Genomic DNA, 115,343 nt, shown 5'->3' on the forward strand with positions numbered 1-115,343 from the left:
ATTTAAAAACCGACCTGTCGAATCGGAAATTTAGATGGGAGGAGAACTTGAAATGTCGAATCAAAGTCAAAAAGATTTCTTCATTCAACAATTACTGATATTAGGCATCTTCAAAAAAGACGATCAGCATTTGTTTGAATTAACCGAGGAAGAACTGGAGGAGGAGTATAAGAAACTGAAGGAATAGTAGGCTATGGAGCACAAACGTTAGTTTCCATCATACTTTATTAAAAAACGAGGTGTGATGGTAATGATTCATTTGGTTAAGCCAGGCGAAAATCTGGCTTTAATTGCAGCCAATTATAGAATTCCTATACAAAAATTACTAGCAACTAATCCTTCCATTCCAAATCCAAATAGATTATTCGTCGGCCAACAAATAAATATTCCGGGATTACCCGAACCGAGCCGTATTCCATACACCATCCAAGTATCTATTGGACAACGAAAACTAACCTTATTCCATAATGGCCACCTGATGAAAACGTACCCTATTGCAGTTGGAAAAATGCTAACAAAAACACCTTTAGGTGAATATGTCATTGTAAATCGAGAACCTAATCCCGGTGGCCCTTTTGGCGTTATCTGGCTTTCATTGTCAAGGAAGGGTTATGGAATACATGGCACGAATGACCCATCATCAATCGGAAAAGCCGTTTCACATGGTTGTATTCGCTTGCATAATCAAGACGTGCTTGAACTTGCCAGCATCGTTCCGAATGGGACACGGGTCATTATTCAAGCTTAAAGTAGGAATATTAATAATTAGAAAACAAAATACTACTGTGTAGAAAACGTATTATGACACAGGAGGGTCAATAGAATGAAAAACAATCAAAGTTTCCCAAGCCGTGAGGATTTAGACCAAGCCTTCACGATTCTGCAGGATCAAATAACACGGATTAGCGTACAAGAAGAGGAAGAGATGTTAAAACAAGATATGAAAAAAGAATAATCCATTTTCCCTAAAAAAAAGCCTACTAAATCGGTTGGAAAACTATTATTATAAAGAGAGACAACATAAAAGGGGAGTTAGTATGGCTAAGGTTTATGTCATCCATGAGAATAGGGAATGGACCATTCATTTAACGCGAAGACTTGAGGAACTAGAGGTACCATATGAAGAATGGCATCTAGACGAGGGATCATTAGATCTTTCCAGTACGCCTCCTGAAGGTATTTTTTATAATCGGATGAGTGCATCCTCTCATACAAGAGGGCACCGGTTCGCACCCGAATATACCTTACAGGTACTAGCATGGCTAGAGGCACATGGTAGAACCGTTATGAATGGAACCCGCGCACTACAATTAGAGATTAGTAAAGTACAACAATACTTAGAATTAAATAAATACAGGATACAGACGCCTTTAACCATCGCAGCAGTTGGTAAAAAACATCTATTAGAATCCGCTGAGAAATTTAGTGGAAAATCTTTTATCACGAAGCATAATCGCGCCGGAAAAGGCCTCGGAGTGCAGTTATTTCATGGTCTTGAGGCTCTCCAATCATATGTAAATGGTCCTTTATTTGAAGAACCAGTTGATGGTATCACGCTAATTCAAGAATATATCAAGGCACCTGAACCGTATATCACCCGTTGTGAATTTATTGGCGGCCAATTTATATACGCCGTAAAGGTCGATACATCTGAAGGGTTTGAGCTTTGTCCTGCAGATGCTTGTCAAATTGGCGATTTATTTTGTCCAGTTGGGGAAGAGCTCGAGATGAAACCAAAGTTTCAAATCGTAGACGGATTTAACGACCCCATTATCGAACAATACGAGCAAGTTTTGGCAGCCAATCAAATTCAGGTAGCCGGGATTGAGTTTATACGTAATCAGAATGGCGACATTTTTACTTATGACATCAATACTAATACAAACTATAACGCAGAAGCGGAAAACTTGGCCGGAAAATTCGGTATGCTTGAATTGGCAAAGTATTTAAAGAAAACATTAGAGGAAACACATCCTCAGCAATCAAACGATTAAAATTGGACCTACTCTTTTTTGAGTAGGTTTTTTATTTTATAAATAGGGCAAAATTCACATAGAAAGGGGAGTTAACAGTGAAAAAACGAAACGAGTTATCTAATCAACCAACAATTGCGGAAGGAATGGACACCGAAGATGAATTAAATAGAAGTGCAACTGAGGAAGAAATGGAGAAAGGTGAATATACGAGTGTTACAACCTTATCCTGGGATGAAAATGATCCAAGCTAATATAAAAAATGGCATTGGAAGTGCCCTTCCAATGCCAAAAATGGTTTAAGTCTCAGAAAGATTCGGAGTAATTAAAGCTATTTTTTCGCGTTCTTTAATCACATTAATTTTTAATGATAAAAGTAAATAGATAAACCCGAAACCAAGGTATAATAAACCATTGATGAGCCCCATCGATCTTGGGTCAAAAACTTCTAATAATATCCCCGTCGCAAACATGGACAACCCCAATAAAGTATTGGAAATGGTCGCGGAAATCCCGAAATATAACCCTTGAAGCTTAAGCGGAAGTGACTCCATGATAACCGTTTCAATTAATGCATTCCCGACACCTGCAAAAATAGTTAAGACACCAAATAGGATTACAACTAGGAAAAACGATTGGGCACGACTTATTCCGAACAGAACCACACCTTCCATCATCATACAACCAAACCCGAATAATAAATAATGCTGTTTAATCCATTTGGTAATGATTGGGCTCAAGATAAACCCTGTTCCTAAGACACTATATAGAATTCCAACTCCTAAATCTCCTGCTTTAAACGTTTCTACTGCATAGACGCTTAGTAATACATTTTCAATCCCATTCGTTAACGGAATTACAAAATCATTGGAAACAAGCATAAGCAGTAAGGACGAAGAAAAAATTACGGAAAAAAGACTGGCAAGCCTAACTTTTTCAATTTCATCCTGTGAACCAACTGTTTTATTCATTTTTGCCTCAAGGCTCGGAATGGTATATATAATGAGACCTGCAATGAAAAACGACAAAATATTAACGGCAAAAGCGGCTTTCGCTCCGAATACGAATGAAACTAATCCACCTGTAAACGCACCAATAATTAAAACAAATCCGATTAGAACTTGTTCCCATGCGTTCACTTCTTTTATATGTTTTTGGTCTATAATCGCAGGAATACTAGCCCTTCTCGTGGGGGAGTAGAGTGCTTCACCGCTGGCTAATAAAAATGACCCTACATAGACAATCCACATATCTTCCGGACCATTGATCCATAAAAAGGACATTGCAATTAAAACACGAACAAAGTCTGTGTAGATTAACAATTTCTTGCGTGAGAGTTTAGCAGCCACTATGCTGCTAATTGGGCCGAAAAATAAAAACGGCAACATTCGAAGAGCCAAAGTAATTCCGACTGAAAGCCCGGAACCTGTCATTTGCAAGATGAGTGTCAATAGGGCCACTTGACTAAAACGGTCACCAATCCCATTTATGATGCCCGCAATAAATAATTTTTGGTACGATTTCTCCATTTTTAAGATTCCAATCATCATGAATCACCTACTTAATTTAATTATCATCTAATTTAACAATCATCTAATTAGATGATAATCTAATTACCTAAAAAAAGGAATACCCTTTTTTAAAATTTTTTATATTAACCTATTAAGATTTCTAGATTTACTATGTGTATAATAAAAGAGAGAAAAAACTAGTCTCCTAGTTGAAAAAGAAGGAGCGATCTAATGTTTGAAACAGCTCAAGCCGTACTAAAAAAATATTTCGGATACGACGAGTTCCGCCCAGGGCAAAAATCAACGCTTGAACATGTGTTTAGAGGGGAAAATACTTTATGTGTTATGCCTACAGGTGGTGGGAAATCACTCTGCTACCAAGTGCCAGCCCTCGTATTTTCCGGTACAACCATCGTTATATCACCGCTTATTTCGCTAATGAAAGACCAAGTTGACACCTTACAGCAAAACGGAATAGCCGCCACTTACATTAATAGCAGCTTATCGCAAACGGAAATCAATGAACGAATGACTCTTGCAAGAGCAGGTGAGTACAAGCTGTTGTATATTTCACCAGAACGGTTAGAATCGGGTCAGTTTTTAAAAGAGTTAGGCAAATTAGAGATTCCGCTTATTGCTGTTGATGAGGCTCATTGTATCTCGCAATGGGGCCATGATTTCAGACCAAGCTATATGTACATTTCTAGTATTTTAAACCATATTCAAACGAAACCCATTATTCTGGCATTAACCGCAACAGCAACTAGGCAAGTTCGTCTAGATATTTGCCAATCGTTACGACTCGAGCATGAAGTAGTTACAAGCTTCGAACGCTCAAACTTAGCATTTTCAGTCGTAAAAGGGCAAAACCGAGATCGTTTTTTACTTGATTATTTGAAAAAAAATCAGCAAGAATCAGGTATTATCTATGCTGCTACGAGAAAAACGGTTGACCAACTTTATCAAACCTTGCAAAAGGCAAATATACAAGTATCTAGGTATCATGCAGGTTTAAGCGACCAAGAACGATTCCAGCAGCAGAATGCCTTCCTACAAGACGAAAAGCCCGTAATGATTGCAACATCAGCATTTGGAATGGGAATTGACAAATCGAATGTTCGCTATGTCATTCACTATCAAATGCCAAGAAATATGGAAAGTTATTATCAGGAAGCCGGAAGAGCGGGGCGCGATGGACTTGATAGTTCTTGCATTTTGCTTTATGGAGCCGCTGATACACAAATTCATCGCTTTTTGATTGATCAATCGTTAGACCGTGAAAGAATTCCCTTCGAACTTGAGAAATTACAGCAAATGGTTGGTTATTGTCATACTGAAAACTGCTTACAATCTTGGATTGTGGAGTATTTTAATGAAAAAGCAGAAGGCGACTGTGGTCGCTGCGGCAACTGTACCGATACGAGGGAATCGGTTGATGTGACAAAAGAAGCGCAAATTGTTCTATCCTGTATCATCCGGATGGGACAAAGATTCGGTAAGGCGATGGTTGCCAAAGTTTTGACAGGATCAAACAGTAAGTCTGTTAGGGAATTTCATTTTCAGCAATTAACAACTTATGGTTTATTACAAACCAAGAGTTCGAAGGAAGTCACTGAATTTATCGATTATCTGATTACCGAAGAAATCATTGGGGTAGAAAATGGACAATTTCCGACGATCTATGTAACTGCCAAGGGGAAGGGTGTTCTTACAGGTGGGTTAAAGGTGAATCGAAAAGAGGAAGTCAAAGCCAAAAGCATTTCTAAGGCCGACCCATTATTTGAAGAGTTGCGATTATTGCGAAAAAGCATTGCGGACACGGAAAACGTTCCGCCGTTTGTCATTTTTTCTGATACCACGCTACAGGATATGTGTTTAAAATTACCGATTTCAAATGAGGAATTTTTAGATGTCAAAGGCGTAGGGACTCATAAATTAGAGAAATACGGGCTAGAATTTATCCAAGCAATCAGAGCCTATTGTGCTGAACATCCGGAACGCGAGAGAGTTTTAACTGTTGCTACAGAAACAAAAAAGGTTACTAAAAAGAAGGATCCCGAAGGTAAAGCCTCACATTTAATTACTTATGACCTTTATTGGTCTGGGTCAACCATTCCAGAAATTTCAAAAGAAAGAGATATGTCAGTAACTACAATAGAATCCCACATCATTAAATGTGCCGAGGAAGGACTTTTTATTGACTGGGGAAAAGAACTACCAAATGAATTTCGACCTTTGATAGAGGCTGCGGTAAACCAAGTTGGCGCAGAACGATTGAAACCAATTAAAGAAATGCTGCCTGAACAAGTCACTTACTTTATGATTAGAGCTTATTTTCATCTAAAAAATCATTCATAATCCGCTCCTTAAATTGCTGCTCATTATTGAAAATGATGCAGCTTTTTTCTGTTTTAAGACTAGTTTTTATGACTTGGTGCTAAATGTCACATCTTTTTTTAAAAAAGCCTGCTAAAATTAGCGACAGAGTGTGGGGTTACCATACTTGTACTCACTAATTATTGAAAAGAGGTCATTATTTTGAAGCTACCACAATTAAAAATTGGGCATATGATGCCAAAGGTACCCATTATTCAAGGTGGAATGGGTGTAGGAATATCCCTTAGTGGTCTGGCCAGTGCTGTAGCCAATGCAGGTGGAATTGGAATTATTTCAGGAACTGGAATATCAGTGGATGAGCTTCGTACACATATAAACAAGGCAAGAGAAGCGACCAAAAATGTCGGATACATCGGCGTAAATGTGCTCTTTGCAATGAATGATTTTGCCGAGAAAATGAAGCTTGCGATTGAAGAAAAAGTTGATTTTATCATCTCAGGTGCTGGAATCTCCAGAGATATGTATTCTTGGGGAAAAGAAGCAGGCATTCCAGTCATATCGATTGTTTCAACTGCCAAATTAGCTAAACTTTCGGAACGTCTTGGAGCGTCTGCCGTTGTAGTGGAAGGATTCGAAGCAGGCGGACATTTAGGTACCGACCGACCGATGCTGGAGATTTTACCTGAGGTGGTGGAAGCTGTTAACATTCCTGTCATCGCAGCAGGTGGGATTATGACCGGGGAGGATGTAGCTAGAGCTCTGCAAATGGGGGCATCGGGGGTACAAATGGGAACAAGGTTTGTTGCCAGCGAGGAATGTGATGCTCCGCTATCTTTTAAAGAAAAGTATGTTGCGGCCAAAGAAGAGGATCTGGTTCTTGTCAAAACAACAGTCGGATTACAAGGAAGAGCGATAAAAAATAAATTTACTGATTTAATTTCGGATAGCAATAAGTTAAAAATTGCAAAATGTCACGATTGTTTAAAAAATTGCTCGTATCGTTTTTGTACATTGGATTCCTTAAAAGTCTCACTAAATGGAGATGTCGAGAACGGGCTCGTATTTGCGGGAGCAAAGGTTCATGAAATTAAGGAGATACTGCCTGTTAAAGAAATCATTAATCGGATTGTTAGTGAATATGAACAGACTTTGCTAAAGCATGTATAGATGAAACGAAAAAGGATTTCGGAAGACTGGCTCCCGAAATCCTTTTTTAATTTACACACCCATTTTTCTTCTTTGATTGCTAATTTTTTTCGTTTGTTGGCTTTGTAATTTTTTCGTTTCTTTCGATCCGTTCGCGGTGGATTTACCTGAAGCTTGTTGATTTTTTTTACTTTCTAGCTTTTGCTTCATCGCTTCCTGAAGGCTGATTTTCTTTTTTGGTTCTGTTTGGTTGGATTCAGTCATTTTTCGAACCTCCTATTATTGATTAAAGTATTATTAGTATAATCTATTTTTTGACGACTTTGGTAGAAAATAAACGAAAAATAATAAAAGAAAACAGGAATCATTGATACCTGTCTTCTTTTTACCTATAGTATTATCCACTGGGGGAAGGAAAGACTTTATCTAAAAACTAATAGGGGGGACTATTGGGTTATAGTTGATCAGTGTTTTGCGATAACTTTAGTCGGTGCTGCATGAAATCTTTTAAAGGTTTGTTTAAACAAAAGAGCCGGTCCGCCAAGTACCAGTAAGTACCGCATTTCAATGATTTGTTTCATTAGCGCCGCAAAGGTACCTTTTATCGTAAAGTTACCTACTTTCCCAACAGCAGCATAATCACCAATTGAAGCCACAGTCCCTTTGTGATGATATTCAAAGGTTTTTAACTGTTGTCCTCTAATCGTGGCCACAATGTTTTCACCACAAATGAGTGCTTGTTGAATCGCAATTTGCGCTGTAGGAGGATAGGCGGTTTGCTCATCTTTCAAGAACATCGAAGAGTCTCCGATACAAAAAACATTTGGATAACCAGGTACACGCAAGTCTTTATCAACAACAATCCGGCTCTGAACGGTTGGAATACCGAGTTTTTCCATTAACTCATTACCTTTAACTCCACAAGACCAAATTAAGGTACGAGCTGGGATATTGTTTCCATTGACTATTTTAATATTGATACCATCGTATTGCGAAATTTTAGTAGAAGTAAGTAATTCAACACCTTGTTGTTTTAATAAATTTGTTGAGAAGTCGATTGCCTCTTGTTCGAATCCAGGTAATAGAGTAGGGGAGGCCTCAACACTAATGATTCTAGTTATTTCATATGGGACTCCTGTAGCTTTACATAGCGCCGGCAAGCCAGCGACAAGTTCACCAAGCATTTCTATTCCAGTAAATCCTGCACCAGCAACTGCAAAATTTAACCGGGAAGGATCCTGGTCCTCTTTATAGGCAAGTAATTGCCTTTGAATATGGTGAAAGATTTTTTTCGTACTACGGAAACTGCGAATTTCGAAAGCATGTTCTTTGATTCCTGGGATTCCAAAGGTTTCAATGCCAAAACCTAAAGCGATTAATAAATAATCATAAAAAACCTTCTCATCTGAATCGAGATTAATAGATTGGTCTGCAAGATTGATAAAAGTGACATTTCCACGTTTAAAATGAATTTTTTGCCGATCAATTAAATCCTCAACCCTCATTGTGATTCGTTCATCGCAAGCTGTTCCAACGCCGGTTTTATGAAGCTGAGTAGTAATATAGTGATAGTCATGTTTATTAATTAAGGTTATATCAGCTTCTCCAGACTTTAATAGCTTAGCTAACTTTTTACTGGTGATGAGCCCTCCATATCCTGCACCTAAAATGACTACTTTTGGCTTATTCATAAATAGTTCTCCTTTCGAAAATAAATCCCCTGATTTACATTGTGAAAGTTTTCACATAAATAAGTGAAAAAATAAGTGATTAACCGCTATTATTATTTGTGAAACATTTCACATACTTGATACTTTAATAGTAAGCTATTTCTATTAAAATCACAATAAAATGGAATGATTTTTTTAAATAAATTTATTGAATATAAAAAGCTGACTAAGTCGAATATAGTCAGCTTTTTGGACGTTCTGCTATTATACCGTTGTTTCTTTTTTTCGCAAAGCCTGTGGAATATAGACACAGAACGGTTCGCTTTCCATGTAATCTCCTGTTACAGCGTATGTCCGTGAACGAGAACCTCCACAAACATAACGGAACTCACAAACTCCACATTTTCCTTTGTAGTTATCAGGCTTACGAAGATCCTTAAACACTTTTGCTTCTCGGTAAATCTCGCTTAATGGCGTTTCGCGGACATTACCCCCTTTGATAGGGAGGAGCCCACTTGGGAAAACATCACCTGTGTGAGACACAAAAACAAATCCATTTCCATCATTTACGCCTCTAGGTGCCCGTTTTAATCCATCGATGGTCGATGCCATATCTTTTGTTAAAGTATCTTCATAACGAATTTCATCCATATTTACTTGATGTTCCCGCGCCTTTTGTTGGAAAACAACGCGGCGATAGTGTTGGGCTGCTGTTGTTTTGATATCATAAGGTGCAGTCTTGCTTAATTCATAAAGCCATCTAAACACCTTTTCATGCTCCGCAGGGGTAATACAAGCATCAAGTTGGCCACGGCCTGTTGGAACTAATAGGAAAATGTACCACATAACCGCTTTTAAATCTTTTATCAATTCGGCCATTTGCTCTAAATGGTCATAATTGTATCGAGAAATAACCGTATTAATTTGCAACGGCATATTAAGCTCGTTGAGGTACCGGATTTTTTCCAAAGTTAAATCGAATGACCCCGGAGTGCCACGGAAGTGATCATGGATTTCCGGTGTCGGTCCGTCTAAACTAAAACCCCAACGTGATAAACCTACTTCTTTGGCCCGTTCCATTCTTTCTTTGGTTACATTAGCAGTAGCACTAGGAGTCATCGATACACGCATGCCTTTTTTAACAGCATAGTCTGCTAATTCAAATAAATCCTCTCGCATCATGCAGTCTCCACCGGTAAACACAAGCATTGGGTTATTCATTTCATAAATTTCATCAATGAGTTTGATTCCTTCTTCGTGGCTCAGTTCATTTGGGTCTGGTTTAAGTTGTGCATCAGCGCGACAATGAACGCATTTTAACTGACAAGCTCTAGTTACTTCCCAAATTACAATGTAAGGATTTTTGTCATAATCAACAACGGTATTACCATGTGGGTGTCCATGTGGGTGTCCGAGCATTTTCATCACCATAACTTTCATAGATTTTAGAAAACTTGTTTTTATTTCCATGTTTCATACCTTTATTATAGAGTTCATTTTCGCCCTAATGATGGGGTGTATTGTTACAATATTTCTACAAACCTATGAGCATTTCGTGAAGTATTCCGTTCGTCTTTAGAATTGGAAAGAAATTTACATTTTTTCAGATAATTTATATTAAAATTATATTACAAACAGATTACAAAGGATTCTTGGTAGGACTGGTACAAGGTACATCAAATCAGGTATAAGAGGGGTTTAATACTATGAATATACTTGAAATGAAAGTGGAATAGTTTTCTAGTATAGTAATACTCTGACAAGATAACCAATTATTATACCTTTTAATGGTTTTGTTTGACCTCTAGTATTGAACTATAAACAATACAGTAAAGAGGGGACACACCATGAAAAAACATCTGATAGGATTTGCTGCAGCTGCCGGTATTCTTTTAACAGGCTTTAACGGACAAGCTAGCGCCCACGATCTAACCTATAAAGTGCAATCTGGCGATACTCTCTGGAAGATTGCTACTGCAAATAATGTTAACTTGACTGACTTAAAGGCATGGAATAACTTATCTTCTGATTCCATCTATGTCAATCAATCACTAAGTCTATTACCTCCACATACACATACTAACTCAGAATCCGTTACCTATACGGTAAAAACTGGGGATAGTTTATCTATTATTGCAAAAAATTTCGGTTTAACAGTTGATGAATTTAGATCAATGAATAAGCTCCGTTTCGACATCATTTTTCCAGGGCAAATACTAAAAGTTGGTACTGCTGTACAAGAAACCAATACAACCGAGCACAAATTTGTTACTAGTACATCGGTTTCGAGTGTTGATACTCTAGTAACGGAAGCAAAGAAACACATAGGTACTCCTTATGTTTGGGGTGGAACAACACCTTCAGGATTTGATTGTAGCGGATATTTAAATTTTGTTTATGCGAAGGCTGGCATCACTTTACCTAGAACAGTGGCTTCGATTTGGAGTGAAACAAAGGCTGTCGCCAATCCGAAAGTAGGGGACATCGTCTTCTTTGAAACCTACACATCTGGACCATCGCATGCCGGAATCTATTTAGGAAACAACAAATTCATCCATGCCGGATCATCCACAGGCATAACCATCAGCGACCTCACAAACAGCTACTGGAAAGCCCGATACCTAGGCGCCAAAACAACATCAGCACTTTAACACTTTAAAGCATGTGGGGACAGTCCCCACACCATTTAAAGCGTTAAAGTATGATGCTGAATTGAAGAAAAAAACCCGTCGATGACGGGTTTTTTTGCTATTGAACAGATTGAAGTTCGGAGGTAACTTCGTATGTGGTACCATCCTCACCGTTTTGTATAAATTCATCTTTGATTTTTCCAAGTTTAGGGGCCCAATATTGACGATTAATACTTCCATCTTCGTTAAGCATCTCTAAGAGGATTACATTTGCATATTCACCATAAGGAACAGTTACTGTCTCTGATAAGCTTATTACTTTCCAGTCACCTACTTTTTTACTGAATTTAATTGGGGTAGCTAGCAAAGGCTTACTAATAAAATTTGGCTCTAATGATGAGATAGAAGGAATGGTTTCTTCGTAATATTCCGGCTGCTCATAGACAATCGTAATCTCATCTTCAGTCACTTTATAAACTCTTAGTATTCTTGTTCCACCATTATTGACAATTGATGGATAATAATTATCTGTATTTTCGTAAAAAGTTTCTGTATATTGAGCAAATTCGTTTCCTTTACCTAAAAAGCTCTTTTCGAGTTGACTGGTAGGGAAGTAGTCTAATAAAGAAACCGACGAATGATTATTTATATCCGATGGTTGAATCTCTTTAACATCATTACAGCCTACTAATAAAATTGCTGAAAATATAATCAATAGCCATTTTTTCATTGCATTCACATCCTTTAAAAAAATAGACGAAAAGCTATTAAGAAAGTTGCAAAAATTCACTTCAATTATTTCGACAACCGTAGTAAAATGAGGAGAAAATATCAAACACTTTTGCACTTTAAAGCAAGTATATTTTTTAAAACACTAAAGCACTTTAATGCTTTAATGCTTTAAAAAACTCGGGGACAGTCCCCACATGCTTTAATGCGTTAAAGCGATAAGGAAGTTGACTTTTGTGGGTTATGATTTTGGTGTTGTGAAGCGGAATGAGAAGTTAAGTATTTATAATGGGGTTGCTTCGACGGTTGTTGTGAGCATTAGTAATAACTATTTTTCGCTATTTGCGATAAGTGTGCTTGGCGCGTCGAACTATCAAGTTGGTTTAATATCTTCTCTGCCGCAGTTTGTTGGTATGTTTGCGATGATCATCGGTTCTATTATTCTAAGTAGATTAGAAGAAAAGAAAAAATTTACTGCACTATCGATTATTTTCACAAGATTATTCGTTTTAATGATGGTTTTTATTATGTTTGTTCCTGTTGAATATCGTAGTTGGGTTTTCGTTCTTTTAATCGGACTTATGAATTTCCCTGGCTCATTTGCCACCTTAAGCTGGCAGTCGTTTATCGGAGACCTTATTCCCGATGAACGTAGAAACGGTTTTTTCAGCGAACGGAATCGTATCGTAACCATTGTTGGTATGATCTCCACTTTTATCATCGGAGTATTATTGCAACAATTTGATAAAAGTAATCCATCGCCATTTCTATTTCTATTCTTTTTTGCCTTTATTTTTGGTTGTATTGAGGTTTTTTATTTATTTAAACACAATGAACCGAAACAAGAGAAGAAACCAAAACCGAAAAAGGAAAGGAAACTCCAACTTAATTTAGATTTTATTAAGGACAAGCGTTTCTTCACGTTTCTTATTTGTAGCCTATATTTTAATTTTACTTGGCAAATGGCTTGGTCTCTTTTTAATATTTACCAAATTAAAGACGCTCATGCGACTGGCCTATGGATTAGTTTATTTACCGTAGCCAATCAAATCTCCCAGGTGATAAGCTATAAATGGTGGGGAAAAATGGCGGATAAACATAGCAACGCCAAAATGTTGATTTTTGTCGCTCTCGGAATGGCCATTGCACCAATATTAACAGTATTGTCAACAAATCTTTATTATTTAGTGGCGATAAACTTTATTACCGGATCATTTGTCGCAGGGACAGTGCTCATCCTATTTAACCAGCTTCTTGAAGTTACAACGGAAGATAACCGCAGCACCTATATCGCTAATTATAATGTATTACTAGCGATTATCGGATTTGTTGCCCCACAAGTAGGGGTATATATATTAGAGATTTCGAATATTCACATCGCAATGTCGGTATCTTCCATTCTACGAGCGTCTAGTGCATTGGTCTTTGTTTGGCTTTATATAGCATTGAAAAAGAAATACCCGGTATTTAAACAGACTGGCATCGCGAAATAGCCGAGATTCATTTATAATAAAGGCAACAAAAGCTTATTATGGAGGGAATTCAATGAGTAACTGTAATATCGATCATTCCATTGATGATTTAAAAAACAAATTTGAATCACAACAAGAATTTTTACCAGCAGACCTACTAGATTTGTTTACGATATTTTTTACAAAAGAACATTCTCAAGACACACTTAATGAGGTTTTCCATTTATTAAAAAAATATGATTTATCTAGTGAAGAAGAACAACAAGTACGGAATGAAAAACTTTTAGCTATCTTTCAAAAGGCTTAGAGAGTTCTAAGCCTTTTCGTTTTGGGGAGGTGAGGGTTTGGTAGAGAATCATATGAAGGTTTCAATCCGCTCTTTAGTGGAGTACGTTTTTAGCAGTGGCAGTATTGATCAGCGATTCCGGACCTCACAATCAATGGTCGAGGGTACTAAAGCTCACCAAAAATTACAAAGCGCTTATACTGAAGGTGATTTAAAAGAAATACCACTACAAACCGTAATGGAATATAAAGGATATACCTATGAAATAGATGGTCGTTGCGATGGTATTTTGTTCGGGGACAACGTGATAACGATTGACGAAATAAAGTCGACATCGATGGATTTAAACTCGATTGAAGATTCCGGAATTCCTGTGCATTGGGCTCAGGCTAAGGTTTATGCATACATTTATGCAAAAAATCATCAACTGAATCAAATTAACGTTAGATTAACTTATTATCAGGTTTTGACTGAAGAAGTGAAACGGTTGGTTCAAACTTTTCGGTTTGAAGAGTTGAAGGCATTTGTGATGGAAACAATTTCACAATATGCCCCATTTGCGGAACTAAGATTAAAGCACTTGTCAGAGCGAAATGAAAGTATCAAGAAACTTGCATTTCCGTTTGAGCAGTTCAGACCAGGACAAAGAAAGCTTGCAGGTGCCGTTTATAAAACGATTCAGGACAAGAAAAACCTTTTTGCTATGGCGCCAACTGGAATTGGTAAGACGATATCAACGACCTTTCCTTCGATCAAGGCAATGGGTGAGGGAGAATGTGGGAAGTTATATTATTTAACAGCTAAGACGATTACTAGACAAGCGGCGGAAGAGGCTTTTCAATTAATGCAGGAGAAAGGCCTTTGTTTTTCTTCTGTGACAATTACCGCTAAAGAAAAGACTTGTCTAAAGGAAAAAGTGATTTGCCAAAAGGATTATTGTGAATTTGCCAATGGCTATTATGACCGCTTAAATGGGGCGATATTGGATATTTTCGCAAATGAAGTCGCAATAAATCGCTCTACGATTGAGCGATATGCCATTAAACATACACTATGTCCATTTGAATTTTCCTTAAACTTATCTTATTTAGCTGATGCAGTCATCTGTGATTATAATTATATTTTTGATCCGCGAGTATCATTAAAGAGGTTATTGGAAGATCAGAAAAAGGAAACAGTGCTGCTTATTGATGAGGCGCATAATTTGGTCGACCGCTCGCGGGAAATGTTTTCTGCTGGACTCAGTAAATTACAATTTTTGACATTAAAAAAAGAGTACCAAAATTCAAAGTTGAGCTTGGCGAATGCGGCTAAGGAAATTAATGCTTTGTTTTTGACGTTTAAAAAAGAGGCAAAACCGAAAGAGGTTGCGTTTTTCGATGATCTACCAGACGAGTTTTTGCAGTCGCTGGAGCATTTTAAAAACGAAGCTGAGGCAGAACTCCTAAGGCAATCGGGCGGAAATACGGATGAGGTATTATTGGAAAGTTATTTTTTAGTCCAGAACTTCCTTAGAATCTACAAATTCTATGATGAACGATTTACGATATATTTGGAAATCGATCGGAGTGAGGTTAAAGTTAAGATCTTTTGTTTGGACCCTTCACACCAATTAAATCAAATGTCAAAAGGATTCCGATCGTTGATTTATTTTAGTGCCACGTTAATGCCGATTGATTATTATCAGCATCTTCTTGGGGCGACGGAAGAGGATTATTTAATTGGAATTCCCTCACCGTTTCGAAATGAACAGACAGAATTTTATATTGAACCGCTTTCAACGCGATTTAAAGACAGGGAGCGTACGAAGGGACAAATTGCCCATCTGATTGGGAAGTTTGTAAAAAATCGGCCGGGAAACTTTTTGGTATTTTTTCCATCGTATCAATATATGATGATGGTTTATGAAACGTGTAATTTTGAGGATTCATCTTATGATGTGCTTGTTCAGACACAGGGAATGTCGGAGGAGGAGAAGGAAGGGTTTTTAGAACATTTTCAGCCTAATCGTCCAAAAACATTGGTTGGATTTGCAGTACTGGGTGGTATTTTTTCCGAAGGTGTGGACTTAAAAGGCGACCGGCTAAATGGCGTTATGGTGATTGGGGTTGGCTTACCCCAGATTGGATTGGAACGTGATCTTATTAAGGAATACTTCGATAGGATTGGTAAAAGTGGATATGACTACGCTTACGTCTACCCGGGTATCAATAAAGTCTTACAGGCTGGTGGACGTCTAATCCGTTCCGAATCAGACAAAGGACTCATCGTCCTTATCGACGACCGGTTCCTCCAACCCAAATATCAAAAACTCCTTCCCCCACAATGGACCCCACTTTAGCGCGTTAAAGCATGTGGGGACTGTCCCGCTGGGGATTAACGCGGTGGTGCGGTGAAGTGCATTTTGTTTCTGTATGGTGGTTATTTGGTGTTATTATATTGTTGTTATGAAAAAATTCTGATATTGGGGTGGCTTTTTAATGACCGTTAGAGTTGGGGTTATTGGACTTGGAGCAATAGGGGAGAGAGTGATACATAAATTTATTAATCATCCGGAGACGGATGTAGTTGCTGTTTGTGACGTAAATGATGCTAGACTATCCAGCATCAAAGAAAGATTCAACAGCATTAGTACGTATAAGGACCATACTGAAATGCTCCAAAACGAAGATATTTCTTTAGTTTACTTGGCAGTTCCGCCTAAATTTCATCACAAGATTGCTTTAGACGTTATTGCGAGTAATAAACATATTCTTTGTGAAAAACCGTTGGCAAATTCCTTACAGGAAGCTCTGGAAATGGCTGAAGCTGTCAATAACACGAATCTAGTAAATGCGATTAACTTTCCTATGATGTATTCCAATGTCTATCAAAAATTTAAAGAACTCGTTACAAGTGGCAAAATCGGAGAGGTAAATCGCGTAGAAGTGCAGATGCATTTTACAACCTGGCCCCGGGCTTGGCAACAAAATGAATGGATTGCCAGCCGTGAGCAGGGAGGATTTATTCGTGAGGTGGGACCTCATTATATCCAAATGATTCAGGATGTTTTTGGCGAACTTCAAAACATTCGTTCGTTTGTAGATTACCCAGAAGATCCAACACGTTGTGAAATAGGGTTTATTGCTAGAATGGAACTGGCTAACAATACCTCGGTACTATTCAACGGACTAAGTGGAATTGGTCAAAAGGAACATATTTCCTTTAAAGTCTATGGAGACAAAGGAACCGTCGACTTGATGAATTGGAGTGTCTTATCTATCTCTGAAGGAGATTCATCACCTGAAATTTTCCCGCTACAACGGGAAGAAGAAATTGATTTAGTAGGTGAACTTGTAAAAGCCATTAAGGGAGAAGAGGGCAAACTCGTTTCTTTCCATGAAGGTTATAAAGTCCAACAAGTTTTAGAAAACTTACTTGGAAATTAGTTAAATAGAAACAGGCTGACTCGTGTCAATTGGAACACATTGAGTCAGCCTGTTGAATTTTATAAAGATTTCTCCAACTCATACCAATAATGACATAGCGTTTCCATACCTTTGTCAAAATTCTCTAAATGGAAATGCTCATTTGGGGCATGAAAGTTTTCATCAGGTAAACCAAAGCCCATTAACACAACAGGAGCCCCCAAAATTTGATCAAAAGTCGCGACAATTGGAATCGATCCACCACCACGGGTAAAAGAGGTTGGTACTTGATAAACCTTTTCATACGCCCGACCCGCTGCTTGTATCGCAGGGTGATCAAATGGCGTCACAAATGGTGCCCCTTTATCAAACAAAGATACATTCACCGTAACTCCGTGTGGAGTGTGCTTTTTAATATGATTTTGGAGTAATTCGACAATCACATCCGGATCTTGATTTGGTACAAGGCGGCAAGTAATTTTAGCATGTGCCTCAGAAGGAAGAACCGTTTTAATTCCTTCACCTTGGAAACCACCATAAATCCCGTTCACCTCAAGAGTGGGTCGAACCCAAGTTCGTTCTAATGTGGAGTAGCCTTCCTCCCCAAACATTTCAGGTACTCCCAATTGCTCGATGAAAGATTCATCTTTGATACCAAGTGCCTCATAGGCTTCTTTTTCAGCAGCTGTCAATTCAGCTACTTGGTCGTAAAAGCCGTCAACGGTAATCTGACCATTTTTATTATGGAAGGATTGTACAATTTCTACTAATGCATGGATGGGGTTTTGAATGGCTCCACCGTAGAGCCCGGAATGAAGGTCGCCTTTTGGCCCCTTTATATCGATTTGAACGCCACATAAACCTCTTAATCCATAGCAAAGAGTTGGTTTTCCTTTTTCCAGCATACTAGAATCTGAAATGACAATGACATCTGATTTCAGCAAATCTTTATTTTCTTCAACAAACAGTGGTAGGTTCGGACTGCCCACTTCTTCCTCACCTTCAATTAGGAACTTTACATTGATTGGAAGGCTGCCCGTCGTTTCAAGAATGGCTTGCAGCGCCTTCAAATGCATGAATCCTTGACCTTTGTCATCACTAGCACCACGTGCATAAAGCTTTTCGTCGCGAATCTCCGCCTCAAAAGGGGGACTGTCCCACAAATGAAGAGGGTCGACAGGTTGGACATCATAGTGCGCATAAATGAGCACGGTCGGTTTGCCCTCAGCTTTAAGCCATTCCCCGTACACCACAGGGTGGCCCTTTGTTTGGTAAATCTCCACTTTCTCCATGCCAATCACTTCTAAAGCATTGGCAACCCATTTGGCGGCAGCTTGAACATCTTCTTTATGTTCTGGCAAAGAACTTATACTAGGAATTGCCAAAAACTCCTTTAACTCCGCTAAATGCTTCTCTCGATTCTCCGAAAGATAGGTAAAAACTCCATTCTCCACAAAAAGCCCTCCTAAAAAAATCTCATCTAATACTATTTCAACATCCAAACAAAATATTCCTCCCCACACTTTAAAGCGATAAAGTGGTGGAAATTTTCTGAAAAGTGTATTGACTTTTCACTATATACACGTTACATTTGTGTTAAAACGTATAACACATATTAGTTATCACGAAAAATAAACGTTATATAAATTAAACTTCTAAAATATGTTGTTTTAAGAAGATTTATGGAGGTGGAGAGGTTTGAGTGAAGTATTATCACAACAGTTAACCGAAGAGGAAAAGTATCAACGGTTTATCAAACGGATCCAGAAGGGTGAGAAAATTGAAGCCGATGACTGGATGCCTGAAGATTACCGAAAAACCCTTATTAAGCTGATTTCGATGCACGGGATTAGTGAAATTATGGGTGCGCTTCCAGAAAAAGAATGGGTCCCGAAGGCACCCTCTTTAAGACGAAAACTGGGGATTATGGCCAAAGTTCAAGATGAAATGGGGCACGGGCAATTACTTCTTCGTGTGGCCGAAGATTTAATGAAACCATATGGAAAAACCCGTGAAAATATTATGGAAGATTTATTTTCAGGAGATTTAAAGTTTCATAATGTTTTCCATATGCCTGCGCCAACTTGGGGAGATGCTGGTTTAATCGGTTGGCTTGTAGACGGGGCTGCGATTATTTCGCAAACGAATATGCTAGATGCCTCATACGGTCCATACGCCAGAGCATTAAAACGAATTTGCGCGGAAGAGGTTTTCCATGCCCAACATGGTGAATCGATTATTATGGCACTTGCAGAAGGTACACCTGATCAAAAAGCGCTCATCCAAGATTCGCTCAATCGTTGGTGGGATGCGTTATTAATGTTCTTTGGCCCGAGTGATGCTGCCACAACTGGTACGTCCAAACAGGACACAACCATTAAATATGGAATCCGCACGAAAACGAACGAGGAGCTTCGCCAGGATTTCTTCTCAAAATATGTTCCAAGAATTCTTTCCCTTGGATTAAAACTACCAGACGAGTCGATGCACTTTGATCAAAATCAACAAAAATGGGTCTACAATCAACCGGACTGGAGTCAATTCAAGGAAATTATTAAAAATAACGGACCAAAATCAAAAGACCGCCTACGTCTTCGAAAAATTTCCTATGAAACAAATCAATGGGTACGTGAAGCTTTAAGTCAAGATATCTCGTAAAAAAAGAAAGGAGATTGCCAATGGGTAGTGTAGGTTTCTATCAAGAATTTGAGGTATTCAGTAAACGTTCAGATACCGCTCCAATGCAGTATCAATTTTCATTACTAGCTCCAAATGAAGAAATGGCCATTGTAATGGCTCAGGAAAATTTTATGCGCCGTGAGCCAGTTGCCGATATTTGGGTCGTAAAAAGATCCAACATTCGTAAAATGACCAGCGAAGAGAGAGAATCATTATTCCGCATCGATAATAAAGATTACCGTAACACAAAAGGCTATGGTTACTTAAAAAAGAAATGGCGCCAATATGAACAAGGCATGCTAGATGAAAAAGAAATTCTATCGTGGGGAGGGAAAAGAACCAATGACAAAAACGAATAACGAAGCCCTACATGAACTACTATTTCAACTGGCTGATGACGACTTTATCCTTGCCTACCGTGGTTCGGAATGGCTTGGCCTCGCACCACATATCGAGGAAGACGTCGCTTTTTCATCCATTAGCCAAGACACGATGGGGCACGCAGCCATCTTCTATCAGCTTTTGGAAGATCTACAAGTTGGTAATGCAAATGATCTGGCCCATAATCGAGCAGCGGAAGAAAGACGAAATGCCATTTTACTAGAGAAAGTGAATGGTCCTGGCCATTATTTAGTGGAACCGCGCTATGACTGGGCATTTGCTGTGGTTCGAAATTATTTCTACATTATGGCTAAGAAAGTCAAAATGGACTCGATTAAACAAGGCAGCTATCAGCCATTAGTCGAAGCAGCAACTAAAGTTAATTTTGAAATCTATTATCATATCCTTCATTGGAAAACTTGGTTCACTCAACTCCTCAAAGCAGGAGGGGAAGCTAGAACGCGAATGGAGGCTGCGATTCAAACAGTTTCCCTAGACATGGATGGGGTTATCCATCTTGGAGATAGAGAAAAGGCTATGGTCGAATCCGGTCTAATCAGCAGTTCGGCCGAACTTAAAAACCAATGGACGCTCCTAATAAAACCAATCCTCGAAGATGTCCAAGTCACCCTGCCGACCTTTGGCATGAAAAACGGGAATGGTCGCAACGGCGAACATACAAAAGATTTAGAAGATGCCCTTACAACATTAACAGAAGTCTACCAGTCTGATCCAACCGCAGCCTGGTAAAGAAAGATGGGATGAAAAGATGAGCCAACAGCTTGAGCAAACAATAATGGAAGCGCTTCATACCGTAATGGATCCGGAGATTTCAACGGTTTCAATTATTGAACTCGGGATGCTTGAAAAGTTCACCTATGAATCTTCCAATCTTACAGTCTATCTTTTACCGACTTTTCTTGGCTGCCCGGCACTGGAAATTATTAAGAACAATGTAAAAAATGCTCTATCAAACATCGAGGGGCTTAAAAACGTTGAGGTTCAATTTTTACTAAGCCCACCTTGGACATCAGACCGGATCACTGAACTCGGGCGACAACAATTGCTCGAATTTGGGATTGCCCCACCGCCAACCTACATGAGTGATACGGGAGAATGGAAGGTAGACTGTCCATATTGCGGCTCGACCTATACCACACTTGAAAACCTATTTGGACCGACTGCATGTAGAAGCATTCTTTATTGCAAGTCTTGTAAAAATCCATTTGAAGCCATGAAGCCAATGGCCAATCTGTAATAAATAATGGTTTCACACATATAAATTAATGCTATTAAAATATGAACCAGAGGAGATGCAAACCTATGATTAAAATGATCGCACTTTACAAACACCCAGAAAACAAGGAAGAATTCGACAAATATTACCATGAAGTTCATGCACCACTTACAGCGAAAATCCCTGGCTTACGTAAAATGGACGTGACAAAAATCATTGGGAGTCCAATGGGTGGTGAAGGCAAGTATTATTTAATGTGCGAAATGTACTATGACGATATGGAGTCATTCAAGGCTGCAATGAAAACACCTGAAGCGAAGGCATCAGGAAAAGATGCCATGTCTTTTGCAGGTGATATTATCACCATGATGATTGGTGAGGAAGTCAATGAGTAATCCGTATCAATATATTTTAACGAACATTGAAGGGCCATTAGCGTTCATAAAGCTCAATCGCCCGAAAGTGTTAAATGCCTTAAATCGGCAAATGGTCACTGAAATTCTTCATGCATTAGAGAATTTTGACCATAATCCTGCTATACGAGTCATTCTATTATGCGGCAACGGTCGTGCCTTTGCAGCAGGTGCCGATATCGATGAAATGGCAAACGTCAGTTCTACTGACTTAGAGTTACTAAACCAATTTACCGACTGGGACCGAATTGCTTGGATTAAGAAGCCAATCATCGGTGTTGTTCATGGATTCGCCTTGGGGGGAGCGTTCGAGCTTGCCCTATGCTGTGACCTATTATGGGCTGCAGACGATGCTGAATTCGGTTTCCCTGAAGTCAATCTTGGGATAATGCCAGGTGCTGGGGGAACTCAACGTTTAACAAAGCTTGTTGGTAAAACAAAAGCAATGGAATGGCTGTTCACAGGTGCAAGAATCCCAGCTAAGGAAGCAGCACAATTCGGCATCGTCAACAAACTAGTTGCCAAAGAAGTCTTAATGGAAGAAGCAATTAAGTACGCTCAAACACTAGCCATGCAACCGCCAATCTCCCTTCGCTATATAAAGGAAGCGGTCCTTAAGGCGGTCGACCATTCCTTGTACGAAGGAATGCAATTTGAACGCAAAAACTTCTCACTTTTATTCTCAACAGAAGATCAAAAAGAGGGAATGCGTGCGTTTATTGAAAAAAGAAAACCGGATTTCAGAGGGAAGTAAGGGGTGCCCACTTATATGTATGAAACTGTACAGTATGAAAAGCGAAACGGAGTCGCTTGGCTGACGTTGAATCGCCCTGACAAATTAAATGCATTTACAAAACAGTTAAACAAAGAGATGGAAAAAGCCATTAAAGAAGCGTCCAAAGACACTGGAGTCCGTGCCCTAGTTATCACAGGCTCAGGCCGCGCCTTCTGTTCCGGTCAGGATTTAGCTGATGTCGATGATCAAATGGACCATGGTGATATACTAAGAAATCATTATAATCCAATGATGAAGGCACTCTCAAAGGTAGAAAAACCAGTGATTGCTGCGGTAAACGGGGTAGCAGCTGGTGCTGGATTCAGTCTCGCCTTAGCCTGCGACTTCCGGATTGCCAGTGAAAAGGCAAGCTTTCTCCAGGCGTTTATCCATGTTGGCCTAGTTCCGGACTCGGGAAATCTTTACTTCTTACCACGACTAATCGGCCACGCAAAAGCGCTCGAACTTGCTGTATTAGGCGAAAAAATAACAGCCGAGCAGGCCAACGCATTGGGTCTGGTCACAAAAGTTGTTCCAACAGAAAGTTTCCTAGAAGAAGTCGGTCAATTTGCTGAACGTTTAGCAAACATGCCAACAAAGGCTATCGGCCTGATTAAAAAGAATCTGGTAGCAAGCTGGAACGTTACCTACGATGAATTCTTAGAATTAGATGCCCAAGGACAGCGAATTGCCGGCCTCACCGCTGATCATATGGAAGGCGTGCAAGCCTTTTTAGAAAAAAGAAAACCACAATTCAAAGGAGTGTAATCCATTGTCATCAGTTAAAGAACAAAAATTCGAACAATTAGAAATGAAACGTGATCTCTATTGGATGATCATAAACGGGGAGCGTGTAGAAAGCTCCAACCAAGAAACGTACATAACGTACGCTCCCGCTACCGGAGAGCCGATTGCGGCGGTATCCAAAGCCACAAAAGAAGATGTTGAGCGAGCAGTTCAAGCGGCAAGAGCGTCGTTCGATCAAGGAAAATGGCGATTATCACCTGTCAATAAACGCTCGAGAACATTAAATAAAATTGCCTCGATTATGCGATCCCGCTTTAACGAATTAGTAGAATTAGAGATTTTAGATACAGGTAAATCTCTAGGTGCGGCGCAAGGACAAGTCATGCAAGCCATTGAAGACTTTGAATTTTATGCAGGGGCGATTGTCAGCCATCGCGGTGCTAACAATAGTATGCCTGGCCAATTTCAAAACATCACAGAAAAAGAACCAGTAGGTGTTTGTGCGCAAATAATCCCATGGAACTATCCATTAATGATGGCAGCATGGAAAATTGCCCCAGCCATCGCCGTTGGCTGTTCGGTTGTCGTCAAACCAGCCACTCTAACACCATTAACTGCTATTGTGCTTGGAGAAATCTGTATTGAAGCAGGCGTTCCAGCAGGGGTAGTTAATATAGTCCCTGGTGCAGGTTCCGAAATCGGCAACTATCTAGTGGAGCATCCACAAGTTGACAAAGTCGCATTCACTGGATCAACACCAATTGGTAAAAACATTATGGCCAAAGCGTCCCATACATTAAAACGAGTGACATTAGAGCTAGGTGGAAAATCACCTAATATCATTTTTGCAGATGCAGACGTTGATGCAGCAGTGGACGGGTCTTTATTCGGAATCTTCTATAACACTGGTCAATCTTGTGAGGCACGCTCTCGTTTATATGTTCAAGAAGAGATTTACGAAGAGTTTATCGAGAAGTTTTTAGATAAAACGAAGAAACTCCAATTGGGCAATCCGTTCGCAAAAGAAACGCATGTTGGTGCAATCATTAGCCGCGAGCAACTACAAGTAATCGATGGCTATGTCCAATCAGCTGTTGAAGAAGGTGCGACTATCTTAACTGGTGGAAAAGAAGCGAAAGTGGAAGGTTTCGAAGAGGGCTTTTGGTATGAACCAACGATCATCACAAACGTTCATGATGATATGAAGGTAGTGAAGGAAGAAATCTTCGGACCAGTCGTTGTGGTCTTGCCTTTCAAGGATGAAAAAGAAGTCATAAAGCGTGCGAACGATAGCGATTATGGATTAGGATCAGCGATTTGGACGAAGGATTATGCTCGAGCTACCCGTGTTTCGAAACAAATTCAAGCTGGTATCGTGATGGTAAACTGTCCGTTTTCGGCATTCCCTGGTACACCATTCGGAGGTTATAAACAATCAGGTTTCGGCCGTGAGCTTTGTATTGAAACCCTTGATTTATATTGTGAAACGAAAAGTGTAATCTCCTATTTTGGAGCACGTCCTCTAAACCCATTCGGAATCTAATCTAGCCTTGAGAGCACTCTGTATTTGAAGGAGTGCTTCTCTACTTTATAGGGGGAACAGAAAATGCAAAACATCGTTGTCATTGGCTCGGGAGTTATGGGCCGCGGGATTGCCTATGTTAGTGCAGTAGGCGGCTTTCATACGACATTGGTCGATATAAATGAAACTCAGCTACAAAGTGCTGAAAAAGAAATCGGACTCATTTTTCAAAAAGCGATTGAACGTAACAAAATTGCCATAGAACAAGCATCAGAAGCGAAAGCTAACCTATCTTTTTCCAATCATCTTATACCGGCAGTAAAAGAAGCAAATCTAATCATCGAAGCTGTACCCGAGGTAGCCGAAATCAAAAAGTCCATCTTTGAAGTCATTGACCAACATGCACCAGTAAATTGTGTGTTCGCTTCTAATACCTCAACGATGAGCCCAACCGAATTAGGCTCCTATACGAAACGTCCAGAAAAGGTTATGGCGATGCATTTCTTTAATCCGGTGCAAAAGATGCGACTCGTTGAAATGGTTCGCGGCCTTGAAACAAGTGATGAAACCGTAGAAAAGGTAAAGGGAATTGCAGAACAAATGGGCAAGGAAACGGTTACCATTAATGAATTCCCTGGCTTTGTAACAAGTCGGATGAGTGCCCTTGTCGGAAACGAGGCCTTTTACATGCTCCAAGAGGGATTAGGAACACCAGAAGAAATCGACAAAGCCATAAAACTAGGACTCAATTATCCGATGGGACCATTTGAATTAGGGGATTTAGTTGGTCTTGACACACGGCTTAATAATCTACGATATCTCCACGAAAAGTTAGGGGAAAAGTATCGCCCTGCACCATTACTGGAGCAATACGTTAAGGCAGGACGCCTAGGAAGGAAGACCGGCAGGGGAGTCTATGATTATCGTAAAGATGAATAGAAGGAAGGTTTAACCGATGAGAGAAGTAGTGATTGTGGATGCGGTTCGGACACCAATCGGCCGCTACAAGGGTGCGTTAAAAACGATCCGACCTGATGATTTAGGGGCTATTGTCATAAAAGCTTTGGTAGAAAGAAATCAGGAAATCAACCCTGAGGAAATTGAAGAGGTTATTTTCGGTAATGCCAACCAGGCTGGAGAAGATAACCGAAATGTGGCACGCATGTCTGCACTATTAGCAGGTCTACCCATCCATGTTGCAGCGACAACAATCAATCGACTCTGCGGTTCAGGGTTGGACGCTGTCAACTATGCGGCCAGGGCGATTTTAGCGGGGGAGGGTGATATCTTTATCGCAGGTGGGACTGAAAGCATGACGAGGGCTCCATTTGTTATGGCTAAGCCGCAAGACGATTTTCCACGCGGAAATATGGAGATGTTTGATACAACAATTGGTTGGCGCTTTACCAATCCGTTGTTAAAAGAAATGTACGGTGTCGACACCATGCCGGAAACAGCTGAAAATGTTGCCCGTAGGTACGAAATCACTCGAGAGGATCAAGATCTATTTGCTTACGAAAGCCAGCAGCGGGCAGCTAGCGCGATGGAAAGTGAGTTGTTTGCTGAAGAAATCATCCCAGTTGAATACAAGGACCGTAAAGGGAATGTGATTACCGTCGATAAAGACGAGCATCCACGCCCAGATACTACTCTTGAAAAGCTTGCAAAATTAAAGCCATTGTTCCCAAATGGTACGGTAACTGCCGGGAATGCCTCTGGAGTGAATGATGGAGCAGCAGCGCTACTTCTGATGAGCGCTGAAAAAGCCAAACAATTAAATCTCAAACCATTGGCAAAATATGTTGTATCAGCAGTAGCCGGTGTTGAACCTTCTATAATGGGAATTGGCCCAATCGAATCTACTAAGAAGGCATTAGAGCGTGCTAAGCTAACAATCGATGAAATTAACTTAATCGAATTAAATGAGGCTTTTGCTTCGCAATCTTTGGCTTGTATTCGCGAACTGGGTTTGGATAAAGATAAGGTGAATGTAAACGGTGGCGCGATTGCTTTTGGGCACCCACTTGGAGCGAGCGGGGCTAGAATTTTAACCGCCTTAATTTATGAAATGAAACGCTCAAATGCCAGATTAGGATTAGCAACCATGTGTGTTGGCGTTGGTCAAGGGATCTCAACGATTGTAGAAAACTGCTCGTTGGAGGAATCATGATGATCAATATAACTCTAGAGTTAAAAAATCATATTGCATATGTCACGCTGAATCGGCCAGAAGTGCTAAATTGCTTTAATTATGAGACGCTTGTCGAGCTTGGCGAAATCGTTGATGGATTATATTCCAATCCAGATGTTAGAGTAGTTATTTTTACCGGAGCAGGAGATAAAGCGTTTAGTGCTGGTGCTGATTTAAAAGAACGAAAAACGCTAAATGAAGATGAGGTAAGACGCAATGTGCGGAAAATTCGTGATGTGTTTCATTCTATAGCTAACTTGCCTCAACCGACAATTGCGGCCATCAACGGTGCAGCTTTTGGAGGAGGGTTCGAGCTTTTACTAGCTTGCGATTTCCGCATTGCTGTAGAACAAGCGTTGATGGGATTGACCGAAGTTAGCTGGGGAATCATACCAGGAGCTGGTGGAACGCAGCGCCTTACAAGATTAATCGGGGAAATGAAAGCGAAGGAGCTCATCCTTACAGCTAGAAAAATTTCAGCCTACGAGGCCTTGCATTGTGGTATTTTAACGAAAGTGGTTTCAAAAAATAGCCTCCAAACCTCATGTGAAAAACTAGCCGGTGAGATTCTAGCCAATGCTCCAATCGCAGTTCGTCAGGCGAAGCTTGCGATACAGTTGGGTGCAGAGGTAGATATTGTATCAGGTTTAGAAATCGAAGCAAAAGCGTATGAAGTGACCATTCCCTCCAAGGATCGGTTAGAAGCGTTGGCTGCCTTCAGCGAAAAGCGAAAACCAGTATTTACGGGGAAATAAACAGCCACAGATTCATTCTGTGGTTGTATTATTATTTTCAAAAAATATTAACAAATCACTCGACTTTTTAGTAGAATAGTTTTAGTCTTAATTTAGCCTTTTAGAGAAAGAGGATGGACTACGATGAATACACGTTCGATGATTTTTACGTTATATGGGGATTATATTTCTCATTATGGAAATAAAATATGGATTGGCAGTTTAATTCGCTTTTTGGCAGAGTTTGGCCATAACGAACAGTCGGTACGCGCGGCGATTTCGCGAATGAATAAACAAGGTTGGGTGCAGGCAGAGAAAATTGGTAACAAAAGCTATTATTCGTTAACAGAACGTGGTGTGAAACGGATTGAAGAGGCTGCAGGACGGATTTTTAAATTAAAGCCTGAAAAATGGGACGGTAAGTGGAGGATATTTATGTACACGATCCCTGAAGAAATTCGGACTGTTCGCGATGAACTAAGGAAAGAACTTGTTTGGAGCGGGTTTGGTACGATGTCTAACAGCTGCTGGGTATCTGCCAACCAATTAGAAAAACAGGTTCTGGATCTAATCGAAAAGTATGAAATTGCTCCATATGTTGACTTTTTTGTTGCGGAAAATAAAGGCCCCCACGAAGATAAGAGCATCGTGAAACGAAGTTGGAATTTAGAAGAAATTAATCAAAAGTATCAGGAATTTATTGGTGAATACTCCCAAAAATATGTGATTGACCGTAACAAAATTCAAAAAGGGCAAATGACGGATGCAGAATGTTTTGTGGAGCGCTCCAAGCTTGTCCATGAATATCGCAAGTTTTTATTCGTCGACCCCGGTTTACCAGAAGAGCTTTTACCGGAAAAATGGCTTGGCGGCCACGCGGCGGCACTTTTTGGAGAATACTACAAAGAGCTTGCAGAACCGGCGTTACGTTTTTTTGAAAGCGTCTTTCAAGAAGGGAATCAACTTGATCAAAAAAATGAAGATTACGATGTGCTTGACCATCCATATATTATTGAAAACTAAAAAACCGTATCCCTTCCAATGAACAGGGATACGGTTCTTTCTTATTTTTCTTCTTTTAAAAATTGTTGATATTCTTTTCCTTTTTGGACATACGTCTCAATCGAAAGCTGGATTAGTTCTAGATCACGTTCATTGATTTCGCGAAAGACCTTACCAGGTGATCCAACAACTAAAGAGCGTGGGGGAATTTTTTTCCCTGAAGGAATGAGGGTATTTGCCCCAATAATACATTCCTCACCAATCTCCGCACCGTCTAAAATCGTCGAACCCATACCAATGATACATCTGTTTTCAATCTTACAGCCATGTAAGATGGCATTATGGCCAACGGTCACCTCATCACCGATGTGCAATGGGAATCCTTCATATAAATGGCAGGTAACATTATCTTGAATACTTGTTCGTTCTCCAATAATAATGGCTCCCTCGTCGCCGCGTAGGACCGCGTTAAACCATACGGTGGATTCTTTTCCGATAGTGACATCTCCAATGATACAAGAGCCCGGAGCCATAAAACCTGACTCATCAACATTTGGTCTTTTATCCAAATAAGAATATTTCATTCTCCAAACACCCCTTGTTATTTATTACCTATTTATCACCTTGAACTTTACTGACAATTGAAAATAGTATAACATTAAAAATACGAAGGAGGAATTTTAGTGCATCAATTATTAAAGTTATTAAACATCCAATATCCGATTATCCAAGGTGGAATGGGGAACATTAGCAATGCTCTATTAACTGCTGCCGTATCGGAGGCAGGCGGACTTGGTACAATCGGTGTCGGCACGATGACACCTGAAGAAGTAGAAAAAATCATTCAAGAAACCAAAAACTTAACAACTAGACCCTTCGCCTTGAACATTCCTATCTCCGTCACACCTTATTTAAAAGAAATGCTTTCATTACTAATAAACTATCAAATTCCAGTTGTATCGCTTTCAGCAGGAAATCCAGCACCATATATTGAAAATTTACATAACCACGGAATTAAGGTAATTGCTGTTGTTGCTTCCGTTAAGCATGCTTTAAAAGCTGAGGCAGCCGGAGTCGATGTGATTGTAGCTGAAGGCTATGAAGCTGCGGGGATTAACTCACCTTATGAAACGACTACTATCACCTTGATTCCGCAAATTGTTGATGCCGTTAAAATTCCAGTTGTGGCAGCCGGAGGTATAGCTGATGGCAGAGGTCTAGCTGCTGCGCTTAGTCTAGGGGCAAGTGGGGTCCAGATGGGCACTCGATTTATTGCAACAAAAGAGGCACCATTTCATGAAAACTATAAAAATAAAATACTAGCTGCAGACGATACTAGTACAGTCATCGTTGGTCGTACAGTCGGGAAAATTCGCCGGCTCATTCAAACTCCCTATACTGAAAAACTACTAGAAAATGAGCGTACAGGATGGACGAGCGAAGAATATTTAACACTTACCTCTGAGGATTTCCATAGAAGAGGTGCATTGGATGGTGATGAACAAGAAGGATTTATGAATGCTGGTCAAATAGCCGGCCTAGTAGCTACTACACCAACGGTAAAAGAGCTATTAGAAGGAATGGTTCAAGAGGCAAAAACAACGTTGCAAAAATCACTAGAATGTTTTTAATTGCCAAGCATATTCATATTAAGAATCAATATTATTCTAAAATGGAAATATAACTTTTTAACAATATTAAATTTTTAGAATATTATTGACTGGAATGTTGTTCCAATGATAGTATAACGATATATTCACGGTATTAATAGTGAATATCATATTATGTAATTTTGGAAGCGATTCCACGGGGGAGAAAAACAAATTATTAGCCTCGAGGGGGAAGTCCATGAAAAAAAGAAAATTGGCATTTTCAATTGCGCTGGCCGGAATGCTTTTATTAGCCGGCTGTAGCAAAGAAAGTAATAGTGAAGCAAGTAGCAAGGGGAGTAAAGGCAATAATAGTTCTACATCTACTAATCTCAAAACCTTTGAAAAAAAAGAAAAAATCGAGATCATTTTCGGTATCTTACAATTTGGTAAAAGTGAAGCTCTTGATGAAGCGACCAATGGCTACTATAAACAATTGAAAGATGCTGGCTTCGATGACGGAATTAATGCTTATTATGATATTCAAGTCGTTGATTCCGTAGAAAAAGCAAATGAAGTTGTCGAGCATTTTGTAAAAGAAAAGGCTGATATTATTTTTGCAAACGGAACCGAAAGTGCGTTAAATGCGCTCCAAATAACGAAGGATGTCCCAATTGTATTCACATCAGTACAAGACCCTGTAGGAGCGGGATTAGTTGAGGCTATGGATAAACCTGGCAAAAACATAACAGGGGTCCTTACTAATAACACCGAAACGACCCAATATATAATCGAATTCATGACTACTAAAGTAGGTGTCAAAAAAATTGGTGTTTTGAGTAAGAAGGGGAACCGTGCAGCAGAATCCGAAATCAAAACAATTGAGGAAAGTGCTCAAGCAAATGGAGCTTCTGTCATTTCAGCTTCATTTAATACTAAGGAGGAAATCAGCCATGCGATAGAATCCCTTGGCGAGATCGATTCTTTATATTTAACGGCAGATGAAGTTTTCATTTCTTCCATTGATTCGATTGTGGCTTTAGCAAATGAAAAAAAGATTCCGTTGTTAACCAGCGAGCGCAGTCTAGTCAAAAATGGGGCGTTTGCATCAGCTGGTTTTGATCCCTTCCATTACGGCTTTGAAGCTGGCGATGTAGCTTTAGAGATTACGAGACGTGGAAAATCTACAACTGACTTCCCGCTACAATCACCGCCTAGAACTACTATATTTATCAATAAAAAAGCGGCTGAGAATCAGGGTGTCCATTATAACGCGGAATGGGAAAATGACGCTGAAGTGTTTGAAGGCGAATAAGTAAATACCGGTAAGGAGGGTTGGATGTGAAACCGGGATTAAAAAAAGGGCGAACTGCCACGATTGAAACCACTGTGACACGGGAAATGTTTGCCCAATTTGAAGGCCAGGTTGTCCATCCAACCTACTCAACAGTCACAATGATTTATCATATGGAATGGGCATCAAGACAAATTCTTCTTCCTTTTTTAGAAGATTACGAGGAAGGTATGGGCGGGGCCGTTTCGGCGAAGCATCTTGCCCCTGCCCCTGAAGGATCAAAACTAAGAATTATCGCCGAATTAATCGAATATGAACGTAATGTTCTCATTACAAATGTTTCCGTTTATCGAGAAACAGACCTAATTGGAATCGGCGAAGTCAAACAAGTGGTATTACCAAAGAAAAAAATTGCAGAACTATTAAATCCACGGCCTCTATGAGGTTGGTTTTTTTATTTAATGGACATTCACACGCTTTAAAGCACTAAAGCAAAACACTTTAACACGTTAAAGCGTGTGGGGACTGTCCCCACATACTTTAACGCGCTAAAGCAAAATTTTTTAGGAGGTTACTAGTATGAAAGTGTTTGAGAAGATTCGTGAGCACGAGCAGGTGGTGTTTTGTAATGATGAAACGACTGGTTTGAAGGCGATTATTGCGATACATAGTACGAGATTAGGTCCAGCCTTGGGTGGCTGCCGGATGTTTCCATATAAAAGTGAAGAAGATGCATTAGAAGATGTGTTAAGACTCTCCAAGGGTATGACTTATAAATGCGCAGCGGCCGATGTTGACTTTGGTGGCGGTAAATCGGTCATTATCGGCGATCCACAAAAGGATAAAAGCCCAGAGCTTTTTCGCGCATTTGGCCAGTTTGTTGAATCCTTAAATGGCCGCTTTTACACAGGTACCGACATGGGGACGACGACTGACGATTTTGTTCATGCCTTAAAGGAAACAAATTGTATTGTCGGAGTCGACGAAGCATATGGTGGAAGTGGGGACTCATCCGTCCCAACAGCTCATGGTGTCATTTATGGCATTCAAGCAACAAGTCAGTTTTTATGGGGAACTTCCGATTTAGCTAACCGCAGTTATTCCATTCAAGGACTTGGGAAAGTTGGTTATAAGGTCGCAGAAAGCCTACTTGAAAGAGGCGCAGATCTTTTCGTTACGGATATCAACCAAGCCGCAATCGATCAATTAGTTAATAAAGCAAAGGAAATGGGAGCGGGAATCAAGGTTGTAACAAGTGATGAAATTTATAGCTGTCCAGCCGATGTGTTTGTACCATGTGCATTGGGCGGAATCATCAACGATGATTCGATAGAACACTTAAAAGTAAAGGCGGTAGTTGGTTCAGCTAATAACCAGTTACTTGAAATACGCCACGGAAAAATTTTACAAGAAAATGGAATTTTGTATGCCCCTGATTACATCGTTAATGCCGGAGGACTAATCCAAGTGGCTGACGAACTTTATACGCCGAATAAAGATCGCGTCTTACAAAAAACAAAAGCGATTTACAACTCATTACTAGATGTCTATAAATCGGCAGCTAACCAAGGTATTACTACCGTTGAAGCAGCTAATTCTTTCTGTGAAAAACGGATCGAGACAAGAACACGCCGTAACAGCTTCTTCAGTCATAATTTACGTCCAAAATGGTCAGTAAGAACTTAATACAAAACTTTTCCACTGAAGGAGTGATGAAAACAAAATGTTGGACCAGTTTCCGATTAAGCAGTTCTTAAACGAAGATGGAAATATCATCGAAGAGAATATTCGCTCTTTAGTCACACCAGAACTTATTAAGTCGTTTTATCAGCAAAGTGTTCGCATCCGTACCTTTGATAAAAAAGCAATCAGCTTACAAAGGCAAGGTAGAATAGGCACTTATGCCCCTTTTGAGGGACAAGAAGCCTGTCAGGTTGGCACCGCATTAGCCTTAGAACAAGACGACTGGCTATTTCCAACCTATCGCGACCATGGTGCTGCAATGGTCTTCGGTCATTCTCTCCGCAACATTCTTTTATTTTGGAATGGACGCAATGAGGGATGTATCCCTCCTGAAGGGAAAAAGATCTTTCCCCCAGGTATTCCGATTGCGACGCAAATCCCGCATGCGGCTGGTGCAGCTTATGCCGAAATGCGCAAAGGAACTAAAAATGCGGCTATTGTTTACTTTGGGGATGGCGCGACATCAGAAGGTGACTTCCATGAGGGAATTAATTTTGCCAGTGTCATGAAGGCGCCAGTCGTTCTATTCAATCAAAACAATGGATATGCCATCAGTGTTCCTCTTGAAAAACAAATGAGCAGTCAAACTATTGCCCAAAAGGCATTAGCCTATGATATACCGGGTTTGAGAATTGATGGAAATGATATTTTAGCCGTTTATTTTGAAACGAAAAAAGCGCTAGACCGGGCAAGGAGCGGACATGGACCAACTCTCATCGAAGCAGTGACCTGGAGGTACGGTGCCCATACGACTGCTGATGATCCGTCGAAATACCGAGACCAAGCCGAAAGTGCCCACCGCCGTCAAACAACTGATCCGTTACTACGATTAGAGCGCCTAATGAAAAATGAAGGCATCTACGATGAAAACTGGATCAAGGAGATCGAAACCTCTGCCCAAGAAGAAATCGATTTAGCTGTACAGGAAATGGAAGCGTTCCCGAAAGCGAATCCAGCCGATATCTTTGACCATGTTTTTGAAAAACCTACCTGGGGAATTCAGAAGCAAAAAGAAGATTACTTAAGATTAATAGGGGTGAATCCATGATGAATACGGTGGTGCAAACGAAAACCCTAACGCTCGTCCAAGCCATTACAGACGCCATGGACACCATGCTAACAGAAAATGAAAATGTGATTTTACTTGGCGAAGATATAGGTAAAAACGGTGGAGTGTTCCGGGCTACAGATGGTCTTCAGCTGAAACATGGTGAAAGCCGTGTACTAGATACACCACTTAGCGAAGCAGGCTTTGTCGGTGCTGCCATCGGAATGGCAGTTAATGGATTCCGACCTGTTGTGGAAATTCAATTTTTAGGATTCATTTACCCTGCCTACGAACAAATTATGACCCATGCCTCAAGACTCCGAATGAGAACAATGGGGCATTTTACAGTGCCTATGGTTATTCGGGCTCCGTATGGTGCGGGAGTACGAGCTCCAGAAATACATTGTGACAGTACGGAAGCTCTGTTCACCCATATGCCGGGGATTAAAGTTGTTTGTCCATCGAACCCTTACGATGCGAAAGGACTTTTAATTGCCTCGATTGAGGACCCAGATCCGGTACTGTTTTTAGAACCCATGCACAACTATCGCTCTACGCGTGAGGAAGTGCCGGAGGGCAAATATACAGTTGAAATCGGTAAGGGGAAACGACTAATGGAGGGTGAAGATGTTACCGTGATTGCTTGGGGGGCTATGGTTCCTGTGGCTATAAAAGCGGCCAATGAGATGAAAAAACAAGGGGTACATTGTGATGTCCTTGATTTAAGAACACTCTATCCACTTGATCATGAACTCATTTCTGAATCTGTCCAAAAAACGGGTAGAACAGTGATTGTCCATGAAGCCCATGCCACTGGTGGAGTCGGAAATGACATCATTTCAATCATTAACGACACATCATTTTTATTCCAAAAAGCCCCGGTTGAAAGGGTAACTGGTTTTGATACACCGGTTCCTTACTTTGGTTTCGAAGACCACTATCTTCCTACTCCAAAACGGGTGATCCATGCGATTGAAAAGGTAATCAAGTTCTAGCGAGGTGAAAAATTTGGAAGTTAAGCTAAGCGATATAGGGGAAGGAATGCACGAAGCAACCATCAATTGCTTCTTTGTTAAGCCAGGCGATTTCGTGAAAGCCGACCAGCCACTTGTCGAAGTCCAAACGGATAAAATGACTGCAGAAATTCCTGCACCCGCTTCGGGAATAATAAAAGAATTAAAGGCGGCAACTGGAGAGAGCATCCCAGTAGGCGCAACCCTATTAATTATTGAGAAAGAAACGATTGATATTCCTCAGTCTGTTTTACCATCAAAAAGAAAAAAAGTCGAACGAATCATGGCTTCACCTTATACACGAAAAATCGCAAGGGAAAATCATGTGCCATTAGAAAATGTCATAGGAACAGGAGCAGGGGGCCGAATAACGGACGAAGATGTGTATCGTTATATGAATGAACTTTCAAAGCCTGCTAAAACAATCATCCCAGAAGTTCAGGTTCAAACGGTTATCGAAAATTCAGCCAACGAACCCGTTCACCAAGACATCATTCCGTTCCGGGGCAAACGCAAACAGATTGCCAAAAAGATGGTGCAATCATTACAGACAATTGCTCATTGCACCCATTTTGAAGAAATGGATGTTAGCAATCTCATTGATTACCGGAACGAATGGAAAAAACGAGACCGAAATATTACAGCTACAGCCGTTTTCATTAAAGCGATTTCTTTAAGTTTAAAAGAATTTCCCATTTTTAATGCTAGTCTACTAGAAGAAGCGGAAGCCATTCAGCTAAAAAAAGAACATCATATAGGGGTAGCTGTTGATACTGCCGATGGGTTAATCGTTCCGGTTATTCGTAATGTCGAGAAAAAATCACTTACAACCCTTCACCTGGAATTAAAAGAACTGACTCAAAAGGCACTTCAAAATCAGCTGACATTAAAAGATATTACCGGTGGAACCTTTACAATCAGCAATGTAGGACCGTTAGGGGGAAGTATAGGAGCGACCCCAATTATCCAGCATCCTGAGGTTGCCCTAGTATCGTTTCATAAAACTAAGAAACGGCCGGTTGTGACTGAAGATGATCAAATTGTCATTCGTTCGATGATGAATGTGTCGATGTCGTTTGACCATCGGGTAGCTGACGGAGCGACAGCTGTTGCCTTTACAAACCGTCTGGCGGAATTCATCGAAAATCCAAGTCTATTGTTACTGGAGTTGAGCTAATGGTAGTAGGTGAATTAGCGCATGAACGAGAAGTTGTTATTATTGGAGGCGGTCCTGGTGGTTACCATGCAGCTATCCGAGCAGCACAGCTTGGTAAAAAAGTGACGCTGATCGAAAAAAATGAGCTTGGTGGAATGTGTCTGAACGAGGGCTGTATTCCATCAAAAATCCTAACCACTGCAGCAGCAAGACTAGCACTTTTTAGTGAAAGCAATGAGATGGGAATCGGAAACGATAAGCCAAGTTTCGAATATACTAAACTTAGACAATACCAAAAAAAGGTTATCGAACAACTAAAAAGTGGAGTAAAATCCCTTATTCAGGCCAATAAAATTGAGCTGGTAATTGGAAACGCCTATTTTTTATCGGAGAATCGGCTAGGAATTGACATGGACGATCGCTATGAAGTGTTTCAATTTAATCAGGCGATTATCGCAACTGGTAGCCAGCCCACAACTCCAGCTGGGATCATCCCTGATGGAGAGCTAGTTTTCGATATAGGCATGATTTTAAAAATATCAGAGATTCCCAAGCATTTGCTGATTTATGGCAATGATGAAAACGCCTTGGAAATGGCCTCAACATTCCGTTCCCTAGGATCAGAAGTCACAATTCTTATGGAACAATCGAATTTTGGCTTTGATTCATCTATTGAAAAAGAACTAAAGCGCCTATTAAAGAAGAAACAGATTCAGGTACTACGAAATACGGTGTTAATCGAAACAAAACCAATAGGTGATGAACTTTTAGTAGAGCTAACCGTTCAGGATGAAAAAATCAGCTTAAATGGCACTCATTTATTAATCGCTACCCGCAGACTACCTAATTCAAATCATCTTGGAATCGAAAAGTTAGGTATAACCTTAACAGAGGAAGGTTTTATTAAAATAAACCAGCAATGTCAAACAACTGTTCCAACCATTTATGCAATTGGTGATGTAACAGAAGGACCGCTACTTGCTGTAAAAGCCATCCATCAAGGAAAAGTAGCCGCTGAATCTATCTCAGGGCGACTTTCTGAATTTGATTCTACTTTTCTACCAAAAGTGGTTCATTTTCAGCCACCGATTGCTACTGTTGGTTTTACCGAGGAGGAAGCTAAAGAACAAGGTTATGGAACTAAGGTTGGCCAGTTCCCGTTAGCAAGTAATGGATTCGCCACGCTGTTAGGAAAAAAAGACGGTTTGATTAAGGTCATTTCCGATGCCGCTACTGAAACTGTCCTCGGTGTCCATGCCATTGGCGAAGGATCGATTGAATTGATTTCCAGCGGAACTTTAGCACTAGAAATGGTTGCTAGAGAAGAGGACCTGAAATTCCCGTTTTACCCACACCCAAGTATGAATGAAGGCTTGCTAGAGGCAATCGAGGCACTTAACAGTGAAGCGATTCATGTTCCACCAATAAGAAAAAAAATAACCACATAATTTTTAAGGAGGAATATAGGATGCAAGAAAAAACAAAAGTAGCCAATCAAAAGGTAGAGGACTTTTTTCCAGTAATTGACGTTGATTATCTGGAAATTTATACTGGAAATGCGAAACAAGCATGCCATTATTTCTGTACTGCATTCGGCTTTAAGCCAGTGGCGTATTCCGGATTGGAAACGGGTAATCGTGATACGGTTTCATATGTGCTCCAACAGCGGAAAATTCGCTTAGTAGTTACCGGGTCGTTAAAGGAAGATACACGCGTATCTCAGTTTGTTAAGCTTCACGGAGATGGTGTTAAAGACATCGCCCTATTATTCAACGATGTAGAAAAAGCCTATAATGAAGCGGTATCTCGCGGTGCAAACGCGATTACACCTCCATATGAAATCAAAGATGAACACGGAACCGTAAAAAAGGCAGTCATTGGAACATACGGTGATACGATTCACACATTAGTAGAACGCAAAAACTACAAGGGTGCGTTCATGCCTGGATATGAACCAATGGGTAGTGGGACATTGCCGATTAAGGATTCCGGTATTATCGCTGTAGACCATGTAGTAGGTAATGTAGAAAGAATGCCTGAATGGGTAGACTATTATGCAAATGTCATGGGCTTCCAAGAAATGAAACATTTTACAGATAAAGACATTACTACAGAGTACTCTGCGTTAATGTCAAAGGTTATGCATAATGGCGGCCGTATTAAATTTCCAATTAACGAGCCAGCTGAAGGTAAACGAAAATCACAAATTCAAGAATATCTTGAATATTACAATGGACCAGGGGTTCAGCATTTAGCCATTTTAACCGAAGATATTTGTGAAACGGTACGTGTCCTTCGTGAAAATGGGGTAGAATTTTTATCAACGCCTGATTCATATTATGAAATGCTATCCGAACGTGTAGGAAATATCGATGAATCTATTGATAAAATTCGTGAGCTTAACATTTTAGTTGACCGCGATGATGAAGGATACTTGCTGCAAATTTTTACCAAACCAATCGTTGACCGTCCAACTCTCTTTATTGAAATCATTCAACGTAAAGGATCTAGAGGATTTGGCGAAGGAAATTTCAAAGCACTCTTTGAATCCATCGAACGCGAGCAGGCTAAACGAGGCAATTTATAAAATTTATTAGGGAGGGATCTTTCGTCCCTTCCTTTTTTGAGGTGCTAAACATGAATGTCAAATCCAAGACTGAAATAGCGGTCATCCAACCATATCCACTTGGTAAAACACTAGAAGACATCCAAAGGGAATACAAGCCAAAGAAGCTAAGAAAAATGTCGGATAACGAAAATGTTTACGGCTTTTCCCCACGGGTAGCAGAAGAACTTAAGAATTCGATCCATTCTTTATCTCTTTATCCTGATGGCAACACAGTGGCCTTGAAGGAACATCTTTCTCACAAACATCAAATTTCACAAGATCATTTCTTGATTGGGAATGGATCCGAAGAACTGATTCGCTTAATGGCTCGAGCCTTTATTTCCAATGGCGATGAGGCGTTAATGGCTGATATTACGTTCCCAATTTATAAATCCAATGTCATCATCGAGGGAGGAACACCTGTGCAGGTTCCTTTAAAAGATGGAACCCATGACTTAAATGGATTTAATAACTCTATCAATAAAAAAACGAAAATCATTTTTATTTGCAATCCGAATAACCCGACGGGAACTTGTGTAAATCGGAATGAATTAAAGGATTTTATCCAAAAAGTACCTTCTGATATTTTGATCGTACTTGATGAAGCCTATGATGAGTACATGGACCTTGAAGACAAATTAGATTCAGTTGCCTTACTCCAAGAACATGCCAATTTAGTCATTTTACGGACTTTTTCAAAAGTCTATGGGCTAGCAGCCCTTAGAGTCGGATACGGGATCATGAATCCCTCCGTCATCGAACAGGTTATGAAGGTAAAGGAAGTATTTAATGTGAACCAGCTAGCACAAAATGCGGCAATAGCTGCCCTAAATGACCAAGAATTTGTGCAAGATTGTGCCAAGAAAAACCGTCTCGAACGGAACTATTTATCAGAACAGCTACAAAAAAGACAAATATCCTTTTTTTCATCGCAAACGAATTTCCTATTTTTCCATCATCTTGGTGATGCGAACGGATTGAATGAGCAATTATTAAAAGCTGGCCTTGTCGCACGTTTTTTCCCATTTCCACAATATAATGGTAGCATGCGATTAACTCTTGGAACTCGCGAGGACCATGAAGATCTATTAGCAGTTTTAGATCGTTTTTACCTAGAAAGGGAGGTAGAGAAGCATGAAAATCAATCCAGCCTCTCTTGAATGGAGAGAAGCCTATAAGCTATTAGTTGGTTCGATCTTACCGCGGCCAATTGCGTTTGTCAGTACAATCGATGAGAATGGGATCGCCAATGCTGCACCATTCAGTTTTTTTACAGCTATTTGCGCTGATCCAATGCTTGTCTGTTTTTCGCCGATGCGCCGCGGAACGGATGGGGCGAAGAAGGACACTCTTGTTAATATTGAAAAAACAAAGCAATTTGTCATTAATATTGTTAGTGAAGAATTTGTGGAACAAATGAACGAATGCGCCAAGGAACTCCCACATGATGTAGATGAATTTGAATATACTGGTTTAACCAAGGTGGAAAGCGTTCATGTAAAAGCGCCAAGGATTGCGGAATCAAAGGTTCAACTAGAATGTGAACTATTTCAGTCGCTAGATTTTGGAACTGAGCCAGGCGCAGGGAGTCTCGTCATAGGAAAGGTTGTTCATGTTCATATTCAAGACGACCTCTATGACAACGGGAGAATCAGTACCGAAAAATTATTGCCAGTTGGCCGTATGGCTGGGCAAACCTATACGAAACCATTAGCTGGCACCTTCGAAATGATTCGGAAAAAGTAGGGGGGGCTAAAAATGAAATTAGTCACGTTTGAAAAAAAAGCGGGAAATCAACGTTTGGGACTCCTGCTCGATGATGTTCAAGGTAGTGTAGTCGATTTACAGGAAGCCAGTGAAGGAACACTTCCTTCCTCGATGCTAGAATTTATCGATTCACATGAGCGATTTTTACCTGTCGCTAGGAAACTTTCAAATTTAAAGTCCGTGGATAAAGGTGTTTACCCATTAACAGAAGTTATACTCAAGACGCCGTTACCTAACCCTAGAAGTTTTCGCGATTTTTACGCGTTCGAACAGCATGTTAAAACAGCACGCGAAAACCGTGGTCTGGAAATGATTCCAGAATGGTATGAAATCCCAGTCTTTTATTTTTCCAATCATTTAGTCATGAGGGGACATGAGGAGGCCATTGAGCGTCCTCGTGAATGTCAATGGCTTGATTATGAATTAGAAATTGCTTGTATCGTTGGGAAACAAGGAAAAAATATACCACGTGACGAAGCAGAAGATTATATTTTTGGCTATTGTATTTTAAATGACTGGAGCGCTAGAGACCTGCAACGGCAGGAAATGAAGGTTGGGTTGGGACCGGCGAAGGGGAAGGATTTTGCTACTTCCATCGGCCCTTATATTATCACAAAGGATGAATTACAAAATTTAGTTAGCGGCAAGGCTTTCGATCTAAATATGACCGCAAAAGTGAATGGAGTCCTTTTATCAAAAGGAAATGTCAAGGATATTTTCTATTCCTTTGGGGAAATGTTGGAACGGGCATCAGCTGATGTTACCTTATATCCTGGGGAAATTATTGGATCAGGAACGGTCGGTACTGGATGTTTACTTGAATTAGGTCAGAACGTCCATCGCTGGCTTGAGCCGGGGGATGTTATAGAGTTAGAAATTGATAGATTAGGAGTTTTGCGAAATACGATTATAGGTGGGTGAGGACATGTTTTATCGACAAATGGGGAAATTACCCCAAAAGAGGCATACCCAATTTAATAGAGAGGATGGAAGTCTATTTCGTGAACAGGTGATGGGAACGAAAGGATTTTCCGGAACCCAATCGATTTTGTACCATCATTATATGCCAACAGAAGTAGTGAAATCAGAACTGATTGGTAGTTATTTACCGGAATACGAAGAGCAGGAGAGCTTAAATCATCGCCATTTATTTACGACTCAAATAACGGATTCTGGCGATGGACTTGAAGCAAGACAGTATCTACTAGGAAACAATGATTTATTGATTGGCACGGCCAGCGTAACAAAAGAGATGAAAAACTATTATCGCAACGGCGATGGCGATGAGATGCTATTTATTCATTATGGGACTGGGAAAATCGAAACGATGTTCGGTGTGATTACCTATCGCCCTGGTGATTACGTTGTCATTCCGATTGGGACGATCTATCGAATTGTCCCCGATTCATCTGAAAAGACGAAAATTTTATTTGTGGAATCCTTTAGTCAAATTACCACTCCAAGACGTTATCGTAATGAATATGGTCAACTTTTAGAGCATAGTCCGTTCTGTGAGCGTGATATCAGAGGTCCGGAAAGCCTGTTAACCGTAGATGAAAAGGGTGAATTTGAGGTCGTAACGAAGTCACGAGGTATGCTACACTCTCATATTCTAGGGCATCATCCATTAGATGTTGTCGGTTGGGATGGCTACCTCTATCCATGGGTGTTTAATATTGCTGATTTTGAGCCGATCACTGGCCGAATTCATCAGCCACCGCCGGTACATCAAACGTTTGAAGGTCATAATTTCGTGGTTTGTTCCTTTGTACCACGCTTGTATGATTATCATCCGGAAGCGATTCCTGCGCCTTATTACCACAGTAATGTAAATAGTGATGAGCTTTTATATTATGTTGAAGGCAACTTCATGAGCCGTAAAGGGGTACAAGAGGGGTCGATTACGCTACATCCAAGCGGAATCCCACATGGTCCGCATCCTGGAAAAACCGAAGCTAGTATTGGCAAAAAAGAAACCTTAGAGTTGGCGGTCATGATTGACACCTTTAAACCACTAAAGATTGTCAAAAAAGCCCAAGCCATCGAAGACCGAAACTATATGTATACTTGGATTGAAAAATAGCCACTGTAACAAATTAAAGCATGTGTAGATTTTTAAAGGCTCTAACCTTTAAAAAGGCACATGCTTTAATGCTTTAAAGTCTATCTTGCTTATTCCAGATGATAGCGAGGGTCCCTTCGCCGGCATGAGCGGCAATGGTTGAACTTATCTCACCGATAAATATCTTCATTGTAGGGAAGGCTGTTCTAACCTCCTTAGCTAGTTCCTCCGCCTTTGAAAGAACATTTCCATGCATGATTTGAATATGCCCTACACCAAATTTCTCACTGGATTCCTTTAAAAGCTCCAACATTCTTCCAATCGCTTTCTTTTCAGAGCGAACTTTTTCAAACAATTCAAACTCACCATTACGATTAATCCGAATAATGGGTTTTATTTTAAGAATACTTCCTAATAAATAGGATGTTCCGGACATTCTACCACCTTTATAGAATTGATCTAAGCTGCCCAATAAAATGTAATTATCAGACAGGTCTGCAGCACTACGAAGTGTTTCCGCCAATTCCTTAATCGCTACACCTTCGTCATTCAGCTTCATTCCTAATTGTATAAGATAAGTAATGGCGTACGACATCGATTTTGAATCAATCGTTTCAACAGTAAACTCAGCCATATCAGCCCCAGATTTACAGCTAGCCAATGTACCGCTTAACTTACTAGAAATATGAACGGCAATTGCAGCATCATAATCCTGTTTTAAAGTTTCAAACAGCTCAACGAAGCGTCCTGTAGAAGGTTGTGAGGTTTTTGGAACTTGTTTATTCGAACGAATCCGGTGATATAATTCATCTGTTGTTAAATCGACGCCGTCCTCAAAAGCCTCGTCCCCAAACATTATTCCTAAAGGCACCACAAATACATCGGGGTGTTTTTGAAACTCTTCTGTAATAAAAGCTGTACTATCCGTAACCCAAGCAATCTTTTTCTTCATTAAATTAATCCCATTCCCTAATCATATTTAAAAGAATCAATTCATTATAACTGATTATTTCCCGATTTTAATATTTTCCACCAAGTTTATAGAAATAAATTAAACTATTTGTCACAAAATCTATAATAAATTGCCAAAATTATGTATTAAAGGTTAAAATAAACTGGTTATTTTATCAAATTAAAAAAGGGAGCGAATGGTTATGTTAACACTTGAAGCGATTTCTAGAGAACAAGAGCCAATCTTACATAATATCATGCAATTTTACATTTATGAATTTAGTCAGTATATACGCGCTATAAAATTGGAAGAAAACGGTTCCTATAAACCATTTAATCTAGCATCCTATTGGGAGGACCCTTTGAAACATGCATTTTTTATGAAGGCGGAATCTGAATTAGTTGGCTTTGTATTAGTGGAATGTGGACAAAATGAACCACATTCTATTAATGAATTTTTTGTCTTAAAAAAATTTAATGGAAAAGGATATGGTTCGCAAGCAGCCATTCAAATTTTCGACATGTTTCCAGGAACATGGAAAATTACACAAATACATAATAATTATCCAGCTCAAGCTTTTTGGAGAAAAGTTATTTATCAATATACAAACGGGAACTATAAGGAATATTACGATGAAACGAGACATTCGGTTCAAGAATTTAACACAAATAAATAATAGACAAAATATTCAGTTTGTAAATATTATGTTAAGTTTTTGTAAATTTTTTAAATGATAGGTTTTCAGTTTCGACACTTTTCGTATAAAATGGGTAAGCTTGGTTAAAAATCATTTTATGGAATTTAATATGGGGGTCAAAACATGGCATTTAAAAAAGACAAATTCTCTGTTTTATTAAGTGAAATTGCAGTGAATTTAAAGGAAGGCGCAAATTATTTTGCTGACTATAAACTTAAAAATGTTAGCGATTTGCAAATCTTCTTTGAAAAAATGAAGGAATACGAAACAAAAGGCGATTCCTATGTTCATGACATTATTAAAGAATTAAATAATGCCTTTATTACACCGCTTGAGAGAGAGGATATCCTACATCTAGCAATGAGTATGGACGATGTACTAGATGGTTTTGAGCAATGTGCAGCACTTTTTGAAATGTACTCTATTACTCAAGCAGACGAATTTATGTTAAAACTTGTGGAAGCCATTCGTAATGCTGTCATTGAAATTGAGAAGGCAATTGAACTGTTAACAAATAAAAAGTTAATTCAGATTCGTGCACATTCGATTTTAATCAAAGATTATGAATCAAAATGTGATGGCATTTTAAGACAATCTATTAAACAGTTATTCGCAGTAGAAAAAGATCCAATTCGGATCATTCAATATAAAGAAATTTATGAAAACCTTGAAAATATTGCTGATTCCTGCCAAGGTGTGGCTAACACGTTAGAAACCATCATCATGAAAAACGCATAAGGAGATTACTAAAATGGATACATTTTTAATTCTTACCGTCTTAGTGGTCATTTTTGCCTTAATATTTGACTTTATTAACGGGTTTCATGATACGGCAAACGCAATCGCTACCGCGGTTTCAACTAAAGCATTAAAGCCACGTCATGCGATTATCATGGCAGCCGTAATGAACTTTGTTGGAGCTATGACATTCACCGGAGTCGCAAAGACGATTTCCAAAGATATCGTTGACCCTTTTACATTACCAAACGGTTCACTTGTTATTTTGGCGGCATTGGTAGCAGGGATTGCTTGGAATTTAATAACTTGGTACTACGGAATCCCTAGTAGTTCATCCCATGCCATCATTGGCTCAATAGCAGGGGCTGCTATAGCTGCTGGAGGTTTTGAAGTCATCCATTATTCCGGATTTTTAAAAATCCTAGAAGCACTTATTTTTTCACCTATTATCGCCTTTGTAGTCGGTTATATTGTCTATAGCATATTTAAAGTTATCTTTAAAAACAATAATTTAACGAAAACCAATCGCAACTTTCGATTTATTCAAATTGGGACAGCCGCATTACAATCTTACACCCACGGAACGAATGATGCCCAAAAGGCGATGGGGATTATTACCATGGCCTTAATTGCCAACGGATACCAAACTGAAAACGAAGTTCAAACATGGGTTCAAGTTGCTTGTGCCCTGGCGATGGGCTTAGGTACATCAGTTGGTGGATGGAGAATCATTAAAACTGTTGGTGGAAAAATCATGAAAATCCGTCCAGTTAATGGGGTTGCAGCTGACCTTACTGGTGCGGCAATCATCTTTGGTGCTACCTTTATCCATTTACCAGTTAGTACAACGCATGTAATCTCATCCTCGATTCTAGGGGTGGGGTCTGCTCATAGACTAAAAGGAGTCAAATGGGGTACAGCGCAACGGATGATCATAACTTGGTTCATAACCTTACCAATCTCAGCTACAATCGCTGCGGTAACCTACTATATTTTTAGTCTATTCTTATAAAAAAAACCGGATAACACCGATAAGGTGTTTCCGGTTTTTTGCTTATTATTTACTTAGCTTCCTAAACCATTCCGAAAAATAATCTGCCATAAAAACAAGGATTAAATAACAAAATAAGAAAAGGGTAATATCACTGTAATGGAAAAAACTCATACTTAACTTAAATGCTTGTCCAAGCCCACCTGCACCAATAAATCCAACAATAATCGTTGTTCTCATAATGACTTCCCAGCGGTAGAAAATATACGATAGGAATTTTGGCCAGACTGCCGGAAACACACCATATAGCAGCATTTGTGCTTTACCTGCTCCCGCTGCCGCTAAATTCCGGACGGGTTTTTCATCCATTTCTTCAAGGACCTCCGCGCAAAGTTTGCCGAGAATCCCGAAATTATGGAGTGCTAAGGCCAATGCACCGGCTAATAATCCCGGTTGTAAAATAAACACAATAAGTAGTGCCCAAATTAATTCGGGTACAGCACGGGAAAAGATATAAAATACACGAATCAGTCCATACCCCAGCCATTGCCAAAGATTAGTTGAACCTGTCAATGATCCATTAGCGAAGTTTCGAGCCGCAGGAATAACGGAAAGAAGAGCAACAATCGTGGCAAATCCAATGGCCATTATACTCATGAGGAAAGTTTCCCAGGTTAACCCTATTGCTTGTTTCCAATTTTCCCATACTATAAAGGCGGGCTCAGCTTCATTTAACCCGATCAGTCCTGAAAAAAACTTTGCTGCATAGGCAAGGTTTTCCTGTGAAAATAATGATAAAAAGTAAGCATCTTGAACAAATTTCACATAGCACCAAGAAGCAACAATTAAAACAAATACTGATAAACCAGAGATTTTACCAAAGGGTAAACTTCTAGTACTAAAATCCTTTAATTCGCCTTTTCGTAATAATGTGCTCCAACCATCTACCAAAATGACGATTAAAATGAGAAAAAATAAAAATGTCCAAACCTCATCGAACTTCAAATCAGCTAGAGAAAGCTGAATCTGATATCCTAGACCTCCCAAACCAACAAAACTCATGATTGTAGAAGATCGAATTGCACATTCAAACCGATAAAGAGTGTAGCTTAACATATGTTTCCACACAATGGGAAAATACCCATAGAACAAACACTGCCAACCAGTGGCCCCAGCTGTTTTCAAAGCATCGATCGGCTCATTTGGTGCGTCATTGATGGCATCAGCAAAAATTCTCCCCAAAATGCCACCATATGGTATCGCAAGGGCAAAAATCGCAGCGTATGGCGATAATCCAAAAGAGGCAACAAATAACCAAGCCCAAACCAATTCATGAATCGCACGGGTAAAGCTTAATAATCCTCTGAAAAAGGCTATCGACAATTTTTTCATCAAAGGGGACTTAAAGAGAATCCCTGTGGCGAATACCCCGACAATACCTCCATACAGAATTGCCAAGGTCATCCCCGTTACCGCATAGACAATTGTGATCCAGCTTGCTTCGAGGGCAATTAATAGAATGTCCATCGACAGATCGGGCTTCAAAATACTTTTCACTATTTCCATAATCATAACCCCGCCACCAGGGTGAACTAAGTCTCCACTCCAAGTAATCGAAGTTAAACTCCAAATAAAAACTATGAGAAGAAGGATATTTAATAGAAGTCGCTTTCTCCGTTCAAAAGACTCGATGATTTCATTCATTTTCATCTAGCTCCTTCAAGCGGTATAAATCCTTTAATTTATTTTCCGTTACTTCTTCGGAAGATAAGTCAAAATACAAACTTCCATTTTTTAAGGCAATGATTCTCGTAAAATATTTCTTCGCATACTCCACAGAATGGAGAGTGGCAATTAATGTCTGGTTTTCCTCATTCACTAAATCTACGAACATTTTTAAAACCGCTTCAGAACGAGCTGGGTCCAACGAGGAAACAGGTTCATCGGCCAAAATAATTTCCGGCTTTTGGACTAGCAGTCGTGCTAACGCCACACGTTGTTGTTCTCCTCCGGAAAGGGTGGATGTACGGGCATGTAATTTATCCTCCAAGCCAACTCGACGTAATGCCTCTATGGCAAGGTGCTTTTCTTGCGGATAGATTAGGGACCATGCCGATTTGAATAACCCCCAATCCTTTAAGCGTCCTGCCAACACATTTTGAATGACAGGTAATGGATCAACCAAGTCAAATTGCTGTCGGATAATCCCTATTTTATTCGCCAGCTTACGATGTTTTTTCCAATAAACAATCGGGTGATTGCCAATCGTTATCGTGCCTTTATCTGCTGATAAGCAACCGATAAATAAATTAAAAAGGGTTGTTTTCCCGGCGCCACTTGGACCGATAATCGCAACCTTTTCACCTTGTTTGATTGTAAAAGAAAGGGAAGATAAGGATATCTTCCCTGGAAAGGTTTTGCTTAAATTCTTTACCTCTAAAAGGATAGTCATCGATTCGATCACCTTCTATTTTATGATCCCCAACTGTTTCGCAACCTGTTCAATCGCTTCATAATTAGCATTATTCGTTTCGATAAATCGGTCAGCTTGCAATAGGGTCATGACTTCGCTGTCAGCACCTGTCATATTTAATAGTGTATCTTTCACCTTGTCGCTTGTACCTGACCCGAATTGATCATCAATATCTTTATTCATCGTCCAATTATAATCATAATATTCAGGAGTTGTGTAGAAAACCTCCACTTTTTCCTTATCTACTTTCCCTTCACTCACAGCTTTTTCCCAAACGGAAATATTCAAAGCACCTGCTTGGTATGCACCTGATTCCACTAGCTTATAGGTAGTATCATGTGAACCGGAGAAATTAGGTTTGCCTTTTAAATCCTGGTCGGGATTGATACCTTCTTCCATTAAAAAGTAGCGTGGCATTAAATGACCAGAAGTGGAGCTTTCACTTCCAAACGTAAAACTTTTACCTTTTAAATCAGAAAGATTATCAATAGCTAACCCTTTTTGTTTAATAAAAACAGATTTAAATTTTTCGTCAATCGGCCGTTGAGCAATGGCTTCCGCTTCGGGTACTAGGTTCCGTGCTTGAACACCTGTTAACCCACCGAACCAAGCTAATTGAATTTCACCACGCTCAAAAGCGGTAACTAATGCCGAATAATCGACCGATGGGACAAATTTTACTTCTAAATTCGTTTTTTCAGATAAAAATGCCGCAAAATTATCCATAGAACGATTCAAATCAGCCACATTTTGATCAGGAATCATTCCGATATTAAACGTTTGTCTCTTGGAATCATTAGTTTGATCCTTTTCATTCTTTTGAGAGCAACCGACTAAACCGATTGCTATCATAATGCTCAAAATACTTATTAGCCATTTTTTCACTAGGCTAACCCCCATTCATCAAATATACACTTAAATTATTCTACATGATAGAAGTGGTTTTATGATAAGTTTTAACAGATTATTAACATTTAGATGTTACAAATCTGTTAAAAAAGAATAACCCCCTTATAGTGTATAGGGGGTCTATAATCTTCCACCACCACTTATTCTATTAAGCGGTCTATCAACACAAGTAGAATAATTCATCTAATCATCATACTAAATGAGAGAAGAGAAAACTAGTCATTTTCACTGCCAATTCTTAAATCATATAAGGGAAGGATAATCTTTGTATAATAGGAAAAAACATAAAAGAGACATAATGCTTATTTTAAAATAAATATCTATATTATTTGTCCACAACAAATGGACAATTTCAAAAAATATGTTACATTATATTTATTAAAACCATTGATACATAAGGGAAGAAAGCGATTTCACTTGTCCTCCCTACACGTACAATTGTTTTTCACAAAATGACATTAAGTAAAAACTAAGGGGGATTTCCATGTCAAGTCAGATTCTCAATCAATTTTTAACGGAAAACCTAGAGGATTTAAAAAGTAAGGGTCTATATAACATCATCGATCCACTTGAAAGTCCAAATGGACCTATGATCAAAATTAAAGGAAGGGAATTAATCAACCTTTCGTCAAATAATTATCTTGGACTAGCCACTGACGACAGATTGAAGGCTGTTTCTAAAGAAGCCATTGACAAGTATGGGGTCGGAGCTGGAGCAGTACGAACGATTAACGGGACACTTGAGTTACATACAAAATTAGAAGAAAAATTGGCAGAATTTAAACATACCGAAGCTGCGATCGCTTACCAATCCGGGTTCAACTGTAATATGGCAGCCATTAGTGCTGTAATGGATAAAAACGACGCTATTTTGTCTGATGAATTAAACCATGCCTCGATTATTGACGGTTGCCGATTATCTAGAGCTAAAATTATTCGTTTTAACCATTCCGATATGGAGGATTTACGTGCAAAAGCGAAGGAAGCAAAGGAATCCGGTCTTTATAATAAAATCATGGTCATTACTGACGGTGTTTTTTCAATGGATGGAGATGTGGCAAAACTTCCAGAAATCATCGAAATTGCTGAGGAATTTGACCTGATTACTTATGTTGATGATGCTCACGGCTCTGGTGTATTGGGTAAAGGGGCAGGAACGGTAAAACATTTTGGCTTACAAGATAAGGTTGATTTCCAAATCGGAACTTTATCAAAGGCAATTGGGGTCGTTGGCGGTTATGTTGCCGGTAAAAAAGATCTCATCGATTGGCTAAAGGTTCGTAGCCGTCCATTCTTATTTTCTACTTCGTTAACACCAGCGGATGTTGCCGCAAGTATCCGTTCCATTGAAATCCTAATGGAAAGCACGGAATTAAATGAACGCTTATGGGAAAACGGAAACTATCTTAAGAAGGGCCTAAAGGAGTTAGGTTTTGATATCGGGGATAGTGAAACACCGATTACTCCTTGTATTATTGGGGAGGAAGTAAAAACACAACAATTTAGTAAGCGTTTATATGAAGAAGGTGTCTATGCCAAATCAATTGTATTCCCAACCGTACCACAGGGGACAGGACGGGTTCGCAACATGCCTTCAGCAGCGCATACGAAAGAAATGCTTGATCAAGCCATTGCGATTTATGAAAAAGTTGGTAAAGAATTAGGTATTATTTAGTCATTGGACAAACTTAGAGATACTTTCATTGGAGGATATATATGAAAAAGATTTTAATTACGGGAGCACTTGGACAAATCGGATCGGAACTAACGGGAACACTGCGCAACATTTATGGCACCGATAATGTCGTGGCGACAGACATTCGCAAAACGGAAAGTGAAGCGGCTAATAACGGGCCATTTGAAATTTTAGATGTGATGGATGGTCAAAAAATGATCGAGTTAGCCAAAAAATATCAAGTGGATACAATTATTCATATGGCTGCTCTTTTATCAGCAACTGCTGAAGCCAAGCCAGTATTTGCATGGAATTTAAACATGGGTGGATTGATGAATGCCCTTGAAACAGCTCGTGAATTAAATTGCCAATTTTTCACTCCAAGTTCGATCGGTGCCTTTGGTCCAACAACTCCAAAGGACAATACACCACAGGATACGATTCAACGCCCCACAACGATGTATGGGGTTAATAAAGTAGCGGGGGAGTTATTAGCCGATTATTATTATTATAAGTTTGGTGTCGATACTCGCGGATTGCGTTTTCCTGGACTCATTTCTTATGTGACACCAGCGGGTGGGGGAACAACCGATTATGCTGTCGATATTTATTATGAAGCAATAAAAACTGGCCAATACACCTCTTACATTGCAAAAGGTACTTATATGGATATGATGTATATGCCTGATGCATTAAATGCGATTGTCGATTTAATGGAAGCAGATTCAAGTAAGTTAAAACATCGAAACTCCTTTAACGTAACGGCAATGAGTTTTGATCCGGAAGAAATTGCCGCTGAAATCAAAAAGCATGTACCAAACTTCGAAATGTCTTATGATGTTGACCCGATTCGTCAAGGAATTGCCGACAGCTGGCCAAATTCGATTGATGCTACAGCAGCTAGAGAAGAATGGGGCTTTAAGGCGGAGTACGACTTAGCCAAAATGACGAAGGACATGCTTGAGAAATTAGCGATTAAACTGAAATAAGCCAGCAAAAAAGTCCTAAGAAATCTTAGGACTTTTTTATATTACAGAAATTAATTTATCTCGCTTTTCGTGTACTTTTCCAATAATCGCCGCATAGGCTAAACCATTTTCTCGGAGCTCCTTAACATATTGAATGGCGTCGAATTCAGTTAAAGAGACTAGTAATCCACCCGATGTAATGGCATCACATAATATTAATTTCTCTTCTTGAGAAAAGGTCCCAAAATCAATGTCATTTTCTAGCCATTTTAAATTAGACTTGGAACCGCCTGGTACGACACCATTTTTCGCCAGTTCGTATGTACCATCTAAAACGGGAACTTTTTCAAAATTAATTTCTAAGCTAACATCACTACCACTAGCCATTTCACTTCCATGACCGAGTAGCCCAAACCCTGTTACATCAGTAACAGCATGTGGTTGATATTTTTTTAAATGCTCTGCTGCGGTTTTATTAAGTGTTGCCATTGTGGCAGTGACGATTTCTTCCTGTTCAGGCGTTACAACGCCACGTTTTATTCCCGTCGTTAATATCCCTACTCCAATAGGTTTAGTAAGAACAAGTACATCACCAGGAATAGCACCAACATTTTTCCAAACTTTACTTGGATGAACAACTCCTGTTACCGATAGGCCAAATTTTGGTTCCTGATCATCTATCGAATGCCCTCCGATGGTAAGTGCACCAGCTTCTTTAACCTTATCTGACGCTCCAGTCAAAATTTGAGCTAATATTTCAGAGCCTAGCTTTTTAATAGGATAACCGACTATGTTTAGAACCGTTTTCGGTTCACCGCCCATTGCATATACATCACTTAAGGCATTGGCCGCAGCAATTTGTCCAAACATATATGGATCGTCAACAATCGGGGTAAAGTAGTCTAAAGTTTGTATTAAGGCAATTGAATCCGTTAATTGATAGACACCCGCATCATCCGAAGTTTCATGACCAACAAGTAATTCTGGTACCGGGTCTTGTTTTGGTAAAAGACGCAAAACTTGCGCCAGGTCTTCTGGACCTATTTTACAGCCTCAACCAGCTTTTGTAGATAGCGAAGTTAGGCGAATTTTATCTTGTTCACTCATCCATTCCACCTCCATCCACTAGTATACCTCTATTATCTTAACTTTTCAGCTATTATAAAGCAGATTATTTGCGGGAAAATTATTCTTGTACTAAAATATCCATGATTCACAAGTTTTGAATATTCGTTAAATTTAGAAATAGGAGTGGAAATATGAGTAAATACGAAGTAACAGTTGAATTCTGTATGCAGTGAAACTACGCACCAAAAGCCGCGAGTTTCGCGCAAGAATTATTCAATCATTTCCGTCACAACATTCCAAAGCTAGACCTAGTCCCAAGCTCAGGAGGAGCATTTGAAGTCATCGTCAACGGAAATAAGATCTATTCAAAAAAAGATACGGGGCTATTCCCAAACACACAAGAAATGATCCAAAAAATACAATCACTTTAACCCTTTAAAGCAAGTCTAACTACGAAAACACCGAAGCAATATAGTGCTTTGGTGTTTTTATTCATCTGGGTACAATTCCTACATTATTTACGAACTTATGGTGACATTAAATGCTTGTACATGCTTCAAGTGTTAAAGTGGGCTATATGTGATATACTGTTGTTGAATTTCGTTTAAGGGAGTTTTGTGTGTGAAAGAATGGCTTCGTTTCATTCCAGCAGTCCATGAATTGAAATCGCATCATTTATATCAAGAGCTTCTTTTTTCTACAGAAATAGATGATACGGAATTAACGGCTCAACTTCGGACGATTTTAGAGGGGATTCGCAACCAACTGTTAATGAATGCTTGGTCTGGTCCAAATCCTTCTTTAGGAGAATTTACAGAAGAAGTTTTTAAGCTACTAACAGAAAAAGTAAGCCAACAATATACTTACACTTTAAAGCGGGTTATTAATGCGACAGGTACCATTTTACATACAAATTTAGGTCGTGCAAGACTAAGTGAAAACGCCATCCAGCACGTCATAGAAACAGCTAGGAATTATTCAAATTTAGAATATCGCTTAGCAGAAGGAGAACGTGGATCTAGGCATACTCATGTTGAGGATTTAGTCAAGAGAATAACCGGTGCAGAGGCGGCAATGATCGTTAATAATAACGCATCCGCTGTTTTCCTGATTTTAAGAGCTTTGTCAGTAGGAAAAGAGGTTATCGTCTCGCGTGGCCAATTAGTCGAAATCGGTGGTTCATTTCGAATTTCTTCGATTATGGAGGAAAGCGGAGCAAAATTAGTAGAAGTCGGAACAACTAATAAGACACACTTATATGATTATGAAAAGGCAATTAACGAGAACACTCGAATGATTTTAAAAGTGCATACATCTAATTTTAAGACCATTGGTTTTACGAAAACAGTAGACACGAAAGAATTGGCTAACTTGACTTCACAACATCATGAAATTATCTTTTACGAGGATTTAGGGAGCGGAGTCCTTTATGATTTTCACCAACATGGAATCGGAGACGAACCTGTAGTCAAAAAGGTCTTGGAAATGGGGGCGGATCTTGTTTCATTTAGTGGCGATAAACTATTAGGCGGACCACAGGCAGGAATAATTGCCGGAAAGAAAACGCTCATTGAAAAGTTAAAGAAACACCAACTGGCTCGCGTTCTTCGTGTTGATAAAATGACTTTAGCTGGTTTAGAGGGAACCTTAATCGATTACATAAAAGGGGACAAGGGCAGAAAGAGCATTCCAACTTTTCGTGATATGATGTGGTCAAAAGCAGAAATTAACAGTCGGTCACAAGCCTTGGTGAGTCAACTAAAAAAATACACCCAAGACTATCACATTTCGTTATTAGATGACTTTAGTCAGGTAGGCGGAGGAACAATGCCCGAAGTACAACTACCAACTGTATTACTTGCCATTAGACATGAAACCATGTCAGCAGCAACGTTATCTCAAAAATTACGAACCGAATTCCTCCCGGCAATTGTTACAAGAATCCAAAATGACGAAATCTTGATTGATTTAAGAACAGTAGAACCTGAAGAAGAATCATTTATTGTACAGGCTTTACTCGAAATAGGAAAAGGGAAGCTACAGCCTTAATATGTCTGTAGCTTCCGCCTTAGAATCTACATGTCATGACTTGAGTTATGTTTTTGGCGCGTATGATTACGATTCTTTACTTTTTTCGATCCACTCAGTGGTTCAGGCTGTCCCGATTGTTTTGGTGCATTCTTACGCATATCTTTGCTATCGTTTTTATTGGTCATGGTTCATCCCTCCTAATGTTTAGGATGCAAAGTGGACGTTTTTTTATTCTCATTTAAAATGTTGAATAATTTTTGTAGCACTGCGCAATTTAAATTTACAAACGACCACAAGGAGTGAAATAAAATGCCATACAATAAAAATAAACAGCAAGCATTTCAAGCAGCGCAAAAGGGAGTAGGGGATGCCAAAGAACTTTATCGTGATATCGTTCGGGATAGTGCTAGTTACGGGCATCAATTAAAGCATTTACAAAAAGAAGTAAACGAGGCATACCAACAAATTGAAAGTGCTTTAGTAGTGGCTTCTGAACACCAAAGAGCACAATTAGAACAATTCCAGCAAGATCTCCAACAAATGGTTAATGAAGTAAATCTTGAATAGTCAATCCCCCACCAATGGTGGGGTTTTTTCATTTAAAAAAGCCCCTAATAAATAGGGACCATCTCTTATTGATTCTTCTTACGCTTTTTATTATTCTGTTTTTGAGCCTCTGTTAATGGTTCGTTTGAAAACTCTTCGTTATATCCGGCTCCCATTCCTTGAGCACTTGCTGCGTTTGCACCGGGAATCACATGATTCGCTTTACGATTACCCATTTGACTTACACCCCCTTTTCTTCAATAGTTTTACCCTTACAAGTAAAAAAATTTGCTTTCTTTTGTCATATTTTCAATAATAGATAGGGAATGTTTTTTTACAAAAATGGTTTTCCTTAAATCATTCATATGTAGAAGTCACATTCATGCTTGATACAGCTAGATTTCCTTCATTAGTAATTAGAAAAACTTATTAACTTCTATAACATTCTTGTTATTTACTTATGTATATGGCTGTATTAAGATAAGAATTGTAAGAAAAGTAGGGATGGACTATGGAGATTCATACTTTTCAATCTATTATTTAGGTTTGTTGAAATTGACAAGGGGGTAAGAAAATGTCAAAAGATGTTTTTAACGCACGCAGTTCTTTTGAACTAAACGGCAAAAACTATCATTATTACAAATTAGCTGCATTGGAAGATGCCGGAATCAAAAATGTTTCCAAATTACCTTATTCCATTAAAGTTCTTCTTGAATCCGTACTTCGCCAACACGATGGACGTGTCATTACAAAAGAACATGTTGAAAACTTAGCAAAATGGGGAACAAGCGATGTGAAGGAAGTGGATGTACCATTTAAACCTTCACGTGTTATCCTTCAAGACTTTACTGGTGTACCAGCGGTGGTAGACCTTGCTTCTATGCGTAAAGCAATGGCCGATATGGGTGGAGACCCTGATAAAATCAACCCAGAAAAAACAGTCGACCTAGTTATCGACCACTCCGTACAGGTTGATCAATATGGAACGGCTGACTCTCTTGAAGCAAACATGGTTCTTGAGTTTGAACGTAATGCAGAGCGCTACCAATTCCTTAGCTGGGCACAAAAAGCGTTTAATAACTACCGTGCCGTTCCACCAGCAACTGGTATCGTTCACCAAGTAAACTTAGAATTCCTTGCTGACGTTGTTCATGTTCAAGAAAACGCTGAAGGTGAACTTGAAGCATACCCAGATACATTAGTAGGTACTGACTCACATACAACAATGATTAACGGTATCGGTGTTCTAGGTTGGGGTGTAGGCGGTATTGAAGCTGAAGCGGGTATGCTTGGACAACCATCTTATTTCCCTGTACCTGAAGTAGTTGGGGTTAAATTAACAGGCGAACTACCAAATGGTGCGACTGCTACTGACTTAGCATTAAAAGTAACTCAAGTATTACGTAGCGCTGGTGTGGTTGGTAAATTCGTAGAATTCTTCGGACCTGGAGTTTCTTCCTTACCATTAGCTGACCGTGCAACTGTTGCGAATATGGCTCCTGAATATGGTGCAACTTGCGGCTTCTTCCCAATTGACGCAGAATCATTAGACTATTTACGTCTAACTGGCCGTGATGAAGAGCAAGTTCAAGTTGTAGAACAATATTGCAAAGAAAATGGCTTGTTCTTTGATCCATCTATTGAACCAGTCTATACAAATGTTATCGAAATCGACCTTTCTGAAATTGAAGCAAATCTTTCTGGTCCTAAGCGTCCACAAGATTTAATTCCACTTTCTCAAATGAAAGAATCTTTCGTTAACGCTGTTAGTGCTCCTCAAGGCAACCAAGGCTTTGGTCTAAATGCTGATGAGCTTAACAAAGAAACAACTGTTCACTTTAATAACGGTGACCAAACATCAATGAAAACTGGTGCAGTTGCCATCGCTTCTATCACAAGCTGTACAAATACATCTAACCCATATGTACTTGTTGGTGCAGGTTTAGTAGCAAAAAAAGCAGTAGAACTTGGTCTAGAAGTCCCTAAATTTGTTAAAACTTCTTTAGCACCTGGTTCAAAAGTAGTTACAGGATACCTACGTGATTCCGGATTACTTCCATACCTTGAGCAATTAGGTTTCAACCTAGTAGGTTATGGTTGTACTACATGTATCGGTAACTCCGGTCCATTAAAAGAAGAAATCGAAAAAGCTGTTGCTGAAAGCGACTTACTCGTAACTTCTGTTCTTTCAGGTAACCGTAACTTTGAGGGTCGTATTCACCCGCTTGTAAAAGCTAACTACCTTGCATCACCACCATTAGTCGTTGCTTACGCTCTTGCAGGCAATGTACAAATTGACCTTCAAAAAGATGCAATCGGAAAAGACAAGAATGGTAACGATGTATATCTAAAAGACATTTGGCCAACTACAGCTGAAGTTGCTGAGGTTGTTAAACAAACGGTAACTCCAGAATTATTCCGTAGAGAATATGAAAACGTATTTGGTGACAATGCGCGCTGGAACGAAATCAAAACTAGTAACGAGCCTTTATATACATTTGATGAAAAATCAACTTATATTCAAAATCCTCCATTCTTTGAAGGATTATCAGCTGAACCAGGTCAAGTTAAGCCTTTAGCAGGACTTCGTGTTGTTGCTAAATTCGGAGATTCCATCACAACGGACCATATTTCTCCAGCAGGTTCAATCGGAAGAAATACTCCAGCTGGTAAGTACCTATTAGAAAACGGAGTAGAACCACGTGATTTCAACTCTTACGGTTCTCGTCGTGGTAACCACGAAGTCATGATGCGTGGAACATTTGCTAACATCCGTATCCGCAACCAAATCGCTGCTGGTACTGAAGGTGGCTACACTACTTACTGGCCAACAGGCGAAGTGAAATCTATCTATGATGCTTGTATGCAATACAAAGCAGATGGAACAGGTCTAATTGTTCTTGCAGGTAAAGACTATGGAATGGGATCTTCTCGTGACTGGGCTGCGAAAGGAACAAACCTATTAGGTATTAAAACAGTTATTGCTGAAAGCTTCGAGCGTATTCACCGTTCAAACCTTGTATTAATGGGTGTTCTACCTCTTCAATTCAAGGATGGCGAAAACGCTGATACTTTAGGCTTGACTGGTAAAGAAACGATTGACGTTCAAGTTGATGAAAACGTTAGACCTCGTGATCTTCTAAAGGTGACTGCTACAGACGAAAATGGCAACAAGAAGGAATTCGAAGTTCTTGTACGTTTTGACTCTGAAGTAGAAATCGACTACTACCGCCATGGTGGTATCCTACCAATGGTACTTCGTGAAAAATTAAAGGCTTAAGATATGATGCCGCCGCCCAATATACTACACTGGGCGGTTTTTTCATTGACATTTTTACATGGAAAAATTATACTCATAGTAGCTTATCGAAAGGGATGAATTAGGGGAATGAAGTTATAATCTTATTTTTCAGATGAAATTCGAATAATCGAACTTTCAGGAACATGAAAAATAGGATTAGTCTGCCCTTTTTGTCATACCCAATCAGTCAGCGATGTAGGTAACTCTTTGCCTAAACCGCTCTTATTTGCGTACACCAAAAATGATGGCTAACTAAACCTCTTCAGGTTCCTGAAGAGGTTTTTTATTTTTCTATTTTGAGGTGACATATATGACTGTTATAAGAGTAAAGCATATTCAGAAGAGTTTTGGTGAAAAAGAAATTTTTAAGGATATTAATTTTGAAATAAAGGCAAATGATCGAATCGGCTTAGTTGGCTATAATGGGACAGGAAAAACTACTTTAGCAAATATTATTACCGGTAAACTAAAAGCTGACTCCGGTACTGTTGAGTTCTTTCAATCGGTTAAAATGGGCTATTTATCGCAAACAATTGATTATGAGACGCTTGATTATCAAAAGGGACAATATGATGGTGATAACCAAGAATTCTATGCTGTTGCCAGTCACTTAGGATTGAGAAAGGTTAACCAATGGACTAATAAAATGTATCAGCATCTCAGTGGCGGTGAACGGTTAAAGCTCGTACTGGCTCAAATTTGGAACCATGGACCCAATCTATTAATTCTCGATGAACCGACGAACCATCTCGACTTACAAGGGATAAATTGGCTCATAGAAGAACTTAAAAAATTTAAAGGACCCGTATTGGTGATTTCCCATGATCGTTACTTTTTAGATCAGACCACTAGTATGATATACGAGCTTGAAGACGGAAACCTGTTTCAGTATCCTGGAAATTACAGTAACTATCAAAAGGAAAAAGAAAGAAGAAAAGAAATTCAACTTCATCAATTTCTTGAACAACAAAAATATAAACAAAAAATTGAAGCTCAGATGGAACGCTTAAATCAATGGTCTGAAAAAGCCCATCGTGATTCTACGAAACAAGGTTCACCTTCCGAAAGAAGACAAATCGGTTTTAAAGAATACCATCGTAAGAAAGCGAAAAAAATGGATCAACAAATCAGCTCTAAGATGAAAAGGCTCGAAAAAGAGTTGGACCGCAATAAATTGACCAAACCCAAAGATGAACCAGAGCTCGGTTTCCAATTTAAGCTAGATGGAAAAAGAGGAAAACGTGTATTAGAGTGTAAAAATCTTGAAAAATCGTTTGATAACCATCCCTTAATCCAGCAGAGTCATTTTTATATTAAACATGGTGAAAAGGTCGGAATTGTTGGACCAAATGGCTGTGGTAAAACAACCTTCATTAAAATGATTCTAGGATTAGAAGAGCCGACAGTCGGGGAAATTTGGACAGGAAAAACATTAAGAATAGCTTATCTGAGTCAGGAAATCCTTGATTTGGATCCAGCAAAAACCGTTATGGAAACATTCGGTTCCCTAACACGTGATCAAATCCAACTCGTTCGAACCTATATAGCAAACATTGGGTTACAAAGAGATATTTCAGAAAAAAGAATTGCGGCATTAAGTTTAGGACAAAGGATTAGAATCAAACTGGTCGATATGCTTATCAAAGATTATGATATTTTAATCCTTGATGAGCCGACAAATCACCTTGACCTTCCGAGCCGCGAGCAACTTGAAAACACCTTAAAGGATTTTACCGGAACGATTATCACCGTTTCGCATGATTATTATTTTATTAACAGAATATGTGATACGCTGCTTATATTTGAAAATAAGCAAATCAAAAGAGTCGAAAAAACTTTAAACGAATATCTAAATCCGGAGAATCATGACAAAGAAAATAATCAAAAGAATCTTGATCTAATGGTAATTGAAAACAGAATCAGTCAAATATTAGGGGAAATTAGTTTACTTACTCCTACAGACCCGGCTTATCAATTGTTAGACAGTCAGTTTAAAGATTTGCTTAAAGCTAAAAAGGAATTCTTAACTTAAATCATTTCTCAAAAAAATATTTCATGTTAAAATGAGCAAGAATATTGAGAAGTCTTAGAGGGGAGATCCGTTTGTTATGACTGATACATTTTTATCATCCGTTTCCTTTGAAAATGGAATTATGACTATTTTAGATCAAACAAAATTACCAAATATTACTGAATTTATAAACATAGAAAAGATTGAAGATGCATGGGAGGCCATTAAACAGTTAAAAGTGCGTGGGGCACCTGCCATTGGGATTGCAGCCTCCTACGGATTACTTTTAGGCATCCAAAATGCCAGCGAAGAAAACTTTGATGCCTTTTACCGAGAATTCCGACAGCATTCTGATTATCTTGCTTCTTCCAGACCAACCGCTGTTAATTTATTTTGGGCGTTAAATCGGATGAATGAGCGGGCTCTAAAAGAAAAACACCAGCCTATTGAAAAAATCAAACTGGCACTAGAGGAAGAGGCACATTTGATTCGAAAAGAAGATGAAGAAGTATGCCGTTCTATAGGTGAGCACGCTTTAACTCTTTTTCATGATGGAATCGGTGTTCTAACCCATTGTAACGCTGGAGGAATCGCGACAGCTAAGTATGGTACAGCATTAGCGCCAATGTATTTAGCCAAAGAAAGAGGCTGGAATATCAAGGTGTTTGCTGATGAAACCAGACCTCTCCTTCAAGGAGCCCGTTTAACAGCTTGGGAGTTACAGCAAGCAGGCATAGATGTTACCCTTATTACCGATAGTATGGCAGCCATGGTTATGAGTAAAGGTTGGGTACAAGCTGTAATAGTCGGTTGTGATCGAGTGGCTGCAAATGGCGACGTGGCTAATAAAATCGGAACTTACGGAGTGGCTCTTCTTGCTAAGGCACATCACATCCCGTTTTATGTAGCAGCACCAATATCTACAATTGATTTATCTACAAAAACAGGCAAGGATATTCCGATTGAAGAACGGCATGCAGCAGAAATAACGGAAGGATTCGGTACAGTAACTGCCCCAAGTGGTGTCAAAGTATATAATCCAGCATTTGATGTTACTCCAGCTGAATTCATTACTGCGATTATTACCGAAAAAGGCATTATCAAAGGCAATTATCAAGAGGAACTTTCTACGTTATTTCAATAAAGTTCGAAAGAGGGACATTGATGATTTCGGAATTAAAGTTAAAAACGCAAATTTGTGAAATTGGCAGAAGGGTGTATGAAAAAGGTTTTGTCGCATCTAATGACGGTAATATTTCCGTTCGCATTGATGAAGATGTCTTTATTGTTACGCCAACAGGGGTAAGCAAAGGTTACATGACTCCTGAAATGCTGATTAAAGTGGATGGTAAAGGAAATTTATTAGAAGGGGAGCGTCAGCCAACCTCAGAAATTAAAATGCACTTACGAGTTTACCAAGAAAGGCCAGAAATCCGTTCTGTTGTGCATGTACACCCACCTTTTGCAACCGCCTTTGCTATCAGTGGAATCCCGTTAGATCAAGCAACTATGCCGGAAACAATTGTAACTTTGGGGACGATACCCATTGCTGCCTATGGTACTCCATCGACGGACGAAATTCCTAATGCAATCAGTCCATACATCCACAATCATAACGGCGTGCTATTAGAAAATCATGGAGCCTTAACTTGGGCTGAAACACTTGACCAGGCGTATTTCTTAATGGAATCGTTAGAGTTTTGTGCTAAGATTAATTGGATTGCTCGACAAATGAATGGAGACCGTGAACTTTCCATTCAAAATGTCGAGCGATTACTCCAAATAAAACGGCAATTAGGAAAAACGGGTGAATCACCCAAGGGTGTTGAAACCCCTAACCATGTAGCCCAAAAGGTGACACCACCACTAGAAAGAAGCTTATCAGAGAATGATATCAACTTAATTGTTGAAAAAGTAACACAAGCGATAATAAAGCTTTTTTAGTTTTCATAAAAAAGGACTAATCATTAGTCCTTTTTTGCTTTACAAAAACGAAATGTTTATACTTGATAATATGTTAGAAAATCGTCACAATTATCGAGTTGATTCCATTGTCCAAATGACATATTCCTTGTTAATATAGGGTAAATGAATACTAGCCAACAATCATTTAGGGGGATTTCACCAATGATTAAAAAAGTACTGGCTGCAGTATTGCTAATTGTCTTATTTACTGTAGCAATCGTTCAAGCAATGGGGAAGGATGGAACTGAAAGTACCTCTGCCGATTCAGGAAAGATCGGAATTGAAATAGGGAACGAGGCACCTGATTTTGAACTAAAAACATTAGATGGAAAAACGGTTAAGCTTTCTGAATTAAAGGGCCAAAAAGTCATGTTAAACTTTTGGGCAACATGGTGTCCACCATGTAAAGAAGAAATGCCAGCGATGCAAAAATTCCATGAAGAGAAGGATAATGACGTTACAATACTTGCCGTTAATATTGACCCGCAATTGAATGTACAAGGATTCGTTGAAGAAATGGGGATTACTTTTCCCATACCATTGGATGAAACGGATCAGGTAAACACTATCTATCAAGTTATTTCCATCCCAACAACCTTTTTTATTGATACGAAAGGAGTCATTAAGCAAAAACATATTGGTGGCATGACTTATGATCACATGAAAAAATATGTATCACAATTAAAATGAGCTTATAGGAACTTAACTTTCGGTTAAGTTCTTTTTTGTGCTTGCGCTTTTCTTATTAAATTTTCTAAAAGTTGTAATAATTAAACGTGTTTCCGGGCATAATAGCCAATATCATAAGGTATAAGGAAGGTGAACAACCATGAGAAAACCAAGAAAACGTTCATTTGAGGAGCTTGTGTTAGAGAATAAACGTCAATTAATGAAAGATCGCGATGCCTTAGACAAAATTGAAGAAAGATTAGAAGAAAGGCGTTTAGGAAAGGCTGAGTAGCCAAACTATACCAATCATGTTTGAACTCCTAAGTGGAAATACTTTTACTTGAGGAGGGATATACCATGGGTAATATGAAAGGGCAACATCCAAAACGCTTTAAACCTAATCATATTGGGACACAATCTAGAGGTTTTGGTGGAAACAAAGGAAAGACAATGCAAGATACCTCTGGAGAGCACGCTCAAGTGATTCAAACAAAAGGTGAATAATAAATATAAAAACTCACTGGTCCATTGCACAGTGAGTTTTTTATTTTATTTCTTTAAAAATGAAAATATTAATTGATTTTTAATTTGTATTTTATCACATACTATTTTTGTACCAAAACAATTGCTTTAGGGAGGAAAGAAAAATGGCCTATCAAAACAAACCAAAACCAGATGATCGTTCCGATAATGTTGAAAAACTGCAATCGATGATTCAAAATACGATTGAAAATATGGAGGAAGCGGAAGAATCGTTAGCATTTGCAAACGACGATACACATCGCTCTCAAATCCAGGCTAAAAATGAAAGACGTCGAGAAAGCATCGATGCCATGCGTGCAGAAATAAAAGACGAAGCTAGTGCACAAGACCATCAATAACCGAGCGATGAGAGCCTAAAGTACTTTTACTTAGGTTCTCTTTTTTTGTATGTTATGATAGGGATAAAAAAAATAAAGTAGTGATAATATGATGCGAAACACCCATATTTTACATAATCAAACTGATTTGACTAAGAAAATTGATAAATGGGAGCAGGAAATCGCACTATACGGAGTAATGGAAGATGAAAGTCAGCTACTTTCTTTGTTACGTGATCTGGATGAATCTTTACATCCAAAGGAATATTCTAAAATCCTTGCTCTTTTTGTTGCATCCAGGCGTTCTTCCCCCAAAAAAGTGACACCTGTTCTAACTAATTGGGTAGAAAAAGCCTTGACACTAGATCCGGAAAATAAGATGGCAAAAGAACTTCTATTGTATGATCAATGGATAGCCTATCAAACATTATTTTCTGAATTAAAATTCCCTGTATTTCGCGAAACAGATAGCCCCTCAGCCAAAAAACAGGTAATTGATGATTATTTGCTAATTTGTCAAGAGTTTTTAGCTAGTACAGATGAGCAATTAGACCAATTAAATAAACAGATTGTAGAAGCCCCCTCAATGGGAACGACTTGGTCAAAGCTAAACAACATAAAAGAATTATTCCAAACAATGGTGATGGAGGTAAGTGCACTATTAAAAGCTGCAAAAGATTTTGCAGAATCCTTTTCAGGTGTTTTTTACGCTTCGATACATTATGAAAATATCCAGAAACATTTGATTGTAATAGAAAAAATAAAAGCAGACTGGCTCTCATTATTTGATACACAGGAAAATGATGTTCAATCGCACCAAAATGCGCTTGACCAATTACATTCGATGATCGGACTTCCATTAGTAAAAGAACGAATTGAGAAGTTCTACCGTTTTCTAAAGTATCAAAAGGTCAGAAGCTCTTTAGGGTTTCAAACGAAAGATGAATTAAGCTTAAATATGATTCTAACCGGTAACCCCGGCACCGGAAAAACGACACTTGCAAGATTATTAGCGAAAATTTATCATGAGTTAGGAGTATTACCAAGGGATGAGGTAATCGAAACAAACCGTTCCCAACTTGTTGGTTCCTTTGTTGGTCAAACCGAAGAAAATGTCCTGGCTTTTGTGAAAAAAGCAGTTGGTGGCGTTCTTTTTATAGATGAAGCATACAGTTTAAAGCGAGAAGGACAATCTGGAAATGATTATGGACAGGCAGCGGTAGACACCTTAGTCTCTTTAATGACTAGTCAAGAATATGGCGGCAAATTTGCGGTTATTTTAGCAGGTTATCCAGAGGAAATGAGACAGTTTTTAGAAGCAAACACTGGCTTAAGAAGTCGTTTCCCCAACTCTAACTATTTTGAACTAGCCGACTATACAAACGAGGAATTAATTCAAATTGCCCAATCCATTGCCGATGATAACGATTATATATTGACCTCTGCAGCAAAGGTCCAATTAGTGAAAAGAATCGAGCAAGAAAGAGTTGATTTTACGTTTGGTAATGCTAGGACCATAAAAAGCTTAGTACTGGATGCCATTTTCCAAAAAGGGTCACTTCAAATTACAAAAGATAATTCATTACTGGACTACGTCCTTCTAGACAGAGAAGACTTTACTATCCAAACGAAAGATATCGACCAAAACCCAAAAGAACAGTTACTTCAGTTAATTGGATTGGATTCAGTGAAAGCGGAAATGGAATCATTAATAGCCTTTATTAAAATCCAGAATCTTCGTCGGGAAAAAGGCTTACCAGTTGTCCCAATTCAGGTTCATTCTATTTTTACCGGAAATCCCGGCACCGGAAAAACAACAGTTGCAAAAATCTATGCCAATCTTTTAAAAGAGTATGGCATCTTGAAGAGAGGGCATCTTCTCATTACAAGTCGTGCCGATTTTGTTGCCGGCTATGTAGGGCAAACGGCTATCAAAACGAGAAAAAAGATCAGAGAAGCACTAGGTGGTGTTCTCTTTATTGATGAAGCTTATTCATTACTTGGGCAATCTAGTGGGGATTATGGCAAGGAAATGATTGATACCCTCGTGGATGAAATGACTAAGCATAATGAAAACCTAGTCGTTGTTTTGGCTGGATATCCAAATGAAATGGAAGGTCTACTAGAAAGTAATCCAGGCTTACGCTCACGGTTTAAAAAGCTTTTCCATTTTCCTGATTATACGAATAATGAACTGGTTCAAATAATGGAAACATATGTTGAAAGCTATCAATATCATTTGAACGATGAGGCAATCAATTACCTCAAGTCAGCACTAGAAAATACAGAGGTTAAAGGAAATGGCCGATTCGCCACTAATTTAATCGATGAAGCGATACAGGCACAGGCGTTAAGGCTGGTCCAAGACGCCACTCTAGAATCAAAAACACCAGAAATTAATTTAACCATTTCAGATATAAAATTAGCGCTCGAAAAATTAAATAGGGGAGAATAACAGATGCTAGTTTCAACAAAAGAAATAGAAGTTAGATATGCCGAAACAGATCAAATGGGAGTGGTTTACCACGCCAATTATTTAGTTTGGATGGAAGTAGGACGTACAGCCCTTATCTCTGACCTAGGCTTTAATTATGCAGAAATGGAGCGGGACGGCGTTATTTCGCCAGTCATTGATATCCAAGTCTCCTATAAGAAGCCTTTACGTTATGGCGAGAAAGCAACCGTCCAAACATGGATAGAAGACTATGACGGCTTACGGGTTACTTACGGCTATGAAATTTTAACCGAGGATGGAGAATTGGCCGTAACCGGACAATCTAAGCATGTTTGCGTAAAAAAAGATTCTTTTCGACCAATCATCATCCGAAAATTATACCCTATTTGGCATGAGGCATATGAAAATGCCAAGAAAAAATAGTTCAAAATTGGGGTGAAAAACGATGGCATTTGGAATTAAAAGAAGAGAACTAAACGAATGGAAACGAAGAATAGATAACGGGGAAATCGCTTTTTTGACACATTATTGGCTAGATTCACGATTCCCCGGTTATAACACTGTCACGAAAGTTGGATGTGCAGATTTAGGAAAGCTAGCTGAATGGGGTAGAAAGCATCAGCTCCAACCAAATTGGATTCATCATCGCAAAGATGGTTATTCCCATTTTGATCTAATTGGTGTAAAGCAAAAAGAAATCCTTCTTAAAGAAGGTCTTACAGAACATATTTGGGAACTAAACGCAAACGATCACTTTCATAAAAAGTGATCGTTTTCAATATTATTGGAGCCACTGATTCATATGATCCATGATTTCCTGATAGCTTTTTTGTGCGTTCTTTAAACCAACTGTCCCTGCATCCTGTAAAGGAACTACTCGATATTGCGATAAATTCTTATTCGATACATAGGTTGGAATAAAACCAGGATTTGAAATGGTAATACTTGTCCCTTCAGGAGATACTTTTTTCGTTATCTCGATCGTTGCTAGACCACCAATATCCTTGTAGTCTCTCATTTGACCTGAGATGAAATTTCCCAATGAATAAACGACAAAAGCCTGCCGATTATCTTTAGACTTTAGCATATTCATGGGCTGCAACACATGTGGATGATGGCCAAAAATCACATCAACCCCTTCATCCACCAGAAATTGCGCTAACAGTTGCTGGGCATCAGTCGGAATTCGTTGGTATTCATTTCCCCAATGAAGGCTCATAACCACTACATCCGCTTCAGCTCTTGCTCGATGTATTTCAGCCTTCATTTTATCTTGATCAATTAAATTTACTAAATAATCCTTCCCCTTTGGGACAGGAATCCCATTTGTACCATAGGAGTATGATAAGAAGGCTAATTTCACACCATTTTTTTGGATGATTCTTAACCTATCTTGATCCTGTTTATCCTTAAAAAAGCCAACATAAGGTAAACCGACTTTTTCATAGTATGCAATCGAGTTAAGAATTCCTTTTTCACCCTTATCAAGGGAATGATTATTAGCAGTTGAGACAATATCTACCCCAGCATCGATTAGTGCATCACCAACCTCCTGTGGGCTATTAAAGGTTGGATAGCTGGAGAGACCCATCTCTACGCCACCTAAAACCGTTTCTTGGTTGGCAAGCAATACATCTGGACGCTGCAATATGCCTTTAACCTTTTTAAACATCGGCTTAAAATCATACCCACTCGGTGAATAAGCATCCTCGTAAACCCAATCATGAATCAAAATATCACCAATACCACCCAAAGTGAGCTTTGTTGTTATTTCTTTTCCGTTTAAAAAAACCTCCCGTTCTTGATGATTTGAGGTTTGATAAACAGTTTCCTCTTTTGTTTCTAAATAAAAATTTGTAACCAAGGTAGCAGAACCAATTAAAACTACCGAAATAAAAATGAGTGAAAACCATACCGAATTCTTTTTCATCTATTTCTCCTCTAAAGTTAAATTCTTACAGAATCATTATAATAGTAGAGAGAAAAATATTAAACGGATTCCTTAAAAAGAATCCGCTTCATTAGCGTTATTCTTCTTTTTCTTCTATAAAACGAATTAAATCATCAAAATTATTCATTATTTTTATGGGTTGGCCATCACAAGCTAGATCCTGATTATATTCAAACAACTCCACTTTAAATTCCTCATTTGACAATTCTTCTCCTGTATTGATTGAAAAAATAAAATCATCCTTAGTCTTTATTTTCCCCATAGCATTTATGCTCCTTTAGGATAGTGAAAACGGTTTCTAATCTCATTTTACTTCAGAAAAGGAGTTCATTTGCCATTCTTTTTTGACAAAATACTGAAAATTATCCTAATTTATTTTCGGAAAATCAATCTGAAAAATCGTCCCATGTCCCTCTGTACTGATAACCGATATCGAACCATTGTGATCTTCGATGATTTTTTTGCAGAGGCTTAACCCAATACCTGTACCAGCTTCTTTAGTTGTATGAAAGGGAAGAAATAGGTTTTGCTTTGTCTCATCATTCATACCACAACCGTTATCCTCTATGACGAATAAGGCTTTATTTTGATAGGCTCGAGTATGTAATCTAATCCATCCAGGTAGTTGTTCTTTTTTTGCATCAATTGCTTCCATAGCATTTTTTAAAAGATTAACTAGCACTTGTTTTAGTTGGACTTCGTTTCCGATAATCTCTATTTCTACATCACTTACATTTGTTATGATTTCGACATTTTTCAGAATCGCTTCACTTTCGAATAAGATTGAAAGATCCTCTACAAGCTTATTTAAAGAAATTGGTTTCGTTGTCTCCTTGGCTGGTTTAGACTCATTTAAAAATTGATAAATGATTCTATTTGCTCGTTTTAATTCATCCAAGGCAATATCTGCATATTGTTCTTTACCAATTTCTTTTAGATAAGGTTTCAAAAGCTGGATGAATCCTCCAACCGTTGTTAGGGGATTCCGGATTTCATGGGCAAGTCCAGCCGCTAGTTTATCGATTGTTTGATAGTGTTGATTTGTAATGGTTGCTTGCTGGATCTGTTCCACCGTTTCATTAATGTATTGTTTGTTGTTTTGAATTTCCTGCTGGAATAAGGAAAACTTAGTTGTAATTTGGTCCAATATTTTTTCGATTTGTTGATATTGTTCAAAAGAACAATCTTGGTTTCTCATATATGAAAACATCCTTTACTTAATTATTAGGTTCTGTATATTTTACAAATATAGGAAATAACACTAAACCTATTTTATTATATTTCTATGAAAAACAAAAATGACAAAAAAACAAAAAAAATGACAAAAATTTTCCCATTACAAAAAAAATACAGCAGATCACTCTGCTGTGTAAGAAAACATTAATGTCTATCTGCAACGAATAGCCGCTTTTGATTTTCGTTTTACATCCATTTTATTTTCGGCTCAGTCTTATTTAAGATGCGTTTAAAGTTTGCTCGATGCCTATAGATAACGAAAAACGCTAGGATTGATACGACGATAATGAGTGGTTTGTCCCAGATAACGATCGAATAGATAAAGGCAGCAATCGCAGCTAATGCGGATGATAACGAAACATATTTTGTTAAATACAAAGAAATAAAGAAAATCACAAAAATAATGACAAACATCAAGGGTGCATAGAATAAAAGGACACCGCCTGATGTGGCAACAGCTTTCCCGCCTCTAAAATTAGCAAACAGAGGATACATATGCCCAACGACTGCGAAAATTCCCACTAAAAGGGCATGTAATTCAAGTCCAAAAAGAAATGGTAAAGCCGCAGCAAGGGTTCCTTTTAAGATATCTGCAATGGTTACAGCCATACCTGCTTTAACCCCTAAGGTTCGGAACGTATTTGTTCCACCTAGGTTTCCACTTCCGTGTTCGCGAATATCTACCCCATAAAAAACTTTTCCGATAATTAAGCCAGAAGGGATTGAACCCAATAAATAGGCTAGTACGATAACAACAACATCCATAATGTTCATGAAGGCTTACCCCTTAAATTTAAAATTCGTCCTATAATTGTATCACTAAATACTATTGAATATCTACATTAGATTGATTACCAGACAAAAGTTCGTGTTTGTTTGTAGGTTTTAATGTACGATACTAGTAAGGAGGGACCGTTATGTCGCAACTAGAATATTCTCAAAAAAAATCGATTTCAGCCAAATCGATCATCGTTGGCCTAATAGTGATTATTTTACTTATTAGTTCAGCCATCATCCTATTCTTATATCCATTTGCTTCAAAAGAAAAACGAAATTATTTCTTAGGGGATAACCCAATCATTTTAGAAAATAAACAGCAAGGTAACGCATTAATTAACGACGGCAGTGTTTATATTCCCGTAAGTTTTATCAAAGATTTTCTAGACGAATCATTAATTTTTGATCAAAAATCTCAATCTATTATTATCACAACTAAAAACAAAGTAATCCAAATGCCAACAAAATCTCTAACCTACTATGTAAATGAAAAGCCAGTCAATCTCCATTTTCCAGCGATTCAAACGGAAAATGGCAACATGTATGTTGCCATTGATTCTTTATTGAGCTATTATCCAATTCGATATCAAACATTACCTGAAACAAATGGAATCTGGATACAACAAGATGGTGAAAAAATCCAATCTGGTTTCATTATGGATAAGGACGTACATGAAGAAAAGCTCCGTTTACGAACCAAACCAACATTACAAGCCCCATACGTTGCTGAAGTTGATTCCAACGAACCGGTTTTTATCGAGGGGAAGCGGGAGGACTTCTATCTTATACGTAAACAAAATGGTATAGCTGGATATATAAAAGAAAGTTTAATTAAACAAGGAGACATCGAGCTAGTTACAATTGAAAACCAAGAAAAAATCGTAAAACCTAATCCAATCAAGGGGCCAATTCATTTAACTTGGGAAGCTGTTTATAATAAAAATCCCAACACAAAAAAATTACCGGAGATGCCAGGTGTGAACGTTGTCTCACCAACATGGTTCGAGCTAGAAGATCAGGATGGAAATATTAACAATCTTGGGTCACTTGACTATGTGAAATGGGCAAAAAAGAGGGGATACCAGGTTTGGGGATTGTTTTCAAATGCATTTGATCCAAAGTTAACCCATTTAGCGTTTAAAGATTTTGAAACTAGAAGTCGAATGATTCGGCAGCTACTTCATTTTAGCCAAGCCTATCAATTAAACGGTATTAATCTAGATATCGAAAATGTTAGCCTTGAAGATGGACCTTTAATCACCCAGTTTGTAAGAGAAGCAACACCCTTATTCCATGAAGCGGGATTAACTGTTTCAATCGATATTACTTTTATATCCTCAAGTGAAAATTGGTCATTGTTTTATGAACGTGAAAAACTAGCAAAAATTGTTGACTATTTAATTGTTATGGCCTATGACGAACACTGGGGTTCTTCGCCAATTGCCGGTAGTGTCGCGAGCTTGCCATGGGTAGAAGAAAACACCGAAAAACTTCTGTCTGTTGTCCCTCATCAGCAATTAATTTTGGGTGTACCGCTGTATACAAGGCTATGGAAGGAAGAAACGGACGCAAATGGTCAATTGAAGGTAACATCAAAAGCCTTGTCAATGGGTCAAATAAAAGAATGGCTCGAAAACAATAAACTGCAACCGAAGTATGATACCGCAACAGGGCAAAATTATGCAGAGCTTTTTGTTCCGGATGAGCAAACAACGTATAAGGTTTGGCTAGAGGATGAGGTATCATTGAAAAAGCGGGTGCAACTTGCCGAAAAGTATCAATTGGCAGGAGTAGCTACTTGGTCAAGATTTTTTGCTGATGATACTGCTTGGACTGCATTAAAGTTTACTGAAACAAAATATACCAATGCTGATTCCCATAAATGATAAGCAAAATAGTAGTCATGATTTTCCTAAACAAGGTAAGATTAAGTAAAAGGATAAGATAAAGGGGTGTATTGAAATGATCAATCCTTCTCGTGAGGAATTAGGAGCGATTTTAAAAAAGGCAAAACGGATTGCTGTTGTTGGTTTAAGTGATAAAAAAGACCGGACTTCTTATATGGTTTCCGAAGCTATGCAAAAGGCAGGATTTGAAATTATTCCGGTCAACCCTAGTGCAACTGAAATACTAGGTGTTAAGGCTGTGGCTTCCTTAAAGGAAATTGACGGCCATGTAGATATCGTTAACGTTTTCCGCCGGTCTGAGTATTTATTAGATGTGGCAAAAGAATTTACCGAAATTGACGCTGATGTATTTTGGGCTCAGCAAGGTTTAGAAAATGAAGATGCCTATCAATTTCTATCAGAAAAAGGCTATACAGTTGTCATGGACCGTTGTATTAAGGTAGAACACGCATTGACAAAATAGCATTATTAGTAAAAAACATAGGTAAAAATACCTATGTTTTTGTTTTTAACAACATGACTTTCGGGTAATTATCGAAAATATGATTTGCGAAATTTGGATAAATCGCTAAAATTAACGGTAGACCGTTTATCAAACTATGGTAAGATAAAAATGACGAACGATTGTTCCTGTAAGGATTTTTTTAATTTTAAAGGAATTAGCCAAGTAACTCTCGAATACTAAAACGAAGTATAACGAGAAGTAATTATAGAGTCATTCTTTATAGATAGAGAAAAGCTTCAAAAGTGAAAGGGGTATAATTGTGGCAAAAGCAGACCAAGCCTTTGATTACAACGATGATGCCATACAGGTTCTAGAAGGTCTGGAAGCTGTCCGAAAACGACCGGGTATGTATATCGGCAGTACGGATAGCCGTGGACTTCATCATCTAGTTTATGAAATTGTGGACAATGCAGTCGACGAGGCACTGGGAGGATTTGGTGAACATATCACTGTTAAAATACATAAGGACAATTCCATTACGGTTATCGACCGCGGTCGTGGTATGCCTACAGGTATGCATAAGACGGGTAAGCCAACTCCAGAGGTTATTTTCACCATTCTTCACGCAGGTGGAAAATTCGGACAAGGTGGTTATAAAACAAGTGGTGGTTTACATGGTGTTGGTGCTTCTGTAGTAAATGCATTATCTGAAAGGCTAACGGTAACGATCAAACGAGACGGCTTTATATATGAGCAACGCTTCGAAAATGGTGGAAGACCTGTAACCACATTAGAAAAACTCGGAAAGACCAATCAAACCGGGACGACGATTCATTTTAAACCCGACCCTCTCATTTTTTCATCCACCACCTATAATTACGAAACCCTTTGCGAACGATTAAGAGAATCTGCGTTTCTTCTAAAAGGTTTGAAAATCGAAATTATTGATGAACGAAATGGTGTTCAAGATGTCTTCCATTATCAAAATGGAATTGAAGCATTTGTGCAATACTTGAATGAGGAAAAGGATGTCCTTCATCCTGTGGTAAGTTTTGAGGGAGCACAAAATGGGATTGAAGTAGATTTTGCGTTTCAATTTAATGACGGTTATTCAGAAAATGTTCTCTCCTTTGTCAATAATGTCCGTACGAAGGATGGTGGAACCCATGAAGTTGGTGCTAAAACGGCGCTTACAAGAATCTTTAATGAATATGCCAGAAAAGTAGCCCTTTTAAAAGAAAAGGATAAAAACCTCGATGGTTCCGATATCCGTGAAGGATTATCAGCTGTCATATCGGTACGTATACCAGAAGAAATGCTCCAGTTCGAAGGGCAAACGAAAGGAAAGCTAGGGACAAGTGAAGCAAGATCTGCTGTAGATGCAGTGGTCTCCGAACAACTTTCGTATTTCCTAGAAGAAAATCCAGACATCAGCTCATTACTAATAAAAAAATCGATTAAGGCCTATCAAGCAAGAGAAGCGGCACGGAAAGCCCGGGAGGAAGCACGCAGTGATAAAAAACGAAAGCGTTCTGATGCTTTGTTATCTGGCAAATTAACACCTGCACAATCACGCAATCCACAGAAAAATGAACTGTACCTTGTGGAGGGCGACTCAGCGGGAGGCTCGGCAAAGCAAGGTCGTGATCGTCGTTTTCAAGCAGTTCTTCCACTGCGAGGGAAAGTCATTAATACTGAAAAGGCCAAGCTATCAGACATTTTTAAGAATGAAGAAATTAATACGATTATTCATACAATCGGTGGCGGTGTTGGTGCCGATTTTACAATTGAAGATGTTAACTATGATAAAGTCATTATCATGACAGACGCTGATACGGATGGAGCTCACATCCAAGTTCTATTACTCACCTTTTTCTATCGTTACATGAAGCCTTTAATTGAAGCAGGGAAAGTATTTATTGCCCTCCCACCGCTTTATAAGGTAAGTAAAGGCACTGGTAAGAAGGAAATTATTGAATATGCTTGGAGTGAAGTCGACCTTAAAGATGCGATTAAAAAGGTCGGAAAAGGGTATATGATTCAGCGCTATAAAGGGCTTGGTGAAATGAATGCGGATCAGTTATGGGAGACAACGATGGACCCAGAACATCGTACGCTTATTCGGGTTCAAATTGATGATGCTGCCCGTGCTGAACGCCGAGTCACAACCTTGATGGGCGATAAAGTTGAACCACGCCGGAAATGGATTGAATCCAATGTGGCTTTTGGATTAGAAGAGGATAGCAATATTTTAGAAAATGAAAATATCTCAAATGCTGAGGAGGGAGCGGAAGGATGATTATTGGGGAAAAATTTCGTAATCTCCCTCTCGAGGAAGTTATAGGCGACCGCTTCGGCCGTTACAGTAAATATATTATTCAAGACCGTGCCTTACCTGATGCACGCGATGGCTTAAAACCGGTACAACGCAGAATTTTATATGCGATGCATGTTGAAGGAAATACTCACGATAAGGGATTTCGTAAATCTGCAAAAACAGTCGGAAATGTAATTGGTAACTATCATCCGCACGGAGATTCTTCCGTATACGAGGCAATGGTTCGGATGAGTCAAGATTGGAAACTTCGCAATTTGCTGATTGAAATGCATGGAAATAACGGAAGTGTCGATGGGGATCCACCGGCAGCGATGCGTTATACCGAAGCAAGACTCTCGGCAATTGCTGGAGAACTGATTCGGGATATTGATAAAGAAACGGTTGACCTAGTACCGAATTTCGATGATACTTCCAATGAACCTACCGTATTACCCGCCATGTATCCTAATCTGTTAGTAAACGGCTCAACAGGAATATCTGCCGGATATGCGACCGATATCCCACCACATCATCTAGGCGAGGTGATTGACGCGGTCATCATGAAGATGGATCGGCCTGACGTTTCGATAGATGAATTAATGACCGTCATCAAAGGACCAGATTTTCCAACAGGTGGGATCATCCAAGGGATAGAAGGAATTAAGCGAGCCTATGAAACTGGTAAAGGGAAAATCATTATCCGCTCAAAAACAGAAATCGAAGAAATTCGTGGTGGGAAGCAGCAAATTGTTATAACTGAAATTCCTTACGAAGTAAACAAAGCCAATTTAGTAAAGAAAATCGATGAGTTACGTTTCGATCGTAAAGTAGAGGGGATATCCGAAGTCCGCGATGAAACTGACCGTACAGGGCTTCGAATCGTCATTGAGTTGAAGAAAGATGCCAATGCAGAAGGTGTCTTACACTTCCTATTTAAAAATAGTGACCTACAAGTTACCTATAATTTTAACATGGTCGCGATTAATCATCGCCGCCCAATGCTGATGGGGCTTCGTGAGCTATTAAGTGCCTATATTGACCACCAAAAAGAGGTGGTGACTAGAAGATCACAGTATGAACTCCGAAAAGCCAAGGAACGTGAGCATATAGTCGAAGGTTTAATAAAAGCCATCTCGATACTTGATGAAGTAATTTCCACCATCCGTGCATCAAAAGACAAACGGAATGCAAAAGATAATTTAATTGCTAAATTTAAGTTTACCGAACCACAAGCTGAGGCGATTGTCTCCTTGCAGCTTTATCGTTTAACCAATACCGATATTACCGCACTACAAAACGAAGCGAATGAATTAGCAAAGAAAATAGAAGAATTAACTTCGATATTAAACAGTGAAGCAAAGCTGATAGCGGTGATTAAAAAAGACCTTAAAGAAATCAAAAAGAAATATGCCGATGACAGAAGATCCAAGATTGAAGCTGAAATTGAAGAAATTAAAATCAACCTAGATGTCATGATTGCCATCGAGGATGTCATCGTAACGATAACAAAGGAAGGCTATGTCAAACGAACTAGCCAACGTTCCTATTCGGCCTCAAACGGTCAGGACCTGGCCATGAAAGACACAGACCGTCTCTTAGCTAAGCTCGATATGAGTACGACCGATGTGTTACTTTTATTTACGAATAAAGGGAATTATTTATACTGTCCAGTACATGAATTACCTGATATTCGCTGGAAGGATCTCGGTCAGCATGTCGCAAATATCATTCAAATTGATCGCGATGAAACAATCGTTAAGGCGATTCCGATTAAAGATTTTGATTCAACTGGTTATTTATTATTTGTTACAAAACAAGGCATGGTTAAAAAGACCGAATTAACTCAATACAAGGCACAAAGATACTCAAAACCACTTGTTGCAATCAATTTAAAGAAAAATGATGAAGTAGTGGATGTTCACTTAACTGACGGAACAAATGATCTCTTTTTAGTTACTTCCTCAGGTTACGCACTATGGTTCCAAGAGGAAGAAGTAGGTGTCGTTGGAGCTAGAGCCGCAGGAGTTAAGGGAATTAACTTGAAAGATGATGATTCTATTATTGGTGGCAAGATATTTGCCGCTGGAGAATCAAAAGCCATTGTTGTTGCCACACAGCGTGGATCGGTTAAAAAAATGAAACTATCTGAATTTGATCGTGCGACTAGAGCGAAACGTGGAGTCGTTATTCTCCGAGAACTAAAAACCAACCCTCATCGTATAATTGGTTTAGTACTAGGGAATGATGCGGATACAATCTTTTTACAGACTGAAAAAGGTGTAATGGAAAGTGTTCAGGTTTCGTCACTAAAATATACTGACCGTTATACAAATGGTTCCTTTATTATCGATGAATCCGAAAGTGGACTGACAAAGGAACTGTGGATTGTTGAAAACGAAGGCAAAGGGAATGAATAAGTTTTTTTGACTGGCTCTAACCGAGCCAGTCTATTTTTTTGAAACTGGTGAAGTGGTGTAGAGGAGAATTTTGGTGTCATAATAATATTATGTAAACTAAATGAGATGAAAAATTGGCTGTTTGAAAGTTTGCGAACACTGGTTAAGTTATATATGAAATATTTTTTCAGGCACAGGCAAATTCGGGCATAGAATCCGTTATTTTAAAATTCACAGTGAGATTTTGTCTAAAAATAAGCAAATAACAGATTCTATGTCCGGAAAATCTAGAATTTACTGAAATTAGCTTAATAGCTGAACCAATGTCCGCAAAAGTGCTTTCTTTCATTTTTCATCTCACTATCAAGAGTAAACTTGCATTATGAGACCCACCTTCATTTTTTCACTCAACTACCTAGAATAGATATTATGTAAACTAGATAAAAATTATAAACTTATTAATAGTTACCTATTGATATACCCTACTCCCACAATAAAAAAGAGCCTCTATTAATGGCTCTTTAGTTTACTATCGATTTATTAGGTTTTCAAATCGTTCAAACTTGTTCTACTAATATAAATTCATTACTTTTTCATCACCAGTTCAACAAACGCTTCTAATTTAGACAATGATGTAATTTGATTGTTACATTTCTGATAATCCGTGCAAATATAGTTTCCGCGTTTCGTATAGGTGCCTTGTATAGCGCCTTTTGTTTCACTTAGGAACATCGATACATTCCCATGACGATTACAAATTGTACAGACTCCCTTTTGGGTTACAGGACTTAATGTTCCCTGGATACCAATTAGTTTTTGTTGAACAGGAACAATCAAATAATATTTGCTGGCTCCTTTGTCATTCCATGCAAGATAAGATATGGAACTCCAGTCAATTTTATTTAAATCGGGAACCTTTAATTTTTTTGCCTTTGGAAATAGCTTTTTTATTCCTTGTTCACTTAGGCGGGAAAATTCAATCACATATGGCTTAAGATCCGATAAAAAACGATCCCTTTGCGCTGGATTTTCTACTTCATTTATTCGATAAAGTAGACTTCTGTATTCCGACTGTATATTTTCAAATTTATGGAAAACCTTGTCACTAGCTAATGCTTTTAAGGCTTTTCGAACATTGATATCGTTAGATGTGGCATATCCATTCACAATATTCTCCACTTGTTGTTTGATAAAATTATATTGGTCAATTCTAATAAATGCTTCCATTTCGTTTACCTCCAATACCCTCAATATGACTCTCTTATTTTAATTGCACTTAGACTCCAATAATAGGTAACAAACAAATAGGAAATAAAGTATACATAAAAACGGATAACCGTATATACGATTATCCGCTAATTTTCAGTTTTCGATTATATACAATTTTTTTGATGGTTTCGGTAGATAGAAAGAACTCATCAGCAAGCTCTTCAATGGATTTTCCCGACAAAAAAGACTGTTTAATCACGAGATTCCGTTGATTGATTTCTTCTCTGCCCCCTGAAACACTTCCCCATTTCTTATGGTTATCTTTTGATTTGGGTATATAAATCGTTTCACCTTGTACGTATTTTTGAATTTCATTAATAAGGAATTCAGGTAATAATTCCGTAGCTTTTTTCATCTCACAATTGCCCCTTTTTTCATGATTAGTTGAAAATAAGGTGCAAAGCCTAGGAAATTAAAAGCTTACTTGGGCGATTTACAAATGAATAATCAACCCCATGCAAAGTATCGCCTTTCCCATACTAGGCTTTGCATGAGTGAATGAAGTGTTAGGCTTTAGACTAACAGCCATCCGAACAACCTCCTCTATCCTTGCTACATCCAACAATACCATTTAATAAAAAAAAACACAAAATATTATGGAATAAGTGACCATAATTTGCCCAAATGACTACTATTTAACCTTTAATAAACCCCTATAAATAAGAGAGGCATTTCGTATTGTTTTAAGTGAGTATAAAGTTGGAGGATTTAACATGATCAATACACCTAAGAAAAACTCAACTACAAAAAATGAATTTCAATTGGATTACGTCGCTAATTCATTAATGAAGATGGTTCAGCAAAAGATTGAACGATGGATAATGTTAAAGAATCGTTTTAAAGAAGGATTAATCCAGAAGATTAACTCCCTTCAAAAAATGGATGGAATCTCTTTTTGGAAAATAAATTGGAAACTAAATCGTCTAGCTGTGAAAGGTATTCCGGAAGAGACACTAAAAAACGGGAAGATTGTGATTTCACTACCCAAAAAACAATCAATCGGGTACGCTTCGCCATATGAGAAGAAATTTATCGAAAAAACGATAAATGAATTGGAAGGATTTGATAATTTAAGATTAAGTCAATTCCATAGTTACACACCTATATACTTAGAAAAGAAAAACGGTTATGACATTGTAAGATGGATTGAGATTGAGATAACCGAATTATAAAATAAAAAGGGATAAGAGATTAGGAAAAATCATTTCTCTTATCCTGCTTAGCTTCTTTATTTAAATGATTGTAAGATCCTGCCATGATCATATTTAAGTATTTTCATTACTAATGGATCCTTCGGTAACAACGGTATTTTTTGCTGATTGACGGTTCGAAATATCGATTGAACAGATGATTGGCTATCAAACACGTCCCACTTCTCTCCCGCTTTTTCCAGTTGCAAATCAATGATTCCAAGATGATTTCCCCAAAATCCCGCTTGAACAGCTGGTGTCCCGTTAATGGTGCCTTTAGAATGATCAATTCCAACTACCTTATTTCCATCACTTTTATTCGGAAACAGAGAGTGGCTGTGACCGTAAAGAATCGCATTTATTCCTTTAACCTGACTTAAAGAATACACCGAATTCCCCCATTTTTGCCCATTTAGACCCTCATCCGCAGTTAAACCAACATGAGCTAGAACGACAATAATATCTGCCCCTTTACTTTTCATAAGTGGTACAAAGTGTTCTGCAGTCTGGCGCATGTTTTTTATTTTGATTTTCCCATTAAAAACTTCCCGATCCCATATCGCAGCAATAGGCGTTATTAGACCGATAACTCCTATTTTGACTTTATGTTTTTTCCCAAGTGTATCGACAAAATGCTTTTCTAATATAAGATATGGATTAAAAAAGTTAATATCATCTCCCTCATATTGATTTCGATCGTCGATATAAATATTGGCATTTACAAATGGAAAGGTAGCCCCCGCCATACTACCAGTTAAAAAATCTAAACCATAATTAAATTCGTGATTGCCAACGGTTGCAGCGTCGTACTTCAAGGCGTTCATGACTTTATAAACTGGGTGAACACTCATCCAATTAAACAAATAACATCGGAAAGCATACTTTGCTAAAGTGTTCCCAACGATTGCATCGCCAACATCGAACAGTAATGTATTCTGATTCTCTTGCCTTGATTTCTTGATGAGGGAAGATGTCCATTCCAACCCATATTCGACTTTTTCCTCATTCGTTTCATAATCATATCCGAGCATTCTGGCATGTAAATCAGTTGTCTCCATAATTCGTACCTTCATGATAGGTTCATCGGCGTATGAACTAGTAGCGTTAGTAAAAACGCTGATAATGGCAATAAAAATAGAGAAAATCACTTTGGTCGTTTCCTTAAACATGATATCCCCCCAGTTCAAGAAAATTATGGTTGTCTTATTCTTTCTTAATTTCCAAAAAATAATCGAATACCACTAAATTTACTCTAAAAGGCAACTCGTCCACACCATTTTCAAAAGCATCCCATTTAATAGTATATAAAAGTAAAAGGGGATATTCATCATATGAAAATGAATAGAATCAATCACGATGATGTGGATGATTTCTCCTATTGCGATTGTAATTGCATATGTGAGAAATCAGAAGAAGACAATTGCCTATGCGGCTGCGACTGTGATTGCGTATCCGTTAAACTAGTTACTGGAAATCAAATTAAGAAGTTTATAACGACTGTGCCACATATTCCAATTAAATTACCAAGGAAGGCGGGTTCTAAAGAAATACCGAACGATACTCCTATTAAAGTAAAGGTTCCACGTAGTCATATTTGTCACAACACCCCAAATGGCCCACTTCAAACGGTCATTTGTGAACCAGAAATTCTGAATCCAAAATGCGTCAAACATGGTGTTATTAACGTCTGTGTGCTAATTCTCCCAGGTGCTAAGGTTGGAAGAATGGAAAAATCCTCTGAAATACCGAGTAGGGTCAGAACGGATTTCGAAGCGGCTAATTCCATTTGGAGACAAGATATGAATGGAGGTAAACAAGGAGTTACTTTTAAAGTGACTAACATTCACTTTGTTAACAGTGGACTTAAAGGAATTGGTGAAAATGTTCAAGATTTTCCGTGGAAAAAGGAACAAATAGAAGATTTGTTTTTAAGTGAAGGAAAACGACTTTTTCCCTCTGCAGATGTGTATATTTTTTATATGAATGGTCAGCATATTGGACCTACTTTATCCAATGGTGCCAGAACCGTCGCGATTACATTTCGAAATTTCCCTGTCATCATCATGTCAAATGGAGCCAAAGTTAATCAATACATTCTTGCCCATGAGTTAGGTCATTTCATGTACCTGAATAATCTAATGGAATACTCATTTGACCCTCATCCCTTTCCATTAGATCCAGATCATAATGTCGATCCGTCGAATATCATGTATCCCACTAGTGACTACTGGCCCTCACACTCAAAACCTCCCACCATTACCCCCGCACAAATTAGGAAGGCATTGAATGCCCGATTCTTCTATCAAAATGAAAAGTAGGTGGACAACCCACCTACTTTTCTAATTTGCTCTTAGTAGCATTCTTGATCCATTAAATAATGCCCAAGGCTGTCCGTTATCTTGAAAATAAAATTTCATCGCTTTTCCTGATTTTAATACGACCCTATCAGGTTCACTCATTCTTAGTTCAAATGCTGTTCCGTCCATTTCAGCTATTAATACTCCATTCACTAATTGAATGAGAGTTGTACTACCTTCTTTAGAGATATACTTGCCTTCTAATATTCTTTTTTCTTCTATCTGTGGTTCATAAGAAGGCTCATAGCTTGCCCGATAATCGAATGGTAATCCTAAAACAGCATTAACGGCCGCATACCAAATATCGCCTACATTTACCCCTCCAACATTGGTTAATACCGTTACTACGATATTCTTTTCTGGAATAAAACCAAAATGTGAGGATACTCCAGGTTGTCCTCCATTATGATGAACAAGAGTAACATTTTTTTGATAATTTGGGCTAACATTTAAAGCATACCCATAGTACGAATCCCTACCATATTGAATGACTGGTTGCCACATCTTTTTCGTGAAATCAAACTCTTCATCGAGAAAAATATGACCATAATTTAATAAATCCACTATATTAGAACGAATTCCACCGCCAACCTCGTAATTGCCTAATGTTGGCCAATCTACCATTTCTAGTCGATTTGTTTTTGGATTAAAATTGTATGGAATTGACACATTTTCCATTTTTCTTAATTGGTCTAAATTAAATGTCGACCTTGTCATGTCTCTTGCGTCGAGAAAATAACTCTTCATATAGCTTCGATATGGTTGACAGGTTAACTTTTCAATAATTGCTCCTAGGAGTAGAAAAGTATCATTACAATAGCTAAAATATTCACCTGGTTCACCCAATATATCATTATCTGCTTGTGCCATGTATTTCATATGTTCACTAAATTGGCATAGCTCCTCTTTTCGTTCCATTGGGGCTAGTCCTGTTGTATGACTTAGTAGGTGATGAACTTTAATTGCACCTATATTTTGGACTCCTTTGATTGTTAAGTCGGGGAGATGTTTAGTTACTGGGTCCATTACTGATAGCAGCCCTCTATCTTCTAATTCTAGAATCGCTAGTGCTGTAAATGATTTTGTCACAGACGCGATACCAAAGATGGTTTCCGGTGTAACGGGTAACTGCAAACCGATGTCTCTAAATCCAAATCCTTTTTGAAAAATCGCCTTCCCATTTTGGGAAATTCCTATTGCTAAACCGGCTATGTGCTCCTCGTCCATTTTCTGAGTTATAAACGCTTCTAGCTTATCGTTATTCATAAAATGTCCCACCCCTCCTAATCGATTTCATAAACTAACCAATCCGATACTTTTCCACCCATTTTATGATATAAGGATTGGGCAATATGATTGTCCTTTGCTGTTTCCCACGTCATATAAGCGAATTGATTTTCGCGAATATACGATAAACAATGTTGAAATAATCTCTCGCCAATTTTTTCTCCACGACCCATTTCAGCCACAAATAAATCGTTTAAAATTGCTGCCTTTTTGACCTGAAGCGTACTAAAGGTAAAATAAAGTGTAGCAAAACCGAGTAGTACTCCTTCTCTTTCAGCGACAAATTGTTGACCACTCGTTGGGTGGTCAATTAAATGGTTGATCAAATTTATCAGTTCCTGTTTTTCAGGCTGGGGCCGATGATAAAAATCAACAATATATTGAACCATTAGAATGTATAGCTGATCTTGGTCTTCTTTCATGACTGGTCTTATTGTCATTTTGTGTAATGTATTTTCCATTATAAGATCACTCCGTTAGGTTTTTTGAATAATGACATAAATTAAAGGTATTTTCGCTCCAATATCGAATAAGATTTTATGTGAATGGAGTGATGATGTATTTTGAAATCAATAATAATTAAAGGCTTATTAAAAATCTTGTTTCATCCCTCGCCCGAAATTAAGGTAAACAAACAAGAAGAACAGTTATTTAACGATTTGTTTAAAAGCTCATCCAACAAACCGGATAAGCTGATAGAGTATAACCTCCCAATACCAAAATACAAGTTTTTGAGTTATTTAGCCCAACATCAGTCAATTGTCTTTCATGGCTCAAACAATAAGCAAATTGAAAAATTTGAACCACGCCCCCAAACCTTATATGATGGGAAAATGGCTACTGCGGTATTTGCGACAAAAGATCCAATATGGACGATGTTTTATGCTGTCTTAAATAAAGATAAAGTCGTTCATAACATTCGAAACGGTTCCATTTCAACTGATGGCGAACAGACGTTTCATTTTTATTCTCTTACCAAGCCTACATTTACAAATAATCCTTGGACAAGCGGAATGATCTATTTATTACCCGAAGATACCTTTACCCATATCGGTAAAGGTGTTATCCAATTCAGCGAGTGGATAAGCGAGAATGAAGTGTCACCAATTGCAAAAATAGAAGTTGAACCACGAGATTTCTATTTTTTAAATAAAGTCGCTACCCATCAACCTAACGAATCCGTACTTAAATCATGGTTGCTCTACAAATCTAGGCTATTTTTTATGAAAAAGCCAACTAACTAGAGTTGGCTTTTTCAATTGTCCTAACTAATTTAGGTACTGGTTTAAAAATTCCAAAATCGCCCCGTACCCTTTAATCCGATTTTCTTTTTTCATAAATCCATGGCCTTCATCAGGAAAAACGATATATTCTACAGGGACGTTGTTTTTCTCAAGTGCCGCGACTATTTCGTCGGATTCGACCTTTAACACGCGAGGGTCATTGGCACCCTGTAACACGATTAATGGCTTGGTAATGTTATCGGCATGAAATAATGGTGAAATGCTGCGAATATATTCCGTTTGCGTGTACGGGTTTCCAAGCTTCTTGTATAGGGCATCGCGATGGCCTTCCCACCAAGCTGGGATACTCTTTAACGTTCTCTCCCAATTAGCTACACCAAAAATATCCACCCCAACCTTAAATTCTTCGGGTCTAAACGCTAATGCAGCCAACACCATATAGCCACCATAGCTACCACCGATAATACCGATTTTTTCACTATCGATATAATCTAGGCTCTGTAAAAATGTTTTCCCTTGAATGCAATCCTCTAAGTCAATTTCTCCATGCTTTAAATCGGCTGCGCTAAAGAATGTTTTCCCATATCCAGAACTACCACGATTATTGACAGCTAATACAGCATACCCATGATTGGCCAAATATTGGAAAAGTGGATTAAAATCTGTACGCGATTGCCCACCCGGACCACCATGGACAAAAACAAGTCCTGGGGCTTTTTCCTCAGTCCTTCTAACAGGGGGATAAAAAATCGCCGGTATTTCCAACCCATCAAACGATTGGTACCTTATCACTTCAGCTTCAATTAAATCTGCCGCATCAATTTCTGGATTAAGTGAATTCGTTAGTCTTTTTAAATCTTTAGTTTCAAGTTGATACGAAAATAAATTATTGGGCGAATCAGAGCTATTAAACAAAAAGGTCACAAGTTTCTCACTTTTTGACATTTTTACATTTCCCATTTGACCTTTAGGAAGACCCAGCAGCTCCAGATACTTATTTGTAGAAAGCTCCAAAATCTTCGCGTCGGTGCTCCCATCATTATTTACTCCATAGATGAGATAGGTTCCATTTTCCGAAAGTCTTGCAAAGGAAATATCCCAATTCTCTCTAATTACTTCCTTAACCACGCCGGAGGATATTTTGTAGCTCTTTAAATGAAGAAATTCATCCAGTTCATCAGTTAAAAAATATAGGTCCTTCGAATCATTGCTAAACAGCCTGGACATGAACTGAATATCTCCTTCATGTTTGCTAATATGTTTTAAGGCTTCAGTTTGACGATCAAACAAATACATATTTGAATCATTTGCATTACGAATTTTGTCTAGTGCAATATATCGTTTATCTGGAGAAATCGAGCCGAATTCATAGCCATCGTTATTTGTAAATAAGCAGGTCGAATCAAACGTTTCACAGTCCATTTCGTACACATCCATAAAGCTTGGATTACGTTTATTAGATCCGTAGAAAAAGCTTTTCCCATCCTTACTCCAACTGTAAAACTCTGCCCGTTCCTCTGCTCCAGGAGTTAAATCAACTGTTGTTCCATCTTCATTTCGCACATAAAGATGCAAAATCTCGTTTCCACCTTTATCACTTGTGTATAAAATACGATTGTCTTTTGGGAAAAAGGATAGCGCAAAAACGCCATTATCTTTTGAATAGGTTAGCTGTGTTTGAACTCCATCTTCAATGGTTACTTGATAGGCATTAAAAACACCGGTTTTATCACTGGAATACAAAACATATTTCTCATCAAAAGATATAGAATTTAATTCAATGGATTCCGACCCAATAAACTGTTCAATGGTGTACTTTTTAACAGATTCGGTTTTGGCTTTGTTTGACATGGCTTTTTCTCACTCCTTTTTTTAACTGTAGATAATATATTCGCTAATTAGTGAAAAAAGCCTTTTGCATTTAAGAATAAATTACCAGCCATATGCATCTATTTTTTTGTTACAATTTTAGTAGATTTATTATTTAAGGGGGAATATAACCATGCAAAAACGTGTAATCCTCCTTTTGCTAATTATAGCCATTACGTTTACCGGAGGATTTTTTTCAGGAATAACGTTTACTAAGAATCAAAAACCAGAACTCTTTACGATAGATTCTTTACCTAAATCGACCAAAAAGCCTATCATAAAACAAGTACCCGTTGTTCAAAAGGATTCACAAAAGGTTCTAATGGGTTATGTACAAGATTTTCGTGATCCAACTAAAATAGATTACAGTCATCTTACTCATATCATTTTTTCATTTGCTCATCCTACAAAGGATGGTCAACTTCTCATGAGTGGAGATTGGGCACTCCAAAACTTAAGAACAATGGTTTCAAAGGCACATGAGCATGATACTAAGGTCATTCTTGCAATCGGTGGCTGGTATCACATCTCCGGGGGAGAATCGTACGATTATTTCAAGCCAGCTATTTCCAATCCGTCATCAAGAACTAAGCTGGTCAATGAAATTATCCAAGCAGTCGACCGCGAAAATTTGGACGGTATTGATATCGATTTTGAACATCCACGATCCCCGATAGATGCTCAAAATTTAACTGCCTTTGCAAAAGACCTAAGCACAAAGCTTCATGCAAAAAATAAACAATTGTCGATCGCTGTGAATGCCAAGGTGCATAGTGTAGCTGGTACTGAAATTAATAATGTAGTGTACCAACCAAAAATGTTTGAATATGTCGACCATGTTAATATTATGGCCTATGATGGACAATGGGATGGCGGATATAATGCTAAAAATTTATCCCCTTATCCCTATACTAGAAATATCGTTCACTATTGGACAACATTATTTAATAACCATAATCTCCCTACCGATAAGCTTGTACTAGGTGTCCCATCCTATGCACAGCCGTTTAACCCTAAAAAGAAACAGGTCTCCTATGCTTCCATCATCAATAAAAATACAGCATACGCTTACCGTGATACCGTTAGAATGAACGGAACGACTTATTACTATAATGGTGCATCGACCATCCAAAAGAAAACAAATTTAGCTCTTGAAAAGGGATTTGGAGGAATGATGATTTGGGAGCTTGGTCAAGATTCGACCAGTTTGCATTCCTTAACTAAAACGATGGCTAAAATAATCAAAAAAGCAAATCTTTATGCACAGAATACAAATTAGAATGAGAAGGTCAAACCTTCTCTTTTTCTTGTTTTTTGATAGAAAATTGTCATAATAAGAATGGGTTAAAACATTCTAAATGAAAGCAGGTAAAAGAATTGTCATACAAAGTAAAAGATACGATGATATCGGCGGATGAAATTTCTAAAAGAGTGAAGGAACTTTCTAAAGAGATTGAAAATGACTTTCAAAATGAACCAATTATGCTAATCGTAGTTTTAAAAGGGTCCTTTGTTTTTGCTGCTGACTTAATCCGTGAAATGAAAGGCGATATTAATGTCGATTTTATTTCTGTTTCTAGCTACAGCAACCAAACAGAATCAACAGGGAAAGTGAAACTATTAAAGGACTTGGATGAGGATATCACCGATAAAAATGTCGTCATTATTGAGGACATTATCGACAGCGGACTAACCTTACATTTCTTACGTGACCATCTTCAAATGCATAAACCAAAAAGTATCAAAATTTGCACCCTTTTAGACAAACCTGAAAGAAGAAAAGTGGACATATCAGTCGATTATGTCGGTTTTGTCATTCCAGATGAGTTTATTGTTGGCTATGGCATTGATTATGCTCAAAAGTATCGAAATCTCCCTTATATTGCAACAGTAGATAAAATCTAAATAAAAAAAGAGAGGTACCCCCTCTCTTTATTCTTCATCCTCTAGTAATTCATCAAAGGCAGCGGCAACCTTATCAAACTCTTCATCGCTCTCAATAGCCGCAAAATCCCCTTCTTCATCCACTTTTAAAAAGAAAATATCAATATCTTCTTCTGTTTCCTCTTTTAAATCTTCCACAAAACTAACCGCAACGTAATCAATACCATTCAAATTGATCGTTGCTAATACTTCAACCTCTTGTTCATCATCATTTTCATCGCTTATTGTAAAAATTTCGCCAACTTCGATTTTTTCCATTGCTTAACTCTCCCTTTTATTAATTTTTTCAATCCATTCTTAAATTCACCTTAAACTTTATTTTTCATCCAAAAAACGTAAGATAGCATCTCTTTTTTTTCGATAAAGCTGTTTACCAAGTTCGAGCAATATATCCTTTGACCATACTTCATCAAAGGAAACCTCTTCGCCTAAATCTTCATTTATCCGTAAATATCGATCTTTTAATAATAACTGGCAATGATAAGAAATCGACTCTGATGATAAATGTAGGGCCAAATCAATCAATTTGGGTGTCACTCTCATAGTAGGTAAATGAAATGGCAACCATAAATTAACTCCCCATTTTTTTCCTTTAGAAATGGAAAAGTCAATTCTTTGAAGACCCGTACCAAGTGACAAAATATGTATTTCATCTAGATGTTTATGAAAATGATTAACAGCTTCAGTAATGCATACTAAGGAAGGATTGTTTGCCCATAATCCGCCATCGACCGATAAATATTCATTTCCAACATTATTTGGAGGAAAATAAACAGGTGCCGAACAGGATGAAAGTACTGCATCCCACAGTTTAATCGATAAATCTTTACTTTCAGGATTTCCAAAATTGGAGCGATAAATAAACGGTCGCCCATGTGTAATATCTACGGTTGGGATTAACAGAGGTTTCTGAATATCTTCTAAAGTCACTTCTCCAAACGAATTTTTTAATAAACGTCGTAAATATCGGTCCGTATATACATGTTTAAATAATCCGACGGTAGCTTGTTTGGTAAATATTTTTTCTCCAAATTGTAGATAATTCTGTAGAACTTGTTCCATTTCGATACCTAAGGCAGTTGATGCGGCAATGATCGAACCAGTACTTGTCCCAGCGATACCATCAAAAGATTCACCAATTGGTTTTTGAAGCTCTTCTTCTAATGCTTGTAAAACGATAACAGCCAGAATACCACGAATGCCACCGCCATCTATGCAAAGCATCCTCATTCATTTCACCTATTTGTGTTTTTCCCTATTATTCCCTAGAGGCGTTTCTTAAACCAGCCTTTTTCTTTTGATTGAGTAATTGCCTCAATCCTGTTTGTCACCTCAAGCTTATCTAAGATAGCGGAAATATAATTACGAACGGTTCCAGTTGTAATGGTTAACTGACTAGCAATTTCTTTTGTGTTCTTTCCATCGGCCACAAGCTCCAACACTTCCATCTCCCGGTCTGTTAACGGATTTTCTTCACTATAAAAATCATCCATTAACTCAGGGGCATAGATTCTTTTGCCTGCCATGACCCTTCGAATCGAGCTGGCTAATTCTTCACTGGGACTATCCTTTAATAAATAGCCACAGACTCCAGCCTTTAAAGCGCGTTGAAAATAGCCTGTTCGAGCAAATGTCGTTAAGATAATCACCTTGCAACCGATCCCTTTTAATTCCTCCGCCGCTTCAAGTCCGGTTTTTTCGGGCATTTCAATATCCATAATACAAATATCCGGTTGGTGTTGTTTCACTAGATCTATTGCTTCTTGACCATTACAGGCTTGGCCAACTACCTCCATATCCTCTTCTAAATTAAGTAATGAACCTAAGGCACCTAACATCATCCGTTGATCCTCGGCAATAACAATTCGAATCATTTTTATATTCCCCCTTCCGTTTGTTTGATTACAGTAGGTACTATTATTGTAATCGTCGTTCCATCTACACAATCAATTTCTAATATCCCATTAACAAATTCAAGCCGTTCTCTCATCCCTATTAAGCCCGAGCCTTTATCTATTTCTTTCCCTTCACTAATGCCAATTCCATTATCGGTAACCGTTATTCGTATATCATTGCTTGTTTGCTCAATTATGATTAGACAGAAAGTTGCTTGACTATGCTTGACAACGTTATTTACCGCTTCTTTTAAACACATACTTAAAATATTTTCTAAAAAAAGAGAAACATTGGTTAATTTCGATTTTTCATCATAAATAAATTCAATTTGGGCCGCTTGAAGTAGTTGCTTCACTCTTACCAACTCCTCCTTCAACCGGATTCCCCGCATTTGGGAAACCATCTGCCGAACTTCATTTAATGCGGTTCTTGCTGTCTGCTGAACATCCTTTAATTCATCTTTTGCTTTATCGGGGTCTTTACCGATTAGCCGAGCGGCCAAATCACTTTTTAAGCCAATCAGTGATAGTTTTTGCCCTAATGTGTCGTGTAAATCTCTAGCAATCCGTTGACGCTCTTCTTGCTTGACCAACTCAGCAATTTTTTTGTTAGCATCCTCAAGTTGGAGTTCAAGCTGTTCTTGCTTCATTTTATTCTTTAAATTAAATGGTAGAAGAATTGCACTAATCCAAATAATAATGATAAACGGTAACTGTTTCAAAAATAATGTTTCCTGCGAAATAACATTATAGTTAATGGAAACAGTTGCAGAAATTAAATGGACAATATAAACAACAAAGAACGGAATTTGATTTTTGATTTTCCCGTTATAAAAGGCAATAAAAAAAGCAAAGTACACATATTGAAATAGAATCGCCATCGCCGTACTAATCACAATCAAAATACTAGACCATAAATAAACCGGCCATTTTTTAGACAAAAAGGCGAACCGATAGGAAATAAAGAAGATTACCGTTAAAATAATTCCAACAACCATTTCAAGGGTTGAAGGTGACTGAAAAATAAAATAAAACGGCAATATACTAAAGACACTCCAAATATAAGGAGAGATACCAGAGCTTTTCAAAAAGCTCAAATACTTCTTAAACATGACATAACCTCATTTTAATTAAATTAGCTTATCGCTATTTTAACATAAACACAAAAAAGTAAAGGCACTAGACCCTTACTTCATCAAAAATTAATTAAAATTTCTGCCATTTTATCTTCAAGTCGTTTTCCTTTTTCCTCATCCAGAAGGTTATTAAGGATAATCGTAAATATCAATGTACCGCTATTTTTCGATTCTATATATCCTGAAAGCGAGCTAACCGATGTTAATGTACCTGTTTTGGCTCGAATTTTCCCCGCCAAATCGGGTTGGTTCATTCGATATCGAAGTGATCCACCTACCAGCTTTTCTTTCTGCCCACTGACTGGTAAAGAATTAAAAAAAACAGGAAACCAATGATTCTTTTGGATGTTATATAATAATCTGGATAGTTCATTTGCTGGTATTAGGTTGATGTGGGATATTCCAGAGCCATCACGAAGTAGAAGATTTTCGGTATGCACACCCATTTCCCTTAATTCCTCGTTTAAAACCTCCAGCCCCATATCCCAAGAACCTTCTCCTTTCACCACTTTCCCTATCTCTTTAATCAACATCTCTGCATGGGTATTATTGCTTAATTTCATAAATGGCACAAGAATTTTTGATAAAGGCATTGAGTGATGGGTAATTAAGACGGTAGCTGATTTGGGAGTATTACCTTGTATTACCCTTCCGTGTACCGTAATTCCCTTTTCCCATAAGCTTTCCTGAAACAGTGTTGCCGCGTACATTGTAGGATTCCAAACAGACACCCATTCCTTTATTAATTTATTCCCTTTTGGAATAGTGCCCCAATAATGAATCACATTTTTACCATGTAGACGGTCCATAGTCATTTTCGAAGAAGCTTTTTCATCAACCGTTTTTGTTTGGTTAATGACAGTAATAAAATTCGTTTTAGGCGCTAGCTGGATATTAGCGCGATGTCCGACTTTTTTTCCAGGAGTTATTTCAACTCTTACCGTCCCCCCATCAAAATCCTCATCTGGAGAAACAGTTAGGGCTGAAATCCCAGCCCCATAATAGGCCTGTTCATCGGACCATGGTAAATCAATAGAATGCCGGACTGAATCATACCAAGAGTCATCACCCACAACGTTCCCGTGAATTTCCGTAATCCCTTTTTGGGTAAGTTGATTGGCGAATTTTTCGAAATCAGCCTTAAGCAAGGTGGGGTCGCCATAGCCTTTTAAAAAAAGATTACCTATCAGCATATTTCCAACTATCGCGCCATCGGTAAGGACTTCTGTCTTAAATGTATAGTTTTCTCCAAGGACCGATAAAGCAGCGGCTGCCGTAAATAGCTTTAGGTTCGAGGCGGGTCTTAATCGAAGATTTGCCTGGTGTTGAAATACAATCTCCCCTGTACTTGCAGAACGAACGCTCATTCCCACTATCGAACCGTTTAAATTCGGGTCTTGATGGAAAAGTTGGTTAAGTTGTTGCTTAGGTGTAGCCACAGCACTTTCTTGAAAGTAAACAACACTGCCTAATAATGCCATCATCATCATGATAGCCATCCTTAAAAAAGCCAATCCCAAATCCTCCCATCGGAACTTCTGTCCAATAGTTTATGGAGAATTTGGGAAACTACTCATTTTCACGTTAGTCGTTTTAGAAAAAGCTTTTCCCACGATTTCCATGAGAGGATGTTTTTCAAAAAAAGGCTTAAACTCACACCTTTACCCATCGTATAGCGCATGTTAGGATTTGGGTCAAGAGCAATCTCAGCCACCTTTTTCGCTACTTCAGATGGATCGCCAAATTGACTTTCTCCCTTTTTAATATAGGTTTCAATTTTGTTCATATAGGTAAAATAGGGTGAATCTTCACTTAATGACTTTTTTGTAACCTGTTTTCCAGTGGACCAGATGTTTGTTTTATAGGAGCCTGGTTCAACGAGGGAAACATGCACACCAAACGGCTTAACCTCAAGTCTTAACGATTCACTAAATCCTTCGACGGCATGCTTAGAAGCTGTATAGGGTGACAGTCCTGGGAAACCGATGATTCCACTGATACTACTCATATTGATGATTTTTCCACTTCTTTGTTCTCTCATAAATGGCAGGCAAATTTGGGTAACCATGATTAAACCAAATACATTAGTATCAAATTGTGTGCGATATTCAGCAATCGGAATTTCTTCCACAAATCCCGCTCCAGCAAATCCAGCATTATTAACTAATACATCAACACGACCAATTTGGCCAAGCTTCTCTTTAAAACGTTCAACAGACTCTTCAGAAGATACATCTAGTTCTTCAATTCTAATACGGTCTCGATAGCCTAATGTAGTAGCTTCCTTTAACAGAATTTCACTTTTTTCTATGTCCCTCATTGTTCCAATTACTAGGAAGCCCTGTTTCGCTAATTCTAGCGAAATAAATAAGCCAAAACCACTTGATGCACCTGTAACAATAGCCGTCTTATAATCCATAATCACACTCCTATTTGAAAACCAATGAATTGTTCCGCTCGATAATAAATGAGATGATATTTTTAAGTTCCGTTACTAAGTGATAATTATTTAATGATGGGGTTAATTCTACTAAGCGAACACCATGATCTTTGAAAAATTTCGTTTCAGAAAATCCGTGACGATTCGGATATATCGCCCAAACCTCGCGAACTGGCCTTATCGATTCTCGCAAATATTCGTTTAGAGTGTCAGCAAATAAATGCTGAGAACGGCAGTTAAATGCATAACTAACTAATTGTTTCATTGTTTTCGTAGGTTGATTCGACTGAATTAACGCAGTATCCCATATCGCTTGTTTCGGACGATACTTCATATCAAATAGTAAACTACCAATATAGGTTGAGCCTTTATAAAAATCTAACCGACCATCAGGACAATTATTCGTTCCGTTCGTAAAAATAGGTAAATGTTCAGAACATGTCCCTTCACTTTGGGAAGGTAGTTTCCCTTCGTAAATTAATTTGATCCTCAAATCTTCTTTTTCAAAGGTAATAGTCGTTTCACTTGGGATCGTAGGGATAATAATATTTTCAATACTCGCATTTTGATCATACAGCCAGCCTTTTACTGGGTTAAATCCAAGTTCTTCATGCTGTAAAGCTTTGATAAATTGGAGAAATCCCCACATCTCGTACAACCGGTCGGTACGTTTCCATTGATAGGAGTAGGTTTTGTCGAAAGCAATTTCAAAGGAATCCCTTTTCAACTCCTGTTCCACTTTATACAGAACACGATAGCGAATATCGGTAATCATTTTTTGTGGAATGATCGAGTCACGAACACTTGAGATTTTACTATACCAAGGAGCAGTTTTGAATAAATTGAATGCCCCTTTCATTTTGTTCGCCTTTATTATATACTCCCTTAATTCCTCAATTGCCTTTGTTTTTTGTTCCAATAGCTCATTCTGATTACTAGATGAGGAACGTAATTCTTCCTGTTCGCTATCAAGTTGCTTTATAAAAAATTCAATAGAATCGATAAATTCGTCAAGTTTGGATGAGATTGTACGAATAATTTTCTTTAGATACCGATTTTCAGGAAGATCATAATGAATCATTTGTGATGGTGTTTTAATTAAATCCTTTGATTCCGGATGTTGGACCCGATGGCGAATCGTAATCTCATCCATTACTCGCCATTTTTCCTTTTGAACCAAATGGTATTTCTTTTTCATACTATAATTTAACTTTCGATATAAATCAGTAATCGCTGCCATGATCGTCGGGAACCGATGGGCAATAATCATAAACTGACGTAACCTTGAAGTAGAAACTTGATTTAAAGTTTCGCTTTTGTTTTTCTGAATAAAATCATTCGCTATTTCACGAAGCTCCTTCTCAACTTCCTCTTTCATGTACTCCCATTGATCTTTACTTAATTGCTTAGGGATAATTTTAACCCACGTATAGTAGTAAATACCAAATACAAAAACCTTTACTTGATAAATACCCGGAATATATGGGTACGATTCCCCCCGATCTATTTCGTAAAAAACCACAGGTGAAAGGGAAGGGGTGAGAAATACCTCACCACCGTTTTTGTCTTCTTTGACCAATCTTTCTGGCAGGGTATCTAAGCCATCCATATAGAACCTTGCTGACAGATCCTGTGATGAAAAAAATACAGATAATGGGAAGTTTTCCGGAATTTCCATTGCCGTTAATCTTCCTATTTGATATAGATCGTCCTTTGTTGTGTAAAAAAATGGAGCTTCGATAACCACTTCCCTATTTCGATGCCTATAGGTGAATGATAGTTGAAATGGGACCTCTTTATATGGTATAGCCATTTTGTTTCAACTCTCTTGCTTTATTCAGTAATACTTTTCTAGTGCGACAATAATGAGACAAATGGCTGTATTTCATTAACAAATCGAGTAGTGTACTTGAACTAATATGGCCGTTGCTATTTTCATAATTACCGATTAATTGATGAAGTTGGTCTTCTGAACCCCGAATCTTGGTCAAAATTCGTTGGACAATTTGAATATCAAAAGCATCCTCACGGGTAATTGAGATATGGTCGGGTAAGTTTTTTAAGTAAGCATCGATCTGTCGAACAATTCTTTGCCCAATACCCATTTGTTTATTAACCTTTTGTAATTCACAATGTAGCTCCCATAAAAACTCTAACTCATCGGGAACTAATTCAAGACTGCGATTTTTATTTTTAAATAAATCAAATGTTTCGTAATTGATAACTTGATCACGAGAATGAACAACCTTCTTTTTTTCCCCAAGGTCTACCAAATGAGCAAAAGGTAGTATTTCTAGTTGAATCACATTTGCACGGTCAAGCACTTTATCGGAAAAATGATAAGTTGATTCATCCAAATTGACAGTACCAACAAACATTACATTATCTTTAATCGTAATCGTAGGTGGATATTGAGCTGAATTGTATAAACGATTTGCCAGCTCATCGTTATATAATCGAAGCAAACGTCTTCCCGGCTCCATTTCTAAAATCGATAGAAATTGTGAAAAATAGTGCTCAACCCTTGCTAAATTCATCTCATCAAAACAAAGAATAAATAGCTTGTCCTCATCCTTTTCGGCTTGCTTTAAAGCATTGATCAATCCTGAGTCTCCAGGACGATAGACCATGTGGAGTGTATCTGCATAACCTATTAAATCAGCATCATCGGTCCAAGCAGGGCGAACAGGAATAAACGTAAATTGATCGGAATATAGACCTAAGGCACGGCTATATGCATGAACTAACTTCGATTTTCCCGTTCCACTCATGCCCGCTAATAACACTAGATTTGAAGACTTCATTGCCGTATGGAAATTAATCAGATCCTTTTCAGCATAAAGAAGTCCAAGCTCTTGGGTTGTTGCGATAAAATGTTCAATAAAGCGATTTTCAGAAATATCTTGCTGTTCTATTGCATTTTGAATAACTGACTGCACAGGCGTTATTGGTAAAACCGCAACAGTTGCTTGTGAGTCCATGTTTTCTTTAGGATCTGCAATATTAGTAGAGATTTGGATTGGTTCAGCCTTCTCCATCATATCAGTTAAATATTGATTTTCTTTTATAGTTTGATCCATGATAAAACTTTGCTTTTCTTGCTGAGGTTGATGATTCTTTAAGTGCTGATTAGTAGTGAGTAATTTAGCATTTAAATGAGAAATTTTTGCATTTTTATCTTGTATGTCTTTGTCTTTTTCTTCAATCGTACTAGTGAAATTCTTCATTATTTCATCAGCTTTTAATAGCTGATTTTCTTTTGTGGTCAGTTCTAGCTGTATGGAAGTTTTAGTTTTCATCCATTCTTTTTTTTCTTCTTTCCATTTACGTTTTGCAGAATAGTATTCTAATTCGAGAGATTGATATTTTGTTTGCCACTCGTTATTTTTCGCTTCTGATTTTAAAAGTTTCTTTTCAACTGATTTAAGGACATTTCGTGTATGATCAAATTCCTTTTGCAGATTCTTTTTTTCTTCCGTTTCCTGATTAGAGTCGATCTTTTTTCTGTCTTGGTGAACTCTGTCTGGATTTATTTGTTTTTCTTGTATTGAAATTTGTTTCTCAAACTCAATGGCTAAGTTAATATGATTTGGATTTGTGCTAGAATGGAGCGAACCAAGGATTTCAAAAAGTGCAGCACCCTTTTCAAAGCTTTCCATCAACTGCTCATTATTCATCGATCGGTAATCTACAACTTCATCCTCCTCTACCTCTAAGGAAGTAAGTTCTGACTTTTTATCAAATAATAAGCATATTCGTTCTAAATTTCCATTTTTCAACGCTTCTGCCATCAATCTTGGTTTCACTAATTTATAGTTATCCGAAGAAATTTTTCGAAAGCCTTTTAAGTGAATTTCACATGCGGCGGTTAAGCGAATAAAATCTTCGGCAGGCATCGACTCTAATATTTTTTTCCAAATCGTTTTATCCATTTTTAGACCCCCAAATCGATCTTTTTTCCTATTTGTACATATTATACTAGAGTAATTTTTATTAAATATCTATAAATTCTGCAAATTCATTTCATTTTCCAGCAAAATTTTTAACAAATATTCCATTTTTGGAATAACAAATAAAATAGGGATAAGCTATGCAAAAAGATGCAATTTTACATGAGGGGGGTAGTTATGAAAGATGTCGAGAAAGATATTAGTAATGGCCTAAATCAAATTTTTGAAATCATAAATGCCAAAGGCGATGTCGAGGAAATCGAAAGTATAAACAAAGATTATGAAAAAAAGAAGATTAATAATAAAAACCCATCGGATTAGATGGGTTTTTGATTTATAATTTTCTTCTCCAAATAACCAAAGTCAACGTAAGGGCTGCATAAATTAGTGCAACGATAATACCTGTTATTGCTCTTTCCTCATTAGAACCGTCAGCTAGTAATATGGGACCAAGTCCAAAAAAGGTTACTGCCAAATACAATATGGTGTATATAAAATAAATTAGCCATTTCATGACCATCATCCTTTTCAAATCATTTATTTATTTGACGATAATAAATAAATGAAAGTCACAAAAATAAGTAAAAATGGACTCCTGAGGGTTATTGACTATTTTCAACTGCCACTACAAGCTTAAATAGGAATGAGTATATCATTAAGTATGCTTCACCTATTGTCATTGCCTCATTAAAGCCTTCCAAACCACCAAGATCAAAATTAAGATCCCACAGCCCTTCATTTGCATGAAACATTAGATCAAAACGAGCCTCTTCACCAATTAATTGATTTTGTAAATAGCTTTTCATAGCGCCTTCATATTTCTTTTGCAACTTCAACCCGAGCATCACATCATATGAACGAAAAACATCATCTACTTCTAGTGAAATAGCTTCTACTCCAATTAAATCAAACCACTTTGATTCCACGTAAATAAATTCATTAATATGTTTTCTTAGGTAGGTAATCGGCTGTTCTAAAAAATCAACCCCTTCCACTCCTAGTGACTCCTCGGTTTCTTTGTCACTTCGTTCGATATAAGCATCTGAAAACCTTAGTGCCTGATTATTTTCAATTACCGTCATCTCATCAGTAATAAATTGATGCTTTCGGGCGTACTCTTCCTCTTCCTTAAACAATTCAAGTTTCTGGTTGTCCAACATTTCCGAAATCATTTTTTTCATTTGTTTCTGCAACATGTCCAATTTCCTCCACTTACTCTATTTAATAAACCACTTAATCTTTTTTAATGCATCTTTAGTGTTAGGATACCGAAAAGGTAAATCAAACTTAGTTGTTTGTTTTAGTATGCTTTTTTCATGGGAAAATACATCGAAACTGCCCTTCCCATGATAGGCACCCATCCCACTTTCACCAACCCCGCCAAAGGGTAAATAAGGCGAACTTAAATGAAAGACCGTATCATTGATACATCCACCCCCGAATGATACACCTTCTAAGAAATAATCCTGAGCTTTTTTACTTTCTGAAAATATGTATAGGGCTAGCGGTTTTGGGCGTTGATTGATTTGCGATACCACGGAAGCTAGTTCTTCATATTCCATGATGGGCAAAATTGGGCCAAAAATTTCCTCTGTCATTATTCCATTATCCCAACTGATGTTGTCTATGACAGTAGGCTCAATCAATAACTTTTGATCGTCAAATTTTCCACCGAAAGATAGTGTCCCCTCCTGTAAAAAGTTCTTCAAGCGTTGATAATGTCGTTCACTTACTATTTTCGTAAATTGTCCTGCTCCAACAATATCTACCCCAAATAATTCTTTCACCGCATCCTTTAATTCCTGTAAAAATAGTTTCTTAATTCGACTATGAAGGAATAGATAATCTGGTGCAACACATGTTTGCCCGGCATTAATAAATTTGCCCCAGGCGATGCGTTTTGCTGCTAACTTCAAATTAGCATCTTCATGAACAATACACGGACTCTTCCCACCTAGTTCTAGCGTGACAGGTGTGAGATGCTTTGCCGCAGCCTCCATAATGACTTTGCCAATTGGTACACTTCCAGTAAAGAAAATATAATCAAACTTTTCCTTAAGTAGAGCGGTACTTGTTTCAACTCCGCCTTCGGCAACGGCAATGTACTCTTTCGGAAAATTTTCATTGATGATTTTTGTCAATACCGCTGAAGTTTTAGGAGTTAACTCAGATGGTTTAATAATCGCACAATTCCCCGCAGCAATCGCACCGATTAAGGGGGCAATCGCTAATTGAAATGGGTAATTCCACGGGGCAATAATAAGTGCAACACCGTATGGTTCAGGAAATATATAGCCCTTTGAGCCGATACCGGTTAGATTCGTTTTGACCCGTCTAGGTTTCGCCCAACCTTTAATATACTTGATTGTAAACCGTATTTCTTCCAATATAATTCCAATTTCTGTGATAAATGAATCAAACTCACTTTTATTTAAATCTTGTTTTAACGCATCCATTAAAAGTTGCTCATTCGATTTAATAATCGTTCTCAATTTTATTAATGCATTCATACGGAAGGATAAGCTTTTCGTTTCTCCTTTGTAAAAGAAGCTCCTCTGTTGGTCGACAAGCTCATGATAATTTTCCATAAAATCCTCCATTTGGATATTGACAGTTTTTCATATAGTAATTACCGTTATATATTATAATCCTTGATATGGCAAGACTGGAAGGGAGAGCTCTAATGAAAGAGATTTTTTTAGGAATTTTAGCTTCTGTTTTCTTTGCGGTCACCTTTATATTAAATCGTTCGATGGAATTGGCCGGCGGAAGCTGGTTGTGGAGCTCCTCTTTACGTTTTATTTTTATGTTGCCATTTTTATTTGTCATTGTGCTGATGAGAAATAATTTAAAGCAAGTGCTTTGGGAAATGAAGCAGTATCCGCTCCCTTGGATCATTTGGAGCTTTTTCGGCTTTGTGTTATTTTATGCCCCACTCACCTTCGCCGCTTCCTATGGTCCTGGTTGGCTAGTCGCAGGAACTTGGCAACTAACGATTGTAGCTGGAACGCTTTTGGGTCCGTTATTCTTTGAAAAAGTTGTAGCGGGTGACGAGATTATCTTGGTTCGCCAAAAAATTCCTATGAAGGCCTTATGCATTTCATTATTAATATTAATTGGTGTTGGTCTTATTCAAATGGAAAAGGCTAGTACATTTTCTTGGAGGGGCATCCTCTTTGGGGTTCTCCCCGTGTTGTTGGCTGCATTTGCTTACCCATTAGGAAATCGAAAAATGATGGAGATTTGTGGTGGCCGATTAGACACATTCCAACGGGTGTTTGGGATGACTCTAGCTTCCCTGCCGTTTTGGCTTATCGTCAGTGGGGTCGGTCTTGCTCAGGTGGGTTTACCTTCAAGTGATCAAGTGCTTCAATCCTTTATAGTTGCCGTTAGTTCAGGTGTCATTGCCACGACCTTATTTTTTATTGCAACGGATCGTGTGAAGAGTCACCAAGGCAGATTAGCAGCTGTCGAAGCCACACAGTCAGCGCAGGTGCTTTTCGTTATGCTAGGGGAAGTGCTTTTATTTTCTGCACCAATACCAAATGGAATTTCCATAGTCGGGTTAATCGTAATCGTTGTTGGCATGCTTCTGCATAGCTACTTTTCTAAAAAAATGGCAAAACCTAACTCAAAATTAGTGATATCTAAGCAAATACAAGTTTCAGACCGTCAATCATAATCGAGATGTAGAGTATTATTCCCAAACTCTACTAAACGCCATAAGTTTGGGAATGACTTTGCTCATTTTATTCCCAAACTTTCCCGAACGTCATGAGTTTGAGAATGACTTTGCCTATGTTATTCCCAAACTTTCCTTAACGCCCTGTGTTTGGAGATGACTTTGCCTATGTTATTCCCAAACTTTCCTTAATGCCCTGTGTTTGAGAATGACTTTGCCCATGTTATTCCCAAACTTTCCTTAACGCCCTGTGTTTGGGAATGACTTTGACTATGTTATCCCCAAACTTTCCTTAACGCCCTGTGTTTGGGAATGACTTTGACTATGTTATTCCCAAACTTTCCTTAACGCCCTGTGTTTGGGAATGACTTTGACTATATTATTCCCAAACTTTCCTTAACGCCCTGTGTTTGGGAATGACATTAACGTTGTGATTCCCAATCCCCGCCCAACGACATGATTCTTGGCATTATCCCGATGAATTATTACTTATAAACCTTTTGTCCTTCCCATTCCTCTCTCAATATCCCCATTCGAATCGAGTCATAATACTCCCCGTTATAATATCTACACTTTCTCATTCGGCCCTCTAATTGCATACCTAGCTTTTCCGCACATCTCATCATCCTTGGATTTCCCGACCATGTCGTTAATCCAACTCTTGCAATCTCGAACTGCTGGAACAAATAATCAATCCATAATGATAGGGCTTCTGTTCCATACCCTCCGCTCCAGTGATCTGATGAAAAGATTACAATCCCAACTTCCAGCCATCTAGTTGGCTGATATTCCCAGTAATAGGTTACATCCCCGATGATTTCACCATTCACTTCAATTACCATCATCGATGGAACATCCGGTTTATTAATTTTCTTTTCCATCGACTCTTGAAACTTTTCGAGACTAATAGGTTCATGTGGAAAATAGGGTGCATCGAACTTTTTCCACTCAGGATTTTCCTTACCATATATAAGGTCATAAAGTTTTGGAATATCCTCCAAATTTGGTTTTTCAAACTAACTCTGTTCCCCGTTAAAATGATTCTCATAAACTGTCATTACCCCCATATTTCTTCAATGCTAGATTCACTGCTTCCAATGCATGAATTTCTGTTGTATCAAATAATGGCACGCTAGAATCCTCCTGATTAACCAATAGCCCAATTTCTGAACAGCCTAAAATAATCCCTTCGGCCCCTGCCTCTACAAGTTGATTGATGACCTTTCGAAAATAACCTCTCGAAGATTCGTCCATTATTCCTAAACAAAGTTCATGATAAATAACCTTATTTACCAACTCCCGTTCAAGAGTATCTGGTATCAATACTTTGATACCATTAGACTCTATACGAGATTTATAGAAATCCTCTTCCATCGTATATCTAGTACCAAGAAGTCCCACCTTTTTGATCGTTAATTTTTTGATTCTATTAGCTGTCGCATCTGCAATATGTAAAACAGGTATGTTGATTTTTTCCTCGATATCACCAACAACCTTATGCATCGTATTCGTACAAATAATAATAAAGTCGGCCCCTGCCCTTTCTAATGACAAAGCAACCTCAGCTAACCGATTACCAGCCCGCTCCCATTCACCATTAGCCTGATAACGCTCGATTTCATCAAAGTCCACACTATAGAGTAGACATTTCGCTGAATGCAAACCACCTAATCTCTTTTTTACTTCCTCATTAATTATTCGATAATACAGTGCTGAAGATTCCCAACTCATTCCACCAATTAAACCTATCGTTTTCATAAAACTCCTCCTCATCTACCTTAGATAAAACATAACGTAAAATGAATTTCTCCTTAAAATTTCCAAATATAAGTGATCGTTTCAGCTTGAATTTGTATCATTAGCTTAAATAAATTGCTCATCTTACCTCTTTGATAGTAATGTTATTGGACATTTTTACTTTAAATCCTTTTATTCACTCTATATTTTCTTGGATAGAGAATCAGTAATGCTTGTACAACCGAAAAAAGCAAACAGAGACAAGGAATATATGCACTTGTCTCTTTATTAACTTTTTAAATTCATTGTATTAAATTGACGATTCCCCACTGGTTGAACCTTCATCATGCATAACAAGGCAAAGACCATACTTATGGCCGCTGCAAAAAATAAAGCGCCAAATCCCCAAAAATCAATGAAAAGTCCAAGTACTGGTGGCGAGGAAATAGCCGACAAAGAAGACACCAAATAATACAGTCCTGTTCGTGTCCCAAAGCTATGTTCGCTTCCGGTAGCGATAATAAATGGATAGGCATTTATATTGATTCCCGCCCAAAACATTCCTCCAATCAAAAGAAATAGCCTTAATGTAACTACTGATTCGACCCAATATAAACCAATAAAAACAAACACAAGACCAATAATTCCAATAATAATGATTTTCTTCTCACCGAATCTTGCCCCTAATAAACCACTAGGAATAGCAAACAGAACAAAGCTAAGTGAAAAAAATGCTAATGAAAAGGCCGATGCACTTCTCGACAGACCTAACTCATTTACGCCATACAAAGTAAAAAGTGCCTCCATACCTTGGATAGCGACAAACCAAAAAAAGATTGCAGCTAATAGGAAAATAGTTGGGGAATTTAGTTCCTGTTTATAATTGTAAACCGGATTTTCAGGAACCGATTGAGGAATAGTATCGCGACGTTCATTAATATTTTTATAAATAACCAATAATGCTACAAGAAAAGTTGCAGAAACCACTAAAAAAGGTAAGGCTTCCTTTACATAAAATAAGTAAGAGCCAATACTAAACGCTAAAATCCCACCACAGCCACCCATAAAATTAATGACACCGTTTGCTTTTGTTCGCTTAGGTTCAGGTGTGATATCGGGCATTAACGCAATGGTGGGAGAACGAAAAATTGCCATCGAAAGGTTCATACACATCATGAAAATAATTAAGGTTATTAGACTTGTATGAAAAGGAATTAGTGCAAAAAATAAAGCAGCAAGTGGAATTCCAACAATCAAATAAGGCATTCTACGTCCAAATCTAGTATTGGTTCGATCACTGCGATTTCCGATGTACGGCTGAAGAAATAAGGCAAAATAGTTGTCAATCGTCATTAAAAATCCAATTAAGGCAGTGCTTTGGAGATAATCATTAAGAAAAAAAGGCACAAATCCGTTATACAAGGCCCAACCGATACTAATACTGAAGAAACCAAATCCTAGTAGCCAAGTTTTTTTCATCACAACCTCCTTTAGATGTAAAAAAAGAAGCGCTACTATTTTATGCCAACAATCAGTTCTTTTTGCCTGTTCTAATTGAATTTAAAAACCTTTTCCTTTACAAATCCAGCATCAATCGAATCATATCTCTACAGGGAATCTCATTTTCAATGATTTCCTCTTGGTAATTACGGATAAAAAAGTCCAAATCGACCCCAACAATCCGAAATCCACATTTTTGATAAAGCGCTAATTGGCCAATACTCGAATTTCCCGTACCTAGTTCTATCGTTTTGTAACCTAAATCCTTCGCTATTTGTATAGCTTTTAATACTAATTGCTTGCCAACGCCAAAACCTTGATGACTTTCAGATACCGCTACATTAACCAAATCAACAGTTAAAGGTTTTGTTGGCAACAAAACAAATACACCAATTACCTCATTATGTAATTTGGCAACATAACAATCTCCTCTTCTAATATAGTCCTCAATATGATTTCGAGAGGGATCTGCTAACAACAATAAATTCATTGGGGGATATTCATGTTTACTTAGTTTTCTGATTTCCATATTAAATCTCTCCAAATAGTGCTGTCATTTTTTTATATTCAATACCTCGCCACATTGTTTAATTGGAGAACCCAAATCTATAATATGACGAATACAACCTATGAAAAGTTTCAATTTTTACCAACTCACTTAGTCCATTAACATGTTCTTGCTAAAACATATTAAATAATGTGAAACTTTCTAAAATGATAAACGTAGATAATAGCGAATCCATTTATAGGAGTGATACCATGAGCAATAAGGGTTGTATAAAGTGTGGTCATCAAGATACAGGAACAAAGGAAGTTGCTATGACAGGAACAGGTTTGTCCAAAATGTTCGATATCCAACACAATACATTTATTGTCGTATTTTGTAAGAACTGCGGGTACTCCGAATTTTATAATAAAAAAACATCAACAGCTTCCAACATAATTGACCTGTTTTTTGGAGGCTAATCTTAATCTGTTCTCCAGGAATGAGAACGCATTTTAGTATTCATTATTAATATTGATGCATTAAACCTTCATTTTTACCCCACCTTATTAATGGGGGTGATATGAATGACCGAAAATAATCCAATTAAATACACTGGAAACGTATTAGATCAACGAAACAACCTAACCGGTCCTGATGATTCAGGTAAGGTAGACTACCCAAAACCGCCAAAACATGTCTCGATAAAAACATCAACCGAAAAGCAATAGTAAGATGGCTGCCATAATAGCAGCCATCTTTATTCTGGAATGACTTTAAAGCCACCTTTCGAAATCATTTTAAAATCCCTTTTAGATTGAATATCAGGTTTTTTATGCTTATGATCTACACATGAAACCCAATCTTTCGCTTTATCTCCCTTAAAAACGGAACGGTCATTTCCCTTGCCTTTTCAGCACCATCTAATAAAGTCTTATCCAATTGTTCTGGAGAAGCTATTAACTCCATATATTTTTGACGAGGTTCCTCAATAAAACGATCTATGACAACAAACAATTCCTTCTTAACCTCTCCCCAACCAATTCCACTCATATACTGCCGCCTCATACCTTCAACCTCCAGCGGAGTAGCAAACTCCTTATACAAAGTAAACAAAGTCGAGGAATCAGGGTCTTTTGGTGCTTCTGGTGGTAAGGAATCGGTTTTAATTTTATTGATTAACTTTTGCAAATTACCTGGCTCTTCGAATAAAGGAATCGTATTCTTATAACTCTTACTCATTTTCCTACCATCCAACCCAGGTAATACAGCTGTTTCTTCTTGAACCTGAAAATTAGGCAGTTTAAAGGTTTCTCCATAATGATGATTAAAGCTTTCCGCAATATCCCTTGCAATTTCAACATGCTGAATTTGGTCTTTACCAACTGGTACTAGATCCGATTTAAACATTAAAATGTCCGCTGCCATTAAAATCGGGTAAGTGAAAATTCCCATATTCACTCCAAAATCCAAATCGCGATTCATTTCACGATTCGTGTCAATCAAAGCCTTATAGGCATGGGCTCGATTCATTAGTCCCTTCGATGAAAAACATGCCAGGATCCAATTTAATTCAAAAATCTCAGGTATGTCAGATTGCCGATAAAAAATCACCTTAGAAGGATCAAGGCCAAGTGCTAACCAAGTTGCCGCAATTCCATAGGAAAGTTCCCTAAATTCTGCTGCATTATGAATTTTTGTTAATCCATGAAAATCAGCCACAAAGTAAACGGATTGGTAATCTGGTACCTTTGCTAGTTCCAGTGCAGGTTTAATCGCTCCAATGTAGTTCCCCAAGTGAATCTGTCCTGTCGGCTTGATTCCTGTTAAAATAATTTTTTCCATTAAAGATCCCTCCTTGTTATGCAAACACAAAAAGGGCTACTCATCCCTAACAAAAAGGACGAGTAACCCGTGGTGCCACCTTTATTCGTTTACATATGTAAACGCACTTTTTGTACGGAGGCTAACGCCTCGATACATCGCCCCTTTTAACGGTGAGACATTCCGCTAAACCTACTTTTTGTGTTCAGTCTAGAAGCTCCGAAGCCCATTCAACGATTTCCCCATGCTGATTCTCACCAACCACCAGCTCTCTGAAATGTTCCAAACCGCCTACTCTTCTTCATCATTGCAAATTTATATATCTTCAATAGTAAAATATGGATATTCAATCGTCAATAGATAAATTCAACAAATTTATCTATGCCCCTCCATTTAGTTGAAGCTTGTTTTTTGTTAATATATGGGTAGAGGAGGTGGCGGTTATGCTTCATCACGTTGAAATATATGTTTCAAATTTAGAGAAGTCTGTTCTTTTTTGGGATTGGTTATTAACGGAATTAGGATACGAACTTTACCAAAAATGGGATAAAGGTCGCAGCTGGAAATATGAAAAAACGTATCTAGTGTTTGTCCAAGCTGAAGAACGGTTTCTAGACATTCCCTATCATCGTTGTCGGGTTGGACTTAATCATCTCGCATTTCATGCAAAAACACGGGAACAAGTTGATGAGCTAACTAAAAAGCTTATTGATAAGGATGTTCGAGTTCTCTATCAAGATAAACATCCTTTTGCAGGAGGCCCCGATTACTACGCAGTCTTTTTTGAGGATCCAGACCGAATAAAAGTTGAACTAGTTGCACCAATTTAAAAAAGCGGCTTATCGGCCGCTTTTTCTCTTTTTCAAAAAGTGTATTATGGTTCCGCCAATGGTGGCACCAATCGTCATCGCTCCTAAAATCATCCCATAGACGATTTCACCTAGAACCGCCATCTCAGGTGCCGGAAATAACAAGATTTTGATTCCTATCATAATCATCGCTAAAAAAAATACGATTGCTGGAACCCATTTTGCCCATTCCGACTTCAGTTTTATAAAAAGAAAGGTGGCGCATAAACCAATTAAAAAAACAAAAAAGAAATACATATCATTTCATCCCCTCGAAAGAATATCATGCTGTCTTATATCATTAGACGAAATATTATAGAAGGTGTTACGATGGAAAATAAAAATAAAACAGAGAGGTCCTCCTCTCCGTTAAAAATACACTACCTTTTATTTTTTTCCTTTATTTCTCGCTTTATGTTCTGGACTATTGTTTCAAATTGGCTGGCATCATTTTTAGCAATTACTACATTGCCATAACGAACACTCTCATAAGCATTGAACAGGGCTTTATTTTCAGGAAACCCTACTCGGGCGAACCATTCTTGAATCGTTTCATGCTGATATCTGCCTAGGTGATACTTACTGGCGAAATGGTCAAGTTGATAGATTAAACGGCGCAAATACTCTTGTGGTGTAGGTTCTGCAAATAAACTCCTTCTTTTCCGGGTTTTTGATAAAATTGGAATATGCTGCAACGGAATCGCATTCTCATCAGGTTTCTCATCAACAATTTTTGATTTCTTACGAACAATTAACCAAGCCACTAAGAGAACCACTGCTATTAAGGCAACCCAGACCCAAGGTGGTATGGAATCAACCGGATTAATACTGTCAAAGGTATCTTCTTTATCCGGAAGCTCAACCTGCTCAAATTCATCATCTTCTGGTGGTGCTTTTGGTCTTAGCCGTAGCACAATTCCCTCAACTAAATAGAAGAATGGACTTCCAATCATCATCGCGATTATCGCAATTCCTGCAAATATTTTATAAAAAGCCCACTTCACAAATGGGATGCAGAAAGCCAATATTACTGTAAGTACAGCAGAAATCCCTAGAACACTTGCTAAACCAGACGCATCCTTAGCACCATTGTTTTCCCCCATTTGTTGGAGAAATCTACCGATACTAAATAGAATTGTAAAGACAATGACTAAAGCGAAAAAGAAATCCATGTGAGGATATCTGAACATCCATCCAATAAAAAAGATCGCTACACTACTAGAATAAAAGATTATGGCAAAATTGGCTCGCTCTTCTCTCCATAAACTAGAGTCCTTAATAAAAGCCCCCATCCGAAAATATAAAAATATCACACTTATAAGAACGGACATAATGCTAAATCCAAGGAAATAAGCAGCAGCGCTTAACAAAACAGCACCAACAAAAGGAATCGTATTGCCGACAATCTTTTGTTTTAACGCAAAATACAGAAGCAAATTTCCACCTATCATTATTGCTATAATAGGTAGAATTGGCGGAATCGTGCCTGCTCTTGTATAAAAAATACAGACCAAAAAATATAAATAAACGCATTCTAACATGAAAAAATAGGCTGGTTGAAGTCGTTGTATCATTTTAATAATCACCTAATTTCCGACAATTCAAGAACGTCCAAACGGGACGACCGCTGGATATTCGTTATCATCTTGAAGGATATACACCTTTTGCCCCATCTTCTGAACCTTAGAAAAATAAGACACACCTTCGTCATCATACGGGCCACTATAAATGACTACTGGGGAATGCTGCTGTTGCTTATCCACATATTGAAACATACGTCTTAGTGGTACCGTATTACCTCTCTCCGTAATTCGTGCTAGAAGGTCAAGTACCTTACCAAGCTGTTTTGTTCCACTTCCTTTTGGGAGATGATAAACAGCCGACTCACTTGCCATCCTCAAATTTAGAAACAATTCAAATTCAATCCCTTTTTTAGTAGCAAATTGAGCTAAATAAGCGATATTACTCGCAATGGATTCTAAATTTTCAACTACTCCTAAATGATAGGTCGGTGTATTCGGCTCTCGCAGATTGACGATAAATGTCCATGAATAATGGGCCGTTTTTTCAAATACTTTAGTTTGTAGTGTTCCCATCTTGGCACTGGCCTTCCAGTGAATTCTCGCAAAAGAATCAGAATAGACATAATCCCTTGTTCCGATTGGTGCTAGAATATGTTCGTGAATACTACTTGGAGCGGAAAAATCTCCTTGGGCCATCGTCGCAAATAACTTTTCGGTTTGCGGTACAGCAATCGGTGTTGGATGAATGATTAGTTCCTTATGAATAAATGGATTATACGTCAACTCTACAAATCCATAACCAAAAAAGTTCTGAATGGTTAGGTGAACGGATTTAATTCTAGTCGCCCCACGTTTTAATGCCTTAAGATGAAGTGGGATCTGTAATGACTCTTTACTTCTTAAGTGAAATGGAATGGTAAAGACAACATTGGATTCTGATTGAAAAGAAGGAATTCCAACACCTTCGACAATTGATTCTAACTTTACCTCTAACATTCCCTTGTAAATTGGTAAAATACTAAGCTGAGAAAGTTGTAGATTTAATGTGGTCTCCTCACCCACTGAAAGTCGAATTGTTTGTCTACCATTTTCTAGTTCCAAATCGTCAGCAACATGCTTCAAATAATATAAACTAAGTTGACAAATCACAATTAAGAGACTTCCTAAAAAGATTAACCAATAAGTTTCCTGATAGAAACTTACAAGCAATAGAACGACACCAATTACAGTGACGAGATCTAATGCATTTCCTCCGTGTACGTCTTTTCTCCAGACCATTAGTTCAACGCCCCAGTTTCAGCAGGAACCTCGACACTCTTTAGAATCGTCTCAAGAACCTGACTGTTCGTCCGTTTAAGGGATGCATCCAATGTAAGGACTAAGCGGTGAGCCAACATATACACTGCTACATCCTTCACATCTTGTGGTGTAACAAATAGGCGATCCTGTAAAAACGCCCTTCCTTGTGCCCCTCTCATTAAAGCTAACGTACCACGGGGACTAACACCCATTTCAACTTCGTCATGATTACGAGTTAGGTGGACAAGTTCAAGAATATAATTTTCGACATCCTCAGAAATAGTAACCTTCTTGACTTCCTCTTTTAAGCTAGCAATGTCATCTAATGAAAACACTGTTTTTAAACTGTTGTATGGTGAGCCGTGACGGTAAGTTTGCATGATTTTCTTTTCTTCTTCCATCGTTGGATAGCTTAACGGAATTTGCATAAAGAAACGATCCATTTGTGCTTCAGGTAGCGGGAATGTACCTTGTTGGGATTCAATCGGATTTTGTGTTGCAATAACGATAAATGGCTTTGGTAACGCGATAGTTTCCCCGTCAATCGTTACTTGGCGCTCTTCCATAACCTCAAGTAAACTCGCCTGTGTCCTTGGAGTCGCACGGTTAATTTCATCCGCTAATAAAATATTTGTCATAACCGGTCCGATTCGAAGTTGGAAGTCCTGCTCCTTTGGATGGAAAAACTGAATCCCAGTTACATCACTTGGCAATAAATCCGGAGTAAACTGAATTCGCTTAAACGCTCCATCAATCGTTTTTGCAAAGCTTTTGGCTAATTGCGTCTTACCTGTTCCAGGCACACTTTCCAATAATACATGACCATCATTTAGTAAGGCTATAAACAGCATTTCTACGATATCATCTTTACCGATGATTACATGACTAATTTCTAGTTTTAATTGTGAAACCTTCTCTGCAATGTTCAAAACTGACTCCCCATTTCTTTATTTGTTTTAGATATTCGGAATTCTTCCAGTTGACCGAAATGATGTTATCGGTCTCAAGTGCTGAATGCTCGAAACATTCAGACCATTTACCTAATATTATGCAACTTACAATCCATTTTGTCTATTTTTACTGTATTAAAAATGTTAATTATTGGTTTATAAATAATATTTTGTTATCCTATAAGAAAAGCTATGGAGGACCATTTTTAATATGGCTAGTAAAAAATATTACGTCGTTTGGCAAGGCCGAAAAACAGGGGTTTTTGAGACTTGGGCGGAATGCGAAAAACAAACAAAAGGTTATCAGGGAGCACGATTTAAATCCTTCCCGACCTTAGCAGAAGCCAAACAGGCGTTAAGCGAAGGATACGCAAGTACAAAAACTACCAATAAGAAAAACACTACCACTAAAGAAAACGCAAAACCTGAGATTGAACCCAACAGTATTTCCGTAGATGCAGCATGTAGTGGAAATCCCGGAATGATGGAATATCAAGGGGTTAACACTCAAACAGGTGAAACCATTTTCCATTACGGTCCCATCTTAGGAACAAATAATATTGGTGAGTTTTTAGGCATCGTTCACGCATTATCGTATTTAAATCAAAAAGGCGAACATACGACCATTTATTCTGATTCGATGACTGCGATAGCTTGGGTACGCAACAAAAAAGCGAATACTTCTCTAGTACGCAATAATGAGACGAAGCAAGTATGGAGCTTAATCGAACGAGCAGAAAAATGGTTAAAGGAAAATTCCTATCAGAACAAAATTATCAAATGGGAAACTAGTCAGCTGGGAGAAATTAAGGCGGATTTTGGGAGAAAATAAGTTAATGCCAGGCACACACATCGTGCCCGGCATTTTTTATGCTCTTAGTTCCTGCAATTTTTCGGATATTGCTACTGCCATTTCCTCAGCTGTTTTTGGTATGGTCGTTTTTAAAATATTATTAACGAATGAACCCATCGGCCCTTCGGCATTGATATCCAGATAACCAGTCATTCTTGTTTTATTTTGTCCTATTGCCTTAGCTTCAAAATAGCCTTCCCCGGAAAACTTTTCATTTATCCCTTTTAAAGCAAAGGTTACTAGAGTAGGTTCATTCCATTCCTTTATCGTAATCAGTAAACTTACCTTCTTCTTCATAATGCCGATATCGCTTTTAAATTCCCAGGTTGATTGGCGATCGTTTAACTTTTGATGGGTAATATAACCTGGGACTAAAGGTGCCCAATTGTCCATTTCTTTCACAAAGTCCCAAACCTTTCCAATTGGCAATTGTACTTCAACTTGATGTGACCCGCTTGGCATATTCAAATCCCCTCTCGCTAGATTCTATAAAGTTATATGCCGCTAATGGGGCAATTAGAAGAAAGGCATAAAATTCGAAAAATTTAAGGAGAACCATTAAAATATAAACTAGAATACTCAAAAGGAGTGAAGGTCTCTTGAAGAAAATCAGGGTTGGAATAATCGGAACAGGATTCGGTGCCAAAGTTCACGCACCGATGATGAATTTTCATGATGGTTTTGAAGTCGTGGCCATTTCCAGTGTTTCAAGAGGAAATGTTGAGGAAGCTAAACAATTGAGTGATATCAACAATATTTATACCGACTGGCGCCAAATGTTGGATCAAGAACAACTGGATTTAGTAGTCGTGGCATCTGCTGTTTTTTTACATAAAGAGATGGTTGTGGAAGCATTTAATAAAGGAGTCCATGTCTTATGTGAAAAACCAATGGCTCTTGATCAAGAAGAAACGATGTCGATGATTTCAGCTAGAGATCAAGCTAATAGATTAGGATTAATCAATCATGAGTTCCGTTTCCTCCCTGCCCGCTTGAAGGTTAAAGAAATTATTGAAAGCGGCAGACTTGGGAAAATCCAACACGTTCGTTATCTCTGCTCGTACCCAAATTATATAGGGCTCCTTTCACGTTCACGAGGTTGGCTAGGCCAAGAAGACAAGGGCGGTGGTATGCTAGGAGCAATTGGTTCCCATATGATTGACTCCCTGCAATGGTGGCTCAACGGTAAACTAGCGGAAGTATTTGCTCAACTTCCTATACATGTACCATCGTACACAAATGAAAGCGGTGAACTCGAGAACCGTACAGCGGATGACGCATTTCAGATAATTGGTACGTTAGCGTCTGGTACAACCGTTACATTAGAACTCTTATCAGCCGCAAGACAAACAGCCAATAGCTGGCGTTTAGAAGTCTTTGGCACAGAAGGAACACTCATTATGCTCGATGATCAAAAGGTCATGCTCTCAATAGGAGACGAACCTCTTCAACAAATAGAGCTTGCCCCTGACATCGTTGCACCAGCCGAAATGCCAGCAGTAGCTGCACGCTATTACAATGGGTTTAATCGTGCACTGGATGCGCTTTATGAAACATTGGTGGCAGGCACCAATCACCTATATATTGCCAGTTTTGAAGATG

116 protein-coding genes, 1 pseudogene and 1 other annotated feature (1 of these 118 only partly in view) are annotated in these 115,343 nt (G+C 38.3%); of the genes and pseudogenes, 72 read left to right on the forward strand and 45 right to left on the reverse strand.

Features of this window, described 5'->3' with window-relative positions:
• The first annotated feature begins 52 nt into the window (after nt 1-52).
• From ACX9YW_RS00950 to ACX9YW_RS00970, 5 genes are all read left to right on the forward strand, one after another.
• Complete coding sequence (locus tag ACX9YW_RS00950; RefSeq protein WP_460340421.1) at nt 53-187, forward strand: Fur-regulated basic protein FbpA; 135 nt, start codon at nt 53-55, stop codon at nt 185-187.
• Between the two features lie 63 nt (nt 188-250).
• Nucleotides 251-748 (forward strand): L,D-transpeptidase family protein, encoded by a 498-nt coding sequence (locus ACX9YW_RS00955; protein WP_460340424.1) that lies wholly within the window; start codon nt 251-253, stop codon nt 746-748.
• Nucleotides 749-823: 75 nt separating this feature from the next.
• Complete coding sequence (locus tag ACX9YW_RS00960) at nt 824-955, forward strand: hypothetical protein (protein ID WP_460340427.1); 132 nt, start codon at nt 824-826, stop codon at nt 953-955.
• Between the two features lie 82 nt (nt 956-1,037).
• Nucleotides 1,038-1,994, forward strand: coding sequence for an ATP-grasp domain-containing protein (locus ACX9YW_RS00965; RefSeq protein ID WP_460340430.1), 957 nt, complete (start codon nt 1,038-1,040; stop codon nt 1,992-1,994).
• 77 nt (nt 1,995-2,071) lie between these two features.
• The gene (locus tag ACX9YW_RS00970) at nt 2,072-2,227 is read left to right on the forward strand and encodes a hypothetical protein (RefSeq protein ID WP_460340433.1); all 156 of its coding nucleotides are present in this window, start codon (nt 2,072-2,074) and stop codon (nt 2,225-2,227) included.
• 45 nt (nt 2,228-2,272) lie between these two features.
• On the opposite strand, the gene ACX9YW_RS00975 is transcribed toward ACX9YW_RS00970, so the two are convergent.
• On the reverse strand, nt 2,273-3,523 hold the full coding sequence (locus tag ACX9YW_RS00975) for an MFS transporter (protein WP_460340436.1): 1,251 nt from the start codon (nt 3,521-3,523) through the stop codon (nt 2,273-2,275).
• A gap of 192 nt (nt 3,524-3,715) precedes the next feature.
• On the opposite strand from ACX9YW_RS00975, the gene recQ reads away from it, so the two are divergent.
• Nucleotides 3,716-5,842: a DNA helicase RecQ gene (gene recQ / locus ACX9YW_RS00980; RefSeq protein WP_460340439.1), complete on the forward strand. Its 2,127-nt coding sequence runs from the start codon at nt 3,716-3,718 to the stop codon at nt 5,840-5,842.
• Nucleotides 5,843-6,052: 210 nt separating this feature from the next.
• A complete protein-coding gene (locus ACX9YW_RS00985; RefSeq protein ID WP_460341236.1) occupies nt 6,053-6,988 on the forward strand; it encodes an NAD(P)H-dependent flavin oxidoreductase in 936 nt (311 codons plus the stop codon).
• A gap of 51 nt (nt 6,989-7,039) precedes the next feature.
• On the opposite strand, the gene ACX9YW_RS00990 is transcribed toward ACX9YW_RS00985, so the two are convergent.
• From ACX9YW_RS00990 to ACX9YW_RS01000, 3 genes are all read right to left on the reverse strand, one after another.
• The gene (locus tag ACX9YW_RS00990; RefSeq protein WP_460340442.1) at nt 7,040-7,231 is read right to left on the reverse strand and encodes a hypothetical protein; all 192 of its coding nucleotides are present in this window, start codon (nt 7,229-7,231) and stop codon (nt 7,040-7,042) included.
• Nucleotides 7,232-7,431: 200 nt separating this feature from the next.
• Nucleotides 7,432-8,658, reverse strand: coding sequence for an NAD(P)/FAD-dependent oxidoreductase (locus tag ACX9YW_RS00995; protein WP_460340444.1), 1,227 nt, complete (start codon nt 8,656-8,658; stop codon nt 7,432-7,434).
• 243 nt (nt 8,659-8,901) lie between these two features.
• A complete protein-coding gene (locus ACX9YW_RS01000; RefSeq protein WP_460341239.1) occupies nt 8,902-10,056 on the reverse strand; it encodes a TIGR04053 family radical SAM/SPASM domain-containing protein in 1,155 nt (384 codons plus the stop codon).
• A 428-nt stretch (nt 10,057-10,484) separates the two neighbouring features.
• Between ACX9YW_RS01000 and ACX9YW_RS01005 the strand changes: the two genes are divergently transcribed.
• On the forward strand, nt 10,485-11,288 hold the full coding sequence (locus ACX9YW_RS01005) for a C40 family peptidase (protein WP_460340447.1): 804 nt from the start codon (nt 10,485-10,487) through the stop codon (nt 11,286-11,288).
• Between the two features lie 97 nt (nt 11,289-11,385).
• Here ACX9YW_RS01005 and ACX9YW_RS01010 read toward each other — a convergent pair whose 3' ends face one another.
• On the reverse strand, nt 11,386-11,997 hold the full coding sequence (locus tag ACX9YW_RS01010) for a hypothetical protein (protein ID WP_460340450.1): 612 nt from the start codon (nt 11,995-11,997) through the stop codon (nt 11,386-11,388).
• 235 nt (nt 11,998-12,232) lie between these two features.
• Between ACX9YW_RS01010 and ACX9YW_RS01015 the strand changes: the two genes are divergently transcribed.
• From ACX9YW_RS01015 to ACX9YW_RS01030, 4 genes are all read left to right on the forward strand, one after another.
• Nucleotides 12,233-13,489, forward strand: coding sequence for an MFS transporter (locus ACX9YW_RS01015; protein WP_460340453.1), 1,257 nt, complete (start codon nt 12,233-12,235; stop codon nt 13,487-13,489).
• A 52-nt stretch (nt 13,490-13,541) separates the two neighbouring features.
• A complete protein-coding gene (locus tag ACX9YW_RS01020) occupies nt 13,542-13,775 on the forward strand; it encodes a hypothetical protein (protein ID WP_460340456.1) in 234 nt (77 codons plus the stop codon).
• A 37-nt stretch (nt 13,776-13,812) separates the two neighbouring features.
• Complete coding sequence (locus tag ACX9YW_RS01025) at nt 13,813-16,095, forward strand: helicase C-terminal domain-containing protein (protein WP_460340458.1); 2,283 nt, start codon at nt 13,813-13,815, stop codon at nt 16,093-16,095.
• Between the two features lie 139 nt (nt 16,096-16,234).
• Nucleotides 16,235-17,182: a Gfo/Idh/MocA family protein gene (locus ACX9YW_RS01030; protein WP_460340461.1), complete on the forward strand. Its 948-nt coding sequence runs from the start codon at nt 16,235-16,237 to the stop codon at nt 17,180-17,182.
• 59 nt (nt 17,183-17,241) lie between these two features.
• Here ACX9YW_RS01030 and ACX9YW_RS01035 read toward each other — a convergent pair whose 3' ends face one another.
• Complete coding sequence (locus ACX9YW_RS01035; RefSeq protein ID WP_460340464.1) at nt 17,242-18,615, reverse strand: dipeptidase; 1,374 nt, start codon at nt 18,613-18,615, stop codon at nt 17,242-17,244.
• 244 nt (nt 18,616-18,859) lie between these two features.
• Here ACX9YW_RS01035 and paaA point away from each other — a divergent pair, with 244 nt between their 5' ends.
• The 12 genes from paaA (at nt 18,860) to paaX (ending at nt 28,863) form a co-directional block, all read left to right on the forward strand.
• Entirely contained in the window at nt 18,860-19,819 is a 960-nt protein-coding gene (gene paaA / locus ACX9YW_RS01040; protein WP_460340465.1) for a 1,2-phenylacetyl-CoA epoxidase subunit PaaA, read from the forward strand.
• Nucleotides 19,820-19,839: 20 nt separating this feature from the next.
• Nucleotides 19,840-20,199, forward strand: coding sequence for a 1,2-phenylacetyl-CoA epoxidase subunit PaaB (gene paaB / locus ACX9YW_RS01045; protein WP_460340468.1), 360 nt, complete (start codon nt 19,840-19,842; stop codon nt 20,197-20,199).
• The gene (paaC, locus tag ACX9YW_RS01050; RefSeq protein WP_460340471.1) at nt 20,183-20,971 is read left to right on the forward strand and encodes a 1,2-phenylacetyl-CoA epoxidase subunit PaaC; all 789 of its coding nucleotides are present in this window, start codon (nt 20,183-20,185) and stop codon (nt 20,969-20,971) included. The genes paaB and paaC overlap by 17 nt, the downstream gene beginning before the upstream one ends.
• Before the next feature lie 19 nt (nt 20,972-20,990).
• Nucleotides 20,991-21,479, forward strand: coding sequence for a 1,2-phenylacetyl-CoA epoxidase subunit PaaD (paaD, locus tag ACX9YW_RS01055; RefSeq protein WP_460340474.1), 489 nt, complete (start codon nt 20,991-20,993; stop codon nt 21,477-21,479).
• Nucleotides 21,480-21,544: 65 nt separating this feature from the next.
• Complete coding sequence (locus tag ACX9YW_RS01060) at nt 21,545-21,853, forward strand: EthD family reductase (protein ID WP_460340478.1); 309 nt, start codon at nt 21,545-21,547, stop codon at nt 21,851-21,853.
• On the forward strand, nt 21,846-22,625 hold the full coding sequence (locus ACX9YW_RS01065) for an enoyl-CoA hydratase-related protein (RefSeq protein ID WP_460340481.1): 780 nt from the start codon (nt 21,846-21,848) through the stop codon (nt 22,623-22,625). Before ACX9YW_RS01060 ends, ACX9YW_RS01065 begins: the two co-directional genes overlap by 8 nt.
• Nucleotides 22,626-22,640: 15 nt before the next feature.
• On the forward strand, nt 22,641-23,414 hold the full coding sequence (locus ACX9YW_RS01070) for an enoyl-CoA hydratase-related protein (RefSeq protein ID WP_460340484.1): 774 nt from the start codon (nt 22,641-22,643) through the stop codon (nt 23,412-23,414).
• Between the two features lie 4 nt (nt 23,415-23,418).
• Nucleotides 23,419-24,936, forward strand: a complete 1,518-nt coding sequence (locus ACX9YW_RS01075) for an aldehyde dehydrogenase family protein (RefSeq protein WP_460340487.1) — start codon at nt 23,419-23,421, stop codon at nt 24,934-24,936.
• A gap of 63 nt (nt 24,937-24,999) precedes the next feature.
• Nucleotides 25,000-25,854, forward strand: a complete 855-nt coding sequence (locus tag ACX9YW_RS01080; protein ID WP_460340490.1) for a 3-hydroxyacyl-CoA dehydrogenase — start codon at nt 25,000-25,002, stop codon at nt 25,852-25,854.
• Between the two features lie 16 nt (nt 25,855-25,870).
• Nucleotides 25,871-27,085 (forward strand): 3-oxoadipyl-CoA thiolase, encoded by a 1,215-nt coding sequence (pcaF, locus tag ACX9YW_RS01085; RefSeq protein WP_460340493.1) that lies wholly within the window; start codon nt 25,871-25,873, stop codon nt 27,083-27,085.
• Entirely contained in the window at nt 27,085-27,861 is a 777-nt protein-coding gene (locus ACX9YW_RS01090; protein WP_460341242.1) for an enoyl-CoA hydratase-related protein, read from the forward strand. The genes pcaF and ACX9YW_RS01090 overlap by 1 nt, the downstream gene beginning before the upstream one ends.
• A 123-nt stretch (nt 27,862-27,984) precedes the next feature.
• On the forward strand, nt 27,985-28,863 hold the full coding sequence (paaX, locus tag ACX9YW_RS01095; protein WP_460340496.1) for a phenylacetic acid degradation operon negative regulatory protein PaaX: 879 nt from the start codon (nt 27,985-27,987) through the stop codon (nt 28,861-28,863).
• 41 nt (nt 28,864-28,904) lie between these two features.
• Here the strand turns inward: paaX and ACX9YW_RS01100 are convergent, their stop codons facing one another.
• Nucleotides 28,905-29,426 (reverse strand): gamma carbonic anhydrase family protein, encoded by a 522-nt coding sequence (locus ACX9YW_RS01100; RefSeq protein WP_460340499.1) that lies wholly within the window; start codon nt 29,424-29,426, stop codon nt 28,905-28,907.
• A 99-nt stretch (nt 29,427-29,525) separates the two neighbouring features.
• On the opposite strand from ACX9YW_RS01100, the gene ACX9YW_RS01105 reads away from it, so the two are divergent.
• The 13 genes from ACX9YW_RS01105 (at nt 29,526) to ACX9YW_RS01165 (ending at nt 43,143) form a co-directional block, all read left to right on the forward strand.
• The gene (locus tag ACX9YW_RS01105; RefSeq protein ID WP_460340501.1) at nt 29,526-30,473 is read left to right on the forward strand and encodes an NAD(P)H-dependent flavin oxidoreductase; all 948 of its coding nucleotides are present in this window, start codon (nt 29,526-29,528) and stop codon (nt 30,471-30,473) included.
• Between the two features lie 217 nt (nt 30,474-30,690).
• A complete protein-coding gene (locus ACX9YW_RS01110) occupies nt 30,691-31,746 on the forward strand; it encodes an ABC transporter substrate-binding protein (protein WP_460340503.1) in 1,056 nt (351 codons plus the stop codon).
• Nucleotides 31,747-31,772: 26 nt separating this feature from the next.
• On the forward strand, nt 31,773-32,168 hold the full coding sequence (locus tag ACX9YW_RS01115; RefSeq protein WP_460340506.1) for a thioesterase family protein: 396 nt from the start codon (nt 31,773-31,775) through the stop codon (nt 32,166-32,168).
• Between the two features lie 136 nt (nt 32,169-32,304).
• Nucleotides 32,305-33,411 carry a Leu/Phe/Val dehydrogenase gene (locus tag ACX9YW_RS01120; RefSeq protein WP_460340509.1) on the forward strand — a complete coding sequence of 369 codons (1,107 nt, stop codon included), beginning with the start codon at nt 32,305-32,307 and terminating at the stop codon, nt 33,409-33,411.
• 37 nt (nt 33,412-33,448) lie between these two features.
• Nucleotides 33,449-34,516 (forward strand): pyruvate dehydrogenase (acetyl-transferring) E1 component subunit alpha, encoded by a 1,068-nt coding sequence (gene pdhA / locus ACX9YW_RS01125; protein ID WP_460340512.1) that lies wholly within the window; start codon nt 33,449-33,451, stop codon nt 34,514-34,516.
• A complete protein-coding gene (locus tag ACX9YW_RS01130) occupies nt 34,516-35,511 on the forward strand; it encodes an alpha-ketoacid dehydrogenase subunit beta (protein ID WP_460341245.1) in 996 nt (331 codons plus the stop codon). Before pdhA ends, ACX9YW_RS01130 begins: the two co-directional genes overlap by 1 nt.
• A 13-nt stretch (nt 35,512-35,524) precedes the next feature.
• Nucleotides 35,525-36,706: a dihydrolipoamide acetyltransferase family protein gene (locus ACX9YW_RS01135; RefSeq protein WP_460340514.1), complete on the forward strand. Its 1,182-nt coding sequence runs from the start codon at nt 35,525-35,527 to the stop codon at nt 36,704-36,706.
• Nucleotides 36,706-38,133 carry a dihydrolipoyl dehydrogenase gene (gene lpdA, locus ACX9YW_RS01140; protein ID WP_460340517.1) on the forward strand — a complete coding sequence of 476 codons (1,428 nt, stop codon included), beginning with the start codon at nt 36,706-36,708 and terminating at the stop codon, nt 38,131-38,133. Before ACX9YW_RS01135 ends, lpdA begins: the two co-directional genes overlap by 1 nt.
• A gap of 20 nt (nt 38,134-38,153) precedes the next feature.
• Nucleotides 38,154-39,272: a 4-hydroxyphenylpyruvate dioxygenase gene (hppD, locus tag ACX9YW_RS01145; RefSeq protein ID WP_460340519.1), complete on the forward strand. Its 1,119-nt coding sequence runs from the start codon at nt 38,154-38,156 to the stop codon at nt 39,270-39,272.
• Between the two features lie 50 nt (nt 39,273-39,322).
• Nucleotides 39,323-40,453 (forward strand): histidinol-phosphate transaminase, encoded by a 1,131-nt coding sequence (hisC, locus tag ACX9YW_RS01150; protein ID WP_460340522.1) that lies wholly within the window; start codon nt 39,323-39,325, stop codon nt 40,451-40,453.
• On the forward strand, nt 40,428-41,039 hold the full coding sequence (locus tag ACX9YW_RS01155) for a flavin reductase family protein (protein ID WP_460340525.1): 612 nt from the start codon (nt 40,428-40,430) through the stop codon (nt 41,037-41,039). Before hisC ends, ACX9YW_RS01155 begins: the two co-directional genes overlap by 26 nt.
• 12 nt (nt 41,040-41,051) lie before the next feature.
• Nucleotides 41,052-41,981, forward strand: coding sequence for a fumarylacetoacetate hydrolase family protein (locus ACX9YW_RS01160; RefSeq protein WP_460340528.1), 930 nt, complete (start codon nt 41,052-41,054; stop codon nt 41,979-41,981).
• 4 nt (nt 41,982-41,985) lie between these two features.
• Nucleotides 41,986-43,143 carry a homogentisate 1,2-dioxygenase gene (locus tag ACX9YW_RS01165; RefSeq protein WP_460340531.1) on the forward strand — a complete coding sequence of 386 codons (1,158 nt, stop codon included), beginning with the start codon at nt 41,986-41,988 and terminating at the stop codon, nt 43,141-43,143.
• Between the two features lie 73 nt (nt 43,144-43,216).
• On the opposite strand, the gene ACX9YW_RS01170 is transcribed toward ACX9YW_RS01165, so the two are convergent.
• Nucleotides 43,217-44,074, reverse strand: a complete 858-nt coding sequence (locus tag ACX9YW_RS01170) for a DegV family protein (RefSeq protein ID WP_460340534.1) — start codon at nt 44,072-44,074, stop codon at nt 43,217-43,219.
• Nucleotides 44,075-44,276: 202 nt separating this feature from the next.
• Here ACX9YW_RS01170 and ACX9YW_RS01175 point away from each other — a divergent pair, with 202 nt between their 5' ends.
• The 3 genes from ACX9YW_RS01175 to ACX9YW_RS01185 all read left to right on the forward strand — a co-directional run bounded on the left by ACX9YW_RS01175 (nt 44,277) and on the right by ACX9YW_RS01185 (nt 46,521).
• Nucleotides 44,277-44,750, forward strand: a complete 474-nt coding sequence (locus ACX9YW_RS01175; protein ID WP_460340537.1) for a GNAT family N-acetyltransferase — start codon at nt 44,277-44,279, stop codon at nt 44,748-44,750.
• Between the two features lie 144 nt (nt 44,751-44,894).
• Nucleotides 44,895-45,509, forward strand: coding sequence for a DUF47 domain-containing protein (locus ACX9YW_RS01180; RefSeq protein WP_460340540.1), 615 nt, complete (start codon nt 44,895-44,897; stop codon nt 45,507-45,509).
• A gap of 13 nt (nt 45,510-45,522) precedes the next feature.
• The gene (locus tag ACX9YW_RS01185) at nt 45,523-46,521 is read left to right on the forward strand and encodes an inorganic phosphate transporter (protein WP_460340543.1); all 999 of its coding nucleotides are present in this window, start codon (nt 45,523-45,525) and stop codon (nt 46,519-46,521) included.
• A 45-nt stretch (nt 46,522-46,566) separates the two neighbouring features.
• On the opposite strand, the gene ACX9YW_RS01190 is transcribed toward ACX9YW_RS01185, so the two are convergent.
• From ACX9YW_RS01190 to ACX9YW_RS01200, 3 genes are read right to left on the reverse strand one after another with little or no spacing between them, the layout of a single operon-like run.
• Nucleotides 46,567-48,204 (reverse strand): PhnE/PtxC family ABC transporter permease, encoded by a 1,638-nt coding sequence (locus ACX9YW_RS01190; RefSeq protein ID WP_460340546.1) that lies wholly within the window; start codon nt 48,202-48,204, stop codon nt 46,567-46,569.
• Nucleotides 48,197-48,952 carry a phosphonate ABC transporter ATP-binding protein gene (locus ACX9YW_RS01195; protein ID WP_460340549.1) on the reverse strand — a complete coding sequence of 252 codons (756 nt, stop codon included), beginning with the start codon at nt 48,950-48,952 and terminating at the stop codon, nt 48,197-48,199. Before ACX9YW_RS01195 ends, ACX9YW_RS01190 begins: the two co-directional genes overlap by 8 nt.
• Nucleotides 48,953-48,967: 15 nt before the next feature.
• Entirely contained in the window at nt 48,968-49,858 is an 891-nt protein-coding gene (locus ACX9YW_RS01200; protein ID WP_460340552.1) for a putative selenate ABC transporter substrate-binding protein, read from the reverse strand.
• 508 nt (nt 49,859-50,366) lie between these two features.
• Between ACX9YW_RS01200 and ACX9YW_RS01205 the strand changes: the two genes are divergently transcribed.
• Nucleotides 50,367-51,557, forward strand: coding sequence for a glycine C-acetyltransferase (locus ACX9YW_RS01205; RefSeq protein WP_460340555.1), 1,191 nt, complete (start codon nt 50,367-50,369; stop codon nt 51,555-51,557).
• Between the two features lie 41 nt (nt 51,558-51,598).
• On the forward strand, nt 51,599-52,546 hold the full coding sequence (locus ACX9YW_RS01210) for an L-threonine 3-dehydrogenase (protein ID WP_460340558.1): 948 nt from the start codon (nt 51,599-51,601) through the stop codon (nt 52,544-52,546).
• A gap of 36 nt (nt 52,547-52,582) precedes the next feature.
• Here the strand turns inward: ACX9YW_RS01210 and selD are convergent, their stop codons facing one another.
• The gene (selD, locus tag ACX9YW_RS01215; RefSeq protein ID WP_460340560.1) at nt 52,583-53,632 is read right to left on the reverse strand and encodes a selenide, water dikinase SelD; all 1,050 of its coding nucleotides are present in this window, start codon (nt 53,630-53,632) and stop codon (nt 52,583-52,585) included.
• Between the two features lie 152 nt (nt 53,633-53,784).
• Here selD and ACX9YW_RS01220 point away from each other — a divergent pair, with 152 nt between their 5' ends.
• Both ACX9YW_RS01220 and selA read left to right on the forward strand, forming a co-directional pair.
• Complete coding sequence (locus ACX9YW_RS01220) at nt 53,785-54,024, forward strand: Rdx family protein (RefSeq protein ID WP_460340563.1); 240 nt, start codon at nt 53,785-53,787, stop codon at nt 54,022-54,024.
• A gap of 190 nt (nt 54,025-54,214) precedes the next feature.
• Nucleotides 54,215-55,642, forward strand: a complete 1,428-nt coding sequence (gene selA, locus ACX9YW_RS01225) for an L-seryl-tRNA(Sec) selenium transferase (protein ID WP_460340566.1) — start codon at nt 54,215-54,217, stop codon at nt 55,640-55,642.
• A 26-nt stretch (nt 55,643-55,668) separates the two neighbouring features.
• Here the strand turns inward: selA and ACX9YW_RS01230 are convergent, their stop codons facing one another.
• Nucleotides 55,669-55,809 carry a small acid-soluble spore protein P gene (locus tag ACX9YW_RS01230; RefSeq protein WP_460340569.1) on the reverse strand — a complete coding sequence of 47 codons (141 nt, stop codon included), beginning with the start codon at nt 55,807-55,809 and terminating at the stop codon, nt 55,669-55,671.
• 124 nt (nt 55,810-55,933) lie between these two features.
• Here ACX9YW_RS01230 and ACX9YW_RS01235 point away from each other — a divergent pair, with 124 nt between their 5' ends.
• A complete protein-coding gene (locus ACX9YW_RS01235) occupies nt 55,934-56,191 on the forward strand; it encodes a hypothetical protein (RefSeq protein WP_460340572.1) in 258 nt (85 codons plus the stop codon).
• Nucleotides 56,192-56,256: 65 nt separating this feature from the next.
• Here the strand turns inward: ACX9YW_RS01235 and sspO are convergent, their stop codons facing one another.
• Nucleotides 56,257-56,406, reverse strand: a complete 150-nt coding sequence (gene sspO / locus ACX9YW_RS01240; protein WP_460340575.1) for a small acid-soluble spore protein SspO — start codon at nt 56,404-56,406, stop codon at nt 56,257-56,259.
• Between the two features lie 338 nt (nt 56,407-56,744).
• Between sspO and acnA the strand changes: the two genes are divergently transcribed.
• From acnA to ACX9YW_RS01295, 11 genes are all read left to right on the forward strand, one after another.
• The gene (acnA, locus tag ACX9YW_RS01245; RefSeq protein WP_460340578.1) at nt 56,745-59,450 is read left to right on the forward strand and encodes an aconitate hydratase AcnA; all 2,706 of its coding nucleotides are present in this window, start codon (nt 56,745-56,747) and stop codon (nt 59,448-59,450) included.
• A gap of 331 nt (nt 59,451-59,781) precedes the next feature.
• The gene (abc-f, locus tag ACX9YW_RS01250; RefSeq protein WP_460340581.1) at nt 59,782-61,503 is read left to right on the forward strand and encodes a ribosomal protection-like ABC-F family protein; all 1,722 of its coding nucleotides are present in this window, start codon (nt 59,782-59,784) and stop codon (nt 61,501-61,503) included.
• 76 nt (nt 61,504-61,579) lie between these two features.
• Complete coding sequence (mtnA, locus tag ACX9YW_RS01255) at nt 61,580-62,626, forward strand: S-methyl-5-thioribose-1-phosphate isomerase (RefSeq protein ID WP_460340584.1); 1,047 nt, start codon at nt 61,580-61,582, stop codon at nt 62,624-62,626.
• 20 nt (nt 62,627-62,646) lie between these two features.
• Nucleotides 62,647-63,426, forward strand: coding sequence for a class II aldolase/adducin family protein (locus ACX9YW_RS01260; RefSeq protein ID WP_460340586.1), 780 nt, complete (start codon nt 62,647-62,649; stop codon nt 63,424-63,426).
• A 183-nt stretch (nt 63,427-63,609) separates the two neighbouring features.
• Entirely contained in the window at nt 63,610-64,137 is a 528-nt protein-coding gene (locus ACX9YW_RS01265) for a redoxin domain-containing protein (protein WP_460340589.1), read from the forward strand.
• 139 nt (nt 64,138-64,276) lie between these two features.
• Nucleotides 64,277-64,408, forward strand: coding sequence for an FbpB family small basic protein (locus ACX9YW_RS01270; RefSeq protein WP_460340592.1), 132 nt, complete (start codon nt 64,277-64,279; stop codon nt 64,406-64,408).
• A gap of 74 nt (nt 64,409-64,482) precedes the next feature.
• Nucleotides 64,483-64,620, forward strand: a complete 138-nt coding sequence (locus tag ACX9YW_RS01275; protein ID WP_460341248.1) for an acid-soluble spore protein N — start codon at nt 64,483-64,485, stop codon at nt 64,618-64,620.
• 143 nt (nt 64,621-64,763) lie between these two features.
• Nucleotides 64,764-64,997, forward strand: coding sequence for a small acid-soluble spore protein Tlp (tlp, locus tag ACX9YW_RS01280; RefSeq protein ID WP_460340594.1), 234 nt, complete (start codon nt 64,764-64,766; stop codon nt 64,995-64,997).
• Nucleotides 64,998-65,085: 88 nt separating this feature from the next.
• Nucleotides 65,086-67,431 (forward strand): AAA family ATPase, encoded by a 2,346-nt coding sequence (locus ACX9YW_RS01285; RefSeq protein WP_460340597.1) that lies wholly within the window; start codon nt 65,086-65,088, stop codon nt 67,429-67,431.
• Between the two features lie 3 nt (nt 67,432-67,434).
• Nucleotides 67,435-67,854, forward strand: coding sequence for an acyl-CoA thioesterase (locus tag ACX9YW_RS01290; RefSeq protein WP_460340599.1), 420 nt, complete (start codon nt 67,435-67,437; stop codon nt 67,852-67,854).
• Nucleotides 67,855-67,876: 22 nt separating this feature from the next.
• The gene (locus tag ACX9YW_RS01295) at nt 67,877-68,200 is read left to right on the forward strand and encodes a hypothetical protein (RefSeq protein WP_460340602.1); all 324 of its coding nucleotides are present in this window, start codon (nt 67,877-67,879) and stop codon (nt 68,198-68,200) included.
• Nucleotides 68,201-68,212: 12 nt separating this feature from the next.
• Here ACX9YW_RS01295 and ACX9YW_RS01300 read toward each other — a convergent pair whose 3' ends face one another.
• The 4 genes from ACX9YW_RS01300 to plsY form a co-directional block, all read right to left on the reverse strand.
• Nucleotides 68,213-69,361: a CapA family protein gene (locus tag ACX9YW_RS01300; RefSeq protein WP_460340604.1), complete on the reverse strand. Its 1,149-nt coding sequence runs from the start codon at nt 69,359-69,361 to the stop codon at nt 68,213-68,215.
• A gap of 97 nt (nt 69,362-69,458) precedes the next feature.
• Nucleotides 69,459-69,644 carry a hypothetical protein gene (locus ACX9YW_RS01305; RefSeq protein ID WP_460340607.1) on the reverse strand — a complete coding sequence of 62 codons (186 nt, stop codon included), beginning with the start codon at nt 69,642-69,644 and terminating at the stop codon, nt 69,459-69,461.
• A 105-nt stretch (nt 69,645-69,749) separates the two neighbouring features.
• Nucleotides 69,750-70,580 carry an ATP-binding protein gene (locus ACX9YW_RS01310; RefSeq protein WP_460340609.1) on the reverse strand — a complete coding sequence of 277 codons (831 nt, stop codon included), beginning with the start codon at nt 70,578-70,580 and terminating at the stop codon, nt 69,750-69,752.
• A 224-nt stretch (nt 70,581-70,804) separates the two neighbouring features.
• Nucleotides 70,805-71,392, reverse strand: a complete 588-nt coding sequence (plsY, locus tag ACX9YW_RS01315; RefSeq protein WP_460340612.1) for a glycerol-3-phosphate 1-O-acyltransferase PlsY — start codon at nt 71,390-71,392, stop codon at nt 70,805-70,807.
• A 143-nt stretch (nt 71,393-71,535) separates the two neighbouring features.
• On the opposite strand from plsY, the gene ACX9YW_RS01320 reads away from it, so the two are divergent.
• The 4 genes from ACX9YW_RS01320 (at nt 71,536) to parC (ending at nt 78,481) form a co-directional block, all read left to right on the forward strand.
• Nucleotides 71,536-73,281, forward strand: a complete 1,746-nt coding sequence (locus ACX9YW_RS01320) for a glycosyl hydrolase family 18 protein (RefSeq protein ID WP_460340615.1) — start codon at nt 71,536-71,538, stop codon at nt 73,279-73,281.
• Nucleotides 73,282-73,351: 70 nt separating this feature from the next.
• Nucleotides 73,352-73,765, forward strand: coding sequence for a CoA-binding protein (locus ACX9YW_RS01325; protein ID WP_460341252.1), 414 nt, complete (start codon nt 73,352-73,354; stop codon nt 73,763-73,765).
• Nucleotides 73,766-74,066: 301 nt separating this feature from the next.
• Nucleotides 74,067-76,046, forward strand: coding sequence for a DNA topoisomerase IV subunit B (gene parE / locus ACX9YW_RS01330; protein WP_460340618.1), 1,980 nt, complete (start codon nt 74,067-74,069; stop codon nt 76,044-76,046).
• Entirely contained in the window at nt 76,043-78,481 is a 2,439-nt protein-coding gene (gene parC / locus ACX9YW_RS01335) for a DNA topoisomerase IV subunit A (protein ID WP_460340621.1), read from the forward strand. The genes parE and parC overlap by 4 nt, the downstream gene beginning before the upstream one ends.
• A 564-nt stretch (nt 78,482-79,045) precedes the next feature.
• On the opposite strand, the gene ACX9YW_RS01340 is transcribed toward parC, so the two are convergent.
• Nucleotides 79,046-79,687: a FusB/FusC family EF-G-binding protein gene (locus ACX9YW_RS01340; protein WP_460340624.1), complete on the reverse strand. Its 642-nt coding sequence runs from the start codon at nt 79,685-79,687 to the stop codon at nt 79,046-79,048.
• A 121-nt stretch (nt 79,688-79,808) separates the two neighbouring features.
• The gene (locus tag ACX9YW_RS01345; protein ID WP_460340627.1) at nt 79,809-80,084 is read right to left on the reverse strand and encodes a CD3324 family protein; all 276 of its coding nucleotides are present in this window, start codon (nt 80,082-80,084) and stop codon (nt 79,809-79,811) included.
• Nucleotides 80,085-80,442: 358 nt separating this feature from the next.
• On the opposite strand from ACX9YW_RS01345, the gene ACX9YW_RS01350 reads away from it, so the two are divergent.
• Entirely contained in the window at nt 80,443-80,901 is a 459-nt protein-coding gene (locus ACX9YW_RS01350) for a hypothetical protein (RefSeq protein WP_460340630.1), read from the forward strand.
• 56 nt (nt 80,902-80,957) lie between these two features.
• Here ACX9YW_RS01350 and ACX9YW_RS01355 read toward each other — a convergent pair whose 3' ends face one another.
• The gene (locus ACX9YW_RS01355; protein ID WP_460340632.1) at nt 80,958-82,088 is read right to left on the reverse strand and encodes a metallophosphoesterase; all 1,131 of its coding nucleotides are present in this window, start codon (nt 82,086-82,088) and stop codon (nt 80,958-80,960) included.
• Nucleotides 82,089-82,250: 162 nt separating this feature from the next.
• Here ACX9YW_RS01355 and ACX9YW_RS01360 point away from each other — a divergent pair, with 162 nt between their 5' ends.
• Complete coding sequence (locus ACX9YW_RS01360) at nt 82,251-83,237, forward strand: hypothetical protein (protein WP_460340635.1); 987 nt, start codon at nt 82,251-82,253, stop codon at nt 83,235-83,237.
• A gap of 21 nt (nt 83,238-83,258) precedes the next feature.
• Here the strand turns inward: ACX9YW_RS01360 and ACX9YW_RS01365 are convergent, their stop codons facing one another.
• Both ACX9YW_RS01365 and ACX9YW_RS01370 read right to left on the reverse strand, forming a co-directional pair.
• Nucleotides 83,259-84,542 (reverse strand): serine hydrolase domain-containing protein, encoded by a 1,284-nt coding sequence (locus tag ACX9YW_RS01365; protein ID WP_460340638.1) that lies wholly within the window; start codon nt 84,540-84,542, stop codon nt 83,259-83,261.
• A gap of 17 nt (nt 84,543-84,559) precedes the next feature.
• Nucleotides 84,560-85,024 carry a GNAT family N-acetyltransferase gene (locus tag ACX9YW_RS01370; RefSeq protein WP_460340641.1) on the reverse strand — a complete coding sequence of 155 codons (465 nt, stop codon included), beginning with the start codon at nt 85,022-85,024 and terminating at the stop codon, nt 84,560-84,562.
• A 102-nt stretch (nt 85,025-85,126) separates the two neighbouring features.
• Between ACX9YW_RS01370 and ACX9YW_RS01375 the strand changes: the two genes are divergently transcribed.
• Nucleotides 85,127-85,807: a hypothetical protein gene (locus ACX9YW_RS01375; protein ID WP_460340644.1), complete on the forward strand. Its 681-nt coding sequence runs from the start codon at nt 85,127-85,129 to the stop codon at nt 85,805-85,807.
• 24 nt (nt 85,808-85,831) lie between these two features.
• Here ACX9YW_RS01375 and ACX9YW_RS01380 read toward each other — a convergent pair whose 3' ends face one another.
• Nucleotides 85,832-87,658 carry a S9 family peptidase gene (locus tag ACX9YW_RS01380; protein WP_460340647.1) on the reverse strand — a complete coding sequence of 609 codons (1,827 nt, stop codon included), beginning with the start codon at nt 87,656-87,658 and terminating at the stop codon, nt 85,832-85,834.
• Nucleotides 87,659-87,809: 151 nt separating this feature from the next.
• On the opposite strand from ACX9YW_RS01380, the gene ACX9YW_RS01385 reads away from it, so the two are divergent.
• The gene (locus tag ACX9YW_RS01385; protein ID WP_460340650.1) at nt 87,810-88,955 is read left to right on the forward strand and encodes a glycosyl hydrolase family 18 protein; all 1,146 of its coding nucleotides are present in this window, start codon (nt 87,810-87,812) and stop codon (nt 88,953-88,955) included.
• 122 nt (nt 88,956-89,077) lie between these two features.
• A complete protein-coding gene (gene hpt, locus ACX9YW_RS01390; protein WP_460341255.1) occupies nt 89,078-89,581 on the forward strand; it encodes a hypoxanthine phosphoribosyltransferase in 504 nt (167 codons plus the stop codon).
• A gap of 27 nt (nt 89,582-89,608) precedes the next feature.
• On the opposite strand, the gene ACX9YW_RS01395 is transcribed toward hpt, so the two are convergent.
• From ACX9YW_RS01395 to ACX9YW_RS01430, 8 genes are all read right to left on the reverse strand, one after another.
• Nucleotides 89,609-89,878 carry a DUF1292 domain-containing protein gene (locus ACX9YW_RS01395; protein ID WP_460340653.1) on the reverse strand — a complete coding sequence of 90 codons (270 nt, stop codon included), beginning with the start codon at nt 89,876-89,878 and terminating at the stop codon, nt 89,609-89,611.
• 57 nt (nt 89,879-89,935) lie between these two features.
• Entirely contained in the window at nt 89,936-90,850 is a 915-nt protein-coding gene (locus ACX9YW_RS01400; protein WP_460340655.1) for a CBASS cGAMP-activated phospholipase, read from the reverse strand.
• Between the two features lie 35 nt (nt 90,851-90,885).
• Nucleotides 90,886-91,494, reverse strand: coding sequence for a response regulator (locus tag ACX9YW_RS01405; RefSeq protein WP_460340657.1), 609 nt, complete (start codon nt 91,492-91,494; stop codon nt 90,886-90,888).
• 2 nt (nt 91,495-91,496) lie between these two features.
• Nucleotides 91,497-92,627, reverse strand: a complete 1,131-nt coding sequence (locus ACX9YW_RS01410) for a sensor histidine kinase (protein ID WP_460340660.1) — start codon at nt 92,625-92,627, stop codon at nt 91,497-91,499.
• A gap of 83 nt (nt 92,628-92,710) precedes the next feature.
• Complete coding sequence (gene dacB / locus ACX9YW_RS01415; RefSeq protein WP_460341258.1) at nt 92,711-94,150, reverse strand: D-alanyl-D-alanine carboxypeptidase/D-alanyl-D-alanine endopeptidase; 1,440 nt, start codon at nt 94,148-94,150, stop codon at nt 92,711-92,713.
• An 80-nt stretch (nt 94,151-94,230) separates the two neighbouring features.
• Entirely contained in the window at nt 94,231-95,070 is an 840-nt protein-coding gene (locus tag ACX9YW_RS01420; protein WP_460340662.1) for an oxidoreductase, read from the reverse strand.
• Between the two features lie 10 nt (nt 95,071-95,080).
• Nucleotides 95,081-96,904 (reverse strand): DUF2357 domain-containing protein, encoded by a 1,824-nt coding sequence (locus ACX9YW_RS01425; RefSeq protein WP_460340665.1) that lies wholly within the window; start codon nt 96,902-96,904, stop codon nt 95,081-95,083.
• Nucleotides 96,888-99,023: an McrB family protein gene (locus ACX9YW_RS01430; protein WP_460340668.1), complete on the reverse strand. Its 2,136-nt coding sequence runs from the start codon at nt 99,021-99,023 to the stop codon at nt 96,888-96,890. The genes ACX9YW_RS01425 and ACX9YW_RS01430 overlap by 17 nt, the downstream gene beginning before the upstream one ends.
• A gap of 195 nt (nt 99,024-99,218) precedes the next feature.
• On the opposite strand from ACX9YW_RS01430, the gene ACX9YW_RS01435 reads away from it, so the two are divergent.
• A complete protein-coding gene (locus ACX9YW_RS01435; protein WP_460340671.1) occupies nt 99,219-99,362 on the forward strand; it encodes a hypothetical protein in 144 nt (47 codons plus the stop codon).
• Nucleotides 99,363-99,375: 13 nt separating this feature from the next.
• On the opposite strand, the gene ACX9YW_RS01440 is transcribed toward ACX9YW_RS01435, so the two are convergent.
• The 3 genes from ACX9YW_RS01440 to ACX9YW_RS01450 form a co-directional block, all read right to left on the reverse strand.
• Nucleotides 99,376-99,555, reverse strand: coding sequence for a DUF6954 family protein (locus tag ACX9YW_RS01440; protein WP_460340673.1), 180 nt, complete (start codon nt 99,553-99,555; stop codon nt 99,376-99,378).
• 88 nt (nt 99,556-99,643) lie between these two features.
• Nucleotides 99,644-100,237: a branched-chain amino acid aminotransferase gene (locus tag ACX9YW_RS01445; RefSeq protein ID WP_460340676.1), complete on the reverse strand. Its 594-nt coding sequence runs from the start codon at nt 100,235-100,237 to the stop codon at nt 99,644-99,646.
• A 21-nt stretch (nt 100,238-100,258) separates the two neighbouring features.
• Nucleotides 100,259-101,629, reverse strand: coding sequence for an aldehyde dehydrogenase (locus ACX9YW_RS01450; RefSeq protein WP_460340679.1), 1,371 nt, complete (start codon nt 101,627-101,629; stop codon nt 100,259-100,261).
• A 95-nt stretch (nt 101,630-101,724) separates the two neighbouring features.
• Between ACX9YW_RS01450 and ACX9YW_RS01455 the strand changes: the two genes are divergently transcribed.
• Nucleotides 101,725-102,723, forward strand: coding sequence for a DMT family transporter (locus tag ACX9YW_RS01455; RefSeq protein WP_460340682.1), 999 nt, complete (start codon nt 101,725-101,727; stop codon nt 102,721-102,723).
• 485 nt (nt 102,724-103,208) lie between these two features.
• Here the strand turns inward: ACX9YW_RS01455 and ACX9YW_RS01460 are convergent.
• The 4 genes and pseudogenes from ACX9YW_RS01460 to ACX9YW_RS01475 all read right to left on the reverse strand — a co-directional run bounded on the left by ACX9YW_RS01460 (nt 103,209) and on the right by ACX9YW_RS01475 (nt 106,489).
• A pseudogene (locus ACX9YW_RS01460) lies at nt 103,209-103,771 on the reverse strand (GNAT family N-acetyltransferase).
• Nucleotides 103,768-104,481, reverse strand: a complete 714-nt coding sequence (locus ACX9YW_RS01465) for an aspartate/glutamate racemase family protein (RefSeq protein ID WP_460340684.1) — start codon at nt 104,479-104,481, stop codon at nt 103,768-103,770. Before ACX9YW_RS01465 ends, ACX9YW_RS01460 begins: the two are co-directional and overlap by 4 nt.
• Nucleotides 104,482-104,748: 267 nt before the next feature.
• Entirely contained in the window at nt 104,749-105,939 is a 1,191-nt protein-coding gene (locus ACX9YW_RS01470; RefSeq protein WP_460340686.1) for an SLC45 family MFS transporter, read from the reverse strand.
• A 97-nt stretch (nt 105,940-106,036) separates the two neighbouring features.
• The gene (locus ACX9YW_RS01475; protein ID WP_460340689.1) at nt 106,037-106,489 is read right to left on the reverse strand and encodes a GNAT family N-acetyltransferase; all 453 of its coding nucleotides are present in this window, start codon (nt 106,487-106,489) and stop codon (nt 106,037-106,039) included.
• Nucleotides 106,490-106,719: 230 nt separating this feature from the next.
• Between ACX9YW_RS01475 and ACX9YW_RS01480 the strand changes: the two genes are divergently transcribed.
• On the forward strand, nt 106,720-106,926 hold the full coding sequence (locus tag ACX9YW_RS01480) for a zinc ribbon domain-containing protein (RefSeq protein ID WP_460340692.1): 207 nt from the start codon (nt 106,720-106,722) through the stop codon (nt 106,924-106,926).
• A gap of 105 nt (nt 106,927-107,031) precedes the next feature.
• Entirely contained in the window at nt 107,032-107,175 is a 144-nt protein-coding gene (locus tag ACX9YW_RS01485) for a hypothetical protein (protein ID WP_460340695.1), read from the forward strand.
• A gap of 115 nt (nt 107,176-107,290) precedes the next feature.
• Here the strand turns inward: ACX9YW_RS01485 and ACX9YW_RS01490 are convergent, their stop codons facing one another.
• Entirely contained in the window at nt 107,291-108,289 is a 999-nt protein-coding gene (locus ACX9YW_RS01490) for a tryptophan--tRNA ligase (RefSeq protein WP_460340698.1), read from the reverse strand.
• Nucleotides 108,290-108,340: 51 nt separating this feature from the next.
• Nucleotides 108,341-108,585: a binding site (T-box leader), on the reverse strand.
• Nucleotides 108,586-108,711: 126 nt separating this feature from the next.
• Between ACX9YW_RS01490 and ACX9YW_RS01495 the strand changes: the two genes are divergently transcribed.
• Nucleotides 108,712-109,098, forward strand: a complete 387-nt coding sequence (locus tag ACX9YW_RS01495) for a VOC family protein (RefSeq protein ID WP_460340701.1) — start codon at nt 108,712-108,714, stop codon at nt 109,096-109,098.
• 9 nt (nt 109,099-109,107) lie between these two features.
• Here ACX9YW_RS01495 and ACX9YW_RS01500 read toward each other — a convergent pair whose 3' ends face one another.
• The 4 genes from ACX9YW_RS01500 to ACX9YW_RS01515 form a co-directional block, all read right to left on the reverse strand.
• Nucleotides 109,108-109,374: a hypothetical protein gene (locus ACX9YW_RS01500; protein ID WP_460340704.1), complete on the reverse strand. Its 267-nt coding sequence runs from the start codon at nt 109,372-109,374 to the stop codon at nt 109,108-109,110.
• A 122-nt stretch (nt 109,375-109,496) separates the two neighbouring features.
• Nucleotides 109,497-110,690 carry a hypothetical protein gene (locus ACX9YW_RS01505; RefSeq protein ID WP_460340707.1) on the reverse strand — a complete coding sequence of 398 codons (1,194 nt, stop codon included), beginning with the start codon at nt 110,688-110,690 and terminating at the stop codon, nt 109,497-109,499.
• Between the two features lie 27 nt (nt 110,691-110,717).
• Nucleotides 110,718-111,917, reverse strand: coding sequence for a DUF58 domain-containing protein (locus tag ACX9YW_RS01510; RefSeq protein ID WP_460340709.1), 1,200 nt, complete (start codon nt 111,915-111,917; stop codon nt 110,718-110,720).
• Entirely contained in the window at nt 111,917-112,867 is a 951-nt protein-coding gene (locus tag ACX9YW_RS01515; protein WP_460340712.1) for an AAA family ATPase, read from the reverse strand. Before ACX9YW_RS01515 ends, ACX9YW_RS01510 begins: the two co-directional genes overlap by 1 nt.
• Before the next feature lie 232 nt (nt 112,868-113,099).
• Here ACX9YW_RS01515 and ACX9YW_RS01520 point away from each other — a divergent pair, with 232 nt between their 5' ends.
• On the forward strand, nt 113,100-113,720 hold the full coding sequence (locus ACX9YW_RS01520) for a ribonuclease H1 domain-containing protein (protein WP_460340715.1): 621 nt from the start codon (nt 113,100-113,102) through the stop codon (nt 113,718-113,720).
• Between the two features lie 36 nt (nt 113,721-113,756).
• On the opposite strand, the gene ACX9YW_RS01525 is transcribed toward ACX9YW_RS01520, so the two are convergent.
• A complete protein-coding gene (locus ACX9YW_RS01525) occupies nt 113,757-114,203 on the reverse strand; it encodes an SRPBCC family protein (protein ID WP_460340718.1) in 447 nt (148 codons plus the stop codon).
• 137 nt (nt 114,204-114,340) lie between these two features.
• Between ACX9YW_RS01525 and ACX9YW_RS01530 the strand changes: the two genes are divergently transcribed.
• Nucleotides 114,341-115,343, forward strand: the 5' portion of a protein-coding gene (locus ACX9YW_RS01530; protein ID WP_460340721.1) for a Gfo/Idh/MocA family protein. The gene runs 74 nt beyond the window's last position; only the first 1,003 of its 1,077 coding nucleotides appear in the window; the start codon lies at nt 114,341-114,343; the stop codon falls past the right edge of the window.

The organism is Pseudoneobacillus rhizolycopersici (assembly GCF_054786815.1).

Bases quoted from the DNA above. Each gene is read 5' to 3' on its own strand.
- ACX9YW_RS00950 (WP_460340421.1), top strand. From the start codon at position 53: ATGTCGAATCAAAGTCAAAAAGATTTCTTCATTCAACAATTACTGATA.
- ACX9YW_RS00955 (WP_460340424.1), top strand. From the start codon at position 251: ATGATTCATTTGGTTAAGCCAGGCGAAAATCTGGCTTTAATTGCAGCC.
- ACX9YW_RS00960 (WP_460340427.1), top strand. From the start codon at position 824: ATGAAAAACAATCAAAGTTTCCCAAGCCGTGAGGATTTAGACCAAGCC.
- ACX9YW_RS00965 (WP_460340430.1), top strand. From the start codon at position 1,038: ATGGCTAAGGTTTATGTCATCCATGAGAATAGGGAATGGACCATTCAT.
- ACX9YW_RS00975 (WP_460340436.1), bottom strand. From the start codon at position 3,523: ATGATGATTGGAATCTTAAAAATGGAGAAATCGTACCAAAAATTATTT.
- recQ (WP_460340439.1), top strand. From the start codon at position 3,716: ATGTTTGAAACAGCTCAAGCCGTACTAAAAAAATATTTCGGATACGAC.
- ACX9YW_RS00985 (WP_460341236.1), top strand. From the start codon at position 6,053: ATGATGCCAAAGGTACCCATTATTCAAGGTGGAATGGGTGTAGGAATA.
- ACX9YW_RS00990 (WP_460340442.1), bottom strand. From the start codon at position 7,231: ATGACTGAATCCAACCAAACAGAACCAAAAAAGAAAATCAGCCTTCAG.
- ACX9YW_RS00995 (WP_460340444.1), bottom strand. From the start codon at position 8,658: ATGAATAAGCCAAAAGTAGTCATTTTAGGTGCAGGATATGGAGGGCTC.
- ACX9YW_RS01000 (WP_460341239.1), bottom strand. From the start codon at position 10,056: ATGCTCGGACACCCACATGGACACCCACATGGTAATACCGTTGTTGAT.
- ACX9YW_RS01005 (WP_460340447.1), top strand. From the start codon at position 10,485: ATGAAAAAACATCTGATAGGATTTGCTGCAGCTGCCGGTATTCTTTTA.
- ACX9YW_RS01010 (WP_460340450.1), bottom strand. From the start codon at position 11,997: ATGAAAAAATGGCTATTGATTATATTTTCAGCAATTTTATTAGTAGGC.
- ACX9YW_RS01020 (WP_460340456.1), top strand. From the start codon at position 13,542: ATGAGTAACTGTAATATCGATCATTCCATTGATGATTTAAAAAACAAA.
- ACX9YW_RS01030 (WP_460340461.1), top strand. From the start codon at position 16,235: ATGACCGTTAGAGTTGGGGTTATTGGACTTGGAGCAATAGGGGAGAGA.
- paaB (WP_460340468.1), top strand. From the start codon at position 19,840: ATGGGTAGTGTAGGTTTCTATCAAGAATTTGAGGTATTCAGTAAACGT.
- paaC (WP_460340471.1), top strand. From the start codon at position 20,183: ATGACAAAAACGAATAACGAAGCCCTACATGAACTACTATTTCAACTG.
- paaD (WP_460340474.1), top strand. From the start codon at position 20,991: ATGAGCCAACAGCTTGAGCAAACAATAATGGAAGCGCTTCATACCGTA.
- ACX9YW_RS01060 (WP_460340478.1), top strand. From the start codon at position 21,545: ATGATTAAAATGATCGCACTTTACAAACACCCAGAAAACAAGGAAGAA.
- ACX9YW_RS01065 (WP_460340481.1), top strand. From the start codon at position 21,846: ATGAGTAATCCGTATCAATATATTTTAACGAACATTGAAGGGCCATTA.
- ACX9YW_RS01070 (WP_460340484.1), top strand. From the start codon at position 22,641: ATGTATGAAACTGTACAGTATGAAAAGCGAAACGGAGTCGCTTGGCTG.
- ACX9YW_RS01080 (WP_460340490.1), top strand. From the start codon at position 25,000: ATGCAAAACATCGTTGTCATTGGCTCGGGAGTTATGGGCCGCGGGATT.
- pcaF (WP_460340493.1), top strand. From the start codon at position 25,871: ATGAGAGAAGTAGTGATTGTGGATGCGGTTCGGACACCAATCGGCCGC.
- ACX9YW_RS01090 (WP_460341242.1), top strand. From the start codon at position 27,085: ATGATCAATATAACTCTAGAGTTAAAAAATCATATTGCATATGTCACG.
- paaX (WP_460340496.1), top strand. From the start codon at position 27,985: ATGAATACACGTTCGATGATTTTTACGTTATATGGGGATTATATTTCT.
- ACX9YW_RS01100 (WP_460340499.1), bottom strand. From the start codon at position 29,426: ATGAAATATTCTTATTTGGATAAAAGACCAAATGTTGATGAGTCAGGT.
- ACX9YW_RS01110 (WP_460340503.1), top strand. From the start codon at position 30,691: ATGAAAAAAAGAAAATTGGCATTTTCAATTGCGCTGGCCGGAATGCTT.
- ACX9YW_RS01120 (WP_460340509.1), top strand. From the start codon at position 32,305: ATGAAAGTGTTTGAGAAGATTCGTGAGCACGAGCAGGTGGTGTTTTGT.
- pdhA (WP_460340512.1), top strand. From the start codon at position 33,449: ATGTTGGACCAGTTTCCGATTAAGCAGTTCTTAAACGAAGATGGAAAT.
- ACX9YW_RS01130 (WP_460341245.1), top strand. From the start codon at position 34,516: ATGAATACGGTGGTGCAAACGAAAACCCTAACGCTCGTCCAAGCCATT.
- lpdA (WP_460340517.1), top strand. From the start codon at position 36,706: ATGGTAGTAGGTGAATTAGCGCATGAACGAGAAGTTGTTATTATTGGA.
- hppD (WP_460340519.1), top strand. From the start codon at position 38,154: ATGCAAGAAAAAACAAAAGTAGCCAATCAAAAGGTAGAGGACTTTTTT.
- hisC (WP_460340522.1), top strand. From the start codon at position 39,323: ATGAATGTCAAATCCAAGACTGAAATAGCGGTCATCCAACCATATCCA.
- ACX9YW_RS01155 (WP_460340525.1), top strand. From the start codon at position 40,428: ATGAAAATCAATCCAGCCTCTCTTGAATGGAGAGAAGCCTATAAGCTA.
- ACX9YW_RS01160 (WP_460340528.1), top strand. From the start codon at position 41,052: ATGAAATTAGTCACGTTTGAAAAAAAAGCGGGAAATCAACGTTTGGGA.
- ACX9YW_RS01165 (WP_460340531.1), top strand. From the start codon at position 41,986: ATGTTTTATCGACAAATGGGGAAATTACCCCAAAAGAGGCATACCCAA.
- ACX9YW_RS01170 (WP_460340534.1), bottom strand. From the start codon at position 44,074: ATGAAGAAAAAGATTGCTTGGGTTACGGATAGTACAGCTTTTATTACA.
- ACX9YW_RS01175 (WP_460340537.1), top strand. From the start codon at position 44,277: ATGTTAACACTTGAAGCGATTTCTAGAGAACAAGAGCCAATCTTACAT.
- ACX9YW_RS01180 (WP_460340540.1), top strand. From the start codon at position 44,895: ATGGCATTTAAAAAAGACAAATTCTCTGTTTTATTAAGTGAAATTGCA.
- ACX9YW_RS01185 (WP_460340543.1), top strand. From the start codon at position 45,523: ATGGATACATTTTTAATTCTTACCGTCTTAGTGGTCATTTTTGCCTTA.
- ACX9YW_RS01190 (WP_460340546.1), bottom strand. From the start codon at position 48,204: ATGAATGAAATCATCGAGTCTTTTGAACGGAGAAAGCGACTTCTATTA.
- ACX9YW_RS01195 (WP_460340549.1), bottom strand. From the start codon at position 48,952: ATGACTATCCTTTTAGAGGTAAAGAATTTAAGCAAAACCTTTCCAGGG.
- ACX9YW_RS01205 (WP_460340555.1), top strand. From the start codon at position 50,367: ATGTCAAGTCAGATTCTCAATCAATTTTTAACGGAAAACCTAGAGGAT.
- ACX9YW_RS01210 (WP_460340558.1), top strand. From the start codon at position 51,599: ATGAAAAAGATTTTAATTACGGGAGCACTTGGACAAATCGGATCGGAA.
- ACX9YW_RS01230 (WP_460340569.1), bottom strand. From the start codon at position 55,809: ATGACCAATAAAAACGATAGCAAAGATATGCGTAAGAATGCACCAAAA.
- ACX9YW_RS01235 (WP_460340572.1), top strand. From the start codon at position 55,934: ATGCCATACAATAAAAATAAACAGCAAGCATTTCAAGCAGCGCAAAAG.
- sspO (WP_460340575.1), bottom strand. From the start codon at position 56,406: ATGGGTAATCGTAAAGCGAATCATGTGATTCCCGGTGCAAACGCAGCA.
- acnA (WP_460340578.1), top strand. From the start codon at position 56,745: ATGTCAAAAGATGTTTTTAACGCACGCAGTTCTTTTGAACTAAACGGC.
- abc-f (WP_460340581.1), top strand. From the start codon at position 59,782: ATGACTGTTATAAGAGTAAAGCATATTCAGAAGAGTTTTGGTGAAAAA.
- mtnA (WP_460340584.1), top strand. From the start codon at position 61,580: ATGACTGATACATTTTTATCATCCGTTTCCTTTGAAAATGGAATTATG.
- ACX9YW_RS01260 (WP_460340586.1), top strand. From the start codon at position 62,647: ATGATTTCGGAATTAAAGTTAAAAACGCAAATTTGTGAAATTGGCAGA.
- ACX9YW_RS01265 (WP_460340589.1), top strand. From the start codon at position 63,610: ATGATTAAAAAAGTACTGGCTGCAGTATTGCTAATTGTCTTATTTACT.
- ACX9YW_RS01270 (WP_460340592.1), top strand. From the start codon at position 64,277: ATGAGAAAACCAAGAAAACGTTCATTTGAGGAGCTTGTGTTAGAGAAT.
- ACX9YW_RS01275 (WP_460341248.1), top strand. From the start codon at position 64,483: ATGAAAGGGCAACATCCAAAACGCTTTAAACCTAATCATATTGGGACA.
- tlp (WP_460340594.1), top strand. From the start codon at position 64,764: ATGGCCTATCAAAACAAACCAAAACCAGATGATCGTTCCGATAATGTT.
- ACX9YW_RS01285 (WP_460340597.1), top strand. From the start codon at position 65,086: ATGATGCGAAACACCCATATTTTACATAATCAAACTGATTTGACTAAG.
- ACX9YW_RS01290 (WP_460340599.1), top strand. From the start codon at position 67,435: ATGCTAGTTTCAACAAAAGAAATAGAAGTTAGATATGCCGAAACAGAT.
- ACX9YW_RS01295 (WP_460340602.1), top strand. From the start codon at position 67,877: ATGGCATTTGGAATTAAAAGAAGAGAACTAAACGAATGGAAACGAAGA.
- ACX9YW_RS01300 (WP_460340604.1), bottom strand. From the start codon at position 69,361: ATGAAAAAGAATTCGGTATGGTTTTCACTCATTTTTATTTCGGTAGTT.
- ACX9YW_RS01305 (WP_460340607.1), bottom strand. From the start codon at position 69,644: ATGGGGAAAATAAAGACTAAGGATGATTTTATTTTTTCAATCAATACA.
- ACX9YW_RS01310 (WP_460340609.1), bottom strand. From the start codon at position 70,580: ATGAGAAACCAAGATTGTTCTTTTGAACAATATCAACAAATCGAAAAA.
- plsY (WP_460340612.1), bottom strand. From the start codon at position 71,392: ATGAACATTATGGATGTTGTTGTTATCGTACTAGCCTATTTATTGGGT.
- ACX9YW_RS01320 (WP_460340615.1), top strand. From the start codon at position 71,536: ATGTCGCAACTAGAATATTCTCAAAAAAAATCGATTTCAGCCAAATCG.
- parC (WP_460340621.1), top strand. From the start codon at position 76,043: ATGATTATTGGGGAAAAATTTCGTAATCTCCCTCTCGAGGAAGTTATA.
- ACX9YW_RS01340 (WP_460340624.1), bottom strand. From the start codon at position 79,687: ATGGAAGCATTTATTAGAATTGACCAATATAATTTTATCAAACAACAA.
- ACX9YW_RS01345 (WP_460340627.1), bottom strand. From the start codon at position 80,084: ATGAAAAAAGCTACGGAATTATTACCTGAATTCCTTATTAATGAAATT.
- ACX9YW_RS01350 (WP_460340630.1), top strand. From the start codon at position 80,443: ATGATCAATACACCTAAGAAAAACTCAACTACAAAAAATGAATTTCAA.
- ACX9YW_RS01355 (WP_460340632.1), bottom strand. From the start codon at position 82,088: ATGTTTAAGGAAACGACCAAAGTGATTTTCTCTATTTTTATTGCCATT.
- ACX9YW_RS01360 (WP_460340635.1), top strand. From the start codon at position 82,251: ATGAAAATGAATAGAATCAATCACGATGATGTGGATGATTTCTCCTAT.
- ACX9YW_RS01365 (WP_460340638.1), bottom strand. From the start codon at position 84,542: ATGAATAACGATAAGCTAGAAGCGTTTATAACTCAGAAAATGGACGAG.
- ACX9YW_RS01370 (WP_460340641.1), bottom strand. From the start codon at position 85,024: ATGGAAAATACATTACACAAAATGACAATAAGACCAGTCATGAAAGAA.
- ACX9YW_RS01380 (WP_460340647.1), bottom strand. From the start codon at position 87,658: ATGTCAAACAAAGCCAAAACCGAATCTGTTAAAAAGTACACCATTGAA.
- ACX9YW_RS01385 (WP_460340650.1), top strand. From the start codon at position 87,810: ATGCAAAAACGTGTAATCCTCCTTTTGCTAATTATAGCCATTACGTTT.
- hpt (WP_460341255.1), top strand. From the start codon at position 89,078: ATGATATCGGCGGATGAAATTTCTAAAAGAGTGAAGGAACTTTCTAAA.
- ACX9YW_RS01395 (WP_460340653.1), bottom strand. From the start codon at position 89,878: ATGGAAAAAATCGAAGTTGGCGAAATTTTTACAATAAGCGATGAAAAT.
- ACX9YW_RS01400 (WP_460340655.1), bottom strand. From the start codon at position 90,850: ATGAGGATGCTTTGCATAGATGGCGGTGGCATTCGTGGTATTCTGGCT.
- ACX9YW_RS01405 (WP_460340657.1), bottom strand. From the start codon at position 91,494: ATGATTCGAATTGTTATTGCCGAGGATCAACGGATGATGTTAGGTGCC.
- ACX9YW_RS01410 (WP_460340660.1), bottom strand. From the start codon at position 92,627: ATGTTTAAGAAGTATTTGAGCTTTTTGAAAAGCTCTGGTATCTCTCCT.
- dacB (WP_460341258.1), bottom strand. From the start codon at position 94,150: ATGGCTATCATGATGATGATGGCATTATTAGGCAGTGTTGTTTACTTT.
- ACX9YW_RS01420 (WP_460340662.1), bottom strand. From the start codon at position 95,070: ATGGATTATAAGACGGCTATTGTTACAGGTGCATCAAGTGGTTTTGGC.
- ACX9YW_RS01425 (WP_460340665.1), bottom strand. From the start codon at position 96,904: ATGGCTATACCATATAAAGAGGTCCCATTTCAACTATCATTCACCTAT.
- ACX9YW_RS01430 (WP_460340668.1), bottom strand. From the start codon at position 99,023: ATGGATAAAACGATTTGGAAAAAAATATTAGAGTCGATGCCTGCCGAA.
- ACX9YW_RS01435 (WP_460340671.1), top strand. From the start codon at position 99,219: ATGAAAGATGTCGAGAAAGATATTAGTAATGGCCTAAATCAAATTTTT.
- ACX9YW_RS01440 (WP_460340673.1), bottom strand. From the start codon at position 99,555: ATGAAATGGCTAATTTATTTTATATACACCATATTGTATTTGGCAGTA.
- ACX9YW_RS01445 (WP_460340676.1), bottom strand. From the start codon at position 100,237: ATGTTGCAGAAACAAATGAAAAAAATGATTTCGGAAATGTTGGACAAC.
- ACX9YW_RS01450 (WP_460340679.1), bottom strand. From the start codon at position 101,629: ATGGAAAATTATCATGAGCTTGTCGACCAACAGAGGAGCTTCTTTTAC.
- ACX9YW_RS01455 (WP_460340682.1), top strand. From the start codon at position 101,725: ATGAAAGAGATTTTTTTAGGAATTTTAGCTTCTGTTTTCTTTGCGGTC.
- ACX9YW_RS01465 (WP_460340684.1), bottom strand. From the start codon at position 104,481: ATGAAAACGATAGGTTTAATTGGTGGAATGAGTTGGGAATCTTCAGCA.
- ACX9YW_RS01470 (WP_460340686.1), bottom strand. From the start codon at position 105,939: ATGAAAAAAACTTGGCTACTAGGATTTGGTTTCTTCAGTATTAGTATC.
- ACX9YW_RS01475 (WP_460340689.1), bottom strand. From the start codon at position 106,489: ATGGAAATCAGAAAACTAAGTAAACATGAATATCCCCCAATGAATTTA.
- ACX9YW_RS01480 (WP_460340692.1), top strand. From the start codon at position 106,720: ATGAGCAATAAGGGTTGTATAAAGTGTGGTCATCAAGATACAGGAACA.
- ACX9YW_RS01485 (WP_460340695.1), top strand. From the start codon at position 107,032: ATGACCGAAAATAATCCAATTAAATACACTGGAAACGTATTAGATCAA.
- ACX9YW_RS01490 (WP_460340698.1), bottom strand. From the start codon at position 108,289: ATGGAAAAAATTATTTTAACAGGAATCAAGCCGACAGGACAGATTCAC.
- ACX9YW_RS01495 (WP_460340701.1), top strand. From the start codon at position 108,712: ATGCTTCATCACGTTGAAATATATGTTTCAAATTTAGAGAAGTCTGTT.
- ACX9YW_RS01500 (WP_460340704.1), bottom strand. From the start codon at position 109,374: ATGTATTTCTTTTTTGTTTTTTTAATTGGTTTATGCGCCACCTTTCTT.
- ACX9YW_RS01505 (WP_460340707.1), bottom strand. From the start codon at position 110,690: ATGATACAACGACTTCAACCAGCCTATTTTTTCATGTTAGAATGCGTT.
- ACX9YW_RS01510 (WP_460340709.1), bottom strand. From the start codon at position 111,917: ATGGTCTGGAGAAAAGACGTACACGGAGGAAATGCATTAGATCTCGTC.
- ACX9YW_RS01520 (WP_460340715.1), top strand. From the start codon at position 113,100: ATGGCTAGTAAAAAATATTACGTCGTTTGGCAAGGCCGAAAAACAGGG.
- ACX9YW_RS01525 (WP_460340718.1), bottom strand. From the start codon at position 114,203: ATGCCAAGCGGGTCACATCAAGTTGAAGTACAATTGCCAATTGGAAAG.